The sequence below is a fragment of the Pseudarthrobacter sp. PvP004 genome, from assembly GCF_017876035.1.
Taxonomy (GTDB): domain Bacteria; phylum Actinomycetota; class Actinomycetes; order Actinomycetales; family Micrococcaceae; genus Arthrobacter; species Arthrobacter aurescens_A.
Genome location: NZ_JAGINL010000001.1, coordinates 344,187 through 459,058, shown reverse-complemented (window position 1 = coordinate 459,058; position 114,872 = coordinate 344,187). Strand labels below are relative to the sequence as shown.

Sequence of the window (114,872 nt, the reverse complement as noted above, 5' to 3'; positions counted from 1 at the left end):
GTCCGGGTAGATGTTGATCCAGACCTTACCGCCACGCTTGATGTGGCGGGTCATCGCGATACGAGCGGACTCGATCTGACGGTTGGTTACGTATGCCGGGCTGAGAGCCTGGATACCGTACTCACCGAAGCTGACCTTGGTGCCGCCCGTTGCAGCGCCGGAACGACCCGGGTGGTGCTGCTTACGGTGCTTGACTCGACGTGGGATAAGCATTTAAGCCTGTCCTCCTTCTGCTGCCGGAGCAGCAGCTTCAGCGGCCGGTGCTTCAACGGCAGCGGGTGCTGCCTCAGCTGCCGGACGGTCGTTACGACGACGGCGGTCGCCACCCGGGCGGCCCGGGCGGTCTCCTGCACGGCCACGGGACGGAGCAGCAGCTGCCTGCTGAGCCAGTTCCTTGGCAGTTACGTCACCCTTGTAGATCCAGACCTTCACGCCGATACGGCCGAAGGTGGTCTTGGCTTCGTAGAAGCCGTAGTCGATGTTCGCGCGGAGGGTGTGCAGGGGCACACGGCCTTCGCGGTAGAACTCCGAGCGGGACATTTCTGCGCCACCCAGACGACCCGAGCAAGCAACACGGATACCCTTGGCACCCGCACGCTGTGCGGACTGCATGGCCTTCTTCATCGCACGGCGGAAAGCCACGCGGGAAGTGAGCTGCTCAGCGATGCCCTGGGCAACAAGCTGTGCTTCCATCTCGGGGTTCTTGACCTCGAGGATGTTCAGCTGAACCTGCTTGCCGGTGAGCTTTTCGAGCTCGCCGCGGATGCGGTCTGCTTCAGCGCCACGGCGGCCGATAACGATACCCGGGCGTGCCGTGTGGATATCCACGCGGACACGGTCACGGGTGCGCTCGATCTCGACCTTGGCGATGCCGGCGCGCTCCATGCCAGTGGACATGAGCTGACGGATCTTGATGTCCTCGCGGACGAAGTCCTTGTAGCGCTGTCCGGGCTTGGTGCTGTCAGCGAACCAGTGCGAAACGTGGTCGGTGGTGATGCCGAGTCGGAACCCGTGCGGGTTAACTTTCTGTCCCACTTAGCGAGCCTCCTCTTTCTCCGGGGTTGCGACAACCAGCGTGATGTGGCTGGTCCGCTTCCTAATGCGGTAGGCGCGGCCCTGGGCACGCGGCTGGAACCGCTTCATGGTCGGGCCTTCATCAACAAATGCTTCGGTGATGAAGAGGTCGCTGTCGTCGAATGCAACGCCGTCACGGTCCGCGAGGACACGTGCGTTGGCCATTGCCGACTGAAGTACCTTGAATACCGGCTCCGAAGCTGCCTGGGGGGCAAACTTCAGAATTGCCAGAGCCTCATTCGCTTGCTTACCACGAACAAGGTTGACGACGCGCCGGGCCTTCATAGGCGTTACGCGGATGTGACGCGCAATAGCCTTGGCTTCCATTGCTTTCCTTCTCTCGTCTAAGACGTAAGGTCAGGCGCCTAGCGGCGCTTGCCCTTACGGTCGTCCTTAACATGGCCGCGGAATGTCCGCGTGGGAGCGAATTCGCCGAGCTTGTGCCCGACCATCGACTCAGTGACAAACACCGGGATGTGCTTGCGTCCGTCGTGTACGGCGATCGTGTGCCCGAGCATGTCGGGGATGATCATCGAACGGCGGGACCAGGTCTTGATGACGTTCTTGGTGCCCTTATCGTTTTCCCGTGCGACCTTCACAAAGAGGTGCTGGTCAACGAAAGGACCTTTTTTCAGGCTGCGTGGCATGTGTCCAGGCTCCTATCGCTTGTTCTTGCCAGTACGGCGGCGACGAACAATAAGCTTGTCGCTCTCTTTGTTCGGACGGCGGGTACGGCCCTCGGGCTTGCCGTTCGGGTTAACCGGGTGACGTCCACCGGAAGTCTTACCTTCACCACCACCGTGCGGGTGGTCAACCGGGTTCATGGCTACACCACGGACGGTCGGGCGAACGCCCTTCCAGCGCATACGGCCGGCCTTGCCCCAGTTGATGTTCGACTGCTCGGCGTTGCCGACTTCGCCGACGGTTGCGCGGCAGCGCACGTCAACGTTGCGGATTTCGCCGGAGGGCAGACGCAGCTGGGCGAAGCGGCCTTCCTTGGCAACGAGCTGTACCGAAGCACCTGCGGAACGTGCCATCTTGGCGCCGCCACCCGGACGCAGTTCAACTGCGTGGATTACGGTACCAACCGGGATGTTGCGCAGCGGCAGGTTGTTGCCCGGCTTGATGTCAGCGTCAGGACCAGCCTCGACGAAGTCACCCTGGGACAGCTTGTTAGGAGCGATGATGTAACGCTTGGTGCCATCAACGTAGTGCAGGAGTGCGATGCGAGCCGTACGGTTCGGGTCGTACTCGATTTCGGCAACGCGGGCGTTGATGCCGTCCTTGTCGTGACGACGGAAGTCGATCAGACGGTACTGGCGCTTGTGCCCACCACCCTTGTGACGGGTGGTGATCTTACCGGAGTTGTTACGGCCGCCGGTCTTGTGCAGCGGACGCAGCAACGACTTTTCCGGAGTCGATCGCGTGATTTCAGCAAAGTCGGCTACGCTCGAGCCACGACGGCCCGGGGTAGTCGGCTTGTATTTACGGATTCCCATAATTTATTTCCTCGTTAAAGTGGTCTCCGCTACGCGAGCGGACCGCCGAAGATGTCGATTGTGCCTTCTTTGAGGGTGACAATTGCACGCTTGGTGCTCTTGCGCTGTCCCCAGCCGAATTTGGTGCGCTTGCGCTTACCGGCACGGTTGATGGTGTTGATCGAGTCAACCTTGACCGAGAAGATCTTCTCGACGGCCAATTTGATCTCGGTCTTGTTCGAGCGAGGGTCCACCAGGAAGGTGTACTTGCCTTCGTCGATCAGACCGTAGCTCTTTTCCGAAACGACGGGTGCAAGCACGACGTCGCGCGGGTCCTTGATGGTGGTTACGCTCACTTGGAGGCCTCCTCGTTCTTGGCCTTGTCAGCGACGAACGCCTCGAAAGCAGCCTTGGTGAAGACCACGTCGTCGGAGATGAGTACGTCGTAGGTGTTCAACTGGTCTGCGTACAGAACGTGAATACCTGCGAGGTTGCGCACGGAGAGTGCAGCAACATCGTTGGCGCGCTCGATTACGACGAGCAGGTTCTTGCGCTCGGAGACTGCACGCAGCGAAGCCAGTGCTTCCTTGGCGGACGGCTTGGTGCCGGCTACCAGTTCAGCGATGACGTGGATGCGGCCGTTGCGGGCGCGGTCAGACAGGGCGCCGCGGAGTGCAGCAGCCTTCATCTTCTTGGGGGTGCGCTGGCTGTAGTCACGAGGGGTCGGACCGTGGACAACGCCACCGCCGGTCATGTGAGGAGCACGGATTGAACCCTGACGGGCGCGGCCGGTGCCCTTCTGCTTGAACGGCTTGCGACCTGCACCGGAAACCTCGGCGCGGGTCTTCGTCTTGTGGGTACCCTGGCGTGCAGCAGCGAGCTGTGCGACGACGACCTGGTGCAGCAGGGGCACGTTGGTCTGGACGTCGAAGATCTCTGCAGGCAGGTCTACCTTGACAGTGCTAGTCATTTAACTAGGCTCCCTTCACGGCGGTGCGTACGAGTACGACCTGGCCGCGGGCACCGGGGACGGCACCCTTGATAAGGAGCAGCGACTTCTCAGCGTCAATGGCGTGAACCGTGAGGTTCAGCGTGGTGTGACGCTCGGCGCCCATGCGGCCGGCCATTTTCAGGCCCTTGAAGACGCGGCTCGGGGTGGATGCGCCACCGATGGAGCCAGGCTTACGGTGGTTCTTGTGGGCACCGTGGGAAGCGCCAACGCCGTGGAAGCCGTGACGCTTCATAACACCGGCAAAGCCCTTACCCTTGGAGGTGCCGACGACGTCGATCTTCTGGCCGGCTTCGAAGATCTCAACAGAGAGCTCCTGGCCCAGCTCGTAGGATGCGGCGTCTGCGGTACGCAGTTCGACGACGTGGCGGCGAGGAGTTACGCCAGCCTTTTCAAAGTGACCAGCCAGCGGCTTGGTGACCTTGCGGGGGTCGATCTGGCCGTAGCCGATCTGGACGGCGACGTAGCCATCTACCTCTGCGTTGCGCAGCTGGGTGATGACGTTGGAGTCAGCCTGGACGACAGTTACCGGGATGAGCTTGTTGTTCTCGTCCCAGACCTGGGTCATGCCGAGCTTCGTGCCCAGCAGGCCCTTTACGTTACGGGTTGCGGTCATAGTCTCTCAGCACCTCCCTAGAGCTTGATTTCGATGTTCACGTCAGCGGGCAGGTCGAGACGCATAAGCGAGTCAACAGCCTTCGGCGTGGGGTCGATGATGTCGATCAGACGCTTGTGAGTACGCATTTCGAAGTGCTCACGGCTGTCCTTGTACTTGTGAGGAGAGCGAATAACGCAGTAAACGTTCTTCTCCGTCGGCAGCGGCACCGGGCCGACTACCGTTGCGCCTGCGCGCGTGACCGTCTCAACGATCTTCCGCGCTGAAACATCAATGACCTCGTGGTCATATGACTTCAGCCGGATGCGGATTTTTTGTCCCGCCATGTCGCCTGACTCTCTTTCAGCTAGTGCTGCTCTAGTTAGGGCTGCTCTGTTTACTTACCTGTTGATGTGGCCGCCGAAGCGTTTGAGGATTTACCACCACACGCCGCACAAGCTGAATCCGGAGTAATCCGGGTTCCTCACCTTGCCGGCGCACCGACCCCCGCGGTCGGGCGTGTCGCGATTTCCACGCAAACTCGACCGCAATCATGGGGTTCAGGGTTATGTTTGGGCTTCAGCCTGGACCCTGACACCCGGCATTATCCGGATCGGGACACGAAGAAGCGCTTGAACAACTCATCCAGTATGTCGGAAATATGGTGTAAAGGCCAATCGACCCTGAGGAGCCATTGCCCGGCCCCCATCCTGTGAGGATGATGGGGGCATGAACGCCCGGGATTCAGGTTCAGTGGAAGATCTCGCCGCCCGCCTGCGCCCGGGGTTCACGCTGGGTGTTGCGGCTGCCGCCTTCCAGATTGAGGGTTCCCTGACCGCTGATGGTCGTGGCCCGTCGGGTTGGGATGCGTTCTACGAAAAGCCGGGAGCAATAGTCGACGGCGGCTCCCCCGCCGTCGCGTGCGATCACTATAACCGTGCTGATGAAGACATCGCCTTGATGCAAGAGCTGGGCGTTGATTCCTACCGCTTTTCGCTTTCTTGGCCGCGAATCCAGCCCGGAGGCAAGGGTGCAGTCAACCAGCGTGGCCTGGACTTCTACGATCGCCTGATCGACAAACTCCTGGCTGCAGGCATTTCCCCCATGGCCACGTTGTACCACTGGGATACCCCTCTGGAGTTGGAGCACGCCGGGGGGTGGATGAACCGGGACACCGCGGAACGCTTCGCAGTCTATTGTGAAGCCGCCGCTGAGCGCTTCGGTGACCGCGTTGAATACTGGGTCACCATGAACGAGCCCGTTTCCGTTACCGTGCAGGGCTACGCGTTGGGGGTGCATGCCCCTGGCAGGGAACTGCTGTTCGACTCACTGCCTGCCGCGCATCATCAATTGCTGGGACATGGGATGGCCGTGCGGGCTCTCCGGAGCGCAGGAGTCAAAGGGCAAATCGGGGTGTCCAATATGCACAGCCCCGTCGAGCCGGCCAGCAACAGCCTTGCCGACAGGCTGATGACGCAGGCGCTGGACCTGATCCTCAACCGCATCTATGCCGACGCGATACTGCTTGGCCAATACCCCAAACCACCTTTGCCCATGAAGCCGTGGTTCCGCTCATTGGGTACAGTCCATGACGGTGATCTTGAACTGATCAGCCAACCCTTGGACTTCTACGGGCTCAACTACTACTACCCCGTGAAGGTGGCGGCAGGCCCCGGTCCGGCTGAGATCCCCACCGGAAGGTCGCCCGAAATGTCCAAGGTCCCTTTCCATTTGGCCGCCTACCAGGAATATGAGACCACAGGGTTTGGCTGGCCTGTTGCACCGGAATACCTGGCGTTGCTGCTACGCGAAATGAAAGACCGGTATGGGGAGGCTCTCCCCCCTGTCTACATCACGGAAGGCGGAGCCAGCTTTCCTGAACCAGGCCACGTCGATGGACCTGTCCAGGACACCAACCGCATCACGTATCTGGCCGAACACTTAGGACATGCACTGACAGCAACCGGGCCTGGCGGCATCGCCGAGGATGTGGATCTTCGCGGGTACTACGTCTGGACCTTGCTGGACAATTTTGAGTGGGCGGCGGGCTACTCGCAGCGATTTGGCCTCATCCACGTGGACTTCGAGACCCAGGAAAGGACTCCGAAGGATTCCTTTTACTGGTACCGGGCGCTGGGTCGTGCACGCCACCACCACCGGCATATTTAGCCCGCCTGAGTTAACTTGACCCTTGCAGTTCGGAACGCCGCCCTATTTGTTCTTGTTGGCGCGCCGAATCCGCTTTGCGCGTTCGATCTCGCTCTTGAAGTTCTTTCGACCCCACAACACGCCGCCGCCGATAGCCGCAATGACTGCCAGGAAAATCAGGAATTCCATGGTGCACTCCTCTCCGTAGACTGCAACATTATCGGATTCCGTCATGGGTACGCGCAGGAGGGACGTCACTCGGATCTCCGCCTTGGCCCGGGCCACCGGTACTACTTGGCGGCTTCCGGTTCAAACGCCATACAGCCAGCACGATCAGCGCCAAGGCTACAAGGGCAAGCATGGCGAAGGCGTAGGAGCGCAGCGCCCACATGACGCTCAGCGCCACCGCGATGGCACCCCACCACACCAGCAACCGTTCTGCCAAAAGCAGGCCTGCGGCCAGAAGCAGAACATGTGCCACAAGTACGTACAGTTGCTGAGACGACGTTCCGCCGAAGATGGTTCCCAAAGACGTCAAGGACAACGCACCGGCGGCAATGCAAAGCCGGGGCAGGCCGTCCGTCCGTTGCCCCTTGACATAGCGCAGCCCTGCTATAACGGCTCCAGCTACCACATACCATTGCGCGGCCCAGAACCAATCAGGCCTGGAACCGTCCACAAACAGCACTGCCCGTTGGAGGGCTGCAACAGAGATCAGCCCCGCCAGCTCAGCTGCCAGCCACTTGCCGTGCGGCACCTCAACCACGGCCAATACCCCGGTTGCGACCACCAGGACGAAGCCGAGCATGGACGTTTCGTCATGCCCCAGCCCCACCGCCGCAGATGAAGCAACAGCCAAGGCCGCTGCGGCAGACAGCGAGTTCCGTCGCCAGTGTTGCCCGCTGATGGCCGGTCCGCCGAACATCTTCAGTGAATAGAGGATCACCGCGGTCCCCACACCGCCAAAGATCCAAGCGGCGTAGTCGCTCCAGACGCCCGTAGGCAGCCCCTGCAGCAAACCGTCGACGGCGGGAACCGCCCCTACCAGCACTGCCGGAGCAGCTGCCGCGTAGAGAGCGGGCAATCGTTCAAAGTGCGAGACCGCGAACAAGACACCGGCCAGCACCAACACAGACAGTCCAGCCAGGGAATAGGAAACGCCCAAGGTCAGCAGGCCGCCGGCAACGGTGAACGCCATGGCTGAGTTGAGCCAGAACCACCGCTCCGTGACAGCAACCTCTACTCCGGCAGCCGCCTTTTCGGGCCCGAACACGGCCCTGGCAGCAATCATGGCGACTGCAAGGGCCAGCAGGACAACAGGTACTTGGGACTTGTCCAGCAGTGGCTGGTGCAGCCACGTTGATGCAGGGAACAAGAGTGCCGGCCCGGCTGCGATGACGCCCGCCCCTATAGCCGCGACACCGAAGTATCGGGATCCGCGTGTACCGAGGATCCGCCAGACGACCGCAGCGGAAGCCGGGACCAGGGCCAACTGAAGCATGACCACCCAGCGGCCACCGCCGTCGTAATCTCCTGCGAGCAAGTAGACGAACGGCAGCAAGAGTTGGGCACCCAAGGTGGCCCGGACCGTTGCCTGTTGGAAGGCGACATCGACGCCAAGCCTGCGCAGGACCAAAGTCAGCACATGCTGCGCCACGAATACCAGCGCCAGACTGATGGACACCGCTGCCGGCGACGCCGTGACATCGGCCACTGTCACAGCAATGAAGGCGCCACCAAGCACCCGGACCGCCAGCAAGTAGCCACCCCGGATCAATCGGTGGCGGATCACACCCACCATGAAACCGCCGTAGGCCGCAAAGATGCCAAGCAAAATTTGGACGTCCCGGATATCCCCCAAGCGAAGAGCCAGGAGGAGCACCAAAGCGGCGGGGGCGAAGATCCACGCGGCGGCGTGGTCTCGCAGAATCGCACTGACAATGACGGCAGCCAGGGCCGTTGTAACCGCTGCAACTCCCGGCTGCCAGCTGTCCCTGACGCCCCACCCTCCCAACTCCGTGGTGACAGTAAGGAAAGTGGTGGCTGCGGCCATGAGGGCAAGCACAGCACCGGCGTCGAACACGGAAGCACGCGGGTAGCGGCGGCGGCGGCCCGCACGCAGGGGAAGGATCAGCTGGAGCGCAGCTGCCACTACAACCACGAGTCCCACGGACGCAATTTCACCGGCGAGGCGAATACTCCAGCCATCGCGCATCGCGTCCCCGTAGGCCGATGCCACCAAAACGGTGCCGACTATCCGAGCCAGCCACCAATAGCACTGTCTATGGAAGGTCGGGGAAATGCGCAGGGCTGTTACGACAAGGTAGGCAAGCAGGGCCAGGAGGACAACATTTGCCTGCGTCCAGGACACGAATGCTGCTGCCATGCTGCCGGCAATAGCCGCAGTGGCCGGAGCGATTACTTCAGCCACCGAAGGGCGCCACGCATCCCGGGTGCCTGGATCCCGATGAGATTGCGGGAACACCAGGAGGCCTGAGGCCAAGCCTGCCAACAAGACAACCAGAACAGCTGCAGCAACGGCCGGGCGACCGGATGCGGCATCGAACGCCGGCAAGGCAAGAAGCCCGGCCACTGCGGCGCCGCCAAAGCCAGCCACGGAGGCTTGCGGGGCCAACAACCGGACTCCCCCGCGTTCCAGCCCGGCACTGAGCAGTTGCTGCACAGATGCTCCGGCGACGAGCGCTATCAGAGAGTACGCAGTCCGGTCCGGATTTCCCGTAAAGATGCCTGCCACCCCGGTGGGTACAGCCAAGGTGATGGCGATCCGCCCCGCAAGAATCAAGTACTGGCGATAAGAATCCGGCCTGATCAACGCCCGCAAGAACCAATAAAGTGCGGCGGACGCCAAGAGTGCCGAGACGGTCCATGCACCCAGCAGGCCGCCCAGCGCACCAGCCACCCCCAGCACTGCGACGGGGGCGAACTCCATGCCTTGGCCCAGTTTCCAAACAACCACCATGGCAGTCAGCATCGTCAGGGACAGAGGAACGTAGTTGGGGAGGTCGAACGCTCCAAACTCCAGCACCACCGTGAGTACTGCCGAGGTGACTAGCTGCAACGCCAAGCATGAGACGGCGTCATACCGCCAGGAGCGCGGCAGCAGCCTCTTACCACCGTAGGCGACTCCCAAGGATTGGACTCCCAGGCAGACTGCCGCAGCCAACATCACCGAACTCACATCAGCGGTGACGTCCCATACCACTCCGAGTAAAGCCAATGTCAGCGCAGCCCGTGCAGCATAAAGATGCTGCACCCTGTACCGTGCCTGCGGGACGAAGAACATCACAGCAAAGTAGACACCACACATCAACATCACCCAGGCGTACTCCCCCTTGGACAAAAGATGCGGTGTGAGGGTCACGGCCACGGCCACCAGAGGAACCAACGAGGGGTGCAGCACCATCAGCGGACGGACGTACAACGGAGGAAGCCACCTGGGATTCAGCAAGGCAACAACAGTCAGGAGAATGGCCACTCCGATGAGTGCCGTGAAATACCAGACCAAGGCACCCCCAAGAACGGAAACACCGGACCACGCCGTTGAGACGACAAAGCTGAGGGACAAGAAGGCCAGGACTTTGTTGTCCAGCCTCACGGCTGTGTAGGCATAAACCGCTGTCCCCAACAACGACGTGACCAGCCAAGCCGCAGGACCGTTGTGTAGCACAAAGTTGTACATGGCCAGCCCGGTAACGGGTATGAGCGCCAAGCCTGTTCCGACGAAGGCAACGGCAGCCGGCCTGAGGCGGGCTACGCGCGCGTGGATGACCATACCTGACACGTAGAACAGCGCAGTGATGAACCAGATGCCTACGAAGCGGAAGAGAGCAGGAAGGCTCGTGCCCACGAAGAGCGCCCCCGCTGCGACGAGGAGGAGGCTGGCAACGTAAAGCGTGATGTTGATGTTTTGCTGGTCACGCTTCTCCTTGCGCGCAGCAGCAGCCTCAGGAGTTTCCCGTACTACCGGCGGGGGCGGAACCGGGGAAGCAACTTGTTGATATGGCGCAGGCTGCCGGGCGGCCGGCGGAGGCATTGGGGGCCTGGCCTGCTGACTCGCTGGCTGCGGGGAAGGCGGCCGGAAAGGCGACCGGACGTCCGGCAGAGGCATCGCGGGTGGAGCCGGTGCTTGTACGGGCCGCTGGAGGTACACCGGGGCCGGCGGGGAGCTTACGGGGGCCGGCGGCGAGCTTACGGGGGCCGGCGGGGAGCTTATGGGGGCTTGCTGGGCCGTCCGGGCGGCTGCCCTGTTCACGTCCTGCCCCTTGGCTTCCGCGTCCCGCCAGCCAGCCACGTGACCGGCAAGGTAGCCCGCTTGGTAAGCGGCGGCCTTGTCCGGCGCCACGGAAGCATCGTCTGAAGTCCCCCGGCGCCCCATTGCCACCCCCAGCGCATAGCCAACCGCGCCCACGATGACGATGAGCAGCAGTAAGAGGAATGCAGTCATGGAAGCTCCTTGGTTATGCCGGACGCGGCAAGTGCACGGCCTTTATCCATTCGATAGATTAACTATAGCAAAAAGAACCCCACCGCCGAAGCGGTGGGGTTCTTTCTAACTAACTACCGGCTGGGCCGGAGCGTCACCGATCTACAAGTAGAGACTACTTGATGATGCTGGTGACACGTCCCGAACCAACGGTGCGGCCGCCTTCGCGGATAGCGAAGCCGAGGCCCTCTTCCATAGCGATCGGCTGGATGAGCGCAACGGTCATCTCAGTGTTGTCGCCAGGCATAACCATTTCCGTGCCTTCCGGCAGGGTGATAACGCCGGTTACGTCCGTGGTACGGAAGTAGAACTGCGGGCGGTAGTTGGAGTAGAACGGGTTGTGACGTCCGCCTTCGTCCTTGGAAAGGATGTAGACGTTAGCCTCGAAGTCGGTGTGCGGGGTGATGGAACCCGGCTTGACGACAACCTGGCCACGCTCGACATCGTCGCGCTTCAGACCGCGGAGCAGGAGGCCACAGTTCTCGCCGGCCCATGCTTCGTCGAGCTGCTTGTGGAACATCTCGATACCGGTAACCGTGGTCTTCTGGATCGGGCGGATGCCAACGATCTCAACCTCGGAGTTGATGGCGAGGGTTCCACGCTCGGCGCGGCCCGTAACAACGGTGCCACGACCGGTGATCGTGAAGACGTCTTCGATCGGCATCAGGAACGGCTTGTCGCGGTCACGTACGGGGTCCGGAACGGACTCGTCGACAGCTGCCATCAGGTCCTGGACGGACTTGACCCAAACCGGGTCGCCTTCCAGAGCCTTGAGGCCGGAAACGCGAACAACCGGAGCCTCATCGCCATCGAAGCCCTGCGAGCTCAGGAGCTCACGAACTTCCATTTCGACGAGGTCGAGGAGTTCTTCGTCATCAACCATGTCGGACTTGTTCAGTGCGACCAGCAGGTAGGGAACACCAACCTGGCGGGCGAGCAGAACGTGCTCACGGGTCTGAGCCATCGGACCATCGGTTGCAGCAACCACGAGGATTGCGCCGTCCATCTGGGCAGCACCGGTGATCATGTTCTTGATGTAGTCAGCGTGACCCGGGGCGTCTACGTGTGCGTAGTGGCGCTTCTCGGTCTGGTACTCCACGTGGGAGATGTTGATGGTAATACCGCGCTGGCGCTCTTCCGGAGCAGAGTCGATCGACGCGAAGTCGCGCTGCTCGTTGAGATCCGGGTACTGGTCGTACAGCACCTTGGAAATGGCGGCAGTCAGCGTCGTCTTACCGTGGTCAACGTGACCAATGGTGCCGATGTTGACGTGCGGCTTAGTCCGCTCGAACTTTGCCTTTGCCACAGGTTCCTCCTAGAACGATTTCAAGTGAAGTGCTCCTCGGCCGCGCTTTTCGCGGCAGAAACTTTAGCAAGTCTACTTGGGGGCTTGGTTTTGGTGAAATTGCAGATTCAGGAACCAATGGTAGTTCCTCGAGCCTGTTTGCGCAGTGGCCGGGCCGCGGCTGTCGCCGCACCCCCGCCTCAAGCGCTCAGATGCCTTCCCGATACCGGAATTGCATCCGTTACCGGGAGATTACTCGCCGCGGGTTTTCTGGATGATCTCGTCGGCTACTGCCTTGGGGACCTCCGCGTAGCTGTTGAACGTCATGGAGTACACAGCGCGACCCTGGGTCTTGGACCGGAGGTCACCGATGTAGCCGAACATGCCGGACAGCGGAACGTGTGCACGGATAACCTTCACACCTGCAGCGTCTTCCATGGACTGCATCTGGCCACGACGGGCGTTCAGGTCACCAATAACATCACCCATGTATTCCTCAGGTGTGCGGACCTCAACATCCATCAGCGGTTCAAGCAGAACAGGGTTCGCCTTACGTGCAGCTTCCTTGAAAGCCATACGTCCGGCGATCTTGAACGCCATTTCCGAGGAGTCAACATCGTGGGACGCGCCATCAATCAGCGTGGCCTTGATACCGACAACCGGGTAACCGGCCAGGACGCCGTCGTTCAGTGCATCCTGGATACCAGCGTCAACGGACGGGATGTATTCGCGCGGAACGCGGCCACCAGTGACCTTGTTCTCAAACGCGTACAGCTCGCCGGAAGCGGTGTCCATGGGCTCGATCGCAATCTGGATCTTTGCGAACTGACCCGAACCACCGGTCTGCTTCTTGTGCGTGTAGTCAAGGCGCTCAACGGCGCGCTTGATGGTTTCGCGGTAAGCAACCTGCGGCTTGCCAACGTTTGCCTCGACCTTGAACTCGCGGCGCATGCGGTCCACCAGGATGTCCAGGTGGAGCTCGCCCATGCCGGCGATGATGGTCTGGCCCGTGTCTTCGTTGAGGGAGACCTGGAAGGTCGGGTCCTCAGCGGAGAGCTTCTGGATGGCCGTGGAGAGCTTCTCCTGGTCACCCTTGGTGTTGGGTTCGATCGCAACCGAGATCACGGGCTCCGGGAAGCTCATGGACTCGAGGACGATCTGGTTGTTCGCATCGCACAGGGTGTCGCCTGTGGTGGTGTCCTTCAGACCGATGGCTGCATAGATGTGGCCGGCGGTAGCGCCCTCGACGGGCATTTCCTTGTTGGCGTGCATCTGGAACAGCTTGCCGATGCGTTCCTTCTTGCCCTTGGTGGAGTTAACCACCTGGGCGCCAGCCTCGACGTGACCGGAGTACACGCGGACGAAGGTCAGCTGACCGAAGAACGGGTGCGCAGCAATCTTGAAGGCGAGGGCCGAGAACGGCTCGTCGGCAGACGGCTTGCGGGTGAGTTCCTTCTCTTCGTCGCGGGGATCGTGACCGATCATCGGCGGGACGTCGAGCGGGTTCGGCAGGAAGTCAACAACAGCGTCAAGCATCGGCTGGACGCCGCGGTTCTTGAAGGCAGAACCACAGAACACCGGGTAGAGCTCAGAGTTGATGGTCATCTTGCGGATGCCGGCTTTGATCTCTTCGAGGGTGAGTTCTTCACCTTCGAGGTACTTCTCCATGAGCTCTTCGGAAGCCTCGGCCACAGTCTCAACGAGCTGTGCACGGTACTCTTCGGCCTTGGCCTGGAGGTCCGCCGGGATTTCCTGCACTTCGTAGGAAGCGCCCATGGTGACGTCACCCTTAGCGTCGCCAGGCCAAACCAGGGCGCGCATTTCGAGGAGGTCAACAACACCGATGAAGTCGTTCTCAGCACCAATGGGCAGCTGCATAACCAGCGGCTTGGCACCAAGGCGGGAGATGATGGTATCTACGGTGAAGTAGAAGTCAGCACCCAGCTTGTCCATCTTGTTGACGAAGCAGATACGCGGAACGTTGTACTTGTCAGCCTGGCGCCAAACAGTCTCGGACTGCGGCTCCACGCCTTCCTTGCCGTCGAACACTGCGACTGCACCGTCGAGGACGCGCAAGGAGCGCTCAACCTCAACCGTGAAGTCAACGTGGCCCGGGGTGTCAATGATGTTGATCTGGTTCTTGTCCCAGAAGCAAGTCACGGCGGCAGACGTGATGGTGATGCCGCGTTCCTTTTCCTGTTCCATCCAGTCAGTCGTCGAAGCGCCGTCGTGCGTCTCGCCGATCTTGTGGTTCACACCCGTGTAGAACAGGATGCGCTCGGTAGTGGTGGTCTTGCCGGCATCGATGTGGGCCATGATGCCGATGTTGCGGACCTTATTAAGGTCGGTAAGCACGTCCTGTGCCACGGGGTCTCCCTTTCGGATGGACTACACGTTCGCCGCCGGCTCAGTGAGCCGGCGGCGTCCGGAAAGTTTTTACCAGCGGTAGTGTGCGAAGGCCTTGTTGGACTCGGCCATCTTGTGGGTGTCTTCGCGACGCTTCACAGCGGCACCAAGACCATTTGAGGCATCCAGGATTTCGTTCTGGAGGCGCTCGGTCATGGTCTTCTCGCGGCGGGCCTTGGAGTAGCCCACGAGCCAACGCAGAGCGAGAGCGGTGGAGCGACCCGGCTTGACCTCAACCGGAACCTGGTAGGTAGCGCCACCAACACGGCGTGAACGCACCTCGAGGGAAGGCTTGACGTTGTCCATGGCCTTCTTGAGAGCGGCAACGGGGTCGCCGCCGGACTTGGCACGTGCACCTTCGAGTGCACCGTAAACGATGCGCTCTGCGGTGGACTTCTTGCCGTCGACAAGAACCTTGTTGATCAGCTGCGTGACCAACGGGGAGCCGTAAACGGGATCGGAAACTAGCGGCCGCTTCGGGGCCGGACCCTTGCGAGGCATATTACTTCTTCTCCATCTTTGCGCCGTAACGGCTGCGAGCCTGCTTGCGGTTCTTGACACCCTGGGTGTCGAGTGCGCCGCGGACGATCTTGTAGCGGACACCCGGAAGGTCCTTAACACGACCACCACGGACGAGCACGATGGAGTGCTCCTGGAGGTTGTGGCCAACACCGGGGATGTAGGCGGTAACTTCTACGCCACCGTTGAGGCGCACACGTGCAACCTTACGAAGAGCCGAGTTCGGCTTCTTGGGGGTGGTGGTGTAAACGCGGGTGCAAACACCGCGGCGCATCGGGCTGCCCTTCAGCGCGGGAGCCTTGGTCTTGGAGACCTTCGGCGTGCGGCCCTTGCGGACCAGCTGGTTAATCGTAGGCACTTTCGTGTTCTCCGTTGTTTGATCTCTGCCCCCACACACAGGCGCCAGCCAGTGTAAACGTGGGAACTTTGGCGTTGCTCGTGCAGCCGGCCGAAACTCCGGTAGGCGTGCAAAAGTGCGGCATTCGTTGCGCATGTTGCCCGCAACCCGGAAACAGGCTCCACCCAGCACCATGAGAACAAAACCAAAATGATGCTGCGGCGGCCTTCATCCACTGCCACACAGAACAATTACCAAAAGTCTAGCACGGCTTGATCTGGCGCCTTAATCGGGTGTATGGAGGTCGACGGCGGAAGCCGGCTGCCGCCGTCGTCCTCCACTCCCCCGGCTTCCCGCCCGAAAAGCGGCGTTAACGGGTCAGGCCCCGCACTCACGAGTGCGGGGCCTGACCGTCAAAGCGCTAACTGCCGCTTCTAGCGGAAGTCGTTGCCGAGATCGTAGTCATCCAGCGGGATGGCGTGGAACTCGGGAGCACCGTCGCCACCCAGGGCGTCATAGGAGAAGTCGGTGAAAGCGCTGGGGCCCGTGAACAGGCTTGCCTTTGCTTCTTCCGTCGGCTCCACAGTGACCTCTGTGTAGCGGGGCAGACCCGTACCAGCCGGGATGAGCTTACCGATGATGACGTTTTCCTTGAGGCCGAGCAGAGGATCGCTCTTGCCTTCCATGGCCGCCTGCGTCAGGACGCGGGTGGTTTCCTGGAAGGAAGCAGCCGACAGCCAGGACTCGGTAGCCAAGGACGCCTTGGTGATACCCATGAGTTCCGGACGACCGGATGCCGGTGCCTTGCCCTCGGACACGACGCGGCGGTTCTCGTCCTCGAAGCGGGCGCGCTCTGCAAGCTCACCGGGGAGCAAGTCGGAGTCGCCGGACTCGATGACGGTAACGCGACGCAGCATCTGGCGGACAATAACCTCGACGTGCTTGTCGTGGATACCAATACCCTGGCTGCGGTAAACGCCCTGTACTTCGTCCACAAGGAACTTCTGTGCAGCACGAGGACCCATGATGCGCAGAACCTGCTTCGGGTCCACCGGACCGTTGATCAGCTTCTGGCCGACGCTGACGTGCTCGCCATCCTCGATGAGGAGACGGGAACGGCGCAGCACCGGGTAGGCAATCTCTTCGGAACCATCGTCCGGAGTGATGACCAAGCGCATCTGACGCTCGGACTCTTCAATGGTGATGCGGCCGGCTGCTTCAGCAATCGGTGCCACACCCTTCGGAGTACGGGCTTCGAAGAGCTCCTGGATACGGGGCAGACCCTGGGTGATGTCGTCGCCACCACCAGCGGAAACAGCACCACCGGTGTGGAACGTACGCATGGTCAGCTGTGTACCGGGCTCACCGATGGACTGTGCGGCGATGATGCCCACGGCCTCGCCGATGTCCACGGTCTTGCCGGTGGCCAGCGAACGGCCGTAGCAGAGTGCACAGGTACCCACCTTGGACTCACAGGTGAGTACGGAGCGGACCTTGACCTCGGTGATGCCTGCAGCCAGCAGCTGGTCGATAACGACGTCGCCGCAGTCGGTGCCGCCGGCAGCCAGGACGTTGCCCTGGGCATCGACGACGTCGACAGCCAGCGTACGTGCGTAGGCGCTGTTCTCGACGTTCTCATCCAGGACGAGCTCACCGTTGGAATCCGGCACGGCGATCGGGGTGACCAGACCGCGTTCGGTACCACAGTCCTCTTCGCGGACGATGACATCCTGCGAAACGTCCACCAGACGACGGGTCAGGTAACCCGAGTTGGCGGTACGGAGAGCGGTATCGGCCAGACCCTTACGGGCACCGTGCGTGGCGATGAAGTATTCCAGAACCGACAGGCCCTCGCGGTAGGAGGACTTGATCGGGCGAGGAATGATCTCACCCTTCGGGTTGGCCACAAGACCACGGATACCCGCAATCTGGCGGACCTGCATCCAGTTACCACGTGCACCGGAGGACACCATGCGGTTGATGGTGTTCATCGGGGACAGGCTGTCACGCATCGCCTGGGCGATTTCGTTGGTTGCCTTGTTCCAGATTTCGATCAGTTCCTGGCGACGCTCGTCGTCGTCGATCAGGCCCTTGTCGTACTGGCCCTGGATCTTGGCGGCCATGTTCTCGTAACCGGCCAGGATGGCAGGCTTGGAAGTAGGCACCTCGATGTCAGAGATGGCAACCGTGACACCCGAACGGGTGGCCCAGTAGAAGCCGGCATCCTTCAGGTTGTCCAGCGTTGCCGCGGTAACAACCTTCGGGTAGCGCTCTGCGAGGTCGTTGACGATACGGGACAGTTCGCCCTTGTCCGCAACAGCCTCAACCCACGGGTAATCCTCAGGCAGCGTCTGGTTGAAGATGACCTGGCCCAGGGAGGTTTCAACGAGAGCCGGCTGACCGGGCTCCCAACCTTCCGGAGCTTCCCATCCTGCGTAAGGCACGAAGTCGTCCAAACGGATCTTGACCTGGGAGTTCAGGTGCAGATCACGGGCGTCGTACGCCATGATGGCTTCCGAAACCGAGGAGAAGATACGGCCTTCGCCGGCGGAGCCGACGCGCTTGGTGGTCAGGTGGTACAGGCCGATGATCATATCCTGCGAAGGAAGGGTCACCGGACGGCCATCAGACGGCTTCAGGATGTTGTTCGAGGACAGCATCAGGATGCGTGCTTCGGCCTGGGCTTCCGGGCTCAGCGGCAGGTGGACTGCCATCTGGTCGCCGTCGAAGTCAGCGTTGAAGGCGCCACAAACCAACGGGTGAAGCTGGATTGCCTTGCCTTCCACAAGCTGGGGTTCGAAGGCCTGGATACCGAGGCGGTGCAGGGTAGGTGCACGGTTGAGCAGCACCGGGTGTTCGGTGATGATCTCTTCCAGCACGTCCCAAACCTGCGGACGGTAACGCTCAACCATGCGCTTGGCCGACTTGATGTTCTGTGCGTGGTTGAGGTCAACCAGGCGCTTCATCACGAACGGCTTGAAGAGCTCCAGGGCCATCTGCTTGGGCAGACCACACTGGTGCAGCTTCAGCTGCGGGCCGACGACGATAACCGAACGACCGGAGTAGTCAACGCGCTTGCCGAGGAGGTTCTGGCGGAAACGACCCTGCTTGCCCTTGAGCATGTCGCTCAGGGACTTCAGGGGACGGTTGCCCGGACCCGTAACGGGGCGGCCACGACGACCGTTGTCGAAGAGGCTGTCAACAGCTTCCTGAAGCATGCGCTTCTCGTTGTTGACGATGATCTCCGGAGCACCGAGGTCAAGCAGGCGCTTGAGGCGGTTGTTGCGGTTGATCACGCGGCGGTAGAGGTCGTTGAGGTCGGAGGTCGCGAAGCGGCCACCGTCCAGCTGGACCATCGGGCGCAGTTCCGGCGGGATCACCGGGACAGCGTCGAGAACCATGCCGAGCGGGCTGTTGTTGGTGGTCAGGAACGCGTTGACAACCTTCAGGCGCTTCAGGGCACGCGTCTTGCGCTGGCCCTTGCCGTTCTGGATGGTGTCGCGCAATGACTCAGCTTCAGCCTGCATGTCAAAGGTCTCGAGGCGCTTCTTGATGGCCTCGGCACCCATGGAGCCCTCGAAGTACAGTCCGTAACGGTCGCGAAGTTCGCGGTACAGGCCTTCGTCGCCTTCAAGGTCAGCGACCTTGAGGTTCTTGAAGCGGTCCCAAACCTGCTCAAGGCGCTCGATGTCGGCGTCGGCACGCTTGCGGACGTTCGCCATCTGACGGTCAGCAGAGTCGCGGGCCTTCTTCTTGTCGGCAGCCTTGGCGCCTTCGCCTTCAAGACGGGCAAGCTCGTCTTCAAGGTCGCGGGCGATCGTGGCGATGTCGCTGTCGCGGTTGTCCACCATCTGCTTCTTCTCGAGGTCGTGCTCGACCTGGAGGTTCGGCAATTCGGCGTGACGGCTTTCCGTGTCAACGCTGGTGATCATGTAAGCGGCGAAGTAGATGACCTTCTCAAGGTCCTTCGGTGCCAGGTCCAAAAGGTAGCCCAAGCGCGAAGGAACGCCCTTGAAGTACCAGATGTGGGTTACAGGCGCGGCCAACTCGATGTGGCCCATGCGCTCACGACGCACCTTGGCGCGGGTGACTTCAACGCCACACCGCTCGCAAATGATGCCCTTGAAGCGGACGCGCTTGTACTTGCCGCAGTAGCATTCCCAGTCGCGGGACGGGCCGAAGATCTTCTCGCAGAAGAGGCCGTCCTTCTCAGGCTTGAGCGTGCGGTAGTTGATGGTTTCCGGCTTCTTGACCTCACCGTAAGACCATCCGCGGATGTCTTCCGCGGTGGCGAGGCCGATCTGCATGAGGCCGAAGGAGGATTCGCTGGACATATGGTCCCTGTTCTCTCTTGTTCTCTAAATTCTGAAGTCTTGGTTACGGGAAGAGGGAGTTGTTCCGACGGACAGTTGTTGAGGCTGTCCGCCGGAACAGCTGCTAGACCTCTTCTACGGAACTGGGCTCTGCACGAGACAGATCGATGCCCAGTTCTTCCGCAGCCGTGAAGACTGCGTCATCAGAGTCACGCATTTCGATCGTGGTTCCGTCAGTGGAAAGAACTTCCACGTTCAGGCACAACGACTGCATTTCCTTGATCAAGACCTTGAAGGACTCGGGAACGCCAGGCTCAGGGATGTTCTCGCCCTTGACGATGGCTTCGTAGACCTTCACACGACCATGGATGTCATCCGACTTGATCGTGAGGAGTTCCTGAAGGGTGTAAGCGGCACCGTAAGCTTCGAGCGCCCACACTTCCATTTCACCGAAGCGCTGGCCACCGAACTGAGCCTTACCACCCAGCGGCTGCTGCGTGATCATGGAGTACGGGCCGGTGGAGCGCGCGTGGATCTTGTCGTCCACCAAGTGGTGGAGCTTCAGGATGTACATGTAACCGACGGAGATCGGGTCCGGGAACGGCTCGCCGGAGCGGCCGTCGAACAGACGGGTCTTGCCGGAGGAGTCAATCAGGCGGTCGCCATCGCGGGTCACGTTGGTGGAGTCAAGCAGGCCCGTGATTTCTTCTTCGCGGGCGCCATCGAACACCGGTGTGGCAACGGTGGTCTGGCCGGTTTCACGGGGCAGGTTCGGGAGGTTCTTGACCCACTCCGGCTCGCCTTCGATCTTCCAACCGGTCTTGGCAACCCAACCAAGGTGGGTTTCCAGAACCTGTCCAACGTTCATTCGACCCGGAACACCAAGCGGGTTCAGGACGATGTCCACCGGGGTACCGTCTGCAAGGAAGGGCATGTCCTCGATCGGAAGGATCTTGGAGATAACACCCTTGTTGCCGTGACGGCCGGCGAGCTTGTCGCCGTCGGTGATCTTACGCTTGGCTGCAACGTAGACGCGGACCAGCTGGTTCACGCCCGGGGGCAGTTCGTCGTCGTTGTCGCGGTCGAAGACGCGCACGCCGATGACCGTACCGGATTCGCCGTGGGGCACCTTCAAAGAGGTGTCGCGGACTTCGCGGGACTTCTCACCGAAGATGGCGCGGAGAAGGCGCTCTTCCGGGGTCAGTTCGGTTTCACCCTTAGGGGTGACCTTTCCGACCAGGATGTCGCCGGCTTCAACCTCGGCACCGATGTGGATGATGCCGCGCTCGTCCAGGCCTGCAAGGACTTCCTCGGACACGTTGGGGATGTCACGAGTGATTTCCTCGGCACCAAGCTTGGTGTCGCGGGCATCAATTTCGTGCTCCTCGATGTGAATGGAGGAAAGGACATCCTCAGCAACAATGCGCTGGGAGAGGATGATGGCGTCCTCGAAGTTGTGGCCTTCCCATGACATGAATGCCACGAGCAGGTTCTTACCGAGGGCGAGCTCACCCTGGTCCGTTGCGGGACCATCAGCGATGATGCCGCCAACTTCCAGGCGCTGGCCTTCGTTGACCAGGACACGGTGGTTGTAGCAGTTGCCCTGGTTGGAGCGGGCGAACTTGTTGATGCGGTAGTTGGTCTCAGTACCGTCGTCGTTGATCATGACAACGAGCTCGGCGGAAACCTCGGTGACCACACCTGCCTTCTTCGCGATGACAACGTCACCGGCGTCGACGGCTGCTGCGCGCTCCATGCCGGTGCCCACGAAAGGAGCCTCGGAACGGACCAGCGGCACGGCCTGGCGCTGCATGTTGGCACCCATGAGTGCACGGTTGGCATCGTCATGCTCAAGGAACGGGATCAGGGCCGTTGCCACGGACACCATCTGGCGCGGGGAAACGTCCATGAACTGAACGTCTGCGGCGGGAACCAGAACGGGCTCGCCTCCACCACCACGGGCACGGACAAGGACGGTCTCTTCGGAGAACTTCTTGTCAGCATCCAGGGGAGCGTTGGCCTGTGCGATCAGGACCTCTGCTTCGTCGTCAGCAGTGAGGTACTGGACCTCATCGGAAACGACGCCCTCGGAAACCAGGCGGTACGGCGTCTCGATGAAGCCGAACGGGTTGATGCGGCCGTAAGATGCCAGCGAACCGATCAGACCAATGTTCGGGCCTTCAGGGGTTTCGATGGGGCACATACGTCCGTAGTGGGACGGGTGAACGTCTCGAACTTCCATGCCTGCACGGTCACGGGACAGACCACCCGGGCCAAGTGCCGACAGGCGGCGCTTGTGGGTCAGACCCGACAGCGGGTTGTTCTGGTCCATGAACTGCGACAGCTGGGACGTTCCGAAGAACTCCTTGATGGCTGCCACAACGGGACGGATGTTGATCAGTGTCTGCGGCGTGATGGCCTCGACATCCTGCGTGGTCATGCGTTCGCGGACGACGCGTTCCATGCGGGAAAGACCTGTGCGGACCTGGTTTTCGATCAGTTCGCCCACGGCGCGGATGCGACGGTTGCCGAAGTGGTCGATGTCGTCGACGTCGACGCGGAGCTCGTGGTCTTCGCCGTCGCGCTTGCCCATGAGGGTCTTCTCGCCGGCGTGAAGCGCAACGAGGAACTTGATCATGGCAACGATGTCTTCAACGTGCAGGACCGAAGCTTCCTTGTCACCAAGGGAGCGGTCGATGCCGAGCTTGCGGTTGATCTTGTAACGGCCAACCTTGGCAAGATCGTAGCGCTTGGCGTTGAAGTACAGGTTGTCCAGCAGGGACTGGGCAGCCTCAACTGTGGGCGGCTCGCCCGGACGCAGCTTGCGGTAGATATCCAAAAGCGCGTCTTCGCGGGTTTCGGTGGCGTCCTTCTCCAGCGTTGCACGCATGGAGTCGTACTGGCCGAACTCTTCCAGGATCTGGCCTTCGGTCCAGCCGAGGGCCTTCAGGAGAACGGTGACCGACTGCTTGCGCTTGCGGTCGAGGCGTACGCCGACCTGGTCGCGCTTGTCGATTTCGAGTTCAAACCATGCACCACGGGACGGGATGATCTTCGCGGTGAAGATGTCCTTGTCACTGGTCTTGTCAGCGGTGCGCTCAAAGTAGGCGCCCGGTGAACGGACCAGCTGGGAGACAACGACGCGCTCGGTGCCGTTGACGACGAACGTTCCCTTTTCAGTCATGAGGGGGAAGTCGCCCATGAACACGGTCTGCTGCTTGATTTCGCCCGTGTTGTTGTTCATGAACTCGGCCTTGACATAAAGCGGGGCCGAGTAAGTGGCGTCACGGTCTTTGCATTCGGCCATGGTGTACTTCGGGTCAGCGAACTCCGGCTCGGAGAAGCTCAGGGACATGGTGCCCTGGAAATCCTCGATTGGGGAGATCTCTTCGAAGATGTCGGCAAGTCCGGAGGTAGTGGCGACGCTGAGGTCGCCCTCCTCGACAGCCTTCGCTACCCGCGCCTGCCAGCGTTCGTTTCCGACCAGCCAGTCAAAGCTGTCTGTCTGCAGGGCGAGAAGATTCGGAACGTCAAGCGGTTCGTGAATCTTTGCGAATGAGAGGCGGCGGGTGGCACCATCGGTGCTTGCCGTGTTAGCGGTTTCGTTATTAGAGGTGCTCGAGGCGACCAAGAGGGATCCTTCCACAGACCTTCAGGCGTTTTCAGATCTCCCCCGTTTGCATCCCGCAGAGTGCTCCGCAGAATACTTGTTCCGGTTCCGCTATATGACCCGGACCCAGTCCGCTTATGACAGTGCACGTTTCGGAACGGCACGTCAATGACGCAGCTGAGAGGTAAAGCCCACCGCTATATGAAGGCTGAAGGTTAACAGGGAAGACGCAAATATCTACGATACGGCAAAGCAGCCTTTCTGTCTACCCCAGATCGTCCGTGATTGCAAGCACCGTTGCTGCAGGCACCAATGCCGGGCAGATCCGCCAAGGAATGTGGAGAAGGGCACAATTGTTGAAGAGGTAGGCTGGCGCGCGCTCCGCGATAACCTTGCTACACCACTCCCGGATCGGAAGAGAGACCATGACCAACTCCGCTGACGACAATGACGTTGTCATCCTTGCTGCTTCCCGTACCCCGCAGGGGCGGCTCAACGGGCAATTAGCGGGATTCACCGCCGTCGACCTTGGCGCACACGCCATAACCGCCGCCCTGGCAGCCAGTGGGGTCAAAGCCGAACAGGTGGACGCTGTGATCATGGGCCAGGTCCTTCAGGCAGGTGCGGGTCAGAATCCGGCCCGGCAGAGCGCCATCGCCGCGGGTGTTGGCTGGAACATCCCTGCCGTCACTATCAACAAAGTGTGCCTGTCCGGCCTCACGGCTGTCATTGATGCCGCGCGCATGATCCGCAGCGGCGACGCCACCGTGGTTGTTGCCGGGGGCCAGGAATCCATGACCCGCGCACCGCACCTGCTCCCCGGATCCCGGCAGGGATGGACGTACGGAGCCATCCAGGCTTTGGACGTCGCTGCGCATGACGGCCTCACCGATGCTTTTGATGGACAGTCCATGGGCTTGTCCACGGAAACGAAGAACGTCACGCTCGGCATCGACCGCAAGGCCCAGGACGAAGTCGCGGCGGCCTCGCACCAGCGCGCCGCTGCCGCCATCGCGGACGGAACTTTCGACGTCGAAATCGCGCCGGTACGCGTCAAGCAGCGCAAGGGCGATCCCCTGGTGCTCACCACGGATGAAGGCGTTAGGCCCAACACCACCGTTGAGACGCTGGCTCCACTGAAGGCTGCCTTCGCCACCGACGGCACCATTACTGCCGGGAACTCTTCTCCCCTGTCCGACGGCGCCTCCGCACTGGTGCTGACCAGTCGCCGCTTCGCCAAGGACAACGGGCTGGACTACCTTGCCGTTGTAGGCAAGCCCGGGCAGGTTGCAGGACCTGACAATTCGCTGCACTCCCAGCCGTCGAACGCCATCGCCCAGGCGTTGAAGCGTGCCGGCTGGACGGCAGAGGACCTGGATTTCATCGAAATCAATGAGGCTTTCGGTTCTGTGGCCGTCCAGTCGCTCAAGGACCTCCGTTACCCCTTGGAGAAGTGCAACATCCATGGCGGCGCCATTGCCTTGGGCCACCCCATCGGAGCATCCGGAGCACGCCTGGCACTCCACGCGGCCCACGAGCTCAAACGCCGGGGAACCGGAAAAGCGGCTGTCTCGCTGTGCGGAGGCGGAGGCCAGGGTGAAGCCCTCCTCCTGTACCGCGACTGATGGCTGACGAATCGGTCGCACCCGGGATGGACGGTGCCGAGCGCTTCTTGTCCGACGCCGCCGCGCGCGGGCTGGATGTTGACGTCGTCGAGCGCCCGGCTGCCCGCAGCCTGGAAGAGGCTGCCGGCATCCTGGGCATCAGCCCCGCGGACATCGTGAAGTCATTGGTGGTCAAGCACCGCGATGGCAGCTTCCTATTTGCGCTCATTCCGGGGGACCGGCAGATCTCCTGGCCCAAGCTGCGAGCCCTGGTGGGCGTCAATAAGCTCTCACTCCCCCATGCCGACGTGGCCTTGGCCGCCACCGGCTACGAGCGCGGGACCATCACTCCGCTGGGCAGCACCACGCCCTGGCCTGTGTACGCCGACGCCACCATTACCGGGCGTCGCATCTCCATGGGCGCCGGAGCGCACGGCCGGAGTGCTTTCGTGGACGCAGACGCACTCACGGCTGCCCTGGGCGCGGTAGTCGCAGACATCAGCGAACCCAACTAAGTAGCAATTGAGTGCTTAAACGCAGGAAGCCCCGCCCGGCGAACCGGACGGGGCTTCCACAAGCAAGACGAGTTACTTGAGGGTAACCGTTGCGCCAGCTTCTTCGAGCTGAGCCTTTGCCTTCTCGGCAGCTTCCTTGGTGGCGCCTTCGAGAACAGCCTTCGGTGCGCTGTCAACCAGGTCCTTGGCTTCCTTGAGGCCGAGGGAGGTGATGGCGCGAACTTCCTTGATCACTGCGATCTTCTTGTCGCCAGCAGCTTCGAGAACGACGTCGAATTCGGTCTTCTCTTCAGCAGCTTCAGCAGCACCGCCGGCAGCGGGGCCAGCAACTGCAACAGCAGCAGCCGTAACTTCGAAGGTCTCTTCGAAGAGCTTGACGAACTCGGAGAGCTCGATGATGGTCAGTTCCTTGAAAGCTTCAATGAGCTCTTCGTTGCTGAGCTTCGCCATGGTGGCGTCCTTCCATTAGTTGGTGCAGATCCGGGCTAAGCCTGTCCATGCACCAGAGTTTGATTGAGGGGAGAACTTAGTTCTCTTCGGTTGCAGCTTCGGCGGCTTCGGCCGGAGCCGCAACCTCTTCAGCAGCAGCCTCTTCAGCGGCCGGGGCTTCTTCAGCGGCCGGTGCAGATGCGCCGCCCTCTTCTTCAAGCTTGAGGCGCAGAGCGTCGATGATGCGTGCAGCAGCGGATGCGGGAGCCTTGAGGACACCAGCAACACGTGCAAGCTGCAGCTCGCGGGACTCGAGGGCTGCCAGTGCGGCAACTCCTGCTGCGTCCAATGCCTTGCCTTCGAAGACGCCGGTCTTGATAACCAGCTGCTTGTTGGCCTTGGCAAAGTCCGTCAGGCTCTTGGCAGCAGCAACAGCGTCACCCTTGATGAAGGCGATTGCAGTAGGGCCGGCGAGCTGATCGTTGAATGCTTCAACTCCAGCTTCCTTGGCTGCAATGGCACTCAGGGTGTTCTTGACGACCGAGAACTTGGTGTCCTGGCCGAGCGCAACACGCAGTTCCTTGAGCTGTGCAACAGTGAGCCCGCGGTATTCGGTCAGGACAGCCGCGTTCGATTCCTTGAAATCGTTGGTGATCTCTGCAACTGCGGAGATCTTGCTAGGCGTTGTCATAACCCTCCTTCCGGGGAATAAAGCCGGTCTTCCGGGTCCCCGCTCGAGAGCTAAAACTAAAAAACGCCCCGCGCAGATGCACGGGGCTTGGCTCAACACAGTTTGATCCGCGGAGACTTGCTTCGTTCACCTGCGCCGGCCGCCCTATGTTCAGGGTCCTTCGTCAAGGAATTCACTTTTGCCTCAGGGGCGCAGCTACAGAATTGAGCTGTGCTCGAAAGAGTGGATTCCCATCAACCGACGGTCTTTGGTACTTCAAGGTTACGGGAGAGTGTTCGGCAAACCAAATCGGCCCCTGCCTAGTCGGATGACGTGGCGCCCGACAACCTGCCCGGAAGTTCCTTCTGCCACAGTCCGGTGACACCCGCAGTGGTGAATCCCAGCTGCTTGTTCACGGTCAGGAGGTACCTGTTCTCGGGGGCGTTCCAGGTATAGATGACCCGGGCGTCCGGGAACTGCTCACTCAGCCGTTCCATGTTGGCAACCTTGATCAACAAGCCGAGCTTGTTACCCCGGTGCTCCTGCAGGACCAGCGTATCGTCCTGAAAAACCACGTCCTGGCGGTGTGCAAGGACACTGATGGTTGTCAGGCCCACCAGCCGCCCGCTCTCAACATGCTCGACGGCGGTCACCACCGTGCGCCGACCCTGCGCCAAGGCTGCGTCCTCAGTTTCGCGGAGTACGGTTGCGTCGAAAACCATTCCGCTCGCTTCAACTTCCGGCGCGTCTTCGTCCCCTTCGTCACGGACTACCTCACCAGCGGCGTTTTCCAGCGCGGCCACGGCTTCCAGCCAGGGCTCGGGGCAACGGTCCGTCCAGTGGTGCAGCGTGTACCTGCCCCCATTGGCTTCTTCGGCTTCGAGCTGCAGGTCTCCCACAAGCTTGGAATCCAGGGGCAAGACGCATGAGCTGAACTGTTCGATGTGCTGAAGGGTGTATCCGGCCCGCTTGGCGAAGTCCACCTCCCTGCTGCTCACAGGAACAAAACCAGCGCCGCTCCCCGGAATCAACTGATCCTCGGGTATCTCAGTGAGCGACGTTGCCGGATGGTTGGTATCCACCAAGGCCATGGTTCGTCCCTCTGCCCGCGCGAGCTGCTCCGCGGCCTCCAGCAACTGACGGCCGACTCCTTGCCCCTGGAACTCGGGAAGGATGTCCAAGGTGAACTCAGCCAGGTCAAGGTTGTCCGCCAATGGCAAGGCAATGTCCACCGTGCCCACAATGACGCCCTCTACTTTTGCCACCAGAAGAACTTGGCGCTCATAGGGGTCGGATAACTCCAACAGCTTTTCCAAGGGCGTGTAGGCGAGGTCGTCGCTCCCCCAGGTCTCCATGCGTACCCGACGCCCCACTTCAACGGCGTCCAGGAAATCAGCGGCGTCGGGGCTGTCCAGGGTGTCAGGCACCCACAGCTGCTCGATGTGAACGGTCTTCGCCTCGTCTACAGTCATTCCAGCCGTTTCTGCCATTCGCCGTCAAAGCCGGAAGGCTTGAATCCTAGGGCGATATTTATGGCCAGCATATGCCGGTTTTCATTGGCGTTCCACGTCATCACCGACGTGGCGGCCGGCCACAACTTCTGAACACGGCGAAGATTGGCAATCTTGACCAGCATGCCAAGGCGATGACCGCGGTGCCCGGGAGCAACCAACGTGTCCTCCTGGTAGACCATGCCCGGGGTGGCTTCGCGGTGGGTGAGGACGGTGTAGGCCGCCAGCTCCCCCGTGGCGTCATGTCGGGCAACAGCCGCAGTGAAAGCAACCCCGCCTGCCAGCCAGGTGGATTCCTCAAGACGGACGCGGTTGGCATCCCATTCCTCGCCCTCCCAGCCCAGGCCTGCGATAGGCACCTCAGTGCTCATGACGCTTTTTAGCCTGGCGAACATGTCCACTAGGTCATCAGGGCAGCGATCCTTCCAGCCGATCACGCTGTAGCCGGCTGCCCGCGTTGTTGCCTGCTCTTCCAGCTCCCGCAGGAGCTCTTCCTCGACCGGAAGGGGCCGCGTGCTGTTGGTTTCCACCTGCTCCAGGGAATAGCCGTGGTGCAAGGCGAAAGCCGTGGAGGCCGTATCCAGCGGGACGCCGCCAGTACCGGACTTTGCCTCCAACAACCCGGCACCCGGGACGAGGAGCCTGATTGGCTCAGAGCAAAACGCATCAAAGGACACGCGATCCCGCTCCCGGGCCTGTTCTTCCAGCACAGCGAGGATCTTCGACCCAAAGCCCCGCCGACGATAGGCGGAGTCCACCATGACGTCCACACCCGCCGTCGTCGTGTTTTCACTCAGCGGTAACGTCAGCGTGCCGCGGCCCACCACAACCCCGTCGAGGCGCGCCAGGAACACGTGCCGTTCTTCGTAGTCATTGCCCTGCCAGAAGAGGACAGCTTCGGCCAGTGTGGAGCAACGGTCCAGGTCCCCCCACAGTTCCAGGTGGTGGGCAACGTCCAGCTCGTGGAAGGAGCGGAACTCGGGCGCCCCCTCGGCGTCAGGATTTGAGGGGACCGGGATTCTGTCCACAAACAACCTGCCGTTTGCGGAAGAGTTCGACGACGACACGCACCACAGCCTACGGCGCTCCTTCGGCGCTGAACAGGGAAAAGGCAAAGAAAAAGGACCGCCCGGCAAAAGCCGGACGGTCCTTTATCAGAGCAAGAGCTCGCGAAGCTTACGCGTCGACGAGAACCTTGGTGACGTTCGGGTCAACGGTGATGCCCGGACCGAACGTGGTGGCAACGGTAGCCTTCTGAATGTAGCGGCCCTTGGAAGCGGACGGCTTCAAACGAAGCACCTCTTCCAGTGCAGCTGCGTAGTTCTCAGCCAGCTTGTTGACGTCGAAGGACACCTTGCCGATGATGAAGTGCAGGTTCGAGTGCTTGTCGACGCGGAAGTCGATCTTGCCGCCCTTGATGTCGTTGACAGCCTTGGTGACGTCCGGGGTAACCGTGCCGGTCTTCGGGTTCGGCATCAGGTTACGCGGGCCGAGGACCTTACCCAGACGGCCAACCTTGCCCATGAGGTCAGGGGTTGCCACTGCGGCGTCGAAGTCGGTCCAGCCGGCTGCGATCTTTTCGATCAGGTCATCGGAACCAACGAAGTCGGCGCCGGCAGCGATTGCTGCTTCAGCCTTGTCGCCCGTTGCGAAAACGAGGACGCGGGCGGTCTTACCGGTGCCGTGAGGCAGGTTGACGGTGCCACGAACCATCTGGTCAGCCTTACGCGGGTCAACGCCCAGGCGGAAAGCGACCTCAACGGTTGCGTCGAACTTGGAAGGATTGGTGTCCTTCGCGAGGGTGATGGCCTCGATCGGGGCGTAGACCTTGTCTGCCTCGATCTTGGCTACGGCTGCCTCATATGCTTTGCTGCGCTTTGCCATGCTGCTATTTCTCCTTGTGCAGTTGTGGTCTGCGGACCGCGCTGGGCCCTGCCACAAGCCGCGGATCCGGCAAGGATCCTGCGACATTTCAATGTTTCAGATGCCGGTTGCCCGGCGGGTGAAGGCCACAAGGGCCCTCGAAGGTTACTAGCCTTCTACGGTGATGCCCATGGAGCGGGCGGTGCCTGCGATGATCAAAGCAGCTGCCTTGATGTCGTTGGCGTTGAGGTCTTCCATCTTGGTGGAAGCAATTTCCTCGACCTGTGCCTGGGTCAGCTTGGCAACCTTGACGGTGTGCGGGGTAGCCGAACCCTTGGCGACGCCTGCAGCCTTCTTGATGAGCTCTGCGGCCGGCGGGGTCTTGGTGATGAAGGTGAAGGAACGGTCTTCGTAAACCGTGATTTCAACCGGGATAACGTTTCCGCGCTGGGATTCCGTTGCAGCGTTGTACGCCTTGCAGAATTCCATGATGTTGACACCGTGCTGGCCAAGCGCAGGACCGATCGGCGGAGCCGGGTTAGCGGCACCTGCCTGGATCTGCAGCTTGATGAGGCCGGTGACCTTCTTCTTGGGAGCCAATGTAGGGTCCTTCTCTCAATAGCTTCCTGGGACACAGGAGCGCGTCCCAGGTTGGTGGCCGCCATGGCGAGGCGGCCGGCCGCTCCCGAACTGCTAAGCAGGCAGGACTGGAGCGAAATTTTGGAATCAGCTAGATCTTGGTGACCTGGTTGAATGCGAGCGTCACCGGGGTTTCGCGCTCGAAGATCGAGACCAGAACCACAAGGGTCTGGGACTCGGGCTTGATCTCGGAGATCGTAGCCGGGAGGGTCTCGAACGGACCTTCCTTGACGATGACCGACTCGCCGACCTCGAAGTCGACGGCCACGGGAGCCTGGTTCTGCTTGTTGACGGGCTTGCCCTGCTCTGCCTGCTCTTCTTCGAAGACCGGGGCGAGCATGGAGAAGACCTCATCAAGCCGCAGCGGGACGGGGTTGTGAGCGTTGCCCACAAAGCCGGTGACACCCGGCGTGTGGCGGACCGCGCCCCAGGAGGCGTCCGTCAGGTCCATGCGGACAAGGACGTAGCCGGGAATGCGGACGCGGTTGATGACCTTGCGCTGCGCGTTCTTGATCTCGACGACCTCTTCCATGGGCACCTGGATCTCGAAGATGTAATCTTCCATGTCCAGGGTCTGGATGCGGGTCTCGAGGTTAGCCTTCACGCGGTTCTCGTAACCGGCGTAGGAGTGGATGACGTACCAGTCACCTTCCTGGCGGCGCAGCTTGCCCTTGAATTCTTCAGCCGGATCGGCCGGCGCTGCAGCAGCAGCAACTGCCAGGTCGTCGCCGTCGGACTCCTCCGAAGCGTCTGCTTCGTCGGAAGCGTCGTCGGCGTCGGACGCGTCATCGGACTCGGCGTCTACGTCAGCTTCGAAGTCCTCTTCGGAATCGTCGGTGTCGGCAGATTCGGGCGCAGCAGAATCAACCTCGGACTCTTCCACGACAATTGCCGTGGCGTCGGCTGAGTCCTCGGCGGTTCCGCCCAGCTCAGTCTCGTTTACCTCGAGCTCCTGCTCAGACACTTGGTCTCCTGCTTCCTCATTGCCTAACATGCCTATTTAAATGGCTCAATTCCGCAAACCCCGCAAAATCCCTGAAGTATCAAAGAATTTCACACAGTTTGCGGACAGATCCGCTTATTGGTCCACAGCCCCTGTGCCACCGAAGACCCAACTGGCTCCCGTCCCGAAGGCGATGTCCAGCAGGCTGACGATGAGCATCATGATGGCCACGAACACCAGCACCACGAGCGTGTAATTGATCAGTTCCTTGCGGGTGGGCGCAACGACCTTCTTCAGTTCACCAATGACCTGGCGGACGAAAAGTGCAATACGGGCGAAGAAGCCGCGATCGGCTTTCTTGGCGGGACGGCCCTTCGAGCTGCTGGCAGCTGTTTCGGTCACCTGGTCCTCACTCACCTTGCAAAGTCGTTGACCCGACTCTGATCAGAGCCATGGTTGCTGCGCGTGCCCCGGCGTTTCCGCCGGAACAGCTTGCGCAGGGCAGACAGGACTCGAACCTGCAACCTGCGGTTTTGGAGACCGCTGCGCTACCAATTGCGCCACTACCCTATGGATCGAATCCATGTTTCAGGCCGCACTTCAGCCTGTGGTGCTTTTCAACACCGGTGAACCAGTCTACGCAAGAAATTCGCGATAGTCGAACCGGCCCGATTCCGGACCTCCCAGCCCTAAAAGCCTGTGACCAGCATTATCAGTCACAAAGTTCTGCAGGCACCCGGGAGCTCCGCAGAACAGCATAAGGTAGTTTACGTCGAATCCCATCATCCAGCCCACGAGCTGCCTGCGAAGAACGGTACATAGATGTCTGCCGGAACAACTACCGCCCGCATTTCACAGCGAATCTCCGCCATTGCAGAGTCCGCCACCCTTGCCGTTGACGCCAAGGCCAAGGCACTGAAGGCCGCGGGACGTCCCGTGATCGGTTTTGGTGCCGGCGAGCCCGACTTCCCCACCCCGGACTACATCGTCCAGGCCGCCATTGAGGCAGCCAGCCAGCCGAAGTACCACCGCTACTCCCCCGCAGGTGGGCTCCCCGAGTTGAAGAAGGCCATCGCCGAGAAGACCCTGCGGGACTCCGGCTACCAGGTTGACCCTTCCCAGGTCCTGGTGACCAACGGCGGCAAGCAGGCCGTCTACAACACCTTCGCAACGCTGGTGGATCCGGGCGACGAAGTCATCATTCCCACCCCCTTCTGGACCACCTACCCGGAAGCCATCCGGCTCGCCGGCGGGGTGCCCGTTGAGGTCTTCGCCGGACCGGAACAGGGCTACCTGGTAACCATCGAGCAGCTTGAGGCCGCACTGACGGACAAGACCAAGATCCTGCTGTTCGTCTCCCCGTCCAACCCCACCGGCGCCGTCTACAGCCCGGAACAGGTTGCGGAGATCGGCAAGTGGGCAGCGTCCAAGGGACTCTGGGTTGTCACTGACGAGATCTACGAGCACCTCACGTACGACGGTGTTGAGTTCACGTCCATCGCCACTGCTGCACCGGAATTGGGCGACAAAGTTGTCATCCTCAACGGCGTTGCCAAGACCTACGCCATGACCGGCTGGCGAGTGGGTTGGATGATCGGCCCTGCCGACGTCATCAAGGCCGCCACCAACCTGCAGTCGCACGCGACGTCCAACGTCTCCAACATTATGCAGATCGCAGCCGCAGCAGCCCTCACAGGTCCGCTGACCGCCGTCGACGAGATGAAGGTTGCCTTCGACCGCCGCCGCAAGGCCATTGTTGCCGGCCTGAACGCGATCGAAGGCGTTGACTGCCCGACGCCGACCGGTGCCTTCTACGTCTACGCGGACGTCCGCGGCCTGCTGGGTAAGGAATTCGAGACCTCCAACGGTCCCGTCCGCCCGGAAACTTCCGCTGAACTTGCCACGCTCATCCTCGACGAAGTTGAAGTTGCCGTGGTCCCGGGCGAGGCGTTCGGCCCGTCAGGCTACGTGCGCCTGTCCTACGCGCTCGGCGACGAAGACCTCGCCGAGGGTGTCCGCCGGATGCAGGAATTCCTGGGCAACGCCAAGTAGCTTTCCTTCGGTCCGGAGCGTGGCTTCCTGACCCTCTTTGATGCTGATTCAGCCCTTGGGCAACCGCAACAGGTTGCCCAAGGGCTGATCTGTTTCCACAGAAGGTCAGGAAGCTCCACCTCTGGTTGCGGCTCCGACGTGTGCCGCTACCACCCACTTCGGCCACACCAAGACCCACAGCTCGCCCACCCCACGGAGTGTTGGGGTAGCAGGGATCCAAAGTAGGTGATGGCGGACCGCATGCCATCGTGGGATGTGAGAAAGCGCCCAGCCCAAGCCCGCGGGATGTGAGAGAGCGTTAGAGGAGGCGGCGCTCCGCAGCCCACTTGGTGAGTTCGTGGCGACTGGAAAGCTGGAGCTTCCTCAGAACTGCCGACACGTGCGTTTCCACCGTCTTGATGGAGATGAACAGCTCTTTGGCCACCTCCTTGTAGCTGTAACCCCGGGCGATGAGACGCATGACTTCCAGTTCGCGGGCGGAGAGCTTGTCCAGTTCATCGTCAGCGATGTCAGCGGGAGCGGTCCCGAAAGCGTCCAGCACGAAACCTGCCAATCGCGGCGAGAAGACGGCGTCGCCATCGGCCACCCGGATGACGGCGTCGGAAATCTCCTTGCCGGAAATCGTCTTGGTGACGTATCCACGTGCGCCGGCACGGATAACCGAGACCACGTCCTCAGCGGCGTCGGACACACTCAGGGCCAGGAAGCTGGTGGTGGCAAGCAATGCGGCGGAGCCGGCGATGACTTCACGGCCGCCACCGCCCAGTCCGCCCGGAAGGTGAACGTCCAGGAGCACCACTTCGGGGAGGCTCCCGGCTATGACGGCGATGGCCTGTTCCACGGTTCCGGCTTCGCCCACAACGTTGATGCGTTCGTCGAGGTCCGCCTTCAATCCTGAGCGGAAGATGGTGTGGTCGTCCACGATGACCACACGTACCCTGCGTCCGGAACCACTCTCAGGGCTATTGTTCATTACTTCGCTTCTCCATTCCGCTGTTCGTGGGCGTCCACACTGACTGACGGAAGGGCCAAGCGGACTTCCGTTCCGTCGCTGCTGCTGTTGATGACCGCCGTGCCCCCGTGCCGCTTCATGCGGCCGATGATTGACTCCTTCACGCCCAGCCTGTCATCCGGGACAGCATCAGGGTCGAACCCCGGGCCGCGGTCCTTGATGAAGATCTCTGTACTACCGGCGGTGCTCTCCAGATAGACGGATACCGTTCCGCCGCCATGTCGGGCGGCATTGAGCATGGCTTCCCTGGCTGCTTGGACCAGGGCCTCGTGCCGGTCCGTCATCTCAGTGTCTCCGACCGTGACAACCTCCACGGCGTGCCCATGGGAGTCTTCCACTTCGGCGGCGACAGCCTTGATCCGGTCTGCCAGGAGCCCGGACTCCTTGGCGGGATCACTGAACAGCCAGGTCCGGAGTTCACGTTCCTGGGCCCTCGCAAGCCGGATCACGTCCTGCTCGGAACCCGCCCTGCGTTGAATGAGCGCCAAGGTTTGAAGTACGGAGTCGTGCAAGTGGGCAGCGATCTCCGCACGCTCCGTTTCACGGACCCTGCCGGCCCGTTCGGCTTCGAGGTCCTTCCAGAACTTCAGCCCCCACGGGAGCAGCACCAGGGCAACTCCGCCCAGGACAGCAACGGAGGCCAGCAATGCCAGCCAGGTCTGCTCCCATGATCCCGAACCGGACACCATCACCAAGACGCCGGCCACCACCAGGGCCAAGCCGGCTGCCAGGCGCGTCCATCCACCTGCTTGGTCGGCCTTCGTCTTGTCCACCAAGCCTGCTCGCCGGGTCTCATCGAGCTGCATCCAGGCAATCGCTGCGCCACCCAGGATGGCGGCGGCCGGAATGAGCGTGCCCAGAGGGACGTCGACGCCGAACTGGCGGGCGATCAGGATTGCCCCCACCAGGAGCAGTGCCGCTCCGAGCAGGATTTCCTTGCCGTACTGGATCTTGCGGAACGAGAACCAGGACGACAATGTAGTTCCACTGCCGTTGCCAGCCCGATCTCGGGATCCAGCCCAGTCCCACGAGGATGAGGCGCTGCCAAAGACGGAAGGTTCGGCGGCAGGCACGGCGCCTGCAGTGAGGATAGGACCGCTACCGGCGACTGAACCGTTTCCCGGGATGGAATCACTCGCCGGATCAGAATCCACGCCCACCACTGAGCCCAACACCGGAGGTGCGCCGGCCACCGCAGGCCAGGCTCCGGCGTCGTACGCTGTTGGCGCCGCAGGAGAGCCAGCGGTAGGGACGGACGCAGGCGGCAGGCTCACCGCAGGAGCAATGGGCGACGCCGGCCGACGGGCATTGCGCTTGGCGTTCTCATCCGCGGTGGGAACCATTGTCCACAGCCACGCGTAGAAGGCCACGCCTGCTCCACCGGCGAAACAGGCAAGGATCATGCCAAGGCGGACCAACTTGACCGGCCAGCCCAAATGATCAGCCAAACCGCTGCAAACGCCCGCGATCATGCGGTCGCTGCTGCGGACCAGCGTGGGGCGTTGTACAGCGGTTGTCATGTACCAATCCAAACACGGATCAGGGTGCCCCGGACCGAAAACCGGCGTTGTTCGGGGGTCGCTCAGGGATCACTCAGGGTATCCCCCAGTAGAGGGCAGGGTGGTCCGGGCGGCAGGATCGAAGTATGAACGCGAACAGCATGAACCCAGAGGAACCCGGAACGCCTGGCACCGCCGGCGCATCCGGCTCCAGCGCCAACACCGGCGCTTCCACCGGCGCCTCGGGTGCCACGTCCGGGGCGCCTTCGGGGACACCTGGAGAATCCGGCGCCCCGTCGGGAACAGGTACCAGCGGCAGCTACCCGCCAGCCGGCAGTGCTCCCCAAGCGTCCCAGCAGAACTTCTTCGACTGGATCCGCAACCAAGGCGTGCGCCGGGGGCCGGACCGTTGGATCGGCGGCGTCGCAAGCGGTGTGGCCCACCGGTTCGGCATCGACCCCCTGATTGTGCGGGGCATCTTCATTGTCCTGGCACTCTTTGCAGGTGTTGGCGTGCTGCTGTACGGCGTGGCCTGGGCGCTCCTGCCCGAGCCTGACGGCCGTATCCATGTGCAGGAAGCCGCCGCGGGCCGCTGGTCCGGGGGCATGACGGGTGCGTTGATCACCACCATCATCGGATTGCCGAGCCTGGGCCGCGGTTTCTGGGGCTGGGGCTGGGACGGACTCCCCGGCCTGTTCTGGACACTGTTCTGGATGGGCGGCGTCTTCTACCTCATCTACTTCCTGGTCCAACGCAACAAAGCTTCGAAGGGAACTGCGCCTGTGGGCCAGGAAAACTACTCCGCGCCCGGCGGCACAGCAGCTTACGGGACGCCCACGTCCTATGGGGCCCCTGCCACCTACGGGAGCACGGCAACGTCCAACACCGGTGTACCTGTCTACGGCGCAGGCCAGCAAGGCACCAAGCCACATTACGGGGCAGCACCGTCAGCCGGCGGCTCGTACGCCCCCACCGGCGGGTACGGTTCCGGCACCGGCCCCACCCCGCCCTCCGGCCCGCGTCCGCCGTACGGTCCCACTCCCCCAGGCGGCTGGCAGCCCAAGCCCGCTGCCCCGACGCGCAGAGGCCCGGGAGCTGCGATCGTGTCAGTTTCAGCCGGTGCAGCGCTCCTTGCCGGGGGCACCTTGAAAGCCCTCGATGCCGGTAACGTCATTGAGCTGGGCAACTCTGGCAACGCTGTCGTGTGGGCCACAGGTGCCGCCGTCCTGGGTTTGGGCATCCTCGTCGCGGGGCTTCGTGGGCGGACGTCTGGGTTCCTTGGCTTCCTGGCTGTGGTTGCCCTGATCATTGGTGGAATCTTCAACGTGGTCCCCAGGAACGGCGACCGCTTCACCTTCCGTGATGTGAACTGGGCCCCCACCAGCGTGGCGCAGGCACAGGAAGGCATCGATATCACCGGCGCAAAGGGCTTGGTGGACTTGAGCGACATCACCATGACCCCGCCCTTGGTGTCCGAAGTCCTGATTCCGGTTGACGCCACCGCCAGCAACGTCACGGTGGTCATTCCCGACGACGTCCCCGTGGAAGTCAGGGCGGACATGACGTTCGGCAACCTGAACGAGCGCGGCACGGATCGTGGCGGCCGGCTCCAGGATGACAGGACGCTGTACAACACCGAAAAGCCCGGAGCCAACCTCGTGGTGGAAATTGACGGCACGTTCAGCAACGTGACCATCCAGGAAGGAAACTGACATGAACACCAATGAGCCAGGCAAGGCCCGCGAAGCGCAGCCAACCGAGCCGGTCTCCAAGCAAACGCACCCCACGGAGGCCCTGCCCCGGGAAACCCGTCCCACTGAGGCCCTGCCGAAGCCGGGACTCCAGCAGATCCCGCTCACGCCGCCGCTGGAACCCAGCTTCAAGGTGGAACACACGGACGACGACGAACCCCGGCAGGCGCGAATCAGCACAGTGGTGTGGGGGTTGATTGTGATCGCCCTCGCAGCCCTGATTGTTATCTCGACACTCGGCTGGGTCACGCTGAACGGTACCTATGTACTGATCGGCCTGATGATCGGCGCGGGCGCAGCCCTGGTGGTCGGTGGACTCCTCTCAGCCCGCAAGGGTTCCGGCACACCAAAGAGCCCGGCGAAGTGAGTGGAAGCAACAACGTGACAAAGCAACCGCAACAGGGAAGGGTGTAGCCATGGACAAGTTCTTCAGCATCGTCAGGGGCTTCGGCCTGAAGCGTGGTCCGCAACGCTGGATCGGCGGCGTCTGCGGAGGAATCGCAGCAAAGCTCAAGGTAGACGTGGCGTACGTCCGAGTCGCTTTCCTGCTCTTCTGCCTGCTGCCTGGCCCCGCATTCGTGGCCTACATCCTCGGCTGGCTCATCCTGCCGGACCAGAACAACAAGATCGCTCTCGAGTCCTTCATCAGCCAACGTTCCCGGTAATTACTGGAGACAGCGAGCCGAAACGCCCCGCCGGCCGGCGGGGCGTTTGGTTGTTTTCAGCCAGGTTTCCAATACCGCACGGTCGTGGGCAAAAGTAACCGTTTGTGTCCCACCCCACATGCGCGTCTACAATCATTGGGAGCTCAGCGTGGCGCTCTGCACGTATTCCTCCAAGCCATGAGTGAGCAAACATGAAAATTGGCATTCTTACCAGCGGTGGCGACTGCCCCGGCCTCAACGCAGTGATCCGGGGATCAGTCCTCAAGGGTATTGCCATCCACGGCCAGGAGTTTGTGGGCTTCCGCGACGGCTGGCGTGGTGTGGTTGAAGGTGATGTCATCGACATCCCCCGCACCATGGTCCGCGGTATTGCCAAGCAGGGTGGCACCATTCTGGGCACCTCCCGCACCAACCCCTTCGAAAACGGCGGTGGCCCGGACGTCATCAAGGCACACATGGAACGCCTGGGCATTGACGCCATCATTGCAATTGGAGGCGAGGGAACGCTGGCAGCAGCCAAGCGCCTCACCGACGCGGGCCTGAAGATTGTTGGTGTCCCCAAGACCGTGGACAACGACCTCGACGCCACCGACTACACCTTCGGTTTCGATACCGCCGTGCAGATCGCAACTGAGGCCATCGACCGGCTCCGCACCACCGGCGAATCCCATCACCGCTGCATGATCGCCGAAGTCATGGGCCGCCACGTCGGCTGGATCGCCTTGCACGCCGGCATGGCAGCGGGCGCCCACGCCATCCTCATCCCGGAACAGAAGGCAAGCATCGAGCAGATCACCGAATGGGTCCAGGAAGCCCACGACCGTGGCCGTGCGCCGCTTGTGGTGGTTGCTGAAGGCTTTGTTCCGGACCACATGGAGTCCCCGCACTCCGAGCGCGGCCTGGATACCTTCGGCCGTCCCCGCCTTGGCGGCATCGCCGATCAGCTGGCACCCGAGATTGAGGCGCGCACGGGCATCGAAACACGGGCCACGATCCTCGGCCATATCCAACGTGGTGGCGTCCCCACCGCCTACGATCGCGTTTTGGCGACGCGCCTGGGCATGGCTGCCATCGATTCCGTAGTGGAAGGCCGCTGGGGCACCATGGTGGCACTGAAGGGTACGGACATCTCCCACGTGGGCTTCGAGGAAGCGCTCGGCAAGCTCAAGACAGTGCCGCAACACCGCTACGACGAAGCGTCTGTGCTCTTCGGCTAGTCGGCTAGGCTGAATCCATGACTCTAGAGCCCACGTCTGCTGCCATTATCCAGCTGGCGTGGGCTCGACGTTTGGGGCTCGACGACGACGCTTTCGCCACCGCTGCCGCCAGGCTCACCACTTCCGCGGCGGACCCGGGCGAGCTGGGCAACCGCATTACCCGTGTGGATGATTCTGCGCGGGCCTTGGTTTTCCTGCGTCTCTTCGGCGTCTCGGCGCTCGTGGGGCCACAGTGGGCCTTGGAAGCTGCGGCGTCCATCCCCGATACGGAGCTCGCCCAGCATGTGACGCTGTTGACCATCACGCGGTCCCACGGCGGACACGGGCTTGGATCCTCCGCCTTATTCTTCGCAGACGATCTGCCGCTCCAGCAGCCCTCCGAAGAACTCACGGTTTCGCAAGGCAACCCCGAAGCGATCACGCTGGAAGGCTTGTGCCCTCCGGATGACGTCAATGAAGTTGGCCTCCAAGGGCTCGAACATCGATTCACCATCATGCACCCCGAAGAGGAACAGCCCACGCCCGTGGCCTGCGGCGCATATTCCGAATGGGAAGGCATCCTGGCCAACATGGGCGTCCTGGTTGCCCCTCCGTGGCGACGGCGGGGCCTGGGCACGCTGGCCGCGTCCATCGCCGCGCACGAGGCCCTGGCATCCGGGCTGACCCTCCAGTGGAAGGCCGACGTCAGCAACACCGGGGCGCTCGCGATGGCCCGCAGCCTGGGCTTTGCCACGGGCGGGCTCCACGCGAGCGTACTCCTGGGCTGACTAAGAACCGAACCGGCCCAGCTTTGGTCCGGTAGAGGGCTCGTCCTTCTCTAAATCCTGGCAGGACCAGCCCAAAAATGGGCTGGTCCCGACACCGAACAAACGCTACTTCCGGACAGTTTCCGGCACGGCCGGTTCTCCAGTGACTTTCCCGCCCCAACCCTGCACCGACTTGGGCTTGCCAAAGAACAACGCCACCACGGCACCCAGCAGAATCGCACAGGCGGGCAACAAGATGGACTGGCTCATCGCCGTCGAGAATCCTGCATGGAGCGCCTCCGGCAGTACGCCGTTCATGGAGGCTTCGCCTACGGGAGCACCGGCGGGAGCCGCAGGCAGCTCTGCCGCGAGTCGCGACTGAATAAGGGCAGCGATGGCCGCCGAGCCCAACACAGCACCGATCTGGCGTGTGGTGTTGAAAACGCCGGAACCGGCCCCTGCCTGGCGTGGTTCCAGGTTGCGGGTGGTCGCATTGGACACCGGCCCCCAGATGAAAGCGTTGGCAACACCCTGCAGGGCGCTGGGCAGCAGGAACATCCAGATGGGAGTGTCCGGCCCCAGGAGCGATGCCGTCCAGAACAATGCCCCGGCCAGGCAGACGAGGCCGAAGGATGCGAACCAACGCGGGTTGGCGCGGTCAATGAGCTTACCCACGAACGGGGCAAGCGCACCCGAAATAACGGCCATGGGGATCATCAGCAAAGCGGACTGTGTAGGCGTCAGGCCCCGCACCGTCTGGTAGTAGAAAATAGTGGGCAGCGGGAAGGCGGTCACCGTGAACCCAACGGCCATGATGGTGGTGTTGCCCAGGGAGAAATTACGGTCCTTGAACAGGCCAAGCGGAAGCAAGGGCTCCCCGCCACGGCGTTCAAGAAGCCACTGCCAGACGACGAACAGCACCAGAACCACGAGCACCGTGATGATCAAACCCCACACGGAAACGACCCCCGTGACGGTCCCCCACTTGTACGTCTGGCCCTCTTGGATGCCAAAGACCAGCAGGAACATGCCGACGGCGGAAAGCACCACGCCCACGACGTCGAACGTGTGGCTGTGCGTGGTCAGTTTCGGTACGAAACGCGTCACCAGGATGAAGGCCACGATCCCGATGGGGACGTTGACGAAGAAGATCCACTCCCAGCCAAGGCTGTCCACCAGCAAGCCGCCGAGGATCGGTCCAATCAGCACGGCCATGCCAGCTGTGGCGCCCCACAGCCCCATGGCTGCACCACGGCGGTCCGGCGGGAAAATGCGCGTGATGACGGCCATTGTTTGGGGAGTCATCATGGCGGCACCCAGGCCTTGAACGGCGCGGGCAGCGATCAACATGGTGACGTCGCCGGAGAGTCCGCACCACAGCGAAGCGAGCGTAAAGACGACCAGACCGATCAGGTACAGGTTCTTGGGGCCAAAGCGGTCACCCAGCCTGCCCGTGATCAGCAGGGGCACGGCGTAGGCCAGCAAGTAAGCGCTGGTGACCCAAATGACGGCGTTGATGTCCGTGTTGAGCCCTTCCATGATCCGCGGGTTCGCGACCGACACGATGGTGGTGTCGATGAGGATCATGAAGAAGCCCACCACGAGTGACCACAGCGCGGGCCATGGCTTAGCTACGTTTTCCAAGGGATTCCTTCGGCTTGTGTGAAAGTTCGGTTGGAGTTGGCAGGGGTTCATCCCAGGGCAGGCGCCCATTGCCCAACTCCTCGAGGAGATCGCGGATCCACGCGATCTCCGTTCGGCGCATTGCCTGTTGGTACGTGATGTCGATCCAGTACTTGCGGTCCAGCCCCTTGGCCGTCACGGTTGCCTCCGCATGGACCAGGAAGTCGAGATCGGCGCCGAGGGCCACCAGCCGCTCCTCCAGCAGTTCCATGACCACTGCAGCTGGAAGGTGGTGAGCCTCAGCTATTGCGTGCGGAAAGACGGGGTATTCGTTGACGGGAGTGGAGAGCATGGCCTGGAGACGTGCGCCGAGGGCCTCGTGTCCGGCGGGGGTGATCCGGTACGTGGTTCGCTCGGGACGGTTGCCTTCACGTTCCGTTCCTGTGGCCTCGACAAGCCCGTTTTCCTCAAGTCGGCCCACGGAATGGTAGAGCGTGCCGGGGCGGACCTTGACGAGGCGGTCTTCATGACGGGCCATCAACAATTGGTACATCTCATACGGATGCATGGGTTCTTCTGCGAGGAGAGCCAGTGAGGCGACTCCAAGCGGAGTCAATTCAGCGACCTTAGGCACAACACCCAGCCCCTTCCGATCAAATATTCCACAACAACTATTCCACGTGGAATATCTAGACGCAAGAAAGCCCGGCCGCTGTGCGACCGGGCACTCCTCGCGTTGGTTGCTTAGCCCAGGAGTTCTTGGATCTCTGACCTGGCAAACATAGCGGCAGCCTCGCGCGCGGTGGGGGTTCCGGCGTCGGGATCCGCTCCAGCATCCAGCAGGACCCGGGCCACGCCGGTGTATCCCTTGAAGACCGCCCCGGCGAGTGGGGTCTGTCCGCGATCATTCGCGGCGTTGACGTCAGCACCGTGATGGAGGATCAGCTGCGCGGCTTCCTCGTGCCCGTGATAGGCCGCCAGCATCAGCAGCGAGTCGCCAGCGGCATTGGTCATTGTGGCAGGAGCGCCGGCGTTCAAGTAGCCTCGCAGCAACTCTGTGTCACCTTCGCGGGCAGCATCAAACAAGGCGTGGGCCAGGGCCAACGTTTCGTCGTCGGGGCCTGTAGCTTGGCTCATCGGTGGGGTCCCTTCAGGAATCCGGTCTGGCGCCCGACAACCTGGCCGGCGTCGGGGGCGACGATCACTTCCTGGGCCGCGATGTAAGGCTCCTCGCCGTCCATCACCGTCAGGGTTTCCTCCGCCGAAACGGACCGCTTGATCACGGCCAAAGCAACGGGTCCCATTTCAAAGTGCTGCGCCACCGATGTCAGAGTACCCACCTTGCGCTCCCCGACAAATACAACGCTGCCAACGGCCGGCAGTGTGTGCTGTGATCCATCAAGCTGCAGGAAAACGAGGCGCCGCGGCGGGTGGCCGAGGTTGTGGACACGGGCAATGGTTTCCTGGCCCTTATAGCAGCCCTTGTTCAGGTGTACCGAGGTCCTCAAAAGGTCCAGTTCGTGCGGAATCGTCTTCTCGTCAGTCTCTGCACCGAGGCGGGGCCGCCAGGCAGCAATCCGCAAAGCATCTGCTGCCATGGCACCTGCCAAGGCGAGGCCTTCCACGGATTGTTCCAACTCGGTGGAAGGAACAAGGTACTCGTACCAGGGGCGTTCGAGGCCGGGATGCGATTCCTCGGGGACGATGCTGTACGCATACCCTCCGGGGCTGACGTGTGGCCATGGATCCTCCCACACCAAGCGGCCGGCCAGTTGCGCCAACGGCTTGGTGGCACCCACCACGGCCCACTGCTCAGAGACGTCTTGGATCTCGACGCGGAGCATGAACTTCATCCTGTTCAGCCACTCGGCCAGCGGCTCCGCCTCGGCGGTCTCCACGATCAGCCAGGTGGTGCCGCCGTCGTCAATAACGCGGGCGTCGAACTCGATGCGGCCCTGAACGCTGAGCAGCAGCAGTTCGCTGGCAACACCGGGCTGAAGATTGGTGAGCTGTTGGGACGAGAGCGTGTTGAGCCAACTGAGCCGGTCCGGGCCAGTCACGGTCACCACGCCACGGTGCGAAAGATCGACGGCGGCGGTACCGGTTGCCAGGGCACGCTGCTCGCGCAGCGGTTCGCCGTAGTGGGCCGCGACGCCGGCATCCAGGCCGGTATCTTCAACGGCACCGGGGCGCGACAACAGGGGGCTCTTGTAAGTCATATGTAGTAGAAGTCCTTGCGGCTCAGCGGTATTCCGTGGTTAGCGGTATTCCGGGTTTTCGAAATCGAATCGGGTGCCCGCTTTCCATTCCTCCGGGAGGTTGCCGTAGGCAGGAATTCCCCCGGCATCCCGCAGGAGCCTGGCCATGTGGAGCAGGTTCCACGTCATGAACGTGGTGTTCCTGTTAGTAAAATCACTCTCCGGCCCACCCGAACCTTCATCAAGATAGCTGGGTCCGGGGCCGACCGGACCGATCCACCCGGCGTCCGCCTGGGGTGGAATGGTGAAGCCGATGTGTTGAAGGCTGTAGAGCACGTTCATGGAGCAGTGCTTGATGCCGTCCTCATTGCCCGTGATGAGGCAGCCACCCACCTTGGGGTAGAACGCCCACTGGCCTTTGCTGTTCAGTTCGCCCGAGTGGGCGTACAGCCGTTCGATGAGTTTCTTGGTCATGGACGAGTTGTCGCCCAACCAGATGGGGCCTGCGATCACCACGATGTCGGCGTCGCGGACATCGGGATAGATCTCCGGCCATTCATCCGTCTTCCAGCCGTGCTGGCGCATGTCGGGATAGACACCACTGGCGATGTCGTGGTCCACCGTCCGGATGAGGCGCGTGGTGACGCCCTGCTTCTCCATGATGTCCCGGCTGATTTTGATCAGGCCATCGGTGTTGCTGAGCTGCGGCGATGGCTTCAGAGTGCCATTGAAAAAGACAGCCTTAAGCCCGCTGTAGCCCTCCGGTTTGAGGTTGGTCACTTTCTGCTCCTTTTGCTGGTTGCTGTGGAACGAACAGTGAGGCCTCGGGTCAGGAAACCTTGTGGAGGAATGCCGAGGCGTGCGCTTCGAGAGCCTTGCCGCTGGCAGCGACGTCCCAGCGCCACAGGAGGTTGCCATCAACCAAGCCAAAGATCCGGGTGGCCGCGGTGTACTCCTTGGAGTGGCTTCCGCGCATCACCATGTCGGTGCTCAGCTGGATTTGGGGTCCTTTGATCTGGCCGTAGTAGAGCTCGGTAATTCCGCCGGGGTGGGCGATCGACACCGAAATGTCGAAGCCGCCCTCCTTGTTGCGGCGTTCCTCGACCTCGTCGGCTGTCTTGAGGACGGGGACGATGTCCGCCGGGATCAGCCCGGGTCCGCCGTCGCCCTCTTCCAGCTTCCGTTCCAAGGCCCAGAACCCGGTCTCAACGGTCAACGGCCGCAACTTTTCGCCGGCATCGTCACTGAGCCAGGTCTCGGCCCGGTACTGCAGGTACGGGAGCCCGTTGTGGGTGAAGGACACGCGCTGAACGAAATGCTCGGAATCCTCGTCTCCGCTGCCGAGCCGGCCGCGGCCTTCCCACTCACCAATGAGCCAGGAAAGAGGGACAAGTTCGGGCGTCAGATCTGTTGGGATCTCAATAGGCACAACGATTACCTCTGGTGGGCTGCAGGATCAGAAGGTTACTTCTGGCCCTTGAAAAGGCGGTATACGACAAAACCCGCAAACCAAGCCATGGCGACGCTGGCCAGGCCAAGGAGAACGAGGAAGAAAATTTCAAATGCGAGTACAGACATGATGCAATCCTAACCTTTAGTAGATGAGTAGTTTGTCTATGAAGTAAGCCAAGGCCCCCACAGCCCAAACAGGCGCTACGCCCATTCCTATGGCGGCAGGGATGTTGAGGCGGCCCCTCCGGAGCGTGGTCATTCGCCGGAAGCACACCAAGACGGATCCCATCACTACGCCCACCAAAGCGGCGGGAAGCACAGCGATATCCGAGAAAACGAGACCAGCGAGCGGACCCATCAGTCCAGCCATCACAACGCCGAGCGGAGCCACGATGCGGTCCGGCCAACGAATGATTCCCACCAACAAGGCCGCCGCGGCACTGAGGCCCGCCACAAGAACCATCTCTTTGACGCCATTGAATCGCGCACTGGCGATCCAACCCGCGCCAAGGCAGTTCAGCAGCACACCGGCAGAGCAGCCAAGAGTGGATTCCAGTCGTTGGGCCTGTCCCGTGCCCCTAATGAGCTGGACGACGAACACAGCCATCACGCCCAGGGCAGCGAACGCCGGTGTACCGTCCAGGAATCCGGGCGCCGGGCTGTAGGCAGCAGTGACAGCCGATCCCGCGCCTGCAAGACCAATGACAGCGGCCAGCGTTTTCTTAGCCGGGACGGCCAGGAAATGCGGCCAGCCGATTCCGACAGCCGCGGAGGCTACGATGCCTACGCCCACCATGGCTTCCCGGGAAACGAAGGTGCTGGCCACGATGGCTGCGAGCGCCACGAGTCCGAATACCCCGATGCTCCAAGACTTCACTGTGTGCCCGACCTCAATCCGATGCGCCTAACGACCTCTCGACAATCCTGCCTTAAGCCGGCCCAATATGTCGTAATTCCAGCGTTGGCCCGTCACGAATCCCTGTGTCGCAGGGCACTGGTGGGTATACTCAGACTTCAACGGCGCACTGTGTTGGCCTTGATCCCGTTACAACGGGCAGAGGCGGCCCGCGCGCTGTGACCGACCGGTGAGACTCCGGTTTCGACGCCCGATGATGCGCGTAAAGCCCATTGGAGGAACTATGTCGCACATCCTGCTCCTAACGAACAGCCCCGGCTCTTCGGTGGACATTTTGCCTGCCTTGGAACTGCTCAACCACCGCGTGCATATCCTCCCGGCAGAACCCACTGCTCTGCTGGAAACTGATCCCACGGATATCGTCTTCCTGGATGCCCGCAAGGATCTGGTGGGCGCCCGCTCATTGACCCAGTTGTTGAAGGCCACCGGCCTGAGCGCACCCCTCATGCTGATCCTCACGGAAGGCGGCATGGCTGCTGTCTCGTCCGCGTGGGCAGTAGATGACATCGTGTTGGACTCCGCCGGCCCCGCGGAAGTCGAGGCCCGCATCAGGCTGGCCATGGCGCGTGCTGTGCCGGGCGAAGAGGAGACGCAGACCGAAATCCGGGCAGCCGGCGTCGTGATTGACGAAGCAAGCTATACCGCCCGGGTCAGCGGCCAGCCCCTGAACCTGACGTTCAAGGAATTCGAACTCCTGAAGTATCTGGCCCAGCACCCGGGGCGCGTATTTACCCGCCAACAACTGCTGACCGAAGTCTGGGGCTACGACTACTACGGAGGCACCCGGACAGTGGACGTCCACATCCGGCGGCTTCGCGCCAAGCTGGGCGTGGACCACGAAAACCTGATCAGCACGGTCCGCAACGTCGGCTACCGGCTCACCCTTGTCCGCCTCCCGGACGATGAGCTGTCCGAGGCCTAAGCGGCCAACAGAGCAAACACAGAAGAGGCCAGAATCCACACGGATCCTGGCCTCTTTCTTCGTTTCTTGGTGGAGGACATACGGGTCGAACGTATCGAGGCCACCCCACTGGTGGATCCCCCCTGTGCTGACTTATGGACAAACCGGAAAGCCGAACGAGATAACGACACTACCTCCCATTTCCAGTGACATCAAATCCCGGGGCTTGCGCCGGGCGTATAGCCTTGCATCATGAGTCACGCGCACCCGGAAAACTGGCCCGTACTGATCATTGCCGGAGCCTTGGACACCGAACTTCTCAGGGACGTCAAGACCCTTGCCGCTGCTGCCGGAGAGTCCGACGGGAATCCTCCCTTCTCCGAGCAGACGTTGGTCACGCTGCGCGGTGCGGACGCGGGGGATCATTCTGTTCTGTCCTTCGTCCTGTACGCCCCGGACGAAGATTCCGATCCCGCCACTGCCGAAGACCTGGCTGGCGTCGCCGTCGTCGTTGAAAATGGCGACGAAAGCGGCGTGCTGGAACTGGCTGTCCACCCGAGCTACCGCAACCAGGGCGTTGCAGGTCGACTGCTGGACGCACTGCAAGGCAAACGGGGCCTCGGCGGATTGAGTGCATGGTCGCACGGCAACCACGAGGCCGCCGCCGAGCTGGCCACGCGCTTCGGCTACGGCCCGGTGCGCGAACTGTGGAAAATGCGGTTGATGTCTTCAACCTCTGCACTGCCCGACGCCGGACTCCCGGACGGCGTTTCACTCCGCGCCTTCGTCCCGGGCCAGGATGAGCAGGCGTGGCTGACAGCCAACAGTGCTGCGTTCTCCCATCACCCCGAGCAGGGTTCCATGACGCGGGCGGACCTAGAGGCGCGCAAGGCTGAAGATTGGTTCGATCCCGCTGGCTTCCTGCTGGCCGTGAATGCCGAGGGTGAGCTTTTGGGTTTCCACTGGACCAAGGTCCACCCCCGGCAAGGGCCGCACCCGGCAATCGGCGAGGTGTATGTGGTTGGCGTGACCCCGGAGGCGCAAGGATTGGGCCTGGGCAAGGCCCTGACGGTTGCCGGCATCAAGCACCTTCAGGACCAGGGCCTGCATGCCGTGATGCTCTACGTAGACGCTGACAACGAGGCAGCAGTAGCCCTATATCAGAAACTTGGCTTTGTTCGCTGGGACACCGATGTGATGTATGGGCCTTTAACCAAAAATTAACCTGACGGGATCAGTTGCCGGAAAGCAGGTGACATCTTGGATTCGAGCGCCGGAATTGCTTGTAATGTGGGAGGAAACCCCGTCCTGAGCTTAGGAGAACCCCATGCAGCCGGACCCCGTCGGCACCGCCGGATCCACCTCGAAGGGCGCAACACTGCCCCCGCGCTTCGGATCATCGGAAGTGCCGGCATCGCGAGCCACCCAGGACCGCATCGACATTCCGGAATTCGCACCGAGCCTGGAGCCCGAGGGCGACATCACCCCGGACCGTTTCCTGGACCGCGAACTGAGCTGGCTGGCCTTCAACTCCCGTGTGCTGGAACTCGCCGAAGATCCTGACCTTTTCCTGCTGGAACGTGTCAATTTTCTTTCCATCTTCGCCTCCAACCTTGACGAGTTCTTCATGGTTCGCGTGGCTGGCCTCAAGCGCCGCATCGCCACCGGGCTCGCCGTGCCCTCCCCTGCGGGCCTGAGCCCCATCGAGGTGCTGGAACAGATCAGCGAAGAAGCCCACAAGCTGCAGGAACGCCACGCACGGGTCTTCGCCGAGCAGATCCGTCCCGCCCTGGCCTACGAACACATCCACATCATGCACTGGAATGAACTGGATGAGGATGCCCGCCACCGGATCAGCATCATGTTCCAGGAGAAGGTCTTCCCCATCCTGACGCCTCTGGCAGTGGACCCGGCGCACCCCTTCCCCTACATTTCGGGTCTTTCCCTCAACCTTGCCGTGATCGTGAGCAACCCGATCAGCGACAAGGAACTCTTTGCCCGTGTGAAGGTTCCGGATCAGCTACCCCGCCTCATTTCCGTGGACGGACCGCGCGCAGGTGCCATCCCGGGCCGCGTGGCCCGGTTCATTGCCCTGGAAGAAGTCATCGCTGTCCACCTGGACAAGCTCTTCCCCGGCATGGAAGTCCTGGAGCACCACACCTTCCGCGTCACCCGTAACGAGGACCTGGAAGTAGAAGAGGACGACGCCGAAAACCTGCTGCAGGCTCTGGAGAAGGAACTCCTGCGGCGCCGTTTTGGCCCGCCGGTCCGCCTTGAAGTCACCACGGACATCAACCCGAATATCAAGGCCCTGCTGATCCGGGAACTTGGCGTCGAAGAATCCGAGGTGTACTCCGTCCCCGCGCCGTTGGACCTCCGCGGCCTGTCCGCAATCAGCGGCATTGACCGCGCCGACCTTCACTACCCCAAGCACGTGCCACACACGTCCCGGTACCTCAACGAGTCCGAGACGTCCAAGGCCGCCAACGTCTTTGCCGCCATGCGGCGCCGGGACATCCTGCTCCACCACCCCTACGACTCCTTCTCCACCTCCGTTCAGGCCTTCCTGGAGCAGGCCGCAGCGGATCCCAAGGTGCAGGCCATCAAGCAAACGTTGTACCGCACGTCCGGTGACTCCCCCATCGTTGATGCCCTGATTGATGCTGCGGAAGCGGGCAAGCAGGTTCTGGCCCTCGTGGAAATCAAGGCCCGCTTTGACGAGCAGGCCAACATTTCCTGGGCACGAAAGCTAGAGCAAGCAGGCGTCCATGTGGTGTACGGCATTGTTGGTTTGAAAACCCACTGCAAGTTGTCGTTGGTGGTGCGCCAGGAAGTGGACGGGCTGCGCCGCTACTGCCACATCGGCACCGGCAACTACCACCCGCGCACAGCACGCTATTACGAAGACCTTGGCCTGCTGACCGCCAACGAGCAAGTGGGCGAAGACCTGTCCAAGCTGTTCAACCAGCTCTCCGGCTACGCCCCGAAGTCAACGTTCAAGAGGTTGCTCGTAGCACCGCGCTCGGTACGTGCCGGCTTGGTGGACAGAATCGAAGCCGAAATCCGCAACGCCCGTGCCGGCGTCCCCGGTTTGGTGCAGATCAAGGTCAACTCGATGGTGGACGAAGCCATCATCGACGCCCTCTACCGCGCCTCGCAGGCCGGCGTGAAGGTTGACGTCGTAGTGCGCGGCATCTGCTCGCTGCGCCCGGGAGTGCCGGGCCTCAGCGAGAACATCACGGTCCGCTCCGTGCTGGGCCGCTTCCTGGAACACTCACGCGTCTTTGCCTTTGGCAACGGTGGCGAGCCCGTGGTGTACATCGGCTCCGCCGACATGATGCATCGCAACCTGGACCGCCGGGTGGAGGCACTGGTGCAGCTGGCCAGCAAGGAAGACACGGCCACCGTCATGGACCTGATGCGTCGCTATGTTGACGACGGGACGGCCAGCTGGCATCTGGACAATCACGGACACTGGACCAGGCACCACTTGGACGACGAGGGCAAGCCGTTGCTGGACATGCAGTCCTGGCTCCTGGCTTCCCGCTCCCGCCAGCGCGCTGCGGCCCGGCGGTAAGGACCGAATTGAACAGCGATACCCCCGTGGCGGATCAAACAGACCACCCCGGCGAGCCGGTGGCCGTTGTAGCCGCCGGCGCCATTCCCTGGCGCGTCACCAAAGGCGCTCTTGAGGTCCTCCTGATCCATCGTCCCCGTTACGACGATTGGTCATGGCCCAAAGGAAAACTCGACGCCGGCGAGACAGTTCCGGAGTGCGCCGCACGTGAGGTGTGGGAAGAGATCGGGCTCCAGGCCCCATTGGGCATCCCGCTTCCGGCGATTCACTACCATGTGGCTGCCGGACTGAAGGTGGTCCGCTACTGGGCCGTCAAGGTCAATGGAGCGCAGCTTCGGCCCGACGGCAAAGAAGTGGACAGCGTCATGTGGTGCAGCCCGGACCGGGCAGCCAGCTTCCTGAGCAACCCGTCGGACGTGGAGCCGCTGGAATACCTCGAGAAGGCCCATGTCCGCGGGGAATTGGACACGTGGCCGTTGGTGCTGATCCGCCATGCGAAGGCGAAGCCGCGGTCCTCATGGACCAAAGCCGAGGGCGATCGCCCCTTGGCAGCCACGGGCCAGCGGCAGGCAGTTGCTGTCCAGCGCCTTTTGGAAGTGTGGAAGCCGCAGCGGGTAGTGACCAGTCCCTGGGCCCGTTGTGTGGCCACTATCGCCCCCTACGCCAAGGCCAGCGGCGTCAAGGTGAAACTGGTGGAAGCACTCACCGAGCACACCCATCAGCGCTCCCCCAAGAAGACGGCTGCCGCAGTTGAGGCCTTGTTCGACAAACAGCTGCCGATCGCCGTGTGCACGCATCGCCCCGCCCTGCCCACGGCGCTGAAGCAGCTGGGTCAGCACATGTCGCAAACCCTGCGTGCCCTACTTCCTTCCGCAGACCCCTACCTGTCGCCGGGTGAGGTCATCGTGTGCCAGGTAGCGCGGGGGTCCGAACGGAAGATTGTGTCCGTGGAGCAGGTCAAGCCTTTCGACGACTAGCTGGGCGGCGGGGAGTTTCGTTCTCCGATGTCGATATGCCGAACTGTTGCAGGCTGTCACGTGGTTTCCCTGCCGCCGAGGCAGTCCTGCAACAGGGTCGGCAAGGTTCGAACACCCGGACGATGACCTCGGCCGTCCTAGCTGCCGAAGAGTTTCTTGCTGAGATTCGTCCAGAAGCCTGGCTCTTTGGACGGATCGATAATTGTTGGTTCGACGGAGAGGTCCGTTCCGCGCTCCCTCACAGGGCGGCGCCGGTTCTTCCAATCCACAGAGTTGAACTCGGGGTTGTAGATCGGCGGCGTGACGCCCTCGGCCCGGAAAATATCCCACATCCACGCTGGAATGTTTTCCACGGTCCGGGGGTATTTAAGGAGCTGTTGTGCCCAAGTCTGTGCACCGACGGGCTTGCCGCCGGGGTGCCAACGGCCGTTGCTCATTCGTTCGAGATGTTCCTCATCGAAGACATCCAAGCGGCCAGCCTTGTTAGGAAAAACGTGGATTTCTGCTGTTGTCCAAGATCCAACGCCGCGTGTATATGACCGATCCCTACATTCATCCAGCCAGTGATCGAGGCATTGCGCTGAAAAATCGTCCTCGAAGCTTTGGCCCGCGGCGCGCGTTATCCGAAGCTGTCAGGTCGCCCTGGGTGAAAGCGGTGTTCATCCCGGACTGGCCCTGGACAATGCCGGCCAGGGCGGTGTTCAGCTCGGACGCGACCAGATCCGAGCGGTTCTTGAAGGAGTCGAACGCGGCCTTGCCAGCGCCGCTGAACTTGCCCTCCAACGGGGTCACGGCATCCACGAAACGCCGCACCAACGCGCCGAGATCCTGATGGGACGCGTCCGTTTGCTTACTCAGATTCCCGAGCGTCTCGGCACCCATATCAAAAATGGCCATTGAATCTCCTAAGTGAAGTGGTCGGTCGTGTGGCGGGCCGAAGCCCCTGCGGCGTGGTCACCACGCCAGCCCAGATTCCCCCATCAGAAGCCGTCTAGGTGACAAAAAGAGCAAACTAGGTGCTGTTTTTGCTACGACTAGGGGACAAAATCACCAAAATTGGGTGGTGGCGAAGCGCGTCTAGGTGTTCCGACGGCATGCAAGCGAAGTGGAGACTCTCTGGTGATTGCCGCCGTCGACGAATTGATAGGAATGGCGCGGGAAGCGGGTTTGGGTGACGAAACGCTCATAGATCTGCTTCGCGGCAGGCTGGCAAGTAAGCTGGACTCGTGAGCATCCCCACCCCTTATGAAGACCTTCTGCGCGACGTCATGGCTAACGGCACGCACAAGTCGGACCGCACCGGAACCGGAACGCGCAGCGTTTTCGGCCGCCAGTTGCGGTTCGATCTTGCCGAAAGCTTCCCCCTGATCACCACCAAGCGGGTCCACTTCAAGTCCGTGGCGGTGGAGCTCCTGTGGTTCCTGCGCGGCGATTCGAACGTGAAGTGGATGCAGGACCAAGGCGTCTCCATCTGGGACGAATGGGCGGATGCCGACGGCGAGCTCGGTCCCGTCTATGGCGTGCAGTGGCGAAGCTGGCCCACCCCCGACGGTGGACACATCGACCAGATCTCCGAGCTCATGACCAATCTGGCAGCCAACCCGGATTCCCGCAGGCACATCGTGTCCGCATGGAACGTCTCCGAACTCAAGGACATGGCATTGCCGCCGTGCCATGCGTTCTTCCAGTTCTATGTTGCGGACGGCAAATTGTCCTGCCAGCTGTACCAGCGCTCCGCGGACACCTTCCTGGGCGTCCCCTTCAACATTGCCTCCTACGCCCTGCTCACCCGCATGGTGGCGCAGCAGCTGGGGCTCGAGCCGGGCGAATTCGTCTGGACCGGCGGAGACGTCCACGTCTATGACAACCACGTGGACCAGGTTGCCGAGCAACTCAGCCGGGAACCGTATGAATACCCGCAGCTGAAAATCCTCCGCAAGCCGGACTCCATCTTCGACTACACGCTGAATGACTTCGAGGTTGTGGACTACCGCCACCACCCCACCATCAAGGCTCCGATCGCGGTATGAGCACTTCATCGTCAGACGTTCCGGCTCAGCTTCCCGGAGTTATCTTCACCCAGGAAACCGCGGCCAGCATGACCGGCATCGGGCTGGTCTGGGCGCAGACAAAGTCCGGTGTCATCGGCAAGGACGGCGCCATGCCGTGGCACCTGCCCGAGGATCTCAAGCACTTCAGCCAGCTCACCACAGGGCACCCGGTCATCATGGGCCGCAAAACGTGGTTGTCGTTCCCCGAAAAGTACCGTCCGCTCCCGGGCCGCACCAACATTGTGGTGACCCGCAACGCAGAGTGGGGGTCCACGCCCGAGGCGGAGGGCGCCGTCGTGGTTTCCTCCCTTGACGCCGCGCTGCTGGAATCGCAGTTCGCACCGGGTGGCCAGAAGGTCTGGATCATCGGCGGCGGCGAAATCTTTGAACAATCCATGGGCATCGCCAACCTGGCGGTCATCACCATCATCGACGCAGACCTGGAGGGTGACACCTATGCCCCCGAGCTCGGTGATGATTGGACCTTCGACGCCGTAGCCCCCGCCGACGGCTGGCTCACCGCCAAGAACGGCACCAACTACCGGTTCACCACATGGCGCCGGACAGAAAGCTAGGAAAGCCTGCATGTTGAAGAAACCCGAAACCCTGTTCGTGCTGGGCTACATGCTGCTGCCGCTTTTCGCCCTGATCTCTGCCATCGTGGGGCTCACCATGATCCTGGGTGGCAACAAAATTGCCGGGATCATAGTGCTGATCGTTGTCACACAGGTATTTACCTTTGGGGCGTTCTTCGCCCTGCGCAAGCGCAAGGCCGTACTTCTCCAAGAGCCCGACGCCGGCCACTAGCCCGGGCGGGCGGCTTGCGGGCCGCTGTGGCGAGTTCCGTCGTCGTGCTTGACCTGCGTGACGTAACCAACAGCGGCGGTGTGCTCCGAAAGTTTAGACTTGGTGAATGACTACAGCAGCTAATCCGTCCGTTGGACTGGTCGGTTGGCGTGGCATGGTCGGCTCCGTCCTGATGCAGCGCATGCAGGACGAGAACGACTTCGCCAACATCAACCCGGTATTTTTCTCCACCTCGAACGCAGGAGGTGCCGCCCCGTCCTTCGCTGATGGGGCCGGCAAGCTCGAGGATGCGTTCGATATTGAGACGCTGGCCAAGCTGCCGATTATTGTCACCGCCCAAGGTGGCGACTACACCAAGCAGGTCCACGGCGAACTCCGCAACCGCGGCTGGGATGGCCTGTGGATCGATGCTGCTTCCACGCTGCGCATGAACGACGACTCGATCATCGTGCTGGACCCCATCAACCGCGATGTCATCGACGCCGGACTGTCCGGTGGTGTGAAGGACTTCATCGGCGGCAACTGTACGGTTTCCTGCATGCTGATGGGCCTCGGCGGCCTGTTCAAGAACAACCTGGTCGAGTGGGGCACCTCCATGACGTACCAGGCGGCTTCAGGTGGCGGGGCCCGGCACATGCGTGAACTCCTCAACCAGTTCGGCACCCTCAACAACGAGGTCAGCAGCGAACTGGACGATCCCGCGTCCGCCATTCTCGAGATCGACCACAAGGTCCTCGCGGCCCAGCGCACCGGCGTTGACGCCACCCAGTTTGGCGTGCCCCTGGCCGGCTCCCTCATTCCGTGGATCGATGCCGACCTGGGCAACGGCCAGTCCAAGGAAGAGTGGAAAGCCGGAGTAGAGACCAACAAAATTCTCGGCACCGGCAACGGCACCGCAGGTAAGGACCACATCGCCATGGACGGCCTGTGCATCCGCATCGGCGCCATGCGTTCACACTCCCAGGCCCTCACGCTCAAGCTGCGCGAAGACCTGTCCGTGACGGAAATCGAGAACCTCCTGGCCAAGGACAACGAATGGGCCAAGGTTGTTCCCAACACCAAGGAAGCCTCCATGGCGGACCTGACCCCTGTGGCAGCGTCCGGAACCCTGGACATCCCGGTGGGCCGTATCCGCAAGCTCGAAATGGGCCCGGAGTACATCAGCGCCTTCACCGTGGGAGACCAGCTCCTGTGGGGTGCAGCCGAGCCGCTCCGCCGCATGCTCAACATCGTGACGGGCAAGCTCTAGTCCTGCCACGTCTCTAACCCGCTGTTCCGTTGCTACTTGGCCTCGGGACAGCGGGTTTTCCACGATAATAGGGCCTCCGCTCCAACGCCGCTTTTAGCTTCCGTTCCACTTCCCACGGCCTGCTGAGTTGTTCCCAATCAATCCGGACAACTTCCCAGCCAGAGTCCGCAAGGGCCTTTTCCCGACGACGTTCGTTGAAAAGGACCTCGTCAGTAGATGCGTAGTCGAAATACTTGGCGCGGCCGTCAAACTCAAGAATCACTCGACGGTCCTCCCAGCCGAAGTCTCCCCGGTATCGCCCGAGCGGGGTTTCCACCTCGAGTTGAAGGACGGCGTCCCGGATGCCAAGCCTGCTCAGCAGAATCCGTGTCCGGGTCTCCCCCACCGATTCGGACCTGGCATCCATCGCTTCAAGGACACGGCGCACTCGTCGAACACCCCGCGTGATGCGGCCGCTGTCCACATAGGTTTGAAGCAGCAGCTGATTCGCACCGCGGCGGAGCGCTTGATCTGCGATAACCACAGCCCTTTCCAAGTCCATGGTCCGGGCACAATCAACGACAGTACGCTCCAAACTGGTGACACGTACGGGCCGGGGCCACGACGCCTGTAACTCAACCATTTCCGACGGCTCCAAATGGCCGCCGTGGGCTGTGACGTCCTTACCAGAGCTTGCCTGGGCAGGTGAAAACGGCATGGTGACGTGAACCGTGGAACCCGCACCCCACGGAGAGCACCCATACAGCCGGGCGGCACTTGCATGACTGTAGACGCTTCTGCGGCCCACATTGGAATGATGTGCCTGTATCCGCAGCAGGTCTTGCTCCCACGGTTTCTGTGTTCGCCAATCCAGTGTCCGAATGTAGGCACCACGCCGGAGCCTGATCAGCATTCCGGAGCGTACGCCCAGGGTCAAAACCCGGTCACTCAGCCCTCTCAATGCGAGATCCGTGGTGGTGGCAATGACGGCGTCCGGCCAATGGCTGGCGATCAATACATCTAGTTTTTTGCGTTGCATCGGCCCATCGTGTGTCCGGGGCGGGCTGTGAAACGAGCTGCCGGGCATCATATGTGGACAAACTCGTTGTGCTGCCGCAATTACGTTGCTGGCCAGCAACGTAATTGCGGGCCGCCAACGCGTTCGTGAGGCTCCAACTCAGCCTGCCATGAACTTCAGGTAGGCCCGTCCCTGAGCTTGGAACGAGCGCTCAGCGGCCGGACCCAACCACCCCGCGAACGGCTCCGGAGCGACGCCTATGGTCTTGCCGCTCACGGTCCTGGCCCACGTTCCCACCACTTCTCCGCCGGACACCATGATCCGTTTGAACACTCCGTTCTTGCCCGGCACCACCAACTCCGCATGCTCCGGAGCCAGCACGAGGCTCCTGTCCTGGTATCCGAGAAGGAATTCGTCGAAACCCGGGAGCGCCAGCAACGAGCGCGAGCCGGGGACGCCGTCGTCGAGCATTGCTGCCGTGTCCGGCGAGAGCCAATAGGCGGTGCCTCCGAACTGCATTTCAACCAGGCGGTCCTGTACCTCCTTGAGGGCGGCACGCGCCTCTGTAAGGGGCACCTGGCTCCACCACGAAAAATCCTTGATGGTGGCAGGGCCGTGGCTCAGGACGTAGCGAAAGAGAAGCTCGGCGATGCCTTCCTCACGTCCCAGTTCCCTCGAGTTCGGAATCCACTCGCCGAACGGCACGAACAGTTGCTGCACACCCACTTTGCCGTTGGACCCCGCCATCGGTCCTTGGACCAACCAGGCGCGCTGGCAAAGGCTGCCCAAGAGGTGGATCCCCCGCTGTGCCTTGGTGATTTGGCCGGCTTCCTCGAACGCCTGGAACAGCTGCTCCCTGCTTGCTCCTGGCGCCCCCTCCGCCTTGAGGACCTCGGCGGTTTTGAAAGCTATGTCCCGGCAATGACTGATGTCGTCGGGCGTGATGTTGAGTTCGCGGTGTCGGCCCGCCGTCGAATTCATCAATCGGTCACTCGTGATGCCCAGGATCCAGCGAAGATCTTCAGGCGCGAGCAAATGCAGCGTCCCGCGCATGGGCCATGAGCGGACCACCGTCCCGGCGTCAAGGGCGGCCCTGACGTCCGATGCAGCCGTGCCTGGAACGCGCTGCCCAACCGCCCACAAGGCTGAGCCAAGATCCTGCGCCTGCATGGCTGTCATCCACCGGACCGCCTCCGGAACTCCGGGAAAGCCGCCGCCCAACAGGCCTTGGCTGGCGAGCCGCAAGCGGCCCAAGACGCGCGGAGCGGGGTTCGTTCTCTCGGCAGGCATGCTTTATCGTAAAAGGACCAGCGAGCACAGGGAACCTTGCCGAGCCTCCCAGCCGTCACCCAGCAGGAGATCCTAGGATGGATTCATGCTTTTTGGTGATCTTGCTCCGTTTGTGCGGCCGATGAGCCGGTGGTTGGCTACCACCGGTTGGTTCTGCACGCTCGTCGGGCTGGGCGCAGGGCTGATCGTGGCTGTGGGGACGGGCGTCAGCTTGTCCCCTTCAATGCAAGCCATCCAGACAGTCAGCTTGGTGGCAACTGCGGCGGCCGCGCTGCTCATCGGAACCGCTGCCGCCACCCAGCCAGTAGCCGATCGCGACGACGACGCGCCCGAACCTTGGTTTTATCCGGCAGCTGCAGCACAGGTCCGCAGCTTCCTGCTCGGAGCGATCGTCCTGCTCCTGGGTTTGGTCGGCTTCGCCACTGCCGGCCTGTTCATGCCCAGCGGGCCGTCGCCGCAGAGTATCGCGTTCAGCCAGATCTTCTTGTTGGGATCGGTCAGCTGCGGGCTTACGTTCCTGCTGCTCAACAAGGTGTTGCCGATCGCCGAGCGCCGCACACGCTGAGTTGGGTCCCTTCGCCGAGGGGCGACGTCTCGGCCGTATCGCACGCCCAAAGTCCCGAGAGCTAACCCCTCGCGAACCACTCCCCTAGGTGCACACTCGCCGAGGGGCGACGTCTCGGCCGTATCGCACGCCCAAAGTCCCGAGAGCTAACCCCTCGCGAACCACTCCCCTAGGTGCACACTCGCCGAGGGGCGACGTCTCGGCCGTATCGCACGCCCAAAGTCCCGAGAGCTAACCCCTCGCGAAGCGGTGAAAGCCAAGCCCGCTAGAGGCTGACGCCAATCAGCAATGGTTCCGGGTGCAGTTCAATGCCAAAACGTTCGACGACGCCGGAACGCACCTCACGCGCGATGGCCACCATGTCGGCGGCGGAAGCTGAACCCCTGTTGGTGATTGCCAGGGTGTGCTTGGTGGACAGGGAAGCCCGTCCGCCGGAGACACTGGATTCCTCGAGCCCGAAGCCCTTACCGAATCCAGCCTGATCGATCAGCCAGGCAGCGGACAATTTCACCAGGCCGTCGTCACCAGCGGGATACTTGGGCGCGTTCTCCGGCAAAACCGACGCACGCTCCGCAGGCACGATCGGGTTGGTGAAGAACGAACCCGTGGAATAGGTGTCGCGGTCTTCTGAGTCCAGGACCATGCCCTTGGACGCGCGGAGCCGGAGGACTTCCCGCCGCACATCGTTGGAGTACGCCCGCTTGCCGGCCTCTACGCCCAGCACGCGGGCCAGCTCACCGTACCTGATGGGGGCACTCATTCGTCCCAGCGGCAACTGGAACTCCACGGTCAGCACAACGTAGCGGGGCGATCCCTCGACGGTGGTCTGCTTCAAGATGGAGTCGCGGTATCCGAACTTGAGCTCGGAGTTGGTGAATGTCTGCACTGCGTTGCGTTCGCGGTCCCATGTGCGGACAGCGGCAATGGTTTGTGAAACATCTGCTCCGTACGCTCCGACGTTCTGCACGGGGGTGGCTCCGGTGGCTCCCGGAATTCCGGACAGTGCTTCCAGTCCGGACCAGGCGTGCAGCACGGAGTGTTCTACCAGAGCGTCCCAGTTGTGGCCTGCCTGCACTACCACTGACACGCCTCCGCAGCTGTCTTCGGAGTTCACGGTGAACCCCTCGGAGGCGATCTTCAGGACGGTACCGGGGTAGCCGTCGTCGGAGATCAGCAGGTTGGACCCACCGCCGATGATCAGGAGTTTTTCGCCTGCAGCGTCAGCCGACCGGACGGCGTCGATAATCTCCGCTTCGGTGCGGGCCTCAACATAGTTGCCCGCGGGGCCGCCAACGGCAGCGGTGGTCAGTTCGGAAAGCAGCGTTTGGGTCACCAATCAAGCCTAACGGGCTTCGTTGGGCTGCGCGGACTTCCCCGTCTTTTGGCCGGCCAGGGGTGCCAGGAAGAAGCTGACCACCAGCAGCACCAAGGGCGCCAGCAGCGAATGCAGGATGCCAAAATGTTCAGCCAGCAGCCCCAGGAGCGGAGGACCACACAAGAAAGCACCGTAGCCGATGGTGGATACCACGGACACCCGGGCCGCAGCGTGAACGGGATCATCGGCAGCCGCGGACATCCCCACGGGGAACCCGAGTGAGGCACCCAGGCCCCATACGGCCAACGCCACGAACGCGAGCCACGGGACCGGAGAAAATACGAAAAGCGAAAGACCCACGACGGCGGTAGCCGAGCACCAGCGCATCACCACCACACGCCCAAAACGATCCAGGATGACAGTCCCGGTGAAGCGGCCGATGGTCATGAACGTGACGAAGAGTCCGTAGCCGACAGCGCCCGCCGCGTCAGACTGCCCATAGCCGTCGGCCAGAGCCAGAGCAACCCAGTCCCCGGCGGCTCCTTCGGCCAAGGCCAAGCCGAGGACAAGAACTCCAATGAGCAAAGTCCGGCGGTCACGCCAGGCAAGGGCAACCAGCCGCTTGTTGTCCAGCGGAGCTGTGGCCTCGCTGGCGTCTCGCTGGGCTGATTCGGAGGTGATGATCGGCAGCGGCCCGGTGGAGGGATCCTGGAAGGTATCCGTTTGTACAGGCCGGTAAGTTTGCGTGGCTGCAGCGGTCTTTTCCGCGCGGAACCAGAAACCAGCGGTGACAACCGAAGTAGTCACTACAACGCCCGAGATCAGGAAATGCCAGAACACCGGCATGTGGATGGCGGCTGCCCAGGCGCCGAAGCCTGCAGCGGCCACCGTTCCGAGGCTGAACGCGCCGTGCAGGTGCGGCATGATGTGCCGCTCCAACTCGCGTTCCAGCGACGCCCCTTCCACATTGGACGCAGTGTTCCAGCTGGCGGTGCCCAAGCCAAGGACTACCAAGCCTGCTGCCACCACCAGTGAATTGGCTGCAATCGAGGTGCCAACACCCACGGTGACAAGACCCGCACCCACCATGCAACTGCCGATCCTCGTGGTCAGTTTGGGACCGAGCCTTAGCACAATCAGCCCCGAGGCTGAGATCGAGATGAACGACGCCACCGTCATGCACATGAGCAAGAGGCCGATGCCGCCCGGAGTGAGATCCAGTCCGTCGCGGATGGCGGGCAGGCGCGATACCCAGGTTGCGAACGCGATGCCACTGGCTGCGTAGGAGGCAAGAACAGCGGCGCGCCACCGCGACATTTCTGTCGGTGTGGCGCACGGTTTGCTGCTATGAGTGGTGTTCGGGCGGTTCAAGAGACCTTCACAACCGCCTGCGACTTCATGAGGACCTTCTGTCCGGCCGCAACGACGGTGAGGTCGATGCGAGCTGTGCGAGCATCGTCGTCGAGCGCTCCCACCACACCGGTGACGTCGATGACCGCGCCTGCCTGATCGGTGCCGGTGGTATCCGTGACGAGGACGGGTTTGGTGAAGCGGGTCTGGTAGTCGACGACGGCGGCGGGGTCGCCTGCCCAGTCGCTCACCAACTGCACTGCGGCACCCATGGTGAACATGCCGTGGGCGATGACGCCCGGAAGCTCCACGGAGGTTGCGAACGATTCGTTCCAGTGGATCGGGTTGAAGTCGCCCGAAGCTCCTGCGTACTTGACCAGGTCCTGGCGGGTGACGTCGATGCTGCGGGTGCCGATTTCCTGGCCGACCGTCAGTTCTTCGAATGTAGGGCTCATGGTTACTGTCCCTCTCCGCGGACCAGGATGGACGACGTTGTAGTGGCGACCTTTTCGCCCGCCTCGGTGGAAATCTCGGAACGTGTAGTGATCATGGCTCCCCCGCCCATGGCCCGGACGCCGTCAACGTGCAGTTCTGCCACAAGGCGGTCGCCGGCGACGATCGGCCGGTGGTGCGTGAACCTCTGGTCGGCGTGGACCACCCGGGAGAAGTCGATGCCCGACTCCGGGTCCTGGACCAATTGGGCGTCAGCACGCTGGGCGACGATGATGGCAAACGTAGGCGGGGCGACGAGGTCGCTGTGGCCCAAGGCCTTGGCAGCCTCAACATCGAAGTGCGCGGGGTTGCTGGCTTTCACGGCCTTGGCGAACTCGCGGATCTTTTCTCGGCCGACGTCGTATACCTCTGCGGCAGGGTAGCTTCGGCCCTGCAGGTCCGGATTAATACTCATGCTCCAACCCTATCGGGCCGAGGGAGCGCGGGTGCAGCGCGCTGCTGAGGTGAAGGAGTTACTTCTTGTAGCTCTTGCGGATCTTCTGGCCCCGCACTACGAGCCCTGCAACGTGGAGCAGCAGCCCGACACCAATGATGGGCAACGAAGCAATGGCCAAGCCTTGGTTACCGGACGTGTTCCCCACAATGGACAGGATGAGTCCGACGGCGATCAGCCCCATGGCGCTGAAAACCAACGCTTTGTATGACGTGGAGGCGGTGGCCCAAAATTCTTCTAGCACCGTCCAAGTCTACCGGGGCGTGGTTGGTGGGTTCGCGAGGGGTTAGCTCTCGCGGGAAAGGGGCGAACTTACCCCCGAGATGTCGCCCCTCGCGGGGAAAAGGCTAGAAGAGCGAGTCCTGCAGCGCCGGAATTTCCGTGATGTGGGGGCCGAACTCGATCTTGCGGCCCTTCAACGCGCCCAGGTCAGCCACGAAGCTGCCCTCCACCTCGCTACCCGAAGCGTCCGGCAGGCCCGCCAAGGCCACCGCCCCGGACAGTGAGTGGATCCGCAAACCGTGCCCGCCGCCGTCGAACGTTGCCGGGTACGGATGGCGGCGTCCGCCTTCGGCACCCGCAACACAGAGCCGCTCAGCCAAAGCCGGCCGGTCCCACTCTTCCTCCACAACGGCGTAACCAGTCATGGCCAAGCCACCGAGCAACTCGCGCACCCTACCGGCGTGCTGACGGTTCAACGACAGAAGCTCGACGCCGGCACGCGGCTCCACGAGTCCCGCGGCTTTGGAAGCGGAACGGACCTGCTGGACGAGGCCGAGCTCGCGCGTCACCATGTCCTCGAGAATGCGAACAACACGGCCGTCTTCGGCATGCGCTACATAGGAGGCGTGCACAGCGCCCTGCTCAGCGAGCCTGTTCCACTTGCGGGGGGCAGAGGCGGTCCCCACTTTGGTGGCACCGTTCGCGAACGTGGCCACATAGAGCCAGTGCGGTTGCATCAGGTAGGCCCGGAGACCGGTGGGAACGGACGTGCCCCGGTGGAAATCGTGCATCAGCCGGGAGTCGTCCCGCGCAAAGCAGGCCCCGCACTGCTTTCCACGCTCGGCCGGAGAACCACTACGGCAGGGAACATGGGTGCGCTCCCCCGGACCGTGAACCTTGGTGTGGCCAAGACACCACAAGCCAGGGATAACGCGCAGGCCCAGGGCTGAGCCCCGGGCCAACGCAACATCAGTGAACTCCGCGTCCGGTGTGAAAATTCGCAACGAGGGGGACGTAGAGTCCCAAGCGACTCCGTGGACCAGCATGCTTACAGGGAAGGCTGGACTCCGAAGGCGACTGCGAGCTTCATGATCTTCTCGGCGCGGCCCAAACGCGGGAGGTCGGAACCATCGCGGATGACACGGCCGTTAGCCTCGAAGTCGTTCATGAAGTCCGTGGCCCAGGCGACGTCCGAAGGCGTGGGGCTGATGACCTCATTGATCACGGTGGTCTGGTCGATGGCCAGGCAAAGCTTGCCGGTCATTCCCATGGTCACGGTGATACCGGTCTGCTCACGCAGGATGGGGTGGTTGGTACCCACGGTGGGACCGTCGATGGGGCCCGGCAGGTTACCTACGCGGCTTGCGACAACGAGCTTTGCACGCGGGTACGCCATGGCCTCCGGGGTGGCCGCCATGCCCGTATCGCGGCGGAAGTCGCCGGAGCCGAAAGCAAGCCGGAAAGCACCCTGCGCGCGTGCGATGTGGTTGGCTTCCTCAATGCCGAGGGCGGACTCAACCAGTGCGATCACCGGAGTCTTACCGTCCATGCGGTGGTAGGACTCCGTGACCTGGTCAGCGGATTCGGTCTTGGCCAGCATGACGCCGAGCAAGCCCGGGGTACCGCGCAATCCGGCGAGGTCGTCGGCCCAGAACGGGCTGGTGGCGTCATTGATACGGACCCAGGCCCTGCCACCGGCGGTCAACCAGTTGATGACGTTTTCGCGGGCAATGTCCTTCTGGGAAGGGTCAACGGCGTCTTCGATGTCAAGGATGATGGCGTCTGCCCGTGAACCCGCGGATTCGTCAAAAAGCTCCGTCTTCATGGCATTCACAAGGAGCCAGGAACGGGCGATATCGGCGGGAATATTGCGGGTAGGCCGAACTGATTCGGCGGCGATGCTAGACGTCATGTATCTACCGTATCCGGCCAGCGCCCTGCACAGCGAAGAATTCCGCCCGCTTGTGAGGATCAATACGAACTAAACCCCATATGACTGTGGGGTCCCGCAGTATGAACGCCCGACGACGGTACCCGCCAGTCATATCCGGCCCAGTTGTCGCTGTTGTTCACAAGGCTCAACACTGCGTCTTTGTGTCCTCGGGTTGCCGGAAAAGGCCCCGGATTTCGTCCCGTTTCGGGCTGTTTCGCAGCGTTTCCGGGAGTTACCGCGGCACTTCCCAGCCGCCGTCGGAATGGGCTTTCATCGTTCCCAAGCCGTTGCACAGGATCCCAAGCCCTTACGTGAGCCGGCCTTACCCAACACCCTGCAATCCATCGAAAGTAGCTCCCATGAAACTGCACCTGCCCCTGCTGAGCGTCGCGGCCGCCGTCGTACTAGCGCTGACGGTGTCCGGCTGCGGCGGTGCAGCCGAAGCCGGACAAGCCAGCCAGACCGGCAACGAGGTCAAGGAACTCCGGTACCAAGGCTCAGCCAACAACGTGACCTTTCCCGAGCTTGCGGCGGATCTGGGCTACCTCGGCGACCTGAAACTGAACTGGGTGGGCAACACCACCAGTGGCCCGCAGGACATCCAGTCCGCAGCCACCAACCAGACCGACTTCGGAGGCGCGTTCTCCGGTGCGGTGGTCAAGCTCATCGAAGCCGGCGCTCCCGTCAAGGCCGTGACCAACTACTACGGCTCGGACGAGAAAACCTTCAGCGGTTACTACGTGAAGGCCGATAGCACCATCAAGGAACCGCGCGACCTGATCGGCAAGAAGATCGCGGTCAACACCTTGGGCGCGCACCACGAAGCCGTCATCAACACCTGGCTGACCAAGAACGGACTCAGCCAGGACGAAATCAAGCAGGTCCAGCTCGTCCCGCTCGCACCCAACGATACCGAGGAAGCCATCCGCCGCGGACAGGTGGACGCGGGAACGCTCGGTGGCGTACTGCAGGACAGGGCCATCGAAGCAGGCGGACTGCGCTCGCTGTTCAGCGATGTGGAGTTGTTCGGAACGTTCGCGGGCGGCCAGATCGTGCTCCGCAACGAGTTCATTGAAAAGAACCCAAACACCACCCGAACCTTCACCACGGGCGTTGCCAAAGCGATCAAGTGGGCAGCCGAGACGCCCCGCGATGAAGTCATTGCCCGTTTCACCAAGATCATCGAAAGCCGCGGACGCAATGAGAGCACGGCCAACCTGAAGTTCTGGAAGAGCCCTGGCGTCCCGGACGCCGGCGTGATCCAGGACAAGGACTTCACCCGCTGGGAGGCCTGGCTCAGCTCCGCCGGAATCGTCAAGGACAAGCTCACGCCTTCCAAGTACTACACCAACGAGTTCAACGAACTCGCTGCAGCGAAGAAGGGATAGCCATGACCGCGAAAATCAGCCTCCGGAACGTCACCAAAGAGTTCACGGTCCGGGCCACCAAAACCACCAGCGCCACCCGCCTCACTGCCATCGATTCCCTGAGCCTGGACGTCCGCGACGGCGAATTCCTCACCCTGGTGGGGCCCAGCGGGTCAGGCAAGACCACACTCCTGGATCTGCTGGCCGGGCTCTCCACGCCGACTTCCGGTGAGGTCCTGGTGGATGGGAAGGCCGTCACCGGGCCAGGGAAGGACCGGGCCGTGGTGTTCCAGCAGTACGCACTGTTCCCCTGGCGGACGGCCTCGGCGAACGTCTCGATCGGGCTTGAAGGCGTAGGGCCGGACGGCAAGAAGCTGAACCGACGGGAACGGGCCGCGAAAGCCAGCGAGTACCTGGCACTGGTGGGGCTGGCGGGCTTTGAGGACCGCTACCCCCATGAGCTGTCCGGCGGCATGAAGCAGCGCGTTGCCATCGCCCGCAGCCTGGCCTACGAGCCGGATGTGTTGCTGATGGATGAACCATTCGCAGCCCTTGACGCCCAGACCCGCGAGCAGCTGCAGGATGAGCTCCTCAGGATCTGGAAGGCCACCGGGAAGACCATCGTCTTCATCACGCACGGCATCGATGAGGCCGTGTACCTCGGCGAGCGCGTGGCTGTGCTGAGCGCCCGCCCCGGCCGGCTCAAGGAAATCGTGGACATCAACATCCCGGACCGCGACGGTGACGAGGACATCCGCTCCAACCCCGCCTTCGTGGAGCACCGCCACCAGGTGTGGACGCTCCTGCACGACGAAGTCCGCCGCGCCCAGGACGCCGGCCACCGCAAGATCCTGCCGGACGGCAGCGCACCGGACGAACCGGCAACCACCACTGAGAGGAGCGCCGCCTGATGACCACCACACTCACGCACGCGGAATCCGTAGCGTCCAAGGCGGGCAGCGCCACTGAACCGGGCGCCGCCGTCGAACCTTCCGATACTCAAGCGGCAGCTGCAGAGCCTACGACGCCGGCACCCGGCATAGCGCGACGCGTCGCCGGGGCCGTGGGGTCAGGTTTGTGGAAGTCCGCGGCGGTCCTGGCTTTCCTGGCGCTGTGGGAGCTCGGACCGACGTATCTGGCCAGCCCGTCCACCCGCGTGTTCCTCCCGCCGCTCCACGAAGTGCTCCTGGCATGGGGCAAGCTGTTCGAAGCCGGAACCATCCAAGGCCACATCGCGGCCAGCCTCACCCGTTCCGTGGCCGGTTTCGGAGCCGCCCTGGTGGCAGGTGTCTCGTTGGGCCTGCTGATCGCTTGGTACGGTCGCCTGAACTCGGTCCTGAACCCGCTGCTGGAGCTGTTCCGCAATACTGCGGCACTGGCTCTGCTTCCCGTGTTCACACTGCTGTTGGGTATCGGCGAGGAGTCCAAGATCAGCATCGTGGCGTACGCAGCGTTCTTCCCGGTTCTCCTCAACACCATTGCCGGCGTGAAGACCGTGGACCCGCTGTTGATCAGGGCCGCGCGCTCCTTGGGGCTCAACAGCTTCCGACTGTTCCAGAAGGTGATTCTTCCGTCCGCAGTTCCCACCATTTTCACGGGTATCCGCATGGCCGGCACGGCATCCATCCTTGTGCTGATTGCTGCCGAAATGGTGGGCGCCAAGGCTGGCCTGGGTTACTTGATCGTGAATGCGCAGAGCAGCTTCCTGATCCCGGACATGTACGCGGGCATCCTCACGGTGTCCTTGCTGGGCCTTGGCGTGAACTTCCTGCTGGTAGCCCTTGAACGGCACTTTTCCCGCTGGCGGACCGCCGTTGGCGCCGCTGCTTCCTAGACCCACCCGCGGCCCGTGCCGCAACCATCACAACAAGTAAGGAAAGAACCATGACCGTCATTACCGAAACCAAACTGGAGTTCGCCAAACTCGGCTCCCGCATCGGCGCCGAAATCCGTGGCTTGGACATCAGCGGAGACCTTAGCCAGGAAACCGTCGCCCAGATCCGGGCTGCGTTGAACGAACACAAGGCGCTGGTGTTCCGCGAGGCGAACATCCTCAGCGACGAAGCCCAGGTGAAGTTTGCCAGCCACTTTGGCCCGCTCACCAAGGCCCACCCCACGGTTGCGTCCGTGGAGGGAGAAGAGAATGTCCTGCCCGTGGACAGCGAGAACGGCTCGGCCAACAACTGGCACACGGATGTGACCTTCGTGGTGAACCCGCCGCAGGCTTCCACGCTGCGCAGCATCGACCTCCCGGCCTATGGTGGCGAGACCCTGATCGCTTCCTCGGCCGGCGCGTACCAGGACCTGCCGGAGGAGCTGCGGAACTTCGCGGACACCCTCTGGGCCATCCACACCAATGACTACGACTACTCGGTGCCCAAGAACCTTGAGCACTCCAACGCCGAAGAGCGCCGCAAGGAATTCACCCGCCTGAAGTTCGAAACCGCCCACCCGGTGGTGCGGGTCCACCCGTTGACCGGCGAGCGCGGATTGTTCATTGGGGGCTTCGCGCAGCGGCTCCGGATTGTGGGCCTGTCCAACACTGAGTCCAAGGACATCATCCGCCTGCTGCAGGCATACGTGACCCGTCCGGAGAACGTAGTCCGGGTGAACTGGGAGCCCAACCAGGTGGTCCTGTTCGATAACCGCATCACGCAGCACTACGCACCGGACAACTACGACGGCCAGCCACGCAAGCTCAACCGCGTCACCATCGCGGGCGATATTCCGGTGGGCATCGATGGCAAGCCGAGCCAGGCACTCCAAGGTGATTCGAGCACCTACTCGGTAGTGGCTCCTTTGGCAGCTTCCTAGGAGCGCCCATGTGTTGCTGTTGTAGACCCAACTGAGTCGCAGTTCAGGCCGTTTTAAGTGCTCAAAGGGCCCGAACTGCGACTCAGTTGGGTTAAAACAGCGTTAGGGGATGTTGTTTCCCCGCGCTGCCACCCACAATCCGTACCACTCGGCACGGGTCATGTCCGCCGCAACCGCTGCGGCATCGGCGCATGCCTTGATGCGCACGGGGTTAGTAGTTCCCACTACCGGGGAGATCCCGGCCGGGTGCTTCATCAGCCAACCCAGCAATACCGATTCCGGCGTGGTGTCCTTATCCGCCGCCAGTTTTTCAAGCATGTCCGCGGTAGCCGACTCAGCCGGCGAGAACTCCGCAGACGGCGCACCTGTATAGCGCCCTTGGGCCAGGGAACCGTACGCCTGCAGTTCAATACCCTTGGCCATGCAGTGCTCAAGAGTCCCGTGCGGGAAGCTGTACTCCAGCCCCTCCGCATGGTTGACGAGCACAGTGCTCTCCAGCCAGTCCCGGCGAAGCAGACTCATTTCCAGTTGGTTCGCCACAATGGGAATCTCCAACTCGTCCTGCAGGAACGCGATCTGCGCGCCGGACATGTTGGACACCCCCACCTGCCGCACCTTGCCTTCCGCCACCAACTGCCCGACGGCGTCAGCCACCTCACGCGGGTCCATCAACGGATCGGGGCGGTGCAGGAGCAGCGTATCCACGTAGTCTGTCTGGAGCCGCTTCAGGCTCTGGTTGACACGTTCGAGGATGGCTTCACGGCTGAGGTCGTAATGCGTATCCAGCCCGCGTTCCCCCAGCCTGATCCCGCACTTGGTCTGAAGCTGAATCTTTTCGCGCAGCCCCTGCGAACGGGCCAGGACTTCCCCAAATACAGCCTCGGACTTTCCGCTGCGATAGATATCCGCATGGTCAAAAAGCTCAACGCCAATCCCCTGTGCAGCTTGGATCACTGCAGCGGCCTGATCGATCTCCGAAGCACCGTAGGACGTACCGTCCCAAGGGCCGCCGAGTCCCATACAGCCGTAAATGAGGCGTCCCCGCCCGTTCGCATGAGTCATAACTTCAGTATTCTGCCGCAGCGCTTACGCGTTGCTGACAATCCACGCGGTGGTGTCGGAAGGCAGTTTGCCATCCTCCAGCGGGCCGCTGGCCACTACGACGTTTCCTTCCGGAAGTTCCACGGGCTTGCTGCCGAAGTTGGTCACCGTGTGCCAGCCACCGGGCCGGCTAAAGTGCAGCACGTCCTGGTTCCCTGTTTCCACCCATTCGAGTTCCTCGTCGGTCTGGAGTTCGCTGCGCAGGCTCAGTGCCTTTCGGTAAAGCTCCAAGGTGGAGCCTTCCACGTTCTCCTGCCCGGACACTGCATAGTCCTTGAACCATTCCGGCTGCGGCAGGTGTGCTTTGCCCGCGCCGAAGCCGTACGACGGACCTTCTGCGGTCCACGGCAGCGGCACGCGGCAACCGTCGCGGCCAATCTCGACGCCCGGGTTACGGAAGAAGGACGGGTCCTGGCGTTCGGAATCAGGAATCTCCGAGACTTCGCGCAGGCCCAGCTCTTCACCTTGGTACAGGTAAGCAGAACCAGGAAGCGCGAGCAGCAAGAGCGTCGCGGCGCGCGCACGACGCAAGCCGAGTTCGACGTCGAGCTCTTCCGCCGGTGCGCCGGCCAGCAGCCAGCCCTTGCCGTCCTGTCCCTTGGGCTTTCCGCCCGTGATGTCCTGTGCCGCATTGGTTCCCTGGGCCACCGAGCCCCCCTTGGGCAGGCCGTACCGGGTGGCATGACGGACTACGTCGTGGTTGGAGAAGACCCAGGTGGAGGATGCGCCCGATTCCTTGGCAGCCACCAGGTTGTCCGTGATGATCTTCTTGAACGATGCAGCATCGAAATCGGACTGCAGCAAATCAAAGTTGAACGCCTGCCCGAGTCCTTCAGGGCTCGCATAGCGGGCACGGCGGGACTCATGGACCCAGGCCTCGGCAACAGCGGTGCGGGGCGGGTTGTACTCGTTGAAGAGCTTGCGCCACTCCGCGTAGACCTCGTGGACTTCATCGCGGTCCCAGAACGGGTGCGATCCATCGGTGAAACCATCCGTGCCATGGGCCTTGGCTTCCAAATCAGCCTTCATGGGCAGCGGCTCGGAAAGGTCCTTGGCCATGCCGTGGGCAACGTCGATGCGGAAACCGTCCACGCCGCGATCGGACCAGAAGCGCAGCGTCTTCAGGAAGTCCTCGCGAATCTCCGGGTTCTCCCAGTTGAAGTCCGGCTGCTCCTTGGCGAAGATGTGCAGGTACCACTGGCCGGGAGTGCCGTCGGGCTCGGTGATGCGGTCCCAGATGGGTCCGCCGAAGACAGAGTCCCAGTCCGACGGCGGCAGCTCACCGTTCTCGCCGCGGCCGTCGCGGAAGATGTAGCGCTCGCGGGCTGCGGAGCCTTTGGGGGACGCCAGCGCTTCCTTGAACCACTCGTGACGATCGGAAGAGTGGTTGGGAACGATGTCCACCACGATCTTGATTCCTGCGGCGTGCAAGGCTGCGGCCATCTCGTCGAAGTCCTCAAGGGTTCCCAACTTCGGGTCCACATTGCGGTAGTCATCCACGTCGTAGCCGCCGTCTGCGAGCGCCGACGGGTAGAACGGGCTCAGCCAGACGGCGTCGATCCCCAGTTCTTTCAGGTAGGGGACTTTGGCCGTGATGCCCTTGATGTCACCGAGTCCGTCACCGTTCGCGTCGTAGAAGCTGCGCGGGTAGATCTGGTAGACGGCCGCCTGGCGCCACCAGTTCGGATCGGACATGCGGTCGGCGTCGGTTCGGTGTGCCTGAGTGGCGGAAGTGCTCACGAAGCTCCTTTGATTTAGTATCTAAATTTATCTCCTGGACCAGTATGAAACGCGGCCCCGGGAAGGTCAACAATGGTTAGCCCTTGACGGCACCCTGTGTCACTCCGGCCATGACCCACCGCTGCGTGAACAGATACGCAATGATCGCCGGTGCCATCGCCATGAGGTAGGACGCGAAGGACACGTGGTAGTTGTTGCTGAACTGCGTCTGGAAAAGGTTCTGCCGCACGGGAAGCGTCTGCAGTGCCGGATCGGAAATAATCAGCGACGGCATCATGAAGTCATTCCATGCATAGAGGAACGCGAAGATCCCCACGGTGGCACTCATCGGTGCCAAGAGCGGGAAAATCAGTTTCCAGAAGGTCTGCCACGTGGTTGCGCCGTCAATCCTGGCGCTCTCTTCAAGTTCCATCGGAATGGAGCGGAGGAAGGCGGTGAAGAGCAGGACGCTGAAGCTCAGTTGGAACATGGTGGCCAATAGGATGACGCCAAACGGATTGTCCAAGCCAAGGCGGCCCGTGAGCTGAATCTGCGGCAACGCAACTACGGGGAAGGGAATGAACATTGCTCCCAGAAGATAGAAGAACGAATACCTGAACAGCCGCCGCTCCCAGTTGCGCACGATCGCATAGGAGGCGAAGGCGGCCAAGACGATGGTGGCAAGGACTGTCCCGGCTGTTACCAGCAAAGACATCGCGGCCCCCACCGGGAAGTTGGTCAGGGTCCAGGCTTGGACAAAGCCGTCCATGCTGAACGGGGCGGGGAAGGAGAAGGCGTTGCCATCCACGGCCTGCCCTTGGGTCTTGAACGCCATGGAGACCGTGACATACAGGGGTAGCAGCACAGTGACCGCGCACAACACGAGGATGGTGGTTGCGGACCAGTTGACCCGCTCCACCTTCGACGCAGCCCGGCGTCGGGTGGTTCCGGCGGCGGCGGCGGTGTCCAAGGGCGAGTTCTCAATAGCGAGGGTGGATTGGTTGGTCATTAGAGTGCGTTCCGTCCGCGAGTCAGCGAGAGCTGTACGAGAGAGATGAGGATGGCGACCACAAAGAAGATCGTCGCGTTGGCCATCTGGTAGGCGTAGTCGCCGCCGTTGAAGCCGGAGATGACAGTCATGGCGATGCTCCGGGTAGAGGTCCCCGGGCCGCCGTTCGTCAGCCCGACGATGATGTCGTAGGCGTTGAGGAAGCCTTTGAACCCGAGAATGATGTTGATCACCACGTACCCGGCCACCAGCGGGAGCGTGATCTTCAGCAGCTGTTGGAATTTGCTGGCCCCATCGATTTCCGCAGCCTCGTACACATCACCGGGCACAGCGACAAGGCCCGCGATATAGATGAGCAGGGCCCCCGGAACCGCCTGCCAGGCGGTGACCAGCACGATCGCGATCCACGCGAGGTCGGGGTTGGCCAGCAAGCTGCTCTCCAGCCATGGGATCCCGGCCGCAGCCCCCGCCGCCGGCAAGGAATTGGAGAACAGGAAGTTGAAAACGTAGGCGATGATGATGCCGGAAACCACCATCGGGATAACGAAGATGGTTCGCAGTGCCGACTTCATCCGGATGCGCGAGGTAAGCCCGACGGCCAGCAGGAACGCCACAACGTTGACCACGATCACCGTGACGATGGAAAAGCCGAAAGTGAACAGGTAGCTCTGCAGGATGGCGGGATCGCTGAAGATCGCAATGTAGTTGGTCAGGCCAACGAAGTCCCAGTCACCGATTCCAATGGAGTTGGTAAAGCTGAAGAAAATGCCGATGATCCCCGGAATCGTGATGGCCAAGGTGAACAGAATCAGGCTGGGCACCAGGAAGAGGTAGAAGATCGGCTCGACGCGTCTCTTCCCGCGCTGCATTGGGCTGCCCTGCTTGGATGCGTTTGGGGTGGTGATGGTGGACATGTATCTGACTCCCTATGGTCTGCACTACTGGCGGAACGCCAGGCGCGCCCAGTCTGCGTCGAGGGTGCGGAGGGTGGATGCAGGGGACGCGCCGAACACGATTGCCTGCGTGTAGTTCATGATCGGGATGGTGCGGGGAACGAGCACCGAGGGGCCCTGATAGACCTTGGCGTCGTCGTAGTACTGCACCATCCCCTCAATCCGGGGGTCGGGGACGTTCGCAGAGTCCTTGGTGGGTGTGAAGCCCAGCTGTGATTTGTTGTAGGCATCGATCACCTCGGGACGGTACAGATACTCAAGGAACCCACGCGCAGCGTCCTTGTGCTTGGAGGCCTCCGGGATCCAGGCGGCGAGGTCCACGTTGACGCGCACGCGCAAGTCCTCGGGGTTCTCGGTCATCGGCAGCGGAAAGGTGCCGAGCAACAGGCCCGGGGCGGTCTTGGCGATCTCGCTGAACGCCCACGGTCCCTGCAGATACATGGCAGCCTTGCCCTGCGAGAAGGCAAGGTTGCCGTCGCCGTAGGCCCGGCTTGCAGCATCCTTGTTCACGTAGTTCTTTGCCAGCGTCAGCATCTTTTCGACGGGCTGCTCAAAGTCCTTTTGGAATGACACCGAAGACTCCGGCCCAACGTTCACGCCTTCAGCATCGAGCTTCTTGAAGAAGTCGATGGTGTCCACCTGGCCGCCCACAGAGTAGTCGAACCACCCCTGGGCGATGGTCCAGTCATCCTTCCACGTGGCATAAAACGGCGTCACCCCAGCGGCTTTCAGCGCTTCACACGCCGCGATCAATTCGCTCCACGTGGTGGGGACCGCAATGTTGTTGGCGGCGAAGATTTCCTTGTTGTAGATCACGGAGGACGCCATGACCGAGTACGGGAGGGCACTGGTCCGCCCCGGGTATGAACCGTACTGTTCCATCAGCGGTTGAAGGTCTTCGCGGATGTGGGACGCTGCCTCCGTACCGGACAAGTCGCTCAGAGCACCGCGCTGGACGAAGCGGGACGTCTCCATGTTGTAGTTGGCAAGCGCGATGTCCGGCGGGTTGCCGCGAACGAAGCTCGCAGATACGACGTCGACGCCGGACGTATCGAGTACCACTTCTGTTTCATCCTGAGAAGCGTTGTAATCAGCAACCAGTTTGGTCATGAAGCCGATGGCCTCCCGCTTGCTGAACGTAAAACGGATGGTCTCTTTACCCGAATCCCCTGATGTGCCCGGTTCCCCGGTGCAGCCGGAGAGAAGGCCGGCAAACAGTGCCAAGCCCAAGCCCATTGCTGCGAAGCGTTTCCTGCGTGTCATTTTCACAGACACCGTAGCCCTTTCGTATTGCGGACCTCAGTGGCCGCATTGCCATCGTGTAGCGGACCGTGTGCATCGCCACCGAAGTTTAGATAGGCGGTAAATTTACGACCTATCGCTAACCATGGTGAGTGATGCCCGCCACAGGGTCAAGCGTTTGGCGAAATGCGTCGTCATCTAAATTTATGCACTAAATTTAGAGAGACCGTCCTATCGTTCCGATGGACGGCTGAGAAATGGGAGCTCCGAATGCAGACCGGGACTGCACCGTCAACGCAACTGGTACGGCGGGTCAACGCCAGCGCAATGCTCAAGGCCATGCGCGGCGCCGGAGTCGTCACCGGCACCGAGCTGATGGCCGCCACTGGACTCTCCCGCGCCACCGTCATCTCGATTTGCGATGAACTCGTCCGGCTCGGATGGCTCCAGGAACTGGAGAACCAACGAGGAGCCGGTGACTACGTCAAGGGCAGGCCTGCGCGGCGCTTCGTTTTCGACGACAGCGCGGCCAGCGTGATCGGCATCGACATTGGCGCCACCAAGATCACCGCGATAGTGGCTGACATGGCAGGAACGTCCTTGTCCCAGGTCACGATGCCCTTCCGCGCCTACAACGTCCCGGCCGATGAACGCGCAGATGTGCTGGACAAGATCGCCGCCGACGCCTTGGACAAGGCGGGCGTATCCGCCGACTCTGTTCTAGCCGTGTCTGTTGGCGTAGCTGCCCCGGTCAGCCGGGACGGCGAGGTCCTCACTGCCCAGGAATTCTGGAAATCCTTCGATGTCCGCCGGATCGTGTCCGAACGCCATGGTTGGCATGTGCTCCTGGAAAACGATGCCAATCTCGCGGCCCTCGCAGAACGGTGGCAGGGCAGTGCGCAGGGAGTCGACAACCTTGTGGTCATGCTCGCCGGCGACCGTTTGGGGTCCGGAATCCTCGAGTCCGGCCGTTTGCTCCACGGGCAGCTTGGTGGCTTTGGCGAGCTGGGATACCTGGACAACGTGGACGGCGTGGGCGACACCTACGGCATTGCCCACTACGCAACACTGTGGGGACGGGAAGCCCTCGATGCCGGTGCGGAAACCAAGCTGACGGCACTGTGCGGCGGTGATCCTGAAGCCCTGACCGCAGAGATGGTATTCAGGGCGGCCGCGGACGGCGACAACTCAGCCCTCGGCGTCCTCAACCGCGTGGCGCACCGCATGGCCCGGGCCATTGGCTCCATCAGTACTTTGGTCAACCCTGAGCTGGTGGTCATTGCCGGAGCCGTCGCAGCGTCCGCCAATGCCCTGATCCCCACCATGGAAAAGCAAGTCCCGGACTTCACCTTCACTCCCCCACGCCTGGCAACCTCCGCCCTGGGGGACGGCATTGTTTCCCTCGGCGCGATCCGCCATGCCCTGGACTACGTGGAAGAGCACGCGCTGGATCTTTACCCGGCCTCCCTGTCAAAACACGTGGCCGCCGGCTGATTCGGACAGGACCTTATCCGGGGCCTGGCCCGGACCCGGCTCAGCGCTGCCCTAGTCCGGCATGGACATGGTCCGCAGGTCCAGTTGCCGGAGTACCCTGTCAGCCACTTCCGGATCGGTGCCTGGCTCGTTGCGGGCTGCCACCACTTCCTGGCGGGCAGCATCCAGGGCGATGGTCTGAACGGCGATGGATAGTTCCCGTCCACGTTTGCGCTTCTCGGCGACGGATTCGTTCCGCAACGTGCCGTCCAACAGCTCCGCATGGAGGCGGCGCATCTTTTCCTTGACCAGGGTCACTTTCTCGGCAGGGAGTTCCTTCATGAGGTCGTGGTCTTTCAACGCAGCCACAGCAGCGGACTGGGCGCGCTTGGCAAGGACCTTGGCGGCGTCCTGTTCATGTGATCCGTCCTCGGTCGCATCCAGAACGCGCATGAGCCACGGAAGCGTGAGGCCGGGGAGGACCAAAGTGGCCAGGAGTACCGCGCACGCAATGACCAGGATTTCGTGGCGTGCCGGGAAGTCGCTGCCATCCGGCAGGGTCATGGGGAGGGCCAGTGCCAGCGCCAGGGTGGCCAGGCCGCGCATGCCGCACCACGTCAGGATCAACACTTCCTTGGGCGACGTCGGTTGCAACAGGTTTCTGCGCTTCCGCGCTGTGAGGGCGAGGAGGCCCAGCCATAGGAAACGCACCACGAATACCAGGATGCAGATCACTACGGCCATGCCGATCATCCCGAAAATCGCCGTTCCTTCGTCCCGGATGACGTGCCGGATCTCCAGCCCCACCAAACCGAAGGCCAGGCCAGTAGCAAGCAGTTCCACCACGTCCCAGAAGGCGGTGCGCGTAATGCGTTCAGCGGCGTCCTGCGGCCGCGTATGGCGCTGCAGTTCCAAAGCGGTGACGACGACGGCCACCACACCTGAAGCGTGCAGCTCTTCCGCGAGGATGTAGGCGGCGAAAGGAACCACCAAGGTCACGGCGCTGCGGGCGACCATGGAGGTTACCAGCTTGGTGATGAACTTGGTCAGCCAACCCATCGCGATCCCGATGACGACAGCCAGCGCCGCACCGATGACAAACTGCGGAATGACTTCCGGGCCCACTTCCTTGCCGGACATCGTTGCGGCCACAGCTGCTTGGAAGATCACGATTGCCGCGGCGTCGTTGAAGAGCCCTTCACTTTGAAGGACCGTGATGAGCCGGCGCGGCATGTGGACCCGGCCCGCCACGGACTCCACGGCAACGGGGTCCGGCGGGGCCACCATGGCACCCAAAGCAATGGCCGCCGGGATGCCGATGCCCGGGATCATGAGCCACGCAGCACCGGCTACCACCGCGGTGGACACCACCACCAGGGCCACAGCCATCAACAGGAGGGTCCGCCAACGCACCCGGAAAACCGCCCAAGAGCTCTTCTGCGCCGTAGCGAACAGGAGCGGCGGAAGGAAGATCGGCAGGATCAGTTCGGGCGAAATCTCAAACTCAGGGAAGCCGGGAATGAAGGTGAGCGCAACAGCCAGGATCAGCATCAGGACCGGGTAGGGAAGCCGGAGCCTGTCTCCCAGGCCCACTGCCACCACCGTTGCAAGCAACAACCCGACGATGAGCGCCAACTGATCCATTTTCCTGCTTCCCCTGATGGTGTACGGCACTTCCCCAGGCCAAGCCGAAAAAGTTCCCTACCAACATATCCCGGTCCGCAGGACTGTCCCCGTACGCAGACGGTGCGGGGTCAGTACTCCGCTGGGTCAGTACTCCGTGAGGGCATCCACTACATCCTCGGTTCCATCCTTGAACCTGATGGTTCTGTGGATGGTCCCCGGGAGCTCCAGGACGGCCGCTGTCACCAGGGCAACATTGGCCCTGGAGGTCTCTGTGCCGTTGCCGGGGTTTGCTGGATCCGTTTCGATCAGGCCGGTGGCAGGTTCATCCGTCAGAGTTCCCGGGCCAAGGATCGTCCAGTCGAGGTCAGTGCTGCGCAGGTACTCATCTGCCGCCGCTTTGGCCTCCGCGTAGGCGAAGAACGGGTGGTCCTCGGGAACACCGTGATCTTTGGCAGCGCCGATGTAGGAGACCATCACATACCGTTTGACGCCGGACTCGGCTGCCGCGTCCATAGATCGTATGGCTGCGTCGCGGTCCACGGCATAGGTCCTGGCAGGATTCCCTCCGCCGGCGCCGGCTGACCAGACTACCGCGTCATGGTCGGTGAACGCCTGGGCGAGTTCCGCCGTCGTCGAATTTTCCACGTCCAGCACCTCAGCAGTAGCGCCGGTCTCCGTGACATCTGCCACATGGTCGGGATTTCGGATGAAAGACGTGACGTCGTGACCTTCGCCACTAAGAATGCGGGACAGATGCAGGGCCACTTTCCCGTGGCCGCCAATGATTGCGATTCGGCTCATGGACCCATTCTGTCCCACGGAACGAAAAAAGACCCCGCAGGCGAAGCTGCGGGGTCTTGCTCTGTAGCGGTGGGGAGGCTCGATCTCCCGACCTCACGATTATGAGTCGTGCGCTCTAACCAACTGAGCTACACCGCCACGAATGAGAAAAACCTGTGTCAAGCCGGTCAAAACCGCCTTGACACAGGCCCTCATCCAGAGCCCCCCACCGGAATCGATCCGGTGACCTCGTTCTTACCAAGAACGCGCTCTACCACTGAGCTAGGGGGGCAACGAGTAAATACTCTACCGGACGTTTTCAGAAGCTACAAATCGGCGAAAAAACGCAGAAAAACAGCGCCGACACAATTTGCGAAGACGCGGCCTTCGTGATCTATTTCCGGCTTCGAAGCGGCAGGCTTCAGGGCAGCCGGAGCACCTGCCCGGGGTAGATCCGGTCCGGGTTCGGCACGGTGTCCGCATTGGTTGCGATCAGGGCTCCAAGGTCCACGCCGTACTGCGCCGCGATCCCGCTCATGGTGTCGCCCTGCTCCACCACAACCTCCGTGACCCGCGGTGCCACCGGTCCCGGCTGACCCGTCCCTGCCGCGGCCTCAGAGGCGGCCTCCTGCGCTTGAGGCTGGACTTCCGGGGCCTCAGGTTCCAAGCCCTCCTGTTCGGCCTCCTGGGCTGCTGCGGCGTCTGCTGCTGCCTGCTGTTGGGATGCCTGTGCGGCAGCGGTCTCCGCAGCAGCCTTGTCGGCAGCGGAAACCTCGACGGCGGCGGCATCCTCCGCGGCTTGCCTCTCCGCAGTCCGGTCAAACGGAGCTGCTCCGCTTCTCTCGTCTGCGCCCTTGCCTCCGAAGCCCAAGTTCTTCTTCACGTTGTCCAGCAATCCCATGGAGCACCCTCCTGTTTTCTGCCGACTGTCTTTTCTGCCGACTGTCAGCCGTGCCTCGATCGTACGGCCGGGCACGGCCCCACGGAACCCGCTCCTGTGGGAAATCCCCGCCGCACAACGGCGCGCGCAGCCAACAAGCCCCGGAGGGAAGCATTAAACACATCAGGGGGCCGGCTCGAAAGCCGACCCCCTGACGGGAACTACTTAGTGTTTACCACCAAGGAAGTGTTTACCACTTGCCCTTGCGGTTGAAATCGCGGTTGCTGCCTTCGCCGCCGGTGCGGGGCTTGCGGGCACCGTCACCGTGACCACCGAAGCGGGAACCGCTGGCCTGGCCACGATCGCGGTCGCCGAAGCTGCCTGCGGTGCGCTCTGAACGGTCGCTGTAGGAGCGTCCGCCACGATCAGCAGAGGTACGCTCGCCGTCGGACTTGCGGAAGTCCTTCTTGAAGCCGCCGCTGCCCTTGAAGTTTCCGCCGCCACGGTTTTCGCGGTCGCCGTAACCACCGCGTCCACCAGCGCCGCCACCGGAGTAACCGCCACGGTCGCCGCTGGGCCTGCGTCCGTTATCCAGTTCGAGGTTGATCAGCTCGCCACCGATGCGGGTGCGGGACAGTGCGCGCAGCTGCTCGGGGCTCAGGTCTGCCGGGAGCTCCACCAGGGAGTGGTCCGAGCGGATGTCGATGCCACCGATCTGTGCGGAAGAGATGCCACCTTCGTTGGCAATGGCACCAACGATGGAACCCGGCATGACGCGCTGACGGCGTCCGACGGCGATCCGGTAGGTGGCGTTGCCCTCGGTGAGCGCACGGGTCGGGCCACGGGAACCGAAGCCGTCCTTGGAGCGCTCGCGCTTCTGGTACTCAGGAGCGGCAGGCAGTTCCTTGACCAGCAAAGGCTGTCCACCCTGGGCCATGACGGCCAAGGCTGCAGCGATCTCGGAGGCCGGCACGTTGTGCTCTTCCTCGTAAGAGGAGATGAGGTCGCGGAACGCTGCGACATCCTCGGACTCGAGGGTCTCCGTGATGCGCTCGGCGAACTTGCCAAGGCGCAACGTGTTCACGGTCTCAGCTGTGGGCAGGTGCATCTGCTCCACCGGCTGGCGCGTGGCCTTTTCGATGGAACGCAGCAGGTACTTCTCACGCGGCGTCATGAACAGGATGGCATCGCCGGAACGGCCTGCACGGCCCGTACGGCCAATGCGGTGCACGTAGGACTCGGTGTCGTGGGGGATGTCGTAGTTGATGACGTGGCTGATGCGCTCAACGTCAAGGCCACGGGCCGCGACGTCGGTAGCAACCAGGATGTCGATGCGGCCTTCCTTCAGCGCGTCCACAGTGCGTTCGCGCTGCTGCTGCGGGATGTCGCCGTTGATGGCGGCAGCTTGGAAACCGCGGGCCTTGAGCTTGTCGGCCAGGTCCTCGGTAGCCATCTTGGTGCGCACGAAGGCGATGACGCCGTCGAACTCTTCAACCTCAAGGATGCGGGTCAGGGCGTCCAGCTTGTGCGGGCCCATGACCTGGAGGTAGCGCTGCTTGGTGTTGGCGCCGGTGGTGGTCTTGGACTTCACCGAGATCTCAGCCGGGTTGTTCAGGTACTGCTTGGACATGCGGCGGATCTGGCCCGGCATGGTGGCAGAGAACAAGGCAACCTGGCGGGTTTCAGGAGTCTGCTGGAAGATCTGCTCAACGTCATCGGCAAAGCCCATGCGCAGCATTTCGTCAGCTTCGTCCAGCACCAGGTACTGGAGTTCGGACAGGTCCAGGGAACCCTTGGCGATGTGGTCGATCACGCGGCCGGGGGTACCGACAACAACCTGTGCACCTCGGCGCAGGCCGGCGAGCTGGGGGCCGTAAGCCGAGCCACCGTAAACGGGAAGGACCGTGAAGTCATCAATGTGCTTGGCGTAGGAGGTGAATGCCTCAGCAACCTGGAGGGCCAGTTCACGCGTCGGAGCCAGAACAAGCGCCTGGGTCTTGCGGGACGGGCCGTTGAGGTCGTGAAGTTCAGCCAGGCGGGACAGGGCAGGAACAGCGAAAGCTGCGGTCTTGCCGGTACCGGTCTGTGCGAGGCCTACAACATCGCGGCCTTCGAGGAGGAGCGGGATGGTGGCTGCCTGAATGGGGGACGGCTTTTCGTAGCCGACGTCCTGCAGGGCGGCCAGAACGCGTCCGTCGATGCCAAGATCGACGAAGCGGACGCCTTCTTCTTCCTCTTCTTCTGCCTTCGGGGCAGGAGCTTCGGTGAAGGCGGGGGCTGCAGTCTCAGCTGCAACGGTCTCGACGGGGGCAGCGGCAGCAGCCGGTGCTTCAGCTTCGGCGGGAGCGGAGGTCTCCGCTACATCAGCGGACTCGGTGGTCGCTACATCAGCGGACTCAGCGTCGAAGTTTTCGTTGAGATTTTCGGTCATAGGGGGAAATTCCTCATCCATAGGGCAGTCGGCGCGGCCCGGTTGGGCTTGGCCGCATTACTCGTCGCGAGAAACAGGAAAAGGTGCCCTGCTTTTCGCAAGAAGTCCGGCGCTATCGCAATCCCATGGCAGGACTTCCCGCTGCATCTCTTGGCTGCTATCCCAGCAGTCTGTACAGCGTTTTCTTTAGCCGGCTCTCCCTATGAAAATGCCCGCACACATTTGCGGGCCCCAACACTTACCAGTCCTGCCTCAAGAATTGGGCAGGATAAAGGGATTTCCGGAGTGGGGGATATTTCAAGTGTAGGGCACAGAGGCCCATCACCGCGACCCGAGAGCCCCTGAAGCCCGGGTGAGCTTGTTCACACAAGCTCTTCGCTCCCCCGCTAAAGGCCCTGGAGCCCGTTTCTCCGCATGACCTTTTCAAAGACCGGACGGTAGTCCTCCTGCAAACGGATCTCTCCGTCGGCCTCGGCATCCAAGAGAATCTGTACCAGTTCGGGGCTGGGCTCGCTGAACCACTGCCCCACCGTAATGCCGTGCTTGGGGACGAAGGTGCGGTGGATGTGGTCTCCCGCTGAGATGGTGCCTGTCTTGATCACCCTGAGGTAGGTCCCGATACGGCCGGCCTGCGTGAAGCGCTTCACCCATTGGGGCTCACCGATCACCCTTTGGAAGGTTGCGCACGGGACACGCGGTGACGTGACTTCCAGTTCCACATCCAGGCCAATCCTCCAGCGTTCGCCGATCACAGCGCCGGTGGTTTCGATTCCGGCCACGCGCAGGTTTTCCCCGAAGAGACCGGCGGGCAGCTCCCGCTGCAACTCGCCGGACCAGTAGTCCGCATCCGCCTGTGAATATGCGTACAGGGCTTGGTCTTCGCCGCCGTGATCAACCCGGTTGGCCTGCACATCCCCGTGAAGGCCAAGTTTGTGAACCTTGATTGCCCCCTCTACAGGGCGCTTGTCTATGCCGGTGACTCCCACGCTCCCCTGGGGGTCGGGCAGCAACTGGTGGACACGGCAGACGGCAAGGAGGGATGCGGTGTTCATGGACACCAGTGTACGGACGGGCGGAGCCAGGACTAAGGATCAAAACGATAGCCCATGCCGGCTTCCGTGTGCAGGTGGCGTGGTTCAGCGGGATCGCGCTCCAGCTTGCGGCGCAGTTGGGCTATATATACGCGCAGGTACTGTGTTTCCTTCGCGTACGCCTGCCCCCACACCTGGGTAAGGATTTGCTGTTGGCTCACCAGCTTCCCCTTATTGCGGACCAGCAGCTCCAGGATGTTCCATTCCGTAGGCGTCAGGCGCACTTCCGAGCCATCCTTGACGATCTTCTTACCGGCCAGGTCAACCATGAAGTCCGTGGTGGCCAGCGTGGGTTCCTCGTGCTCGGTAACCACCCGGCGGGAGGCGACCCGAAGCCGCGCAAGCAGCTCATCCAAACCGAAAGGCTTGGTCACGTAGTCGTCCGCACCGGCGTCGAGCGCTTCAACTTTGTCCTCCGAGGCGTGCCGGGCGGACAGCACAATGATGGGCATACTGCTCCAGCCGCGAATGCGGCGGATGATCTCCACGCCGTCCATGTCCGGCAGACCGAGGTCCAGCACCACGATTTCCACCGGCTGCTTGGCAGTGGCTTGCAGCGCGTCAGCGCCGGTCCCCACAGTCAGCGCCTGGTAACCGTTGGCTTGAAGGGTGACCTGCATGGCCCGGGCAATGCGGGCCTCGTCCTCAACGATGAGCACCAGCGTCATTGCGGCCCACCGGTCCACAGCGGCAAGGTGACCACCATGGTCAAGCCGCCGCCCGGCGTCGGCTCCGCAGCGAGCCTGCCGCCCATGGCCTCGCTGAAACCCTTTGCGACGGCCAGTCCCAAACCGATCCCGCCACCGGCACTGATTCCGGCCCCGGGCGCAGGCGACGTCGAATCACCAAAACGCTGGAACGGCTGGAAAATATCCACCACTTCCTTATGCCCCACTCCCCTGCCGTGATCGACGATTCTCAGTTCGCTGGCGGGCCGGTCCCCCAAGGTGATGCCGGCGCCGGTGCGGGCAGTCAGGACCACATCGGAGTCGGGCGCATACTTCACGGCGTTCTCCACAATGTTGGCCACCACCCGCTCAAGCATTCCGGCGTCGGCCTGCACAGGTGGAAGGTTGGGCGGCAGTTCATTGCGCAGCCGTTCCTTGGAAACTCCCCTCAACGCCTGCGGCAGCACCTCAGCCCACACAATGCCGGTCAACAGCGGATTGACTGCATCCGCCGTGATTCGCGACATGTCCAGGAGGTTGTCCACCAAATGGTCCAGGCGGTCCGCATACTCCTCGATGGTCTCCAGCAACTCCCGTTCCACGTCCGGCGGGAAACTCACGTCCTCCTGGCGCAGGCTGCTGACAGCGAGCTTGATCCCGGCCAACGGAGTTCGGAGGTCATGCGAAACAGCGCGCAGGATGGACGTTCGCATCTTGTTGCCCTCGGCCAACCTCACGTTGTCCCGCCGGCTCTTCACCAGCTGCTGCCTCTCCCGGACGGCCACCACGAAAGCACCGAAGGCGGCCAGCATCCGCTGGTGCTGGGCTGACAAAGGACCGCCGCGCAGCAGCAGCGTGTAGTGAGGATCGACGACGGCGGCATGGTCGGCGGCGGCATGGGTCACCGGCGGATTCGGCCCGGCACTCGCCAGGACACGCCACTCGGTCTGGGCGCCGGCTGTTGCTGCCAATCCGGGGGCGACCGGCGACTGGGAACCCAGCAGCGACACCGCTTCCATGCCCAGGTTGCTGCGCACTTTCTCAAGGAAGGTTTCCAGGCTTCCATCCGAGCTAAGGATGCGCAGGGCGAGCTCACTGAGCGCCGTGGCCTCCGCCCCGGAGCGTGCGGCTTCCTGTGCCCGGCGGCTTGCAAGCCCCACTGCGAGCGCCACACCACAGGCCACAGCAAGGAAAACCACCACGGTAAACAAAGTGGTGGGGTCGGCGATGGAGAGGGAACCCACAGGGTCCGCGGAGAAATAGTTCAGGAGGACGCTGCCCAGCACGGCGGCCACCACTGCCGGCCACAAACCGCCGATGGCAGCCACCGCAACAGCCACAGCCAGTTGCAACAGCATGATCATGGCGAAGTTGCGGAAGCCGAGGACCGTGACCACCAGTTCAATGCCCGGCGGCAACAGGACTGCCAGCACCAGGCCCGTGACCACCCGGCCGGTGCCAATGCCGCGAACCGAGGGAAGCCGCAGCAGCACGCCGTCGTCGCCGCTGTTATGTGCTTCAGGTCCCGCCATGGCTACATCCTTACACGGTTCCGAATATGGGGAGTTATCCCCATATACCGCTGTCACCCGTGCCTGCACCGCGCACAACGACTAGGCTTGCTCTGAGCATTCTGGTCCGGCGTGCCGCCGGACATTTCAACGGTCTATCCAGGGGGATACCATGGGCCCGAAAGACAGCCCTGACGCAGCCGGCAACAACGGCGGCAGCAGGGACAACAACGCCGACTTCGGAGCGGGCAATAATCAGCCCAAGCCTCCTCCCTGGCAGGTGCCCAAGCCGGAGCTCCATCCTGAGCTGTTCACGCCCGTGGAAAACGACCCCGCCCAAAGCAGCTCCGGGAAGAGGAAGAAATCCCCCGCCGGGGCACCCCCTGCCGGGGCAGGCGCACCCCAGCCCGGCCAGCCCCTCCCCGTGGTTGACCCCTTCGCGAAAGAACGCGAACGCGGCGAGGCCGAGGCAGCAAAGAAGAAGAAGCGCTCGCATCGCCGCACCTTGGTGGTGGGCCTGGGCGTGACCGCCCTTCTGGCCGGAACCATTACGGCGATCGTGGCCAGCAATGAGCAGGAAGCCGACTACGCACAAGTCTGTTTCAATGACGAAACCGGCGAACGCGTTGACGACACCCAGTGCGACAACAGCAGCTCGGCGGGCCGCAGCTCAGGGATATACGCCTGGTACTTCTATTCCCGGGGTGCCAGTGTGCCTGCCGTGGGGCAGAACCGCAGCGCCTACCCGAGCTACACCAAGACCGTGCCTACGGGGGCAAAGTCCTCCACGGGGTACAGCACCAAGGGCGGCACGGTCAGCCGAGGCGGCTTCGGCAGCAGTTCCAAAAGCGGCGGAAGCTCGGGAGGTTAGGCGTGCGTCGACTGCCCTCCGCGCCCAGGCCGGACTGGAAGCAAAAGATCGAAGAACAGGGCCTGGTATTTTCCACTACCACCATGCCCGATGGCCGGAAAATCGAATACTGGAACGAATCGGCCTACTACGAATTCACCGAGGACGAGGTGGAGACCCTCGAGAAGACGGCCGAGGACATGCACATCATGTGCTTGGAGGCCGCGAAGTACTTGGCCACCGGGGCCATGGGCGATATCGGCATCGGGCAGCAGGCCTTGGAACTCGCTGCCGAGTCGTTGATGGCCGCGGACATGGACATTTACGGTCGCTTCGACTTCATCTATGACGGCAACGGCGGTCCGGCGAAAATGCTGGAGTACAACGCCGATACCCCCACGGGCCTGATCGAAGCCTCTGTGGCCCAGTGGTTCTGGCTCCAGGACGTCTTCCCGGAAAAGGACCAGTGGAACGGAATCCATGAGGCCCTGATCCGCCAATGGAAGAAGCTGCAGTTCCGCACCGGCATGAGCACCCTGCACGTTGCCCACTCGGAGGCGGAGGAATCCGGCGAGGATTGGATGACTGCCGCCTACATGCGGGACGTCGCGAGCCAGGGCGGCTGGACCACCATCGGCATCAACATGTCCGATATCGGCTGGGACCCCAACCTGAACCGGTTTGTGGACCTGGACAACTTCATGATCAGCACCATGTTCAAGCTGTACCCGTGGGAGCTCATGATGAAGGAACCGTTCGGGCAACGGCTTCTGCAACGTGCCCACAACCCCCGCTGGGTTGAGCCGGCATGGAAGATGCTGCTGTCCAACAAAGCCTTGCTGGCTGCGCTATGGCACCTCTACCCCAACCATGAGAACCTGCTGCCTGCCTACCTCGGCGATCCGGGTCCCCTCAAGGAATGGGTGGCCAAGCCGCTGCACGGGCGGGAGGGCGACAACATCCGAATTCACGCCCCCGGCATCGAGATCCAACAGCCAGGTGGTTACGGCCGTGAAGGCTGGTGCTTTCAGCAGTACCACGCCCTCCCCGACTTCGACGGGAACCACCCTGTCCTGGGTCTTTGGGTAGTGGATGGCGAATCCGTGGGCTGTGGCATCCGCGAATCCGACGGACCCATCACGGACTACTTTTGCCGCTTTGTTCCCAATACCATCGACGCCCCGGCGCCTGTCGCGCCCCCTGCTACTTCCTACGGAGCTGCACTATGAGCACTGAAACCTCGACGCCGGGTGGCGGCTCAGCGGGCGGCGACCGTACCGCCGTCGTACCTCCCAAAGGCCTCCACGCCGGGATCCTGGACCTTGGCGACTCCGTCATGCTGGGCCTTGCATCCACCGCGCCCGTCTACTCGCTGGCGGCAACGCTGGGGCTCATTGTGGCCGTTAATGGGAACTACACTCCCCTGATCCTGATCCTCGGCTTCATCCCGGTGCTGTTCATTGCCTACGCGTTCCGTGAGCTCAACAGCGCCATGCCGGACTGTGGCACCACATTCTTCTGGGCCCGCAAGACCTTCGGGCCGTGGGCCGGTTGGCTGGGTGGCTGGGGCGTGGCACTCGCGGGAGTGGTGGTGCTGGCCAACCTGGCGCAGATCGCGGGCAAGTATTTGTGGCTGCTGATCGGTGACGGTTCCCTGGCCGACAACACGTGGCTGGTGACGGCTACTGGTGTGTTGTTCATCGTGTTCATGACGTACGTGAACCATCGTGGCATCCGGCTGGGCGAGCATGTCCAGCGCACGCTGACTTACATTCAGTACATTTCGTTGGGCATCTTCGCGGTGGCCATCATCTTCCGGATCGCCGGGGGCGCGCCTGAGGGCCAGGCCTTCGACTTCGAGTGGTTCAACCCCGCCGGCGCCTTTGCCGATCCCGGCGCCGTGGTTCACGGCGTGCTGCTTGCCCTGTTCATCTACTGGGGCTGGGATACCTGCCTGGCGCTGAACGAGGAGACGGAGAACCCTGCCAAGACGCCTGGACGTGGCGCCGTCATCTCAGCCTCTGTTCTGGTGGCGATCTATGTTTCCGTGGCGCTGCTGGTGATGATGTATGCCACGATCGGTACGGACGGTATCGGTCTGGGCAACGAAGCAAACCAGGATGACGTGTTCCTGGCTATGAAGGACGTGGTGTTGGGTCCTTGGGGCTGGCTGATCATCGTGGCTGTGCTTGCGTCCGTCCTGTCCTCCACACAGACCACCATCCTGCCGACAGCCCGCGGAACCCTGTCCATGGGTGTCCACGGTGCACTGCCTCCCCGGTTCGGCAAGGTCCACGAGCGCTTCATGACCCCGGGCTTCTCCACCCAGGTGATGGGTGCGGTGGCCGTGGTGTACTACGTGGCCATGAGCTTCTTGAGCGAGAACCTCCTCTCGGACTCCATCAGCGCCATCAGCTTGTTCATCGCCTTCTACTACGCACTGACCGGCTTCTCCTGTGTGTGGTTCTTCCGTTCCACGCTCCGGGATTCCGCCCGGAACCTGTGGTTCCGTGGCATCCTGCCGTTCCTCGGCGCACTGTCCCTCACAGCGGCGTTCTTCATTTCCGCAGTCCAGATGTGGGATCCGGCGTACGGGGACACCCAAATCTTCGGCATCGGCGGGGCGTTCGTCAGCGGAGTGCTGCTGCTGGCCTTGGGCGTTGTTTTGGCCGTCGTGTGCCGCTTCGCCCCCTCCACCCGGGGCTACTTCACGGGTGACCGGGCCGAGGTTGGGGTGGTCCGCGGCGAGTAACCGCGACGGAAGGCAGTGTTCGGCGCCTAGGATGCTGGAATGAGCGATTCGATGACGAACACCTCCGACGTCCTTGCCCTCGATTCTCTGCTGACCGCGGACGAGCTTGCCCTGCGCGACCGGGTCCGCGACTACACCGCGCAACGGATCCGACCCAACATCGCCCGCTGGTACGAGGACGCTCATTTCCCGCGCGAGCTCGCCCCGGAGTTGGGCGAGCTCGGTGTACTGGGCATGCACCTGGACGGTTACGGCTGTCCCGGCCGGACCGCCGTCGAATATGGTCTTGCAGCGATGGAACTGGAGGCGGGTGATTCGGGGATCCGCACCTTCGTTTCGGTGCAGGGCTCCCTTGCCATGACGGCGATCCACAAGTGGGGCTCGGAGGCGCAGAAAGAGCAGTGGCTGCCACGGATGGCGGCCGGCGAACTGATTGGTTGCTTCGCCCTTACGGAGCCGACGGCGGGGTCGGACCCGTCATCCATGACCACCTTTGCCCGCGAAACGGCCGACGGTTGGGTCCTGGAAGGTGCCAAACGTTGGATCGGCCTCGCGTCCATCGCGGACGTCATGGTGGTGTGGGCCAAAACCGAGGACGGAATCCGCGGGTTCCTGGTTCCCGCCGGAACATCCGGGGTGACCGCGACGCCTATCGAGCCGAAGCTCTCCATGCGTGCGTCCATTCAGTGCGATGTGAAGTTCGACGGCGTGAGGCTGGGTCCTGAGGCCGTCCTCCCGGGTGCCATGGGACTTAAGGGACCGTTCTCGTGCCTCAACGAGGCACGCTACGGCATCGCGTGGGGAGCCATGGGAGCTGCCCGGGACTCCTACGAAGCTGCGCTGGAGTACGCAGGGAACCGACTCCAGTTCGGCCGCCCCTTGGCCGGTTACCAGCTGACGCAGGAGAAACTGGTGAACATGCTGGTGGAGATCCAGAAGGGCACCATGCTGGCCCTTCACCTGGGCCGGTTGAAGGACGCCGGTCATCTTCAACCCCAGCAGATTTCCTTGGGCAAGCTGAACAACGTCCGCGAGGCCATCAAGATCGCCCGTGAGGCCCGCACCATCCTGGGCGGCAACGGTGTGACGCTGGATTACTCACCGCTGCGCCACTCCAACAACCTGGAGTCGGTGCGGACGTACGAGGGCACAGATGAGGTGCACACCCTGATCCTGGGGCAACACATCACGGGCATCGGGGCTTTCCGCGGCTAGCCCGACTGAGTGCCGGGCTGTCCCTCGTTGGGTCCGGGTTCCGGGAGCACCAGCAGCTTGAAATAGCCACGCAGGCCCTTGACCACGTCCACCTCGTCGGGGGCCAGCAGCCATTGCGTTTGAAGCCCGTCCCACAGGGCAACCAGGGACATGGCAGCTTCACCAGGATCGACCCCGGGGCGGAGCCTGCCCTCTGCGGCCAGCTCGGCAAACCGCCGCGCGTAGCTCTTTCGGAGACGTTCGAATCGTTCGGTGAAGTAGACCCGTCCTGGGTGCGAATCGGTGACCGACTCCGCGGACAGAACGGTGTACAACTCAACCACGCCCGGGATGTTTTCGTTGAAGAGCGCCGTCCGGATCACCGAGTCAACCAGGCCTTCTTCCATGTCGTCCGGAAAGGCGTCGCCCGTGATTTCGTCGCGGCGCTCCAGGACTGCCATCAGGAGATCGCGTTTGGAAGGGAAATAGTGCAGCAGGCTGGTTTGGCTTAGCCCCACCCGATCGGCAACGTCCTGCAGTGATCCACCACGGTAGCCGTGGGCAGCAAACACCTCATGGGCGGCGTCCAGAATGGTCCGGCGCCGTTCTTCGGATTTCGCGTACGGACCCCGCCTCGCTGCGCGGCCCACGTCCTTTGTGGTCATGGCAAGCCAGTGTACATGCGTCTTGGAACCCTCTTTGCGAAATTCGAGTACCCACTCGAATTTTCTGTTACCGTTGTCACACTTGCCACGGCCGGACCTACGAATCCAAGCGCGCGGCATCGTCAACCTGACACGAAGAGGTGAAGGCTAATGACCCCATTCACGCGAAGACAACTCCTGGGCGCAGGCCTGGGAACAGCAGCCATGGGCCTGCTGACCGGGTGCGCAACTCCAGGAACACAGTCCGTCAACGCTGCGCCGACCATCCCCGCCGCCGGCGAGCCCGTGCGACTTACCTACTGGGCCTGGCTCAAGGATTTCCAGAAAGTTGCCGACGTCTGGAATGCAGCCAATCCGAACATCCACGTGGACGTGGTGTGGATTCCGGGCGGCAACTCCGGCGGATATCAGAAGCTCTACTCGGCCCTGGCAGCAGGAGGCGGACCGGACCTGGCCCAGGTGGAGTTCCGCTCCATCCCGGAGTTCATGCTCGTAAATGGCCTGGTTGATGTGTCCCGCTACGGCGCCGATGATCACGCCCACTTATACGACCCCACCTTGTGGAAGCAGGTCAGTTACACCGGGGGTGTCTACGGCATCCCCCAGGACGCCGGCCCCATGGGCATGTTCTACCAACCGGCCATCCTGGACAAGGTGGGCGGAGTCGCTCCTAAAACCTGGGACGAATGGGCTGCGCTGGCCGTCGAACTTCGCTCCGTGGACAGCTACCTGGACTGCTTCCCCATCAGTGACGCCTCTCCGTTTGCCTCTTTCGCGGCGCAGGCCGGCGCGCAGTGGCTGCGCCCCGAGGAAGACGGCTGGGTCATCAACATGACGGACGACGCCACGCTCAACACCGCGCGTTTCTTCGACAAAGCGATCGACGACGACCTCGTCACCACAGCGTACGGCGCCTTCTCCCCGGGCTGGTTTGCAGCTGCCAGCAAGGGCGGCATTGCCTCGACCATAACCGGCAGCTGGGGTGATGCTCTGGTTCAGGGTGTCAGCGGCTCCGAAGGAAAGTGGCTCGCAGCACCGATGCCCACCTGGGGTGATACTGGCTTCGGCTCAAGCTACCTCGGCGGTTCCACGGCAGCAGTCCTGGCCAACAGCAAACACCCCAAAGAAGCAGTCGAATTCGCCGTGTGGCTGACCACGTCCACAGAAGGAATCGACGCCCAGATCAAACACAGCGGCATCGGCTGGTCACCCAACCCCGATTTCATCGGCACGGAGCGGCAGCAACCCTCGGCATTTTTCGGCGGCCAACGCTACAACGAGGAAGTTTTCGTCCCCGCTACCAAACAGCAGAACCCTGACTGGTCCTGGTGGCCGGTAACCCAGCAGTCCTTCAACATCCTCAGCGACGGCTTCCGCAAGAAGGCCTTCGGGACCACGTTGGTGGACTCCGTTGCTGATTCGGAGCAGCAGATCATAACCGTTTTCAAGAACAAGGGCCTCAGCATCCGGAAGGAAACGGCATGACGACCACCCGCACCGCACCCACCGTGCAGCGCCCCGCCGCACCAGGCCGCCCCGGCAAGCGAAACGGTGCTGCCGCACGCGCACCTTGGCTCCTGCTCGCCCCATTCCTGGGACTCTTCGTCCTCACCTTCCTGCTGCCCATTGTTGTGGCCATCATGTCCAGCTTCACCAAGGTGACCCGCAGCGGACTGTTCGGCGAGGCCGGGGTGACCAGCGAATTCGCAGGGTTCAGCAACTACGCCCAGGCCCTGGCAGACGGCAGCTTCGTGGCATCCATTGGCCGAATGCTGTTGTTCGGTGTGGTCCAGGTGCCCGTCATGATCGTCCTGTGCACCGCGTTGGCTCTCATGCTCGAATCGGCGTCGGCAAAATGGCCGGGCTTCTTCCGTGCCGCCTACTTCCTCCCCTACGGCGTACCGGGAGTTATCGCCACCATCCTCTGGTCCTTCCTGTACGTGCCCGGGCTCAGCCCGTTGTTTGACGTCGCGAAAATTGTGGGCCTGACCCCGGATTTCCTCGGCGCGAACAGCGTGCTGTGGTCCATCGCGAACATCGTCACGTGGAGTTACACGGGCTACAACATGCTGATTATCGTGGCCCAGCTGAAAGCCATCCCGGTGGAACTCTACGAGGCCGCCAAGGTGGATGGTGCCTCCACCTGGCGCGTTGCCCGGAGCATCCAACTCCCCCTGATCCGTCCGGCCCTCATGCTCACCACGGTGTTCTCCATCATCGGAACGCTGCAGCTCTTCGCTGAGGCCCAGGTCCTCAAGACGGTGGCGCCGGCAATCGACAGCCAATACACGCCGAACCTCAGCGCCTACACAACTGCTTTTGCCTACAACGACTACAACGTCGCAGCAGCACAGTCGGTCATCATCGCCGTGGCCGCGTTTGCCCTTTCCTTCGCCTTCCTCGCACTGACGAACAGGAAGTCCTCATGACCGCCACAGCCACGAAGCCAACCACCACGCCCGTCCGCAGCAAAGCTTCGGCAGGCCCGGACCGCTCAGCCGGACGACGGCGGTCGTCCACCATCATTGTCACCGCACTGTTGGTGGTGGTCGCCTTGTACTTCCTGATCCCCGTGTATTGGGTCTTCGTTGCCTCCACGAAGTCCACGGAAGACCTCTTCTCCACCAATGGCTTCTGGTTCGCCCCCACGTTCTCTTTGTGGGAAAACATCGGCCGTGTGGTCAGCTACGACGACGGCATTTTTGGCCGTTGGTTCCTGAATTCGGCGATCTACGCCGGCGTCGGCGCGCTTCTGGCCACGTATTTTGCGGCGGCCGGTGGCTATGCCTTGGCCAAGTATGAGTTCAAGGGACGCAATCTGGTGTTCGGCACCATCCTGGGCGGCGTGCTGGTTCCCGGCACAGCCACGGCCTTGCCGCTTTTCCTGCTGTTCAGCCAGATGGGCCTGGCCAACACGTACTGGAGTGTCCTGCTCCCCTCGCTTGTCTCGCCGTTCGGCCTGTTCCTCTGCCGCATCTACGCCCAGGCCACTGTGGATACCTCGCTGATCGAGGCCGCCAGGATCGACGGCGCGGGAGAGCTCCGCATCTTCCACACCATTGGGCTCAAGGTTCTGACGCCGGCACTGGTCACCGTGTTCCTGTTCCAGCTGGTGGGCATCTGGAACAACTACTTCCTGCCGCTGGTCATGCTGTCCGATTCCGAGCTTTACCCCATCACCCTCGGCCTGAACAACTGGCTCAGCCAGGTTGACCGTTTGCCCGAATTCTATGAACTGACTACCGGCGGCGTGCTGCTTTCCATTATTCCGCTCAGCATCGCCATGGTTGTCCTGCAGCGCTTCTGGCGCGGTGGACTGACAGAAGGAGCCGTTAAGTAATGACCATCAACTCCCACTACATCACTGACACCGGTCCCGGCACCGGAAAGAGACTCCCGGCCCGTTCCTGGCTGCACACAGACGCGCCAACATTCTCCCTCAACGGCCAGTGGCGTTTCCGGCTTCTCCCCGGCGCTCCCGGAACCCCTGGCGGTCGCGGCGTCCTTCCCGCCGGTGAGGCCGTGGAAGGCGTCGCCGAGGAAGCCTTGGACGATTCCAGCTGGGAGCAGATCCCGGTTCCGGCGCACTGGGTCCTGGAGGGTGAGGGCCGCTACGGGCGCCCCATTTACACCAACGTCCAGTTCCCCTTCCCTACCGACGCACCACATGTCCCGGACCAGAACCCCACCGGCGACTACCGCCGAAGCTTCGATCTTCCCGGGGACTGGGACGACGCAGAGCGCATCGTGCTGAGGTTCGACGGCGTCGAATCCCGCTACAAGGTATGGCTTAACGGCAACGAAATCGGCGTGGGAACCGGTAGCCGGCTGGCCCAGGAATTCGACGTCACCGAGGCCGTGCGCCCCGGACATAACGTGCTGGCTGTCCGCGTCCACCAGTGGTCAGCCTCAAGCTACGTCGAGGACCAGGACCAATGGTGGATGCCGGGCATCTTCCGCGACGTCACGCTCCAGGCCCGCCCCAAGAAGGGTCTCGACGACGTCTGGTTGCGTACGTCTTACACCGCCGGTTCAGGCGTCATTGACCCCGAGATCACGGCCGACGAGGCCGCCTACCCGGTTCGGCTGTCAGTTCCGGAACTCGACGTCGGCGTCGTCTGGAACACCCCTGCCGACGTCGCCCCGGTGGCGATTGCCGGCGTCGAACCTTGGTCCGCGGAGGTTCCACGCCTGTATAACGCAACAGTGGCAAGTGAAGGCGAGACCGTTTCGCTGCGCTTGGGTTTCCGAACGGTGGAGATCAAGGGTGACCAGTTCCTGGTGAACGGCCGCCGCGTGGTGTTCCACGGCGTGAACCGGCACGAGACACATCCGGACCGCGGGCGTGTGTTTGACGAGGACTTCGCCCGCGCGGACCTCGCCTTGATGAAGCAGTTCAACGTCAACGCGATCCGCACTAGCCACTACCCTCCGCATCCCCGTTTGCTGGACATCGCGGACGAGCTGGGCTTCTGGGTGATCCTGGAATGCGACCTGGAAACGCACGGCTTTGAACGGCACGGCTGGGTGGGCAATCCCAGCGATGATCCCGCGTGGCGTGAAGCTCTGGTTGACCGCATGGAGCGGACGGTGGAGAGGGACAAGAACCACCCGTCCATCGTCATGTGGTCGCTCGGCAACGAGTCAGGCACGGGCTCCAACCTCGCCGCGATGTCCGCATGGACGCACGCCCGCGACGCCGGCCGGCCCGTCCACTACGAGGGCGACTACACGGGTGCCTACACGGACGTTTACTCGCGGATGTACTCGTCGGTTCCGGAAACCGAGGCGATCGGTCGGGACGACTCCGGCTCATTGCTGCTCGGCTGCTCCGCGGCGGAGTCCGCACGGCAGCGCAGCAAACCGTTCATCCTGTGCGAATACGTCCACGCCATGGGTAACGGTCCCGGCGCCATCGATCAGTACGAGGAGCTGGTGGAACGCTACCCGCGGCTACACGGAGGGTTCGTCTGGGAGTGGCGGGACCACGGCATCCGCACCACCACAGCCGACGGCACGGAGTTCTTCGCCTACGGCGGCGACTTCGGGGAGGTGGTCCACGACGGCAACTTCGTGATGGACGGCATGGTCCTGTCCGATTCCACGCCCAGCCCGGGGCTTTTCGAGTACAAGCAGATCGTCGCTCCCCTGCGCTTGGGCTTCAGCACTGAAACCCACGACGGCGGCACGCGCCGTTTCGTCTCCGTGGCCAACCTGCGGCACACGGCTGATGCATCGGACGTCGTACTGCGCTGGCGTACGGAAATGGATGGCGTCCTTGGTTCCTCCGGAGAGCTCGACGTCGTGACTCAAGCAGGCGCGTCGCTCGCAGCAGGGGCCTCGGCGCTTGTCGAGTTGCCGGAGTTCGCTGTGGCCAGTGGCGAACACTGGCTGACCGTGGAGGCGGTGCTCCGCAAGGACACCGTATGGGCCGAAGCCGGGCATGTCATCTCTGCCGCGCAACTGGAACTGGAATCGCGTCCGCGCCTTGCAGTCCCGCGCCCCGTGGCATCAGTGGGGCAGGCCGCTTCATCGGGGGCCGGGACAGTATCGCTGGGCCCTGGCGTCTTCGAGGACGGCCGTCTGGTCTCGCTCGGCGGGCTTCCGGTGTCCGGGCCGCGGCTTGAGTTGTGGCGGGCCCCCACGGACAACGACGCCGGCGCCGGCCGCGGCAGCTACGACCTCGCAGATCCTTGGCTCAACAACGGCAACGGCACTCCCGCTCCGTCCATGGAAACTGTCTGGCGGGCCGCTGGATTGGACCGGCTCACGGCACGGGTAGAGAAAGTCTCAGCCAGTGACAGCGGCGTAGTGACCCGTACCCGATACGCCGCGGCCGACGCCGCACACTGGGTCTCTGTGGAGGAGACCTGGCAACTATCGGGCGGTGAGCTGTGGCTCCGCCTGGACATCGTTCCGAGCGCGGGATGGGACATCATCTGGCCCCGGGTCGGGGTGCGTTTTGACCTGCCCGGATCAGTGGACGGTGCGTCCTGGTTCGGCGCCGGCCCCCGTGAGTCGTACCCGGATAGCATGCACGCAACGCTTGTGGGCCGCTACGCAGCCGGCATCGATGAGCTTTCGGTGGAATACGCCAAGCCGCAGGAATCGGGACACCGAAGTGCTGTCCGTTCCCTGGATCTTCACACGGCCGGCGCTCCTTGGATGCAGCTCGATGCCGTCCCGGACTCCCGCGGTCGCCTGCCCGGTTTCACGCTCTCCCGGCACACAGCGCAGGAGATCTCGGCGGCCGCACACCCGCACGATTTGCCAACCAGTCAGGGCAGCTTCCTGTACCTCGATGCCGCCCAGCACGGGCTCGGGTCCAGGGCGTGCGGACCGGATGTCTGGCCGGAGTACGCGCTGCGTCCGGAAGCGCGAACGCTCACGTTCCGGATCAGCGAAACCAGCTAGGCTCCCCCCGTTGCGGGGCCTGCTCTGCGCGCTTCCGAGCACGAATAGCGCGCAGAGCGGGCCACGCAACCGCCGTCAGGCAACCGCCACGGGCTCCTTCTTCGCTGCGTCCTTGCGGATGGTGGCGCTGATCACCGCGGCTACCGTGCACATGGCAGCTGCGCCCAGCCAAGCGTAGTTGTAGTGCCCGGTGGCATCGCGGATGAAGCCGGCCAGGAGTGCCGCCACGGCAGCCCCGAGCTGGTGGGCTGCGAATACCCAGCCGAACACCACGGAACCATCGGCACCGAATACCGAGCGGCAGATAGCTGCGGTGGGAGGGACGGTGGCAACCCAGTCGAGCCCGTAGACCACAACAAAGATGATCATGCTCGGCTCCACGGACGAGCCCAGCAGCAGCGGCAGCACCAGCAGTCCGATCCCCCTGAACTGGTAGTACACAGCAAGCAGCACTTTGGGGTTGAAACGGTCAGTCAGCCAACCCGACGCGATGGTCCCCACGATGTCGAAGATTCCGACGACGGCCAGCAAACCTGCCGCCGTGGTTTCGGGCATGCCGTGATCGTGCGCCGACGGAATGAAGTGCGTGCCGATCAGTCCGTTGGTGGTGGCTCCACAGATTGCGAAACCCGCAGCCAGCGCCCAGAACGTCCGGACTTTGCTGGCACGCTTGAGGACCTGCAGGGCACGGATCGCGGCGTTGGCGGAATCTCCTGAGCCTGGCGAGGCAACCACAGCGGCGGTCTTGCCTGGCGTCGTCGCGGTTGTTCCGGCGTCGGCGGCTTTGGTGCCAGGTTCATCTTTGGCGCCAGGTTCAGCAGCTGCAGCTTCTTCGGCACCGTAAGGCAACACCCCGACGTCGGCCGGTGAGTTCCGCAGCCAGCGCAGCACCAGCGGGACTACTGCGAGCGCACCCGCTGCGATGAGCAAAGATGCACCGCGCCAGCCCGGGTTCTGGGCAAGCGCCGCAATAAAGGGCAGGAACACCAACTGGCCGGCTGCACTACCGGCGGTCAGGATGCCGATCACCAGGCCACGGCTCTTGGCGAACCAGGTGTTGGCGATGGTCGCGGCGAAGACCAAGGCCATGGAACCGGTGCCCAGTCCAATGAGCAGCCCCCACGTGAGCAGGATCTGCCAGGACTGGTTCACGAAGACCGTCAGTGCTGAGCCGAGCCCGATCAGGCACAGAGCCAACGAGGTGACCTTGCGGATGCCGAAGCGTTCCATCAGGGCCGCGGCGAACGGAGCCGTCAAGCCGAACAGGACCAGGTTGATGCTGACGGCCAAGGACAGCACCGTGGTTGACCAGCCGAATTCCTCCTGCAGCGGGACCATGAGCACACCGGGGGCTGCACGGAATCCTGCCGCTCCAACCAAGGCAAGGAAGGCAACCGCGGCCACGATCCAGGCGGGGTGGAGGCGTGGGCGCTTGCCCGTCTTTACCGAAGGGGTCCGTGTTTCTTCGGGCGGGGTCCCTGTGACGTCGGGAGCGGTCATGCGGGGATCTCCATTTCGGGGGGAGCTGTTGTTCGGGTCTCAGCTGTTGTTCGGGTTTCAAGGGGTGCAACGGCGAGTGGGAGTGGATGGTCGCTGCGTGTGAAGCTGTGCCAGCTGGTGTTGGCCGCGGTGAGTCGGGTGCCGCAGTTGGTGCACGTGTCAGCAGACGACGTGGCTTGTCCGCAGTCCGTGTGAATGACACGCATATGCGAGACCTCACTGGGAGCGTTCAGGTGTTTCTCGGCCCAGATGATGATGGCGTTCAGCACGGGCAGCGCGTCCTCGCCTTTGGGCGTGAGGACGTATTCCTGTCGTGTCCTGGCGCCGTCCTGGTACGGCCTCTGGGCGAGCAGTCCGGCGTCGAGGAGCCAACCCAAGCGTTTGCTCAGGACGTTGTCGGCCACTTCGAGGCGTTGCTTAATGGCGTCGAATCGGCCGTTGCCGAAGAAGATTTCGCGCAGGACCAGGCTTCCCCAAGGGTCGCCGAGGACATCCAGGCCACGGGCGAGGCTGCACGTGCGGGCGGACCAGTCGGAACGAAGAGGCATGCGCTCAAAAGTAGCTGACTTCTCTAAAGAAAGCTAGATGTTACTTCCACGGCCACCGAACGACACACCCCTTTGGTTTGCCGCAGTGTCATCAGCGGTTCACCCTCCATGCCTACGCTTGCCCAGTCAACTCTGACCACGAAAGGCACCCCTGAATGTCATCGAACAACCCTGAATTGGTGAATCGTTCAACCAATAGGAGCGGCGGACTTTCCCGTCGCGGCTTCCTCGGTACCGCGGCTGCAGCGACGGCGCTTGCGGCCACGGGATCCCTGCTGCCACCCTCAGTGCAGGCTGCGATGGCCAAGCCGGTCCCGCCGGGTAGCCTGCAGTCCATCAAGCACGTGATTGTGCTGATGCAGGAAAACCGGTCCTTCGACCACTACTTCGGCTCGCTCCGAGGCGTCCGGGGATACGGCGATAAGTCCTTCACTCGGCTACCCAACGGCAAGTCGATGTTCGAGCAGCCCCGCGCGACCGGGGAGACCGTACTGCCGTTCTCACTTCGCAAGGCCGCGGAACTGGCCGGCCGGCCGGGCTCCGATATCCAGTACCTGGGCGATCTGGACCACTCCTTCAACGGCACCACGACGGCATGGAACAACGGCTGGTGTGACAAATGGATTCCCGCGAAGAGCGCCTCCACCATGACCTTCTACGAGCGCCAGGACATCCCTCTGCAGTACGAGCTTGCAGATACGTTCACCATCTGCGACGCCTACCACTGCTCCGTTAACGGCTCCACCAATCCCAACCGCAACTACCTCTGGAGCGGAACCACGGGCAACGAGCCGGGCAGCACCAAGCGCGCCGTGACCAACGCGGCCTATGGCTACGATCACGGCGGCTACGGCTGGACCACCTACCCTGAGCGCCTGGAACAGTCAGGGGTCTCGTGGAAGATCTACCAGGACTGGGACAACTTCACCGATAACGCAGTGGAGTACTTCCAAACATTCAAAGCGATCGGACGCAAGATGCTCGCATCGGTGGAGGGAAACCTTCGCACCACCGAGGAGTTCTACGACCAGCTCTCCGGGAAATCCCCTGCCGAACAGGATCGCCTCCTCGCCCAGCTGGAGCAGGGCCGCGCCGCCCTCACGGATACCGAGAGGGCGCTCTTCGACAAAGCCATGTGGCGAGGGCGTCCCGACACCCTCCTGGAGCGCCTCAGCGCAGACATCACCGGCGGTACTTTGCCGCAGGTCAGCTGGCTGGTGCCGTCCGCGGCCGATTCCGAGCACCCTGGCGCCTCCACCCCGGTGGGCAGTGCCAACTTCGTCTACCGACTCCTGGACACTGTGGCCAGCAACCCGGACACCTGGGACAGCACCGCCATCTTCCTGAACTTCGACGAGAATGACGGCTACTTCGACCACGTCCCACCGCCCGTCCAGCCGCGACCAACGTCAGGCGAGTCCACTGACTGGACCACGGCGCGGCCCATTGGCCTGGGGCCCCGGGTGCCCATGACCGTCGTTTCACCATGGACCGTGGGCGGCTATGTAAGCTCCGAAATTTTCGACCACACCTCGGTGCTCCGCTTCCTGGAACGCTGGACGGGCGTAGAGGAACCGAACATCTCGCCGTGGCGCAGGGAAGTCTGCGGTGACCTGACGGGCGTCTTCAACTTCGCTTCGCCCGGCACTCCGCCGACGCTGGACCACCCGGCCGCTGTTCCCGCCAAGATCAGCCGCTGGCGCCCGAATCCCCCGGCCGTCCAGGTAGCTCCCCCCCAGGAACAAGGAACCCGTCCGGCCCGCCCTCTCCCCTACAGGCCGCAGGTCTCGGCCAAGGTTCAGCGCGGAGGCATTGCCCTGGCATTAGCTAACAGCGGCACCAGCTCCACGCACTTCACCATCTACGGCTACGCGGGGGAGGTCACCGAGCCACGGCACGCCGATGTCCTCGGCAACCAGACCGTGGACCTCCCCGTCGCAGCTTCCGGCGCCTTCGACGTCGTCGTCACCGGCCCTAACCGGTACCAGTACGAACTGAAGGGCACGACGGCGGGCGCAGCGTCCGGCGTCGACGTCACCGTGAACGGTCGCCGCGGCAACAAGGCCGTGGAGCTGGAAGTGCGGAATAACGGCACCGAACCCGTGACCCTGAAGCTGGAGTCACTGCAGTACGCGGACAGCCAGGACAACGTGAAGCTCAAGCCGGGGCACACTAAGAAGATCGGCTGGGAAACCCTGAACGGTTGGTACGACCTGGAAGTCACGTCTGCCGAAGACACCACGTTCCGCCGCCGCCTGACCGGCCGTGAAGAAGACGGACGCGAAGGAATCTCCGGCTAGCCAAGAGGACCGGCATGAAGAAATCCGGCCCTTGTCCGCCCCACTCGCCGTAGAGCGGTGAGGAGAGCGGACAAGGGCCGGATTCGTTGGTGCTAGCCGATCTTGGCGAAAGCCTGTTCCAGGTCTGCGATCAGGTCTTCGGCTTCTTCGATGCCGCAGGACAGGCGCAACAGGTTGACTGGAACAGCCAACTCGGTACCCTTCACCGAAGCGTGGGTCATCTCCGAGGGGTAGTTCATGAGGGACTCAATGCCGCCCAGGGACTCCGCAAGCGTGAACACCGACGTCGATTCAGCAACGGTGCGTGCCGCGGCCTCGCCGCCCTTGAACTGCACGGACACCATGCCGCCGAACTTCTTCATCTGCTTGGCGGCGAGCTCGTGCCCGGGGTGGTCCGGGAGGCCCGGGTACAGCACGGCTTCAACCTCGGGACGCTGCAGCAGCCATTCAGCCACAGCCTGGCCGTTCTCGCTGTGGCGGTCCATGCGGACGCCCAAAGTCTTCAAACCACGGGTGGTCAGGAAGGCGTCCATCGGGCCGGACACGGCGCCCACGGCGAACTGGATGAACCCGATCTTCTCGGCAAGCTCAGCGTCCTTGACCACAATGGCACCGCCAACCACATCGGAGTGGCCGCCGATGTACTTCGTAGTGGAGTGGACCACAACATCGGCACCCAAGGCGAGCGGGGTCTGCAAGTAGGGGGACGCGAAAGTGTTGTCCACCACCAGGAGGGCACCGGCGTCGTGCGCTACGGCGGCGAGTGCCTCGATGTCCGTGATCTTCATCATCGGGTTGGACGGCGTCTCCACCCACACGATGCGCGTTTTGTTGGCTGCAACAGCGGAGGCTACGGCGTCGAGGTCGGCCATGTCCACGGGAGTGTTGCCGATGCCCCAGTCGCCCAGGACGCGGTTGATGAGGCGGTAGGTGCCACCGTAGGCGTCGTTGCCCAGCACGATGTGGTCGCCGGGGCGCGCGATGGCACGGATCAGGGAATCCTCGGCTGCGAGGCCCGAACCAAAGGAGAACGCAGCGGTACCGCCTTCGAGGGCGGCGAGCTGCTCCTGGAGGGCGTCGCGAGTCGGGTTGCCGCCGCGGCCGTATTCATATCCTGAGCGCAGGTTCCCGATGCCATCCTGGGCGTATGTAGAGCTGAAGTGCAGCGGGGGCACCACAGCACCGGTCACCGGCTCGAAGGCCTGTCCGGCGTGGACGGCGCGCGTGTTGAACCCGGCGTTGTTGCTGGCAGACATGGAAGCTCCTCTAGGTTCGTTCAAGGTTGGTTCGGTTGAATGTTTGATCAAGCGCGCGGGCTTAGTTGCTCAAGTACGCCAGGAGGTCATGGCGCGTCAGGATGCCCACCGGAGCACCCAGGAAGGTCACCATGACGGTATCGACGTCGGATAGCAGCTCCCGCGCGGCGGAAATGGTTTCCAGGGAGCCGATCACGGGGAGCCGGTCCCCCATGTGTTCGGAGATCTTGTCTGACAGCTTGGCTTCGCCACGGAACAGTTTGCTGGTGAGGCTCCGCTCGTCCACGGCTCCCATGACCTCGCCCATCACCACGGGCGGCTCCTGTGAAAGGACCGGGATGTGGGAGACGCCGAACTCGTTCATGATGTTGATGACATCGCGGACGGTCTCGTTCGGGTGGATGTGCACCAGGTCCGGCATCTCGCCGGTCTTGGATTTGAGGACCTCGCCCACGGACGCCTCTTCGCCGCCGGAAAGGAAGCCATAGGAACGCATCCACTGGTCGTTGAAAATCTTGGCGAGGTAGCCGCGGCCGGAATCCGGCAGGATCACCACTACGACGGCGGATTCGTCCAGGTCCTTGGCTGCCTGCAGTGCGGCAACCACGGCCATCCCCGAGGAACCGCCCACCAGGAGACCCTCTTCCCGCGCGAGGCGACGGGTCATTGAGAAGGAGTCAGCGTCGGATACGGCGATGACGTCGTCCGGTACGGAGGGATCGTAGTTGTCGGGCCACATGTCCTCGCCGACGCCCTCAACGAAGTACGGCCTGCCGGTGCCGCCTGAGTAGACCGAACCTTCCGGATCGGCGCCGATGACCTTGACCCGGCCGCCGTCGGACTCTGCGCGGTCAGCGGAAACCTGCTTGAGGAAGCGGCCGGTGCCGGTGATGGTGCCACCGGTTCCGGCGCCGATGACCACATGCGTGACCCTGCCGTCGGTGTCCTGCCAGATTTCCGGACCTGTCGATTCGAAGTGGCTGCCGGGGGCGGCAGGGTTGGAGAACTGGTCCGGCTTGAAGGCGCCCGGGATTTCCCTGACCAGTCGGTCGGAGACGCCGTAGTAGCTCTGCGGGCTGTCGGGAGGCACAGACGTGGGCGTCACCACAACCTCGGCACCGTAGGCCTGCAGGACTGCGCGCTTGTCCTCGCCCACTTTGTCCGGCACCACGAAAACGCACTTATAGCCCTTTTGCTGGGCCACGAGCGCCAGGCCCACTCCGGTGTTGCCCGAGGTGGGCTCAACGATGGTTCCGCCGGGCTTGAGCCTGCCGTCCTTTTCCGCTTCTTCGATCATCTTCACGGCGATCCGGTCCTTGATGGATCCGCCGGGGTTGACGTATTCGAGCTTCACGAGGACGGTGGCTTTGATCCCCTCCGTGACGTGGTTGAGCTTGATGAGCGGCGTATTGCCGATGAGGTCCAACACGGACTGGGCGTACTTCATAGGTACAAAGTTACCGCGTGGTCGCTATGGGACTTGACCCGAGTCAGTTCGTGCTCAGGTCCCGGCGGAGGTGTCGTTCTGCCACACACCCAAAACATTGCCCTCGGTGTCCTTGAAGTAGGCGTACCAGCCCATGGTGGGTACAGCGTCCTTGGCCTGGACCACACTGCCACCTGCCGACTCGATCTGTCCGAGCGCGGCATCAATATCGTCCACATCGATGGTGAGGATGGGGGTCTTCAGATTATCCGTGCGCGGGAACAGGGCTCCGTTGATGGCTCCGGGTTCCTTGGGCGTACCCGTTTGCTCATCGGAAGGTGCCGTAAGGGCGATGGTGTAGTCCATCCCCTGCATAGGGCTCAGGTTCCAGCCGAACGCACTCTCGTAGAAAGTGTTGGCCCTGTCTGTGTTGTCCGTCGGAATCTCGAAATGCACTATGGCGGCCATGATTCGCGCTCCTTGTTCCTGGGATTTGTCCTGGGATATGGCGCGGCCCACCCACGCCACATCACGGAGTCTAGACCCGGCCGGCGCCTGCCGTAAGGGGTTCTGTCTGCAGATTGTCAGCCGGGCGTGGGACCATAAAAACATGACCATCGCAGACGCCCCGCCCGTTGTTGCGGCCGCGGCGGATGCGGCCGTCCGGTGGCATCCGGGCGGTTCCTTCCGCCTGGACCAGACCATGTTTCCGCTCATGCGCGGCAACGCGGATCCGTCCTTCGCAGCGCACACCAGCGGATTTTGGATGGCGTTCACTACTCCTTCCGGCCCGGTGACCCTCCGCCTCTCGGGAGGTGGCCTGGGGGTGGATTCCTTCGTGGACGCCCAGGCATGGGGACCCGGAGCGGAGGACGCCGTGGCCGGCGTGCCCAGGCTGCTGGGCGCCGAGGACGATTGGTCGTCTTTCGACGAGCCTGCCTTCCATGCCACTCTTCCGCGGCTGGTTACAGAGGCACGACGCCGGAACCTGGCTCTGCGGCTGCCCTCCACCGGGCGGGTGGTTGATTCCTTGGTGCCCACCATTTTGGAGCAAAAGGTCACCACCTTGGAGGCAAGGCGCGGCTACCGGTATTTGATGTACCGCTTCGGAACGCCTGCCCCGGGCAAGGCCCCTGCCGGGCTCCTCGTTCCTCCCACCGCCAGGCAGTGGCTGTCCGTCCCTTCGTGGGAGTGGCACAAGGCCGGGGTTGGACCACAACGATCGGCCACAGTCATGCGGGCGCTGCAATCCGCCGTCGCGCTTGAACGTCTTGCTGAGCTGGACCCGGCGAAGGCCGGCGCCAAACTGCAGACCATTCCGGGCATCGGCATCTGGACCGCCGCTGAAGTTGTCCAACGGACCCACGGCTGCCCTGATTCGATTTCCGTGGGCGACTACCACCTGGCCGCCTATGTGGGGTACGCCCTGACTGGGCAAAAAACAGATGACGCCGGCATGATCGAGTTGCTGGAACCGTGGCGCGGTCAGAGGCAGCGACTGGTCCGCATGCTGTATTTGAGCGGCTTCCGCAAACCCACGTTCGGGCCGCGCATGACTGTTCAGGATCACCGCGGACACTGAGTTTTTATTGCGGACGGGAGCTGTCCGCAGGGGCATGGACGGTCATTTCCGGCGGGTATACCGTGGCGCTTAGGAGCCATCACAAGCCGTCCCTGGAGTGACCGTGATCCACACCAACAAGCTCACTAAGACCTTCACCGTTAAGAAGGAAACCGTCGAGGCCGTGAAGGGCGTGGACATCCACGTCGCCCCGGGCGAACTGGTTGCCTTCCTTGGCCCGAACGGCGCCGGCAAGTCCACCACCCTGCGGATGCTGACCACTTTGTTGAAACCAACGTCGGGATCGGCCACTGTGGCCGGCGTCGACGTCGAAAAGGACCCCGCCGGCGTGCGTGCCCGGATCGGTTACATCGGCCAAGGCAATGGCGGCGGGCACAGCTACCGGGTGATCGACGAACTGATCATGCAGGGCCGCTTCTACGGTATGAACACCACAGACGCCAAAGCCCGCGCCGAGACCCTCATGGCATCTTTAGACCTCAGCGACCTGGCCAAGCGCACAGTAATCAAACTTTCCGGCGGGCAACGACGACGCATGGACGTGGCCCTCGGGCTGATGCACTCCCCTGGCTTGCTGTTCCTCGATGAACCTTCCACCGGCATGGATCCACAGAACCGTGCAAACCTCTGGGAGCACATCATGCGCATGCGCGAGGAACACGGGACCACCATTGTGCTGACCACCCATTACATGGATGAGGCCGACTCCATGTCCGAGCGCGTGATCGTGATCGACCACGGGACCATCATCGCCGACGACACCGCCTCACGGCTCAAAGCGAACCTCGCCGGTGACCTCCTGGCAGTGGAGGTCGCCGCCGGTTCGGCGTCGGAAGTGCGTGGCCTGCTGGGCCGCGCCGCCGCCGAGGGCGACATGGAGGAAAACGCGTACGACGGCGTGGTCCGCTTCCGCCTCCGGCTGGCCCAAGGCGCCCAACTGGCTCCCGGGTTGCTGAAGGAAATGCACGACGCCGGCGCTCCCGCCCAGTCACTGGAGTTGAAACCGCCCACGCTGGACGACGTTTTCCTGGAATTGACCGGCCGCAGCCTGCGGGAAGGAGCTGAAGTCTGATGATCGAACAAGCCGTTGCCCCGGGTGTCACTGCCCAAAAACGCGGACCGCGCAGCGTAGTGACCGATACATGGTTCGTGTTCTGGCGCGAGATGCTGCTGCCGATGCGGGATCCGTTCTCACTGATCTTCTCCCTCATCCAACCGCTGGTGTTCCTGGGTTTGTTTGGGCCGTTGCTGGGCTCTGCAGTAGGTGCTCCGGCCTTCGGTGGGCAGTCCACGCTGCAATGGTTCCTTCCCGGAGTGGTGGTGATGATCGCACTGTTCGGCACCTCCATGACCGGTTCAAACCTGCAGTACGAACTCATGACCGGTTCCTATGAAAGGATCCTGGCCACACCACTGTCCCGTTCCTCGCTGATGATTGGCAGGGCGCTGAAGGAGTGGGCTCCCCTGGTGTTGCAAGGCTTGCTGATCTCCGTGGTCTGCATCCCCTTTGGTTTCGTTTTCTACCCCTTGCACGTGGTGTTGGGGCTGGTGATCCTGGGCGTCTTCGGCATTGGGCTGGGGGCTTTGTCCTATGCACTGGCCTTGGTCTCGCAGAACAAGGAATGGATCTTCTGGGGCGTGCAGCAAACCCTGCTGTTCCCGCTGATGATCCTGTCCGGCATCATGCTCCCCATTGAGGCCGGTCCGGGGTGGATGAAGGTGGCCAGCCTGTTCAATCCGCTGACCTACTTGGTCAATGCTGAACGGGAGTTGTTTGCCGGGCGCATCGGCATGGACACGCTGTGGGGACTCGTGGCCGCAGTGGTGACGGCCGCCGTCGGACTTGTAGTGGGTATCCGGACCATCAGCCGCAACACGAACTAGTTAGAGGTGGAGCCGGGAGACCGCTTCCTGCCGCATGTCCACCTTCCGCACCTTGCCGGACACCGTCATGGGGAAGGACTCGCGGACGTCAACGTAGCGCGGGATTTTGTAGTGGGCCAGCTTTCCGCGACAGTACTCCGCCAGCTCCTCGGCGGTCAGGGCAGGAGACCCGGGCTTGAGAATGATGCACGCCATCAGTTCTTCGCCGTACTTCTCGTCCGGGACGCCGATGACCTGCACATCCTGGATGGACGGGTGGAGGTACAGGAATTCCTCGATCTCGCGCGGGTAGATGTTCTCCCCGCCGCGGATCACCATGTCCTTGATGCGGCCCTCGATCACCAGGTAGCCGTCCTCATCCATGCGGGCAAGGTCACCGGTGTGCATCCAGCCTTCGGCGTCGATCGCCTCCGCGGTTTTGTCCGGTTGGCCCCAGTAGCCCTGCATCACCGAGTAGCCCCGTGTGCAGAGCTCGCCGATGACACCGCGCTCCACAACTTCCATGGAGCCGGGGTCAAAAATGCGGCTCTCAAGGTGCGGCATGGACCGGCCTACCGTGCTGGTCCGCTGCTCCAGCGTGTCCCCCGCACGGGTCATGGTGGACACGGGCGAGGTCTCCGTCATGCCGTAGCAAATGGCAACATCCACCATGTGCATCTCATCGATGACCCGGCGCATCACTTCGATGGGACACAGGGAACCGGCCATCACTCCTGTCCGCAGCGTGGAGAGATCGTAGGAAGCGAAATCCGGTAACGCGAGCTCAGCGATGAACATGGTGGGCACGCCGTACAACGATGTCCCGCCGAAGTCCTGCACCGCTTCCAACGCCGCCGACGCGTTGAACCCGCGGCCCGGAATGATGGTGGCCGCACCGAAACTCAGCGCGTTGAGATTCCCGATCACCATGCCGAAGCAGTGGTAGAACGGTACCGGGATCACCACCCGGTCATGTTCGGTGTAGTTCAGGAGCCGGCCGATCGAATGACCGTTGTTGAGGATGTTGTGGTGCGTCAGGGTGGCCCCCTTGGGGAACCCCGTGGTGCCCGAGGTGTACTGCAGGTTGATGGGATCGTACGGGTCAAGTTCGCCCATGCGGTCCCGCAGGGCTGAAGTCCCGACGCCGTCCGCCCGGGTCAGGAGTTCGGCATACGTGAGTTCATGGTCGGCTTCCGGGACGCCCAAGGTGAGGCCCAGTTCCGGCGCCCCCGGAAGGAAGACGATCTCCCGGAGCTCGGGACAGTTGCTGGCCGCATCCCTGGCCATGCCCACGTAGTCGCTGTTCTTGTCACTTGGTGCGGCCACCAGCATTCTCATGCCGTTCTGCTTCACCACGAACTCCAGCTCGTGACTCCTGTACGCCGGGTTCACGTTGACCAGCACAGCGCCGATCTTGGCCGTGGCGTACTGAAGGATGGTCCACTCGGCACAATTGGGACTCCAGATGCCGATCCTCTCACCCTTGGCCACGCCCATGGCGAGCAGCGCGCGGGCGAGGCGATCGACGTCGTCGTTCAGCTTCTGGTAGCTCCACCTGCGGGCGTCACCGCCTGGAGTAGCAGCGGCCTCGATCAGCGCATCCCGCAAGGGAAACCGGGACGCGATGCGCTCAAAATTAGCGCCAATGGTCTCTTCGAGCAGCGGGACGTCAGTGTCTCCGGCGGTATAGGACAACATGACGGAACGCTACCAAGGGACTGCTCGCAACAGAACCGTAACCACCTCCAGCAGCACCGTGTCCTGCAGGTAGGGTTGGAGCCATGAGTGCACCCATTGACCTGCAGGCCACGTTCATCCCCAACGAAGGCGAATTCTTCCGCGTGAAGCTCGCTCTGGAAATCGCCATCGACGAGGTCGTCAACGAGCCCGGCTGCATCCGTTACGAACTGACCGAAGCCACCGAGGAAAAGCTCGTCCTCACGGAACGCTGGGAATCCGAAGAGCTCCTGGAGAAGCACTCCAAGGGCATCGCCGTGCAGGACCTGAACGAGTCCCTCAGCGCACTGCTCGCCGAGCCGGTCAAGCTCGAACGGCTCTGATCGCCGCAAGACTGCCAGAACACCTTAAACACGTCGAGGTCGCCGGAATTTTCCGGCGACCTCGATGCTTTCCGGCGACCTTGATGATTCGGGCCCGCCGTTTGTTCTTAGTTTTCCTGGGCCTCGGCGCGCGCCTTGGCAACGTGGGCGTGGACCTCTTCCATGTCCAGGCCCTTCACGGCCTCGATGACCTGCTCAAGCTGCGGACCGTTGAGGGCTCCCGGCTGCGAGAAGACCAGAACCTTTTCGCGGAATGCCATGAGCGTCGGGATGGACGTGATCCCGGCTTCGGCGGCGAGTTGCTGCTCGGCCTCGGTGTCTACCTTCGCGAACACGACGTCGGTGTGCTTCTCCGAGGCTGCCCCGTACGTGGGGGCAAACTGGCGGCACGGGCTGCACCAGGCAGCCCAGAAATCCACCAGGACAATGTCGTTGTCCTCGATGGTCGATGCGAACTGTTCTCCAGTGATGTCAACTGTAGCCATGCTTCCACGGTACGCGACACCGCTTGCTAAGTCCCGTGGAGGGGCGCCCTGTTCGCTTCCCGCGTCAACGGGAATAAACGCGCACCGTGCACTCTCTTGATCCGGACTGAACAGCTGTTTAGTCTATGAAACATGCGTTCAAACGCAGCGGATCTCACCACGCGGGCCCGCATCCGCGACGCCGCAATCGGGCTGTTCGGCCGCGACGGATTCTCCCGCGCCACAGTCAGGGCGGTGGCCGCAGTTGCCGGTGTCAGTCCGGGCCTGGTCATTCACCATTTCGGCAACAAAGCCGGGCTCCGTGAGGCTTGTGATCAGCACGTCCTCGCCCAAACAGCAACCCAAGGCCGCGAGAAAACGGACCCGGGATCCACACGGCAGTTGATCCAGGACTACCTGAACCACCCGGACCAGTACTCCGACGAAATTGCCTACATCCGCCGCGTCCTGAGCGATGAGTCGGAAGCCGGCGACGCCTTTTTCGACACCGTCGTGAGGCAGACCCAGGACATCATCCACGCCGGAATCGAGGCCGGCACCATCCGGAAGTTCGACGACGTCCGGTCCACCGCCGTCGTCATCGCCTCCAACAGCCTGTCGATCCTCATGCTGGGCAGGCACCTCTCCCGGACACTGAGAACTGCAGCCCCCGAGCCCCACGGCATCGGCCCCGAGCTTCTCCGGCAGCTCACCTTGCCCGCCCTGGAGATTTACACACACGGCTTTTACACGGACTCGCGATTCCTGGACGCGGCCCGCGACGTATTACAGCAAAGCACCAGCAACGCCGGAAGGGAGCATGCCCTGTGACCCAGGCAATCGTCGTCGAGGGTTTGCGCAAGAAGTTCGGACCCCGGGAAGTCCTGCACGGACTGGATTTCGCGGTGGAATCAGGGACTGTATTCGGCGTTATCGGGCCGAACGGTGCGGGCAAGACCACCACCATGCGCTGCCTGCTGGACATCATCCGGCCCAGCGCGGGGTCCATCTCGGTGCTCGGACAGGATCCCCGGCAGGCAGGTACGGCCCTCCGCCGCAGGATCGGTTACCTTCCCGGCGAACTGCATTTGGAAAACCGGACCACCGGCCGCCGCGTGCTGGAACACTTCGCGGCGATCAGCGGCCCCGTGGACCCTCAGCATGTCAAGCAGCTCGCTGAGCGGCTGGACCTTGATCTTGATCGCCAGACCCGGAAGCTCTCCAAAGGGAACAAACAGAAGCTGGGACTGCTGCAGGCCTTCATGCACAAACCTGAACTCCTGGTGCTCGACGAACCCACCAGCGGACTGGATCCGTTAGTCCAGCAGGTGTTCCATGCGATGGTTCGCGAGGCCGTGGATGATGGCGCAACAGTGTTCCTCAGCTCGCACGTTCTCAGCGAAGTACAACAAGCCGCCGACGCAGTGGCCATCCTCCGCGACGGTGAAATCGTCACCGTTTCCACGGTGGAGGAGCTCAGGACGGCAGCGGTCCGGCAGCTACGGTTCAATAGCACCGGGACGGAACCGCACGACGTCGGCGCGCTGCTGGCCAGGGTGCCGGGAGTCGCCAATGTGACAGTACGGGAGCTCAAGGCCGACGGGCACACTGCCGGAACAGTCGAGGCGGTGGCGACGCTGTCCGGCCACGTCCAGCCGCTGGTCCAGGAACTGGCCAAGTTGAACCTCACGGACCTGGTCCTCGAAGAACCCGATTTGGAGGAAGCCGTGTTGACTCTCTATGCCGGCCAGCCGCCAGGGCTTGGTCAGCCTCCAAGGCTTGGCCAGTCCGCTGGGAATGGCCAGTCCGCTGGGAATGGCAGGACACCCGGCCGCCACACGGAAGGAGCGCACCGTGCCTAGGATTCTGCCCCTGTTCACCAAGGCCCTGACCGACTCGTGGCGTTCAACGTTGGCGTGGGCGCTGGGTTTGTCGGCGGCGTGCATGCTGTACCTGCCGCTGTATCCCTCGATCGGAGGCAGCGCACAGATGCAGGACCTGATCAATGCGCTGCCGCCCGAAATGACCAAAGCCCTGAACTATGACCAAATCGCGTCCGGGCCCGGCTACACCCAAGCCACCATGTTCGGGCTGATCGGATTCCTGTTGATGTCCATGGCCTCGATCGGCTGGGGCGCCGCGGCTGTGGGTGGCGACGAGGAATCCGGATTGCTTGAACTGACGCTCGCGCACAGCGTCACACGAGTGCAGGTAGTCCTCGAACGCGCCCTGGCGATCCTGGTTCGTATTGCCCTGCTTTCGGTGCTCGTCTTCCTGCTGGTGCTGGGACTGAACGGACCCTCTCAACTCAGCATCGACGTCGGTCATCTCGCCGGAGCGGTACTGCTGTTCGCCGCACTGGCGCTGCTCAGCGGGACAGCCGCGCTCTGCGCCGGTGCGCTCAGCGGCCGGAAGGTGTACGGGATCGCGGCCGGCGCCGCCGTGGCCGTTCTCGGGTATGTCTTCAACGCGGTGGGACGGCAAAGTCCCGACGTCGAATGGCTGCTGAACTTGTCGCCCTACCACTGGGCGTACGGCAACTCCCCAGTGGCCAACGGTGCTGACTGGGGAGCCGCCGCGGGCCTGTACGGCATCTCGGCAGCACTCATTGTGCTCGGAGCCGTGGCGCTGCAGCGACGCGACGTAGGGGTTTAGCTCCAGACGTGCGGGGCGGGACGACGCGCTCCGGGGAGGGCGTTGTTCTCCCGCCACTCGTGGATCCACTCGGGCAATTCCAGGTCAGCCGGCGGCGCTCCGAACTCAGCGATGATTTCTTCCTGCGTGACGGGTTTGCCCTTATGGACCAACCGGGTGGCGATGTGCGCCCGGGCATAGATTTCACCGTCCACCACCATGCGCTGCTCAAAGTAGATGGCCTTGGTATCCAGCCCGATGATGCGGCTTTCGATGGTGTATTGCTGCCACAGTTGCAGGGACTTGCGGAAGGCGATGGTCTCCCCTGCTGCCACCGGACTCCACCCCCGCTTGCGCATCCTTGTCCAGATGCCGCTGCGGACCATGAGGTCGAAACGGCCGAGGTCCATCAAGGAGAAATACATGCCGTTATTGACGTGCATCGCGATGTCGATGTCGGTGGGCAGAACTCGCAAGGGCAGCGATGATTCTTCCCAGACGCCCAATTTTGAGCGCTTGGATGACGTGAACAGCAGCATGAGGGTACGAAGAAGCAGGTGCATAATCCAATGTTACCCGCCGGTAACTTTGGAGGGAATATGGCGCCCGCATTGTGGACCCGGCTCTTAGCGCAACGGCCGTTTATGTCCAACGATTGCACTAACGTTTACCGCCGGTTCATGAAAGCCATGCACAATATCTGAAACTCATATTGATCGAACACCTAAGGGGGAACCTTTGAGCACACTGCAAACCACCAGGCCGCAAGGCGACGTTTGGCCGGAACTCTCCCGCCACCAGGATGTGGTCCTCCAGGATGCCCGCGGCAACCGCATCGAGGGAACCATCGATGGCATGACCGATGACCGCAGCACCCTGTGGATCCAACTCAAGGGTGGCCTGGGCCGCCAACTGATTCACCACTTGGACGGCTACTGGCTGGAGACGCCGGCCGCCTGATCCAGTCCAGTAAAGGCAGGGCCTTCGCGGTAGCTAGTATTCCCCTATGACTCAAGCGCGATACCGGGACCTCGTCGAATGGCCCCTGATGGCCACGGCACTGATTTTCCTCACGGCTTACGCGTGGCAGGTTATCGGTCGCATCAGCGGCGCCGAGGCAACCCCCTTCGAGGTTGTCCTCTGGATCACGTGGGGAATCTTCGCATTGGACTACTTCGTCAACCTCTGGCTTGCCGAAGACCGGATGCGGTGGTTCCTCTGGAACCTGCACGAACTCCTGATCGTGGTGCTCCCCTTCTTCCGGCCACTCCGGTTGCTGAGGCTGGTCACTTTGCTGTCCGTCCTGCAACGCACCGTTGGTGAAACCCTCCGCGGACGCGTCGCCACCTACGTTGCAGGCGCGGCAGCCATGCTGATCCTCATCGGGGCTCTGGCCGTGCTGGACGTGGAGCAGAACGCCCCCGACGCCAAGATCGTCACCTTCGGGGACGCTGCGTGGTGGGCCATCACCACCATCACCACCGTGGGTTATGGCGACCTCTACCCCGTGACTCCCATCGGCAGGATCGTCGCAGCAGCCCTCATGATGAGCGGGATCGCGGTTCTGGGTATTGTCACAGCGTCCATCGCTTCCTGGCTCCTGCAGCGAATCGAAGAGAATGCCGAAGGCGTGGCAGCGGCAGCAGAAGTCAAGGCTGTCGCAGCGGAGGAACCAGTCAGGGCCGAGCTGGCCGATCTGGTGACGGAGATCGCAGCGCTGCGGATGGAGATCGCGGAGCTTAGGCAAGCCACGGCGCCCAGGCAAGGGCACGAGGCTTAGTCCAGCGTCCCGTAACGGGTTGCCAGGCGACCTCTGGTTTGGCCGTACGCTCACCACCAACTTCGAGGACTCACGTGGCGTGGCGCGCCGTGGCTTCCGGCGTGTCACCCGGCTTTCCGGTTCAAAGTGGGTGACAGCCGCACAGCCTCGCGTTGG

107 protein-coding genes and 3 tRNA genes (1 of these 110 only partly in view) are annotated in these 114,872 nt (G+C 62.5%); 41 read left to right on the top strand and 69 right to left on the bottom strand.

The features are described 5' to 3' along the window. The 9 genes in view from rplP to rpsJ are tightly spaced (at most 38 nt apart) and all read right to left on the bottom strand, a layout consistent with a single transcriptional unit that may run on beyond the window. Nucleotides 1-213, bottom strand: partial view of a 50S ribosomal protein L16 gene (gene rplP, locus J3A64_RS02020; protein ID WP_003803795.1) — the 5' portion only. It extends 204 nt beyond the left edge of the window; 213 of the gene's 417 nt are visible here — the first part of the coding sequence; it begins with the start codon at nt 211-213; its stop codon lies beyond the left edge, outside the window. Further along, complete coding sequence (gene rpsC, locus J3A64_RS02015) at nt 214-1,035, bottom strand: 30S ribosomal protein S3 (RefSeq protein ID WP_011775589.1); 822 nt, start codon at nt 1,033-1,035, stop codon at nt 214-216. Then, complete coding sequence (gene rplV, locus J3A64_RS02010; RefSeq protein ID WP_011775590.1) at nt 1,036-1,401, bottom strand: 50S ribosomal protein L22; 366 nt, start codon at nt 1,399-1,401, stop codon at nt 1,036-1,038. Between the two features lie 38 nt (nt 1,402-1,439). Further along, the gene (gene rpsS / locus J3A64_RS02005; protein ID WP_011775591.1) at nt 1,440-1,721 is read right to left on the bottom strand and encodes a 30S ribosomal protein S19; all 282 of its coding nucleotides are present in this window, start codon (nt 1,719-1,721) and stop codon (nt 1,440-1,442) included. Between the two features lie 12 nt (nt 1,722-1,733). Next, nucleotides 1,734-2,573, bottom strand: coding sequence for a 50S ribosomal protein L2 (rplB, locus tag J3A64_RS02000; RefSeq protein ID WP_011775592.1), 840 nt, complete (start codon nt 2,571-2,573; stop codon nt 1,734-1,736). A gap of 29 nt (nt 2,574-2,602) precedes the next feature. Beyond that, nucleotides 2,603-2,908, bottom strand: coding sequence for a 50S ribosomal protein L23 (gene rplW, locus J3A64_RS01995; protein ID WP_011775593.1), 306 nt, complete (start codon nt 2,906-2,908; stop codon nt 2,603-2,605). Further along, nucleotides 2,905-3,522, bottom strand: coding sequence for a 50S ribosomal protein L4 (gene rplD / locus J3A64_RS01990; RefSeq protein ID WP_011775594.1), 618 nt, complete (start codon nt 3,520-3,522; stop codon nt 2,905-2,907). The genes rplW and rplD overlap by 4 nt, the downstream gene beginning before the upstream one ends. Before the next feature lie 4 nt (nt 3,523-3,526). Next, complete coding sequence (rplC, locus tag J3A64_RS01985) at nt 3,527-4,177, bottom strand: 50S ribosomal protein L3 (protein WP_011775595.1); 651 nt, start codon at nt 4,175-4,177, stop codon at nt 3,527-3,529. Between the two features lie 17 nt (nt 4,178-4,194). Further along, nucleotides 4,195-4,503 carry a 30S ribosomal protein S10 gene (gene rpsJ, locus J3A64_RS01980; RefSeq protein WP_003803825.1) on the bottom strand — a complete coding sequence of 103 codons (309 nt, stop codon included), beginning with the start codon at nt 4,501-4,503 and terminating at the stop codon, nt 4,195-4,197. A gap of 382 nt (nt 4,504-4,885) precedes the next feature. Here rpsJ and J3A64_RS01975 point away from each other — a divergent pair, with 382 nt between their 5' ends. Then, entirely contained in the window at nt 4,886-6,325 is a 1,440-nt protein-coding gene (locus tag J3A64_RS01975; RefSeq protein WP_011775596.1) for a GH1 family beta-glucosidase, read from the top strand. 42 nt (nt 6,326-6,367) lie between these two features. On the opposite strand, the gene J3A64_RS23575 is transcribed toward J3A64_RS01975, so the two are convergent. The 8 genes from J3A64_RS23575 to rpoB form a co-directional block, all read right to left on the bottom strand. Next, nucleotides 6,368-6,493, bottom strand: a complete 126-nt coding sequence (locus tag J3A64_RS23575) for a hypothetical protein (RefSeq protein WP_272941655.1) — start codon at nt 6,491-6,493, stop codon at nt 6,368-6,370. A gap of 28 nt (nt 6,494-6,521) precedes the next feature. Continuing rightward, nucleotides 6,522-10,769: a hypothetical protein gene (locus J3A64_RS01970; RefSeq protein WP_210063540.1), complete on the bottom strand. Its 4,248-nt coding sequence runs from the start codon at nt 10,767-10,769 to the stop codon at nt 6,522-6,524. A gap of 154 nt (nt 10,770-10,923) precedes the next feature. Continuing rightward, on the bottom strand, nt 10,924-12,114 hold the full coding sequence (tuf, locus tag J3A64_RS01965; RefSeq protein WP_011775598.1) for an elongation factor Tu: 1,191 nt from the start codon (nt 12,112-12,114) through the stop codon (nt 10,924-10,926). 231 nt (nt 12,115-12,345) lie between these two features. Further along, nucleotides 12,346-14,460: an elongation factor G gene (gene fusA / locus J3A64_RS01960; protein WP_011775599.1), complete on the bottom strand. Its 2,115-nt coding sequence runs from the start codon at nt 14,458-14,460 to the stop codon at nt 12,346-12,348. A gap of 69 nt (nt 14,461-14,529) precedes the next feature. Further along, nucleotides 14,530-15,000: a 30S ribosomal protein S7 gene (gene rpsG / locus J3A64_RS01955; RefSeq protein ID WP_003803829.1), complete on the bottom strand. Its 471-nt coding sequence runs from the start codon at nt 14,998-15,000 to the stop codon at nt 14,530-14,532. A gap of 1 nt (nt 15,001) precedes the next feature. Further along, nucleotides 15,002-15,376 (bottom strand): 30S ribosomal protein S12, encoded by a 375-nt coding sequence (gene rpsL, locus J3A64_RS01950; RefSeq protein ID WP_009358312.1) that lies wholly within the window; start codon nt 15,374-15,376, stop codon nt 15,002-15,004. Between the two features lie 413 nt (nt 15,377-15,789). Then, entirely contained in the window at nt 15,790-19,689 is a 3,900-nt protein-coding gene (locus J3A64_RS01945) for a DNA-directed RNA polymerase subunit beta' (protein WP_011775600.1), read from the bottom strand. 103 nt (nt 19,690-19,792) lie between these two features. Continuing rightward, nucleotides 19,793-23,299, bottom strand: a complete 3,507-nt coding sequence (gene rpoB / locus J3A64_RS01940; protein WP_043471397.1) for a DNA-directed RNA polymerase subunit beta — start codon at nt 23,297-23,299, stop codon at nt 19,793-19,795. Between the two features lie 404 nt (nt 23,300-23,703). Between rpoB and J3A64_RS01935 the strand changes: the two genes are divergently transcribed. Together J3A64_RS01935 and J3A64_RS01930 are read left to right on the top strand one after the other, a co-directional pair. Continuing rightward, nucleotides 23,704-24,903, top strand: coding sequence for an acetyl-CoA C-acetyltransferase (locus J3A64_RS01935; protein ID WP_011775602.1), 1,200 nt, complete (start codon nt 23,704-23,706; stop codon nt 24,901-24,903). Next, nucleotides 24,903-25,397, top strand: coding sequence for an aminoacyl-tRNA deacylase (locus J3A64_RS01930; protein WP_014922390.1), 495 nt, complete (start codon nt 24,903-24,905; stop codon nt 25,395-25,397). The genes J3A64_RS01935 and J3A64_RS01930 overlap by 1 nt, the downstream gene beginning before the upstream one ends. A gap of 72 nt (nt 25,398-25,469) precedes the next feature. Here J3A64_RS01930 and rplL read toward each other — a convergent pair whose 3' ends face one another. The 9 genes from rplL to J3A64_RS01885 all read right to left on the bottom strand — a co-directional run bounded on the left by rplL (nt 25,470) and on the right by J3A64_RS01885 (nt 32,022). Next, nucleotides 25,470-25,847, bottom strand: a complete 378-nt coding sequence (gene rplL, locus J3A64_RS01925; RefSeq protein WP_011775604.1) for a 50S ribosomal protein L7/L12 — start codon at nt 25,845-25,847, stop codon at nt 25,470-25,472. 76 nt (nt 25,848-25,923) lie between these two features. Further along, nucleotides 25,924-26,517: a 50S ribosomal protein L10 gene (rplJ, locus tag J3A64_RS01920; RefSeq protein ID WP_011775605.1), complete on the bottom strand. Its 594-nt coding sequence runs from the start codon at nt 26,515-26,517 to the stop codon at nt 25,924-25,926. Nucleotides 26,518-26,816: 299 nt separating this feature from the next. Next, nucleotides 26,817-27,986 (bottom strand): GNAT family N-acetyltransferase, encoded by a 1,170-nt coding sequence (locus tag J3A64_RS01915; protein WP_014922391.1) that lies wholly within the window; start codon nt 27,984-27,986, stop codon nt 26,817-26,819. Beyond that, nucleotides 27,965-29,074 (bottom strand): GNAT family N-acetyltransferase, encoded by a 1,110-nt coding sequence (locus J3A64_RS01910; RefSeq protein ID WP_210063539.1) that lies wholly within the window; start codon nt 29,072-29,074, stop codon nt 27,965-27,967. Before J3A64_RS01910 ends, J3A64_RS01915 begins: the two co-directional genes overlap by 22 nt. Before the next feature lie 109 nt (nt 29,075-29,183). Then, complete coding sequence (gene rplA / locus J3A64_RS01905) at nt 29,184-29,891, bottom strand: 50S ribosomal protein L1 (RefSeq protein WP_011775608.1); 708 nt, start codon at nt 29,889-29,891, stop codon at nt 29,184-29,186. Nucleotides 29,892-30,038: 147 nt separating this feature from the next. Next, nucleotides 30,039-30,470, bottom strand: a complete 432-nt coding sequence (gene rplK / locus J3A64_RS01900) for a 50S ribosomal protein L11 (RefSeq protein WP_011775609.1) — start codon at nt 30,468-30,470, stop codon at nt 30,039-30,041. Between the two features lie 130 nt (nt 30,471-30,600). Beyond that, nucleotides 30,601-31,473, bottom strand: coding sequence for a transcription termination/antitermination protein NusG (nusG, locus tag J3A64_RS01895; RefSeq protein ID WP_043470507.1), 873 nt, complete (start codon nt 31,471-31,473; stop codon nt 30,601-30,603). Nucleotides 31,474-31,587: 114 nt separating this feature from the next. Further along, a complete protein-coding gene (gene secE / locus J3A64_RS01890; RefSeq protein WP_011775611.1) occupies nt 31,588-31,869 on the bottom strand; it encodes a preprotein translocase subunit SecE in 282 nt (93 codons plus the stop codon). Nucleotides 31,870-31,949: 80 nt separating this feature from the next. After that, nucleotides 31,950-32,022: transfer RNA gene (locus tag J3A64_RS01885), tRNA-Trp, on the bottom strand. 252 nt (nt 32,023-32,274) lie between these two features. Between J3A64_RS01885 and J3A64_RS01880 the strand changes: the two genes are divergently transcribed. Beyond that, nucleotides 32,275-33,504, top strand: coding sequence for a pyridoxal phosphate-dependent aminotransferase (locus J3A64_RS01880; protein ID WP_210063538.1), 1,230 nt, complete (start codon nt 32,275-32,277; stop codon nt 33,502-33,504). Nucleotides 33,505-33,802: 298 nt separating this feature from the next. Here the strand turns inward: J3A64_RS01880 and J3A64_RS01875 are convergent, their stop codons facing one another. Then, on the bottom strand, nt 33,803-34,477 hold the full coding sequence (locus tag J3A64_RS01875; RefSeq protein WP_210063537.1) for a response regulator transcription factor: 675 nt from the start codon (nt 34,475-34,477) through the stop codon (nt 33,803-33,805). Then, a complete protein-coding gene (locus J3A64_RS01870) occupies nt 34,477-36,036 on the bottom strand; it encodes a PspC domain-containing protein (RefSeq protein WP_210063536.1) in 1,560 nt (519 codons plus the stop codon). The genes J3A64_RS01875 and J3A64_RS01870 overlap by 1 nt, the downstream gene beginning before the upstream one ends. A 125-nt stretch (nt 36,037-36,161) precedes the next feature. Here J3A64_RS01870 and J3A64_RS01865 point away from each other — a divergent pair, with 125 nt between their 5' ends. The 5 genes from J3A64_RS01865 to J3A64_RS01845 all read left to right on the top strand — a co-directional run bounded on the left by J3A64_RS01865 (nt 36,162) and on the right by J3A64_RS01845 (nt 40,415). Continuing rightward, nucleotides 36,162-37,727, top strand: a complete 1,566-nt coding sequence (locus tag J3A64_RS01865) for a PspC domain-containing protein (RefSeq protein ID WP_210063535.1) — start codon at nt 36,162-36,164, stop codon at nt 37,725-37,727. Between the two features lie 154 nt (nt 37,728-37,881). Then, nucleotides 37,882-38,133, top strand: a complete 252-nt coding sequence (locus J3A64_RS24050; protein WP_286140385.1) for a hypothetical protein — start codon at nt 37,882-37,884, stop codon at nt 38,131-38,133. Nucleotides 38,134-38,182: 49 nt separating this feature from the next. Further along, nucleotides 38,183-38,431 carry a PspC domain-containing protein gene (locus tag J3A64_RS01855; protein ID WP_011775618.1) on the top strand — a complete coding sequence of 83 codons (249 nt, stop codon included), beginning with the start codon at nt 38,183-38,185 and terminating at the stop codon, nt 38,429-38,431. 191 nt (nt 38,432-38,622) lie between these two features. Next, nucleotides 38,623-39,648, top strand: coding sequence for an ATP-dependent 6-phosphofructokinase (locus J3A64_RS01850; RefSeq protein ID WP_014922397.1), 1,026 nt, complete (start codon nt 38,623-38,625; stop codon nt 39,646-39,648). Between the two features lie 17 nt (nt 39,649-39,665). After that, nucleotides 39,666-40,415: a GNAT family N-acetyltransferase gene (locus J3A64_RS01845; protein WP_210063533.1), complete on the top strand. Its 750-nt coding sequence runs from the start codon at nt 39,666-39,668 to the stop codon at nt 40,413-40,415. 105 nt (nt 40,416-40,520) lie between these two features. Here the strand turns inward: J3A64_RS01845 and J3A64_RS01840 are convergent, their stop codons facing one another. The 7 genes from J3A64_RS01840 to J3A64_RS01810 form a co-directional block, all read right to left on the bottom strand. Further along, on the bottom strand, nt 40,521-42,038 hold the full coding sequence (locus tag J3A64_RS01840) for a DHA2 family efflux MFS transporter permease subunit (protein WP_210063532.1): 1,518 nt from the start codon (nt 42,036-42,038) through the stop codon (nt 40,521-40,523). Further along, complete coding sequence (locus tag J3A64_RS01835; protein WP_014922400.1) at nt 42,022-42,651, bottom strand: PadR family transcriptional regulator; 630 nt, start codon at nt 42,649-42,651, stop codon at nt 42,022-42,024. Before J3A64_RS01835 ends, J3A64_RS01840 begins: the two co-directional genes overlap by 17 nt. A 110-nt stretch (nt 42,652-42,761) precedes the next feature. Beyond that, complete coding sequence (locus J3A64_RS01830) at nt 42,762-43,154, bottom strand: ankyrin repeat domain-containing protein (protein WP_014922401.1); 393 nt, start codon at nt 43,152-43,154, stop codon at nt 42,762-42,764. Next, nucleotides 43,151-44,236: a folate-binding protein YgfZ gene (locus tag J3A64_RS01825; RefSeq protein ID WP_014922402.1), complete on the bottom strand. Its 1,086-nt coding sequence runs from the start codon at nt 44,234-44,236 to the stop codon at nt 43,151-43,153. The genes J3A64_RS01830 and J3A64_RS01825 overlap by 4 nt, the downstream gene beginning before the upstream one ends. 39 nt (nt 44,237-44,275) lie before the next feature. Beyond that, nucleotides 44,276-44,995, bottom strand: coding sequence for a flavodoxin family protein (locus tag J3A64_RS01820; protein WP_210063531.1), 720 nt, complete (start codon nt 44,993-44,995; stop codon nt 44,276-44,278). Nucleotides 44,996-45,044: 49 nt separating this feature from the next. Beyond that, nucleotides 45,045-45,644, bottom strand: a complete 600-nt coding sequence (locus tag J3A64_RS01815) for an FABP family protein (protein ID WP_011775625.1) — start codon at nt 45,642-45,644, stop codon at nt 45,045-45,047. Nucleotides 45,645-45,809: 165 nt separating this feature from the next. Continuing rightward, nucleotides 45,810-46,544, bottom strand: a complete 735-nt coding sequence (locus J3A64_RS01810) for a permease (RefSeq protein ID WP_210063530.1) — start codon at nt 46,542-46,544, stop codon at nt 45,810-45,812. A gap of 262 nt (nt 46,545-46,806) precedes the next feature. On the opposite strand from J3A64_RS01810, the gene J3A64_RS01805 reads away from it, so the two are divergent. From J3A64_RS01805 to J3A64_RS01790, 4 genes are all read left to right on the top strand, one after another. Continuing rightward, complete coding sequence (locus tag J3A64_RS01805; protein ID WP_011775628.1) at nt 46,807-47,505, top strand: response regulator transcription factor; 699 nt, start codon at nt 46,807-46,809, stop codon at nt 47,503-47,505. A gap of 231 nt (nt 47,506-47,736) precedes the next feature. After that, nucleotides 47,737-48,708 (top strand): mycothiol synthase, encoded by a 972-nt coding sequence (gene mshD, locus J3A64_RS01800; RefSeq protein WP_210063529.1) that lies wholly within the window; start codon nt 47,737-47,739, stop codon nt 48,706-48,708. 103 nt (nt 48,709-48,811) lie between these two features. After that, on the top strand, nt 48,812-51,061 hold the full coding sequence (locus tag J3A64_RS01795; protein ID WP_011775630.1) for an RNA degradosome polyphosphate kinase: 2,250 nt from the start codon (nt 48,812-48,814) through the stop codon (nt 51,059-51,061). An 8-nt stretch (nt 51,062-51,069) separates the two neighbouring features. Continuing rightward, nucleotides 51,070-52,038, top strand: a complete 969-nt coding sequence (locus J3A64_RS01790) for an NUDIX hydrolase (RefSeq protein WP_011775631.1) — start codon at nt 51,070-51,072, stop codon at nt 52,036-52,038. Nucleotides 52,039-52,175: 137 nt separating this feature from the next. On the opposite strand, the gene J3A64_RS01785 is transcribed toward J3A64_RS01790, so the two are convergent. Then, nucleotides 52,176-52,508, bottom strand: coding sequence for a hypothetical protein (locus J3A64_RS01785; RefSeq protein ID WP_014922407.1), 333 nt, complete (start codon nt 52,506-52,508; stop codon nt 52,176-52,178). An 82-nt stretch (nt 52,509-52,590) separates the two neighbouring features. Continuing rightward, nucleotides 52,591-52,935: a hypothetical protein gene (locus J3A64_RS01780; protein WP_011775633.1), complete on the bottom strand. Its 345-nt coding sequence runs from the start codon at nt 52,933-52,935 to the stop codon at nt 52,591-52,593. 329 nt (nt 52,936-53,264) lie between these two features. Between J3A64_RS01780 and J3A64_RS01775 the strand changes: the two genes are divergently transcribed. The 4 genes from J3A64_RS01775 to asd all read left to right on the top strand — a co-directional run bounded on the left by J3A64_RS01775 (nt 53,265) and on the right by asd (nt 56,145). Continuing rightward, entirely contained in the window at nt 53,265-54,068 is an 804-nt protein-coding gene (locus J3A64_RS01775) for a thymidylate synthase (protein ID WP_210063528.1), read from the top strand. Further along, on the top strand, nt 54,065-54,664 hold the full coding sequence (locus tag J3A64_RS01770; RefSeq protein ID WP_014922409.1) for a dihydrofolate reductase: 600 nt from the start codon (nt 54,065-54,067) through the stop codon (nt 54,662-54,664). Before J3A64_RS01775 ends, J3A64_RS01770 begins: the two co-directional genes overlap by 4 nt. A gap of 10 nt (nt 54,665-54,674) precedes the next feature. Then, nucleotides 54,675-54,896 (top strand): NF038396 family protein, encoded by a 222-nt coding sequence (locus J3A64_RS01765; protein ID WP_011775636.1) that lies wholly within the window; start codon nt 54,675-54,677, stop codon nt 54,894-54,896. 106 nt (nt 54,897-55,002) lie between these two features. Continuing rightward, nucleotides 55,003-56,145, top strand: a complete 1,143-nt coding sequence (gene asd / locus J3A64_RS01760; protein ID WP_011775637.1) for an aspartate-semialdehyde dehydrogenase — start codon at nt 55,003-55,005, stop codon at nt 56,143-56,145. 13 nt (nt 56,146-56,158) lie between these two features. Here the strand turns inward: asd and J3A64_RS23565 are convergent, their stop codons facing one another. Together J3A64_RS23565 and J3A64_RS01750 are read right to left on the bottom strand one after the other, a co-directional pair. Continuing rightward, nucleotides 56,159-56,668 carry a DUF559 domain-containing protein gene (locus J3A64_RS23565; RefSeq protein WP_286176136.1) on the bottom strand — a complete coding sequence of 170 codons (510 nt, stop codon included), beginning with the start codon at nt 56,666-56,668 and terminating at the stop codon, nt 56,159-56,161. 633 nt (nt 56,669-57,301) lie between these two features. Then, nucleotides 57,302-58,432, bottom strand: a complete 1,131-nt coding sequence (locus tag J3A64_RS01750) for a winged helix DNA-binding domain-containing protein (RefSeq protein WP_210063526.1) — start codon at nt 58,430-58,432, stop codon at nt 57,302-57,304. A gap of 85 nt (nt 58,433-58,517) precedes the next feature. On the opposite strand from J3A64_RS01750, the gene J3A64_RS01745 reads away from it, so the two are divergent. Then, the gene (locus tag J3A64_RS01745) at nt 58,518-58,997 is read left to right on the top strand and encodes a hypothetical protein (RefSeq protein WP_014922413.1); all 480 of its coding nucleotides are present in this window, start codon (nt 58,518-58,520) and stop codon (nt 58,995-58,997) included. Between the two features lie 265 nt (nt 58,998-59,262). On the opposite strand, the gene J3A64_RS01740 is transcribed toward J3A64_RS01745, so the two are convergent. The 7 genes from J3A64_RS01740 to J3A64_RS01710 form a co-directional block, all read right to left on the bottom strand. Continuing rightward, nucleotides 59,263-60,330 carry a UDP-N-acetylmuramate dehydrogenase gene (locus J3A64_RS01740; RefSeq protein ID WP_011775641.1) on the bottom strand — a complete coding sequence of 356 codons (1,068 nt, stop codon included), beginning with the start codon at nt 60,328-60,330 and terminating at the stop codon, nt 59,263-59,265. Between the two features lie 9 nt (nt 60,331-60,339). Beyond that, entirely contained in the window at nt 60,340-61,629 is a 1,290-nt protein-coding gene (locus tag J3A64_RS01735) for a sugar MFS transporter (protein ID WP_238324345.1), read from the bottom strand. 50 nt (nt 61,630-61,679) lie between these two features. Beyond that, nucleotides 61,680-62,117 carry a MaoC family dehydratase gene (locus J3A64_RS01730; RefSeq protein WP_011775643.1) on the bottom strand — a complete coding sequence of 146 codons (438 nt, stop codon included), beginning with the start codon at nt 62,115-62,117 and terminating at the stop codon, nt 61,680-61,682. Nucleotides 62,118-62,119: 2 nt separating this feature from the next. Further along, nucleotides 62,120-62,569 (bottom strand): MaoC family dehydratase N-terminal domain-containing protein, encoded by a 450-nt coding sequence (locus J3A64_RS01725; RefSeq protein ID WP_011775644.1) that lies wholly within the window; start codon nt 62,567-62,569, stop codon nt 62,120-62,122. A gap of 58 nt (nt 62,570-62,627) precedes the next feature. After that, nucleotides 62,628-62,852, bottom strand: coding sequence for a DUF3188 domain-containing protein (locus tag J3A64_RS01720; protein WP_011775645.1), 225 nt, complete (start codon nt 62,850-62,852; stop codon nt 62,628-62,630). A 103-nt stretch (nt 62,853-62,955) separates the two neighbouring features. Next, nucleotides 62,956-63,876 carry a DUF2797 domain-containing protein gene (locus tag J3A64_RS01715; RefSeq protein ID WP_210063525.1) on the bottom strand — a complete coding sequence of 307 codons (921 nt, stop codon included), beginning with the start codon at nt 63,874-63,876 and terminating at the stop codon, nt 62,956-62,958. Nucleotides 63,877-63,878: 2 nt separating this feature from the next. Further along, nucleotides 63,879-64,742 carry a CoA ester lyase gene (locus tag J3A64_RS01710; protein WP_014922416.1) on the bottom strand — a complete coding sequence of 288 codons (864 nt, stop codon included), beginning with the start codon at nt 64,740-64,742 and terminating at the stop codon, nt 63,879-63,881. 380 nt (nt 64,743-65,122) lie between these two features. Here J3A64_RS01710 and J3A64_RS01705 point away from each other — a divergent pair, with 380 nt between their 5' ends. The 4 genes from J3A64_RS01705 to J3A64_RS01690 are packed head-to-tail and all read left to right on the top strand — an operon-like array spanning nt 65,123 to nt 68,944. After that, on the top strand, nt 65,123-66,151 hold the full coding sequence (locus J3A64_RS01705) for an ABC transporter substrate-binding protein (protein WP_167532110.1): 1,029 nt from the start codon (nt 65,123-65,125) through the stop codon (nt 66,149-66,151). A 2-nt stretch (nt 66,152-66,153) separates the two neighbouring features. Then, nucleotides 66,154-67,041 (top strand): ABC transporter ATP-binding protein, encoded by an 888-nt coding sequence (locus J3A64_RS01700; RefSeq protein ID WP_011775649.1) that lies wholly within the window; start codon nt 66,154-66,156, stop codon nt 67,039-67,041. Further along, entirely contained in the window at nt 67,041-67,964 is a 924-nt protein-coding gene (locus J3A64_RS01695) for an ABC transporter permease (protein WP_011775650.1), read from the top strand. The genes J3A64_RS01700 and J3A64_RS01695 overlap by 1 nt, the downstream gene beginning before the upstream one ends. Before the next feature lie 50 nt (nt 67,965-68,014). After that, nucleotides 68,015-68,944 carry a TauD/TfdA family dioxygenase gene (locus J3A64_RS01690; RefSeq protein WP_011775651.1) on the top strand — a complete coding sequence of 310 codons (930 nt, stop codon included), beginning with the start codon at nt 68,015-68,017 and terminating at the stop codon, nt 68,942-68,944. Between the two features lie 102 nt (nt 68,945-69,046). Here the strand turns inward: J3A64_RS01690 and J3A64_RS01685 are convergent, their stop codons facing one another. The 5 genes from J3A64_RS01685 to J3A64_RS01665 form a co-directional block, all read right to left on the bottom strand. Further along, complete coding sequence (locus tag J3A64_RS01685) at nt 69,047-70,006, bottom strand: aldo/keto reductase family oxidoreductase (protein WP_043470519.1); 960 nt, start codon at nt 70,004-70,006, stop codon at nt 69,047-69,049. Nucleotides 70,007-70,030: 24 nt separating this feature from the next. Then, nucleotides 70,031-71,785, bottom strand: a complete 1,755-nt coding sequence (locus J3A64_RS01680) for a glycoside hydrolase family 13 protein (RefSeq protein ID WP_210063523.1) — start codon at nt 71,783-71,785, stop codon at nt 70,031-70,033. A 76-nt stretch (nt 71,786-71,861) separates the two neighbouring features. Further along, entirely contained in the window at nt 71,862-72,773 is a 912-nt protein-coding gene (locus tag J3A64_RS01675; RefSeq protein ID WP_210063522.1) for a carbohydrate ABC transporter permease, read from the bottom strand. Beyond that, complete coding sequence (locus J3A64_RS01670; protein ID WP_210063521.1) at nt 72,773-73,687, bottom strand: carbohydrate ABC transporter permease; 915 nt, start codon at nt 73,685-73,687, stop codon at nt 72,773-72,775. The genes J3A64_RS01675 and J3A64_RS01670 overlap by 1 nt, the downstream gene beginning before the upstream one ends. 24 nt (nt 73,688-73,711) lie before the next feature. Then, on the bottom strand, nt 73,712-74,989 hold the full coding sequence (locus J3A64_RS01665) for an ABC transporter substrate-binding protein (protein WP_238324346.1): 1,278 nt from the start codon (nt 74,987-74,989) through the stop codon (nt 73,712-73,714). Between the two features lie 249 nt (nt 74,990-75,238). Here J3A64_RS01665 and J3A64_RS01660 point away from each other — a divergent pair, with 249 nt between their 5' ends. After that, a complete protein-coding gene (locus J3A64_RS01660) occupies nt 75,239-76,462 on the top strand; it encodes an ROK family protein (RefSeq protein ID WP_210063520.1) in 1,224 nt (407 codons plus the stop codon). A 51-nt stretch (nt 76,463-76,513) separates the two neighbouring features. Here J3A64_RS01660 and J3A64_RS01655 read toward each other — a convergent pair whose 3' ends face one another. The 9 genes from J3A64_RS01655 to J3A64_RS01615 form a co-directional block, all read right to left on the bottom strand. Next, nucleotides 76,514-78,085 (bottom strand): Na+/H+ antiporter, encoded by a 1,572-nt coding sequence (locus J3A64_RS01655; RefSeq protein ID WP_210063519.1) that lies wholly within the window; start codon nt 78,083-78,085, stop codon nt 76,514-76,516. Between the two features lie 126 nt (nt 78,086-78,211). Next, nucleotides 78,212-78,868: an NAD(P)-binding oxidoreductase gene (locus J3A64_RS01650; RefSeq protein ID WP_043470527.1), complete on the bottom strand. Its 657-nt coding sequence runs from the start codon at nt 78,866-78,868 to the stop codon at nt 78,212-78,214. A 64-nt stretch (nt 78,869-78,932) separates the two neighbouring features. Further along, nucleotides 78,933-79,006: transfer RNA gene (locus tag J3A64_RS01645), tRNA-Met, on the bottom strand. 61 nt (nt 79,007-79,067) lie between these two features. Continuing rightward, nucleotides 79,068-79,139, bottom strand: a tRNA-Thr gene (locus tag J3A64_RS01640). 129 nt (nt 79,140-79,268) lie between these two features. Beyond that, nucleotides 79,269-79,748 (bottom strand): LysM domain-containing protein, encoded by a 480-nt coding sequence (locus J3A64_RS01635; RefSeq protein ID WP_210063518.1) that lies wholly within the window; start codon nt 79,746-79,748, stop codon nt 79,269-79,271. Nucleotides 79,749-79,977: 229 nt separating this feature from the next. Beyond that, entirely contained in the window at nt 79,978-82,158 is a 2,181-nt protein-coding gene (locus tag J3A64_RS01630; protein WP_014922427.1) for a DEAD/DEAH box helicase, read from the bottom strand. Between the two features lie 386 nt (nt 82,159-82,544). Further along, nucleotides 82,545-83,210 carry an MOSC domain-containing protein gene (locus tag J3A64_RS01625; RefSeq protein WP_210063517.1) on the bottom strand — a complete coding sequence of 222 codons (666 nt, stop codon included), beginning with the start codon at nt 83,208-83,210 and terminating at the stop codon, nt 82,545-82,547. Nucleotides 83,211-83,242: 32 nt separating this feature from the next. Next, complete coding sequence (locus J3A64_RS01620; RefSeq protein ID WP_011775662.1) at nt 83,243-83,917, bottom strand: response regulator; 675 nt, start codon at nt 83,915-83,917, stop codon at nt 83,243-83,245. Continuing rightward, the gene (locus J3A64_RS01615) at nt 83,914-85,449 is read right to left on the bottom strand and encodes an ATP-binding protein (RefSeq protein WP_210063516.1); all 1,536 of its coding nucleotides are present in this window, start codon (nt 85,447-85,449) and stop codon (nt 83,914-83,916) included. Before J3A64_RS01615 ends, J3A64_RS01620 begins: the two co-directional genes overlap by 4 nt. Nucleotides 85,450-85,600: 151 nt before the next feature. Here J3A64_RS01615 and J3A64_RS01610 point away from each other — a divergent pair, with 151 nt between their 5' ends. The 4 genes from J3A64_RS01610 to J3A64_RS01595 are packed head-to-tail and all read left to right on the top strand — an operon-like array spanning nt 85,601 to nt 90,245. Further along, complete coding sequence (locus tag J3A64_RS01610; RefSeq protein ID WP_210063515.1) at nt 85,601-86,299, top strand: Tat pathway signal protein; 699 nt, start codon at nt 85,601-85,603, stop codon at nt 86,297-86,299. A gap of 2 nt (nt 86,300-86,301) precedes the next feature. After that, the gene (locus tag J3A64_RS01605; RefSeq protein WP_014922432.1) at nt 86,302-87,507 is read left to right on the top strand and encodes a glutathionylspermidine synthase family protein; all 1,206 of its coding nucleotides are present in this window, start codon (nt 86,302-86,304) and stop codon (nt 87,505-87,507) included. Continuing rightward, nucleotides 87,504-89,030, top strand: coding sequence for an APC family permease (locus J3A64_RS01600; RefSeq protein WP_014922433.1), 1,527 nt, complete (start codon nt 87,504-87,506; stop codon nt 89,028-89,030). The genes J3A64_RS01605 and J3A64_RS01600 overlap by 4 nt, the downstream gene beginning before the upstream one ends. Before the next feature lie 39 nt (nt 89,031-89,069). After that, on the top strand, nt 89,070-90,245 hold the full coding sequence (locus J3A64_RS01595) for an acyl-CoA dehydrogenase family protein (protein WP_210063514.1): 1,176 nt from the start codon (nt 89,070-89,072) through the stop codon (nt 90,243-90,245). Here J3A64_RS01595 and J3A64_RS01590 read toward each other — a convergent pair. Further along, complete coding sequence (locus J3A64_RS01590) at nt 90,242-90,889, bottom strand: TetR/AcrR family transcriptional regulator (RefSeq protein WP_238324347.1); 648 nt, start codon at nt 90,887-90,889, stop codon at nt 90,242-90,244. The genes J3A64_RS01595 and J3A64_RS01590 overlap by 4 nt on opposite strands. Before the next feature lie 150 nt (nt 90,890-91,039). On the opposite strand from J3A64_RS01590, the gene J3A64_RS01585 reads away from it, so the two are divergent. The 4 genes from J3A64_RS01585 to J3A64_RS01570 are packed head-to-tail and all read left to right on the top strand — an operon-like array spanning nt 91,040 to nt 97,303. Further along, the gene (locus tag J3A64_RS01585; protein ID WP_210063513.1) at nt 91,040-92,374 is read left to right on the top strand and encodes an ABC transporter substrate-binding protein; all 1,335 of its coding nucleotides are present in this window, start codon (nt 91,040-91,042) and stop codon (nt 92,372-92,374) included. Then, nucleotides 92,371-93,318: a carbohydrate ABC transporter permease gene (locus J3A64_RS01580; RefSeq protein WP_210063512.1), complete on the top strand. Its 948-nt coding sequence runs from the start codon at nt 92,371-92,373 to the stop codon at nt 93,316-93,318. Before J3A64_RS01585 ends, J3A64_RS01580 begins: the two co-directional genes overlap by 4 nt. Next, a complete protein-coding gene (locus J3A64_RS01575) occupies nt 93,315-94,229 on the top strand; it encodes a carbohydrate ABC transporter permease (protein WP_011775671.1) in 915 nt (304 codons plus the stop codon). Before J3A64_RS01580 ends, J3A64_RS01575 begins: the two co-directional genes overlap by 4 nt. Then, a complete protein-coding gene (locus tag J3A64_RS01570; protein WP_210063511.1) occupies nt 94,229-97,303 on the top strand; it encodes a glycoside hydrolase family 2 TIM barrel-domain containing protein in 3,075 nt (1,024 codons plus the stop codon). Before J3A64_RS01575 ends, J3A64_RS01570 begins: the two co-directional genes overlap by 1 nt. Before the next feature lie 75 nt (nt 97,304-97,378). On the opposite strand, the gene J3A64_RS01565 is transcribed toward J3A64_RS01570, so the two are convergent. Both J3A64_RS01565 and J3A64_RS01560 read right to left on the bottom strand, forming a co-directional pair. After that, entirely contained in the window at nt 97,379-98,803 is a 1,425-nt protein-coding gene (locus J3A64_RS01565; RefSeq protein ID WP_014922439.1) for an MFS transporter, read from the bottom strand. Beyond that, nucleotides 98,800-99,351, bottom strand: a complete 552-nt coding sequence (locus J3A64_RS01560; RefSeq protein WP_210063510.1) for a helix-turn-helix domain-containing protein — start codon at nt 99,349-99,351, stop codon at nt 98,800-98,802. Before J3A64_RS01560 ends, J3A64_RS01565 begins: the two co-directional genes overlap by 4 nt. Before the next feature lie 155 nt (nt 99,352-99,506). Here J3A64_RS01560 and J3A64_RS01555 point away from each other — a divergent pair, with 155 nt between their 5' ends. Continuing rightward, the gene (locus J3A64_RS01555) at nt 99,507-101,651 is read left to right on the top strand and encodes a phosphocholine-specific phospholipase C (protein ID WP_210063509.1); all 2,145 of its coding nucleotides are present in this window, start codon (nt 99,507-99,509) and stop codon (nt 101,649-101,651) included. 92 nt (nt 101,652-101,743) lie between these two features. Here J3A64_RS01555 and J3A64_RS01550 read toward each other — a convergent pair whose 3' ends face one another. The 3 genes from J3A64_RS01550 to J3A64_RS01540 form a co-directional block, all read right to left on the bottom strand. Beyond that, entirely contained in the window at nt 101,744-102,907 is a 1,164-nt protein-coding gene (locus tag J3A64_RS01550; RefSeq protein ID WP_011775675.1) for a cystathionine gamma-synthase, read from the bottom strand. Nucleotides 102,908-102,968: 61 nt separating this feature from the next. After that, complete coding sequence (locus tag J3A64_RS01545; protein WP_014922442.1) at nt 102,969-104,354, bottom strand: cystathionine beta-synthase; 1,386 nt, start codon at nt 104,352-104,354, stop codon at nt 102,969-102,971. A 54-nt stretch (nt 104,355-104,408) separates the two neighbouring features. Then, on the bottom strand, nt 104,409-104,801 hold the full coding sequence (locus J3A64_RS01540; protein WP_011775677.1) for a VOC family protein: 393 nt from the start codon (nt 104,799-104,801) through the stop codon (nt 104,409-104,411). Between the two features lie 142 nt (nt 104,802-104,943). Between J3A64_RS01540 and J3A64_RS01535 the strand changes: the two genes are divergently transcribed. The 3 genes from J3A64_RS01535 (at nt 104,944) to J3A64_RS01525 (ending at nt 107,799) form a co-directional block, all read left to right on the top strand. Further along, the gene (locus tag J3A64_RS01535; protein ID WP_011775678.1) at nt 104,944-105,915 is read left to right on the top strand and encodes a DNA-3-methyladenine glycosylase; all 972 of its coding nucleotides are present in this window, start codon (nt 104,944-104,946) and stop codon (nt 105,913-105,915) included. Nucleotides 105,916-106,018: 103 nt separating this feature from the next. Continuing rightward, the gene (locus J3A64_RS01530) at nt 106,019-106,987 is read left to right on the top strand and encodes an ATP-binding cassette domain-containing protein (protein WP_374100528.1); all 969 of its coding nucleotides are present in this window, start codon (nt 106,019-106,021) and stop codon (nt 106,985-106,987) included. Further along, a complete protein-coding gene (locus J3A64_RS01525; protein ID WP_210063507.1) occupies nt 106,987-107,799 on the top strand; it encodes an ABC transporter permease in 813 nt (270 codons plus the stop codon). The genes J3A64_RS01530 and J3A64_RS01525 overlap by 1 nt, the downstream gene beginning before the upstream one ends. Here J3A64_RS01525 and J3A64_RS01520 read toward each other — a convergent pair whose 3' ends face one another. Beyond that, a complete protein-coding gene (locus J3A64_RS01520; protein ID WP_210063506.1) occupies nt 107,800-109,476 on the bottom strand; it encodes an AMP-binding protein in 1,677 nt (558 codons plus the stop codon). A gap of 83 nt (nt 109,477-109,559) precedes the next feature. Here J3A64_RS01520 and J3A64_RS01515 point away from each other — a divergent pair, with 83 nt between their 5' ends. Next, on the top strand, nt 109,560-109,838 hold the full coding sequence (locus J3A64_RS01515; protein WP_011775682.1) for a putative quinol monooxygenase: 279 nt from the start codon (nt 109,560-109,562) through the stop codon (nt 109,836-109,838). Nucleotides 109,839-109,945: 107 nt separating this feature from the next. Here J3A64_RS01515 and J3A64_RS01510 read toward each other — a convergent pair whose 3' ends face one another. Beyond that, nucleotides 109,946-110,323 (bottom strand): co-chaperone YbbN, encoded by a 378-nt coding sequence (locus J3A64_RS01510; RefSeq protein WP_011775683.1) that lies wholly within the window; start codon nt 110,321-110,323, stop codon nt 109,946-109,948. Nucleotides 110,324-110,455: 132 nt separating this feature from the next. Here J3A64_RS01510 and J3A64_RS01505 point away from each other — a divergent pair, with 132 nt between their 5' ends. From J3A64_RS01505 to J3A64_RS01495, 3 genes are read left to right on the top strand one after another with little or no spacing between them, the layout of a single operon-like run. Further along, entirely contained in the window at nt 110,456-111,133 is a 678-nt protein-coding gene (locus J3A64_RS01505) for a TetR family transcriptional regulator (RefSeq protein ID WP_043806244.1), read from the top strand. Next, on the top strand, nt 111,130-112,164 hold the full coding sequence (locus J3A64_RS01500) for an ABC transporter ATP-binding protein (RefSeq protein WP_210063505.1): 1,035 nt from the start codon (nt 111,130-111,132) through the stop codon (nt 112,162-112,164). Before J3A64_RS01505 ends, J3A64_RS01500 begins: the two co-directional genes overlap by 4 nt. Then, entirely contained in the window at nt 112,157-112,957 is an 801-nt protein-coding gene (locus J3A64_RS01495) for an ABC transporter permease subunit (protein WP_014922449.1), read from the top strand. The genes J3A64_RS01500 and J3A64_RS01495 overlap by 8 nt, the downstream gene beginning before the upstream one ends. Here J3A64_RS01495 and J3A64_RS01490 read toward each other — a convergent pair. Further along, on the bottom strand, nt 112,954-113,499 hold the full coding sequence (locus tag J3A64_RS01490; RefSeq protein WP_014922450.1) for a thioesterase family protein: 546 nt from the start codon (nt 113,497-113,499) through the stop codon (nt 112,954-112,956). The genes J3A64_RS01495 and J3A64_RS01490 overlap by 4 nt on opposite strands. A 175-nt stretch (nt 113,500-113,674) precedes the next feature. On the opposite strand from J3A64_RS01490, the gene J3A64_RS01485 reads away from it, so the two are divergent. After that, nucleotides 113,675-113,896, top strand: a complete 222-nt coding sequence (locus J3A64_RS01485; protein ID WP_011775687.1) for a hypothetical protein — start codon at nt 113,675-113,677, stop codon at nt 113,894-113,896. A gap of 46 nt (nt 113,897-113,942) precedes the next feature. Beyond that, on the top strand, nt 113,943-114,716 hold the full coding sequence (locus tag J3A64_RS01480; RefSeq protein WP_011775688.1) for a potassium channel family protein: 774 nt from the start codon (nt 113,943-113,945) through the stop codon (nt 114,714-114,716). Nucleotides 114,717-114,872 lie beyond the last annotated feature (156 nt).

Bases quoted from the DNA above. Each gene is read 5' to 3' on its own strand.
- rplV (WP_011775590.1), bottom strand. From the start codon at position 1,401: ATGGAAGCCAAGGCTATTGCGCGTCACATCCGCGTAACGCCTATGAAG.
- rpsS (WP_011775591.1), bottom strand. From the start codon at position 1,721: ATGCCACGCAGCCTGAAAAAAGGTCCTTTCGTTGACCAGCACCTCTTT.
- rplB (WP_011775592.1), bottom strand. From the start codon at position 2,573: ATGGGAATCCGTAAATACAAGCCGACTACCCCGGGCCGTCGTGGCTCG.
- rplD (WP_011775594.1), bottom strand. From the start codon at position 3,522: ATGACTAGCACTGTCAAGGTAGACCTGCCTGCAGAGATCTTCGACGTC.
- rplC (WP_011775595.1), bottom strand. From the start codon at position 4,177: ATGACCGCAACCCGTAACGTAAAGGGCCTGCTGGGCACGAAGCTCGGC.
- rpsJ (WP_003803825.1), bottom strand. From the start codon at position 4,503: ATGGCGGGACAAAAAATCCGCATCCGGCTGAAGTCATATGACCACGAG.
- J3A64_RS01975 (WP_011775596.1), top strand. From the start codon at position 4,886: ATGAACGCCCGGGATTCAGGTTCAGTGGAAGATCTCGCCGCCCGCCTG.
- J3A64_RS23575 (WP_272941655.1), bottom strand. From the start codon at position 6,493: ATGGAATTCCTGATTTTCCTGGCAGTCATTGCGGCTATCGGCGGCGGC.
- J3A64_RS01970 (WP_210063540.1), bottom strand. From the start codon at position 10,769: ATGACTGCATTCCTCTTACTGCTGCTCATCGTCATCGTGGGCGCGGTT.
- rpsG (WP_003803829.1), bottom strand. From the start codon at position 15,000: ATGCCTCGCAAGGGTCCGGCCCCGAAGCGGCCGCTAGTTTCCGATCCC.
- J3A64_RS01945 (WP_011775600.1), bottom strand. From the start codon at position 19,689: ATGTCCAGCGAATCCTCCTTCGGCCTCATGCAGATCGGCCTCGCCACC.
- J3A64_RS01935 (WP_011775602.1), top strand. From the start codon at position 23,704: ATGACCAACTCCGCTGACGACAATGACGTTGTCATCCTTGCTGCTTCC.
- J3A64_RS01930 (WP_014922390.1), top strand. From the start codon at position 24,903: ATGGCTGACGAATCGGTCGCACCCGGGATGGACGGTGCCGAGCGCTTC.
- rplL (WP_011775604.1), bottom strand. From the start codon at position 25,847: ATGGCGAAGCTCAGCAACGAAGAGCTCATTGAAGCTTTCAAGGAACTG.
- rplJ (WP_011775605.1), bottom strand. From the start codon at position 26,517: ATGACAACGCCTAGCAAGATCTCCGCAGTTGCAGAGATCACCAACGAT.
- J3A64_RS01915 (WP_014922391.1), bottom strand. From the start codon at position 27,986: ATGGCAGAAACGGCTGGAATGACTGTAGACGAGGCGAAGACCGTTCAC.
- rplA (WP_011775608.1), bottom strand. From the start codon at position 29,891: ATGGCAAAGCGCAGCAAAGCATATGAGGCAGCCGTAGCCAAGATCGAG.
- J3A64_RS01880 (WP_210063538.1), top strand. From the start codon at position 32,275: ATGTCTGCCGGAACAACTACCGCCCGCATTTCACAGCGAATCTCCGCC.
- J3A64_RS01875 (WP_210063537.1), bottom strand. From the start codon at position 34,477: ATGAACAATAGCCCTGAGAGTGGTTCCGGACGCAGGGTACGTGTGGTC.
- J3A64_RS01870 (WP_210063536.1), bottom strand. From the start codon at position 36,036: ATGACAACCGCTGTACAACGCCCCACGCTGGTCCGCAGCAGCGACCGC.
- J3A64_RS01865 (WP_210063535.1), top strand. From the start codon at position 36,162: ATGAACGCGAACAGCATGAACCCAGAGGAACCCGGAACGCCTGGCACC.
- J3A64_RS01855 (WP_011775618.1), top strand. From the start codon at position 38,183: ATGGACAAGTTCTTCAGCATCGTCAGGGGCTTCGGCCTGAAGCGTGGT.
- J3A64_RS01850 (WP_014922397.1), top strand. From the start codon at position 38,623: ATGAAAATTGGCATTCTTACCAGCGGTGGCGACTGCCCCGGCCTCAAC.
- J3A64_RS01845 (WP_210063533.1), top strand. From the start codon at position 39,666: ATGACTCTAGAGCCCACGTCTGCTGCCATTATCCAGCTGGCGTGGGCT.
- J3A64_RS01830 (WP_014922401.1), bottom strand. From the start codon at position 43,154: ATGAGCCAAGCTACAGGCCCCGACGACGAAACGTTGGCCCTGGCCCAC.
- J3A64_RS01825 (WP_014922402.1), bottom strand. From the start codon at position 44,236: ATGACTTACAAGAGCCCCCTGTTGTCGCGCCCCGGTGCCGTTGAAGAT.
- J3A64_RS01805 (WP_011775628.1), top strand. From the start codon at position 46,807: ATGTCGCACATCCTGCTCCTAACGAACAGCCCCGGCTCTTCGGTGGAC.
- mshD (WP_210063529.1), top strand. From the start codon at position 47,737: ATGAGTCACGCGCACCCGGAAAACTGGCCCGTACTGATCATTGCCGGA.
- J3A64_RS01795 (WP_011775630.1), top strand. From the start codon at position 48,812: ATGCAGCCGGACCCCGTCGGCACCGCCGGATCCACCTCGAAGGGCGCA.
- J3A64_RS01780 (WP_011775633.1), bottom strand. From the start codon at position 52,935: ATGGCCATTTTTGATATGGGTGCCGAGACGCTCGGGAATCTGAGTAAG.
- J3A64_RS01770 (WP_014922409.1), top strand. From the start codon at position 54,065: ATGAGCACTTCATCGTCAGACGTTCCGGCTCAGCTTCCCGGAGTTATC.
- J3A64_RS01765 (WP_011775636.1), top strand. From the start codon at position 54,675: ATGTTGAAGAAACCCGAAACCCTGTTCGTGCTGGGCTACATGCTGCTG.
- asd (WP_011775637.1), top strand. From the start codon at position 55,003: ATGACTACAGCAGCTAATCCGTCCGTTGGACTGGTCGGTTGGCGTGGC.
- J3A64_RS01750 (WP_210063526.1), bottom strand. From the start codon at position 58,432: ATGCCTGCCGAGAGAACGAACCCCGCTCCGCGCGTCTTGGGCCGCTTG.
- J3A64_RS01745 (WP_014922413.1), top strand. From the start codon at position 58,518: ATGCTTTTTGGTGATCTTGCTCCGTTTGTGCGGCCGATGAGCCGGTGG.
- J3A64_RS01735 (WP_238324345.1), bottom strand. From the start codon at position 61,629: ATGTCGCGGTGGCGCGCCGCTGTTCTTGCCTCCTACGCAGCCAGTGGC.
- J3A64_RS01730 (WP_011775643.1), bottom strand. From the start codon at position 62,117: ATGAGCCCTACATTCGAAGAACTGACGGTCGGCCAGGAAATCGGCACC.
- J3A64_RS01725 (WP_011775644.1), bottom strand. From the start codon at position 62,569: ATGAGTATTAATCCGGACCTGCAGGGCCGAAGCTACCCTGCCGCAGAG.
- J3A64_RS01715 (WP_210063525.1), bottom strand. From the start codon at position 63,876: ATGCTGGTCCACGGAGTCGCTTGGGACTCTACGTCCCCCTCGTTGCGA.
- J3A64_RS01710 (WP_014922416.1), bottom strand. From the start codon at position 64,742: ATGACGTCTAGCATCGCCGCCGAATCAGTTCGGCCTACCCGCAATATT.
- J3A64_RS01705 (WP_167532110.1), top strand. From the start codon at position 65,123: ATGAAACTGCACCTGCCCCTGCTGAGCGTCGCGGCCGCCGTCGTACTA.
- J3A64_RS01700 (WP_011775649.1), top strand. From the start codon at position 66,154: ATGACCGCGAAAATCAGCCTCCGGAACGTCACCAAAGAGTTCACGGTC.
- J3A64_RS01695 (WP_011775650.1), top strand. From the start codon at position 67,041: ATGACCACCACACTCACGCACGCGGAATCCGTAGCGTCCAAGGCGGGC.
- J3A64_RS01690 (WP_011775651.1), top strand. From the start codon at position 68,015: ATGACCGTCATTACCGAAACCAAACTGGAGTTCGCCAAACTCGGCTCC.
- J3A64_RS01685 (WP_043470519.1), bottom strand. From the start codon at position 70,006: ATGACTCATGCGAACGGGCGGGGACGCCTCATTTACGGCTGTATGGGA.
- J3A64_RS01675 (WP_210063522.1), bottom strand. From the start codon at position 72,773: ATGACCAACCAATCCACCCTCGCTATTGAGAACTCGCCCTTGGACACC.
- J3A64_RS01670 (WP_210063521.1), bottom strand. From the start codon at position 73,687: ATGTCCACCATCACCACCCCAAACGCATCCAAGCAGGGCAGCCCAATG.
- J3A64_RS01665 (WP_238324346.1), bottom strand. From the start codon at position 74,989: ATGACACGCAGGAAACGCTTCGCAGCAATGGGCTTGGGCTTGGCACTG.
- J3A64_RS01660 (WP_210063520.1), top strand. From the start codon at position 75,239: ATGCAGACCGGGACTGCACCGTCAACGCAACTGGTACGGCGGGTCAAC.
- J3A64_RS01655 (WP_210063519.1), bottom strand. From the start codon at position 78,085: ATGGATCAGTTGGCGCTCATCGTCGGGTTGTTGCTTGCAACGGTGGTG.
- J3A64_RS01650 (WP_043470527.1), bottom strand. From the start codon at position 78,868: ATGAGCCGAATCGCAATCATTGGCGGCCACGGGAAAGTGGCCCTGCAT.
- J3A64_RS01635 (WP_210063518.1), bottom strand. From the start codon at position 79,748: ATGGGATTGCTGGACAACGTGAAGAAGAACTTGGGCTTCGGAGGCAAG.
- J3A64_RS01630 (WP_014922427.1), bottom strand. From the start codon at position 82,158: ATGACCGAAAATCTCAACGAAAACTTCGACGCTGAGTCCGCTGATGTA.
- J3A64_RS01625 (WP_210063517.1), bottom strand. From the start codon at position 83,210: ATGAACACCGCATCCCTCCTTGCCGTCTGCCGTGTCCACCAGTTGCTG.
- J3A64_RS01620 (WP_011775662.1), bottom strand. From the start codon at position 83,917: ATGACGCTGGTGCTCATCGTTGAGGACGAGGCCCGCATTGCCCGGGCC.
- J3A64_RS01615 (WP_210063516.1), bottom strand. From the start codon at position 85,449: ATGGCGGGACCTGAAGCACATAACAGCGGCGACGACGGCGTGCTGCTG.
- J3A64_RS01610 (WP_210063515.1), top strand. From the start codon at position 85,601: ATGGGCCCGAAAGACAGCCCTGACGCAGCCGGCAACAACGGCGGCAGC.
- J3A64_RS01600 (WP_014922433.1), top strand. From the start codon at position 87,504: ATGAGCACTGAAACCTCGACGCCGGGTGGCGGCTCAGCGGGCGGCGAC.
- J3A64_RS01595 (WP_210063514.1), top strand. From the start codon at position 89,070: ATGAGCGATTCGATGACGAACACCTCCGACGTCCTTGCCCTCGATTCT.
- J3A64_RS01590 (WP_238324347.1), bottom strand. From the start codon at position 90,889: ATGACCACAAAGGACGTGGGCCGCGCAGCGAGGCGGGGTCCGTACGCG.
- J3A64_RS01585 (WP_210063513.1), top strand. From the start codon at position 91,040: ATGACCCCATTCACGCGAAGACAACTCCTGGGCGCAGGCCTGGGAACA.
- J3A64_RS01580 (WP_210063512.1), top strand. From the start codon at position 92,371: ATGACGACCACCCGCACCGCACCCACCGTGCAGCGCCCCGCCGCACCA.
- J3A64_RS01575 (WP_011775671.1), top strand. From the start codon at position 93,315: ATGACCGCCACAGCCACGAAGCCAACCACCACGCCCGTCCGCAGCAAA.
- J3A64_RS01570 (WP_210063511.1), top strand. From the start codon at position 94,229: ATGACCATCAACTCCCACTACATCACTGACACCGGTCCCGGCACCGGA.
- J3A64_RS01565 (WP_014922439.1), bottom strand. From the start codon at position 98,803: ATGACCGCTCCCGACGTCACAGGGACCCCGCCCGAAGAAACACGGACC.
- J3A64_RS01560 (WP_210063510.1), bottom strand. From the start codon at position 99,351: ATGCCTCTTCGTTCCGACTGGTCCGCCCGCACGTGCAGCCTCGCCCGT.
- J3A64_RS01555 (WP_210063509.1), top strand. From the start codon at position 99,507: ATGTCATCGAACAACCCTGAATTGGTGAATCGTTCAACCAATAGGAGC.
- J3A64_RS01550 (WP_011775675.1), bottom strand. From the start codon at position 102,907: ATGTCTGCCAGCAACAACGCCGGGTTCAACACGCGCGCCGTCCACGCC.
- J3A64_RS01545 (WP_014922442.1), bottom strand. From the start codon at position 104,354: ATGAAGTACGCCCAGTCCGTGTTGGACCTCATCGGCAATACGCCGCTC.
- J3A64_RS01540 (WP_011775677.1), bottom strand. From the start codon at position 104,801: ATGGCCGCCATAGTGCATTTCGAGATTCCGACGGACAACACAGACAGG.
- J3A64_RS01535 (WP_011775678.1), top strand. From the start codon at position 104,944: ATGACCATCGCAGACGCCCCGCCCGTTGTTGCGGCCGCGGCGGATGCG.
- J3A64_RS01525 (WP_210063507.1), top strand. From the start codon at position 106,987: ATGATCGAACAAGCCGTTGCCCCGGGTGTCACTGCCCAAAAACGCGGA.
- J3A64_RS01520 (WP_210063506.1), bottom strand. From the start codon at position 109,476: ATGTTGTCCTATACCGCCGGAGACACTGACGTCCCGCTGCTCGAAGAG.
- J3A64_RS01515 (WP_011775682.1), top strand. From the start codon at position 109,560: ATGAGTGCACCCATTGACCTGCAGGCCACGTTCATCCCCAACGAAGGC.
- J3A64_RS01510 (WP_011775683.1), bottom strand. From the start codon at position 110,323: ATGGCTACAGTTGACATCACTGGAGAACAGTTCGCATCGACCATCGAG.
- J3A64_RS01505 (WP_043806244.1), top strand. From the start codon at position 110,456: ATGCGTTCAAACGCAGCGGATCTCACCACGCGGGCCCGCATCCGCGAC.
- J3A64_RS01490 (WP_014922450.1), bottom strand. From the start codon at position 113,499: ATGCACCTGCTTCTTCGTACCCTCATGCTGCTGTTCACGTCATCCAAG.
- J3A64_RS01480 (WP_011775688.1), top strand. From the start codon at position 113,943: ATGACTCAAGCGCGATACCGGGACCTCGTCGAATGGCCCCTGATGGCC.